Genomic DNA, 114,254 nt, shown 5'->3' with positions numbered 1-114,254 from the left:
GACGCGAGCCCCGGCCTCTTCCAGGCCGCCATGGACTACGGCGCCCGCGGGCTGGTCGCGCTGCCCCTCAGCTACGAGGAACTCGCCAGCCGCGTCCAGGCCGTCGCCCAGTGGTCCACCGGCGTGCGGCGCCACCTCGGGTCCGGCGGCGACGTCTTCACCGGCGTGGGCGGCACCGTCGTCACCGTCAGCGGCGCCAAGGGCGGTGTCGGGACCACCCTCACCGCCATCCAGCTGGCCCTGGCCGCCCAGGCCTCCGGCCGCAGCACCGCCCTGGTCGACATGGACCTCCAGACCGGCGACGTCGCCTCCTACCTCGACGTCCAGTTCCGCCGCTCGGTCGTCGACCTCGCCGCCATCAACGACATCTCCCCGCGCGTCCTGGCCGACGCGGTCTTCCGCCACGACACCGGCCTCGTCCTGCTGCTCGCCCCGGCCGAGGGCGAACGCGGCGAGGACGTCACCGACCGCTCCGCCCGCCAGATCGTCAGCGCCCTGCGCTCCCGCTACGAGGTCGTCGTCATCGACTGCGGAGCCCAGCTCGGCGGGGCGGGCGCGGCCGCCGTGGAGATGGCCGACCGGGCGCTGCTCGTCACCACGCCGGACGTGGTGGCCGTACGGGGGGCCAAGCGGGCGGTGCGGATGTGGGACCGGCTGCAGATCCGCAAGGCCGAGGAGACGACCGTCGTCGTCAACCGGCACTCCCGCCACACGGAGATCCAGCCCCAGCTGATCCAGAAGATCACCGGCACCACCGTCGCGGCCACGGCGGTCCCCGCGAACTTCAAGGAACTCCAGGGCGTCGTGGACGCGGGCCGCATCCACGAACTGGAGAGCAAGAGCTCGGTCAAACAGGCCCTGTGGGGCCTGGCCGGGGAACTGGGCCTGGTCAAGGTCCCGGACGGCGCCCAGAAGACGGGCCGGGGACTGCGGGGCGGCGACCGGGGCGCGGTGAGCTTCAAGCGGCGCAGGGAGGGATGAGCGTGGCCTTACGGAAGCGGGACGACGAGGGCCAGGTGACGATCGAGTTCCTGGGCATGACGCCGACGATCATCGTGACGCTGATCGCGCTGTGGCAGGCCGTCCTCGTGGGCTACACCTTCGTCCTCGCGGGGAACGCCGCGGACGAGGCGGTGCGCGCGGGGACGGCGGCGGCACCGGGCGGCGCGCGCACCGCCGCCTGCCAGGAGGCCGGGCTCAGGCACCTGTCGGAGGCGTGGCGCTCCGGAGCGGAGGTCGGCTGCGGCGGCTCCGGGTACGTCACGGCCGACGTGGCCCTGGACGTCCCGGTGCTCTTCCCGGGCGCGCTGTCCGTCCCGATCCGGATCCGCGGACACGCCGGAGCGGTGGAGGAGGAGACAGGTGCCCCGTGACCCCGAGCGCCGCGACCGCGGCCAAGTCGCCATCGAGTACCTCGGCTTCCTGCCGATCCTGCTGATCGTCGCCCTGGCGGCCGTGCAGCTCGGCCTGATCGCGTACACGGCCCAGCAGGCCGGCACGGCGGCCCGGGCGGGGGCGCGCAGCGCCTCGCTGGGCGGCCCGGCGGAGGCGGACTGCCGGGCGGCGGTGAGCAGCTGGCTGGCCGGCCGGACGAGCTGCTCCCCCTCGCAGGGCGCGGACGAGGTCACCGTCACCGCCACCGTGCAGATCCCGTCCCTCGTGCCGGGCTGGGAGTTCGATCCGGCCGTCAAGCGCGCCACGATGCCGCTCGACCACTGAACGACGAACCAGGAGCACCGCACTCATGAGCCTGCGAGCACGCATCAACACCCCCGAGGAGAACGGCAACCGGGGCGAGGACGGCCACATGGTCGCCTCCTACCGGGCCAAGCTCCTGGAGGAGATCGACCTCGCGGAGATGAGTTCGCTGGCCGCCGCCGAGCGCAGGGCCCGGCTGGAGCGGGTGCTGGGGCACATCATCAGCCGCGAGGGCCCGGTCCTGTCGACGGTGGAGCGCTCGCAGCTGATCCGCAGGGTGGTCGACGAGGCCCTGGGCCTCGGCATCCTGGAGCCGCTGCTGGAGGACGCCTCCATCACCGAGATCATGGTCAACGGCCCGGACGCGATCTTCGTGGAGCGCGGCGGCCGGGTCGAGCAACTGCCCCTGCGCTTCGCCTCCAACGACCAGCTCATGCAGACGATCGAGCGGATCGTGTCCACCGTCAACCGCCGCGTGGACGAGTCCAACCCGATGGTCGACGCCCGGCTGCCCTCCGGGGAGCGCGTCAACGTCATCATCCCGCCGCTGTCCCTGACCGGCGCCACCCTCACCATCCGCCGCTTCCCGCGCTCCTTCACCCTTCAGGAGCTGATCGGCCTCGGCTCGCTGGACGAGCACATGCTGTACCTGCTCGCGGGCCTGGTGCAGGCGAAGTTCAACATCATCGTCTCGGGCGCGACGGGCACCGGCAAGACGACCCTGCTCAACGCCCTGTCCGGCCTGATCCCCGAGGGCGAACGCATCATCACCATCGAGGACTCCGCCGAACTCCAGCTCCAGCAGCCCCACGTGATCCGCCTGGAGTCCCGGCCCCCGAACGTGGAGGGCAAGGGCCAGGTCACCATCCGCGACCTCGTCCGCAACTCCCTGCGCATGCGTCCCGACCGGATCGTGGTCGGTGAGGTCCGCGGCGGCGAGTCCCTGGACATGCTCCAGGCGATGTCCACCGGCCACGACGGCTCCCTCGCCACCGTCCACGCCAACAGCGCCGAGGACGCGCTGATGCGGTTGCAGACCCTGGCGTCCATGTCGGACGTGGAGATCCCCTTCGTCGCGCTGCACGACCAGATCAACAGCGCGGTCGACGTCATCGTGCAGCTCACCCGGTTCGCCGACGGCGCCCGCCGCATCACCGAGATCGCGCTGATGGACAGCCACGGCAGCGACCCGTACCGCCTGGTCACGGTCGCCCGCTTCCACGCGCAGCCGATGACGGCCGACGGCCGCATCCACGGCGCGTTCGAGTACTTCGCCCTCCCGCGCCGCACCGCGGACCGCCTCTACATGGCGGGCCAGCCCCTTCCCCAGGCGTTCGGCATCGCCCGCTCCGCGGACGAACTCGCCACCCGAGAAGCCAGGTAGGACCGACCGATGGAACTGCACACGCTCATCACGCTCACCACCGGCGTCACCCTGCTGACGTGCGTCCTCGCGGTCGTCGGCCTGCACGCGTACGCCACCGGAAAGGCCCAGCGGCAGGCGCTCGTCGACCGCCTCTCCGCCACCGGCCGGATCCCCGTGACCGGCCGGCGTCGCAACTTCCGCGGGATCGACCGTCGGCTGCGGCGCACCCGGCTCGGCAAGAAGCTGGAACTGCGCCTGGCGGCGACCGGCCTGGACGTCACACCGGGCGAGTTCTTCGTCTCCATGCTCGCCACGGTCGCCGGCCTGTGGCTCATCGGCCAGGCGGCCCTGGCCCCGTTCTTCGGGCCGCTGGCGGGGCTCCTCGGCATCGGCGTCGCCGTCCAGTTCCTCAACTGGCAACGCCAGAAACGCATCGAGCGGTTCATCAACCAGCTCCCCGAGATGGCCCGGATCCTCGCCAACGCCACCCAGGCGGGCCTCGCCCTGCGCACGGCGATCGGCATGGCCGCGGAGGAGATGGAGGCCCCGGCGGGCGAGGAACTCGGCAAGGTCGCCGCGCAGCTCGCGGTCGGCGCGTCCCTGGACGACGCCCTGGACGAACTCGCCGACCGCCTCCCCTCGCGCGAACTGGTCGTCCTGGTCACCACCCTGGTGCTGTCCAACCGGGCGGGCGGGCAGGTGGTCAGCGCCCTGCGCAACCTCACCGAGACGCTGGAGGAACGCAAGGAGACCCGGCGCGAGGTCCGCACCCAGCTCTCCCAGGTCAACATGACGTCGTACGCGGTGCCCGTCCTCGGCGTCGGCTCGCTCTTCCTCATGAACGGGGTGAAGGACGGTGCCCTGGACCGCATGACCGGCTCCGCGTTCGGCCAGGCGGCGGTCATCATCGCCTTCTCGCTGTACGCCGTCGGCTTCGTCCTCATCCGCCGCCTGTCCCGCATCGACGTCTGAGAGCCAGGAGGCAACCATGGGACTGCTGCTCGCCCTGCTGACGGGCCTCGGCGTCTGGGGGATCTTCGCCGGGATCCGCATGTACCGGGCCGAGGCCAAACTCCCCGGCGACCTCGCCCTCGCCCTGGAGGTCGGCTCCACCCGCACCGGGGCGGTCGACTCCCTCGTCGACCGCATGGGCATGCGCTACGCGCCCGCCGTGCTCCGCCTGATGGGCCCCAAGCAGGTGGCCAGGTACCGGCGGAAGATCGACCTCGCGGGCAACCCCGGCGGCCTGACGATCGACCGCTACGCGGCCCGCCGGGCGGTCTACGGCGCCCTGGGCGGTGTCGGCTTCCTGGTGTTCCTCCTGCGCGGCCAGCTGCTGGTCGCGCTGCTGCTGCTGGCGTTCGGGGCGTTCTGGACGGAGGTCGGCATCTGGTCGGCCATCCGCGTCCGCAAGGACGTCATCGAACGCACCCTGCCGGACTTCCTGGACGTCCTCGCCGTCGTGGTGAGCGCGGGCCTCGGCTTCCGCCAGGCACTGGACCGGGTCGCCGCCAAGTACGAGGGACCCTGGGCCGACGAACTGCGCATCACCCTGCGCCAGATGGACCTCGGCATGAGCCGCCGCCAGGCCTTCGCGGAACTGCGCCGCCGCAACGACTCCGAGCAGGTCGCCATGTTCGTCACGGCCCTTCAGCAGGGCGAGGAACTGGGCGCTCCGATCGTCGACACGCTGGTGGCCCTCGCCAAGGACATGCGCCGCACCGACGCCCAGAACGCCCGCCGCAAGGCGGCCCGGGCCGTGCCCAAGGCCACGATGATGATCACGACCTTCATGGTCCCGGCCACCATGCTGCTGCTGGGCGCGGGCCTGATCCTCGGCTCGGGCACGGACTTCGGCTCGGTGACGGGGAAGTAGACGGGGAAGCAGGGGAGGAGGCGACAGCATGTCGATGACAGGGGAACGCCACGGTCTGCTGCGTCGTCGCCGCCGCGTGGACCGCAACCCCGAGATCACCACGCCACCGGCCGGCACGGTCCTCCCGGCCCACGTCCGCACCGGCGCCCCCGACGTCCCGGTCACCTCGGTGACCCCGGCCCTGCCCCCGGGCTGGGAGGCGGCGGGCGCGGTGGGCGGCGAACCGACGCTGCGGATCGCGGGCGCGGGCGCGGGCGGTGGTGGTGGCGGTGGTCGCGGGCGGCCGGTGGCGACGGGGGGTGCGGGGAGCGCCACTCAGGGCCCGGGGCCGGGCCCGGAGGGCGCCGTGGGCACTCGGGGGGCGGGCCGGGCGCCGGTGCGTGCCGCCGCTCCGGCACCGGCCCCTTCGGTCCCGTCATCCCCTCCACCGGCTCAGGCACCCGCGCCCGCGCCCGGGGCAGCGCCCGAGGCGCCCGGCCGCCGCCCGGACCGGTCGCCGGGGGACACCACCCAGGTCGACGCCCCGGCCCCCGCCGGTCCGGCCATCGACATCCAGGTCAACGCCCTCCAGGCCCTGTGCCGGCAGGTCTTCGGCTTCCGGCTCGCCATGATCGCCCTGGCCACGCCCACGGCCCTGGTCAACGCCCACGACGGCCTCCCCACCCGCCTGGTCGGCGCCGCCGTGGTCGTCACCTTCATGACCTCCTACGTGCTCTTCCGGGACTGGGAGCGCTTCGGCCCCCTCCTCCTGCGGCACCCCACGCTCCTCGCGGCGGACACCCTGTTCGGCGCCCTGCTCCTCATCGCGGCGGGCCCCACCAGCACCCTCGCCTACGTCAGCGTCTGCACCCCGCTGCTGGCCGGCCTGGTCTACGGCTGGCGGGGTGCGGCCGTGTTCGCCTCGCTCCAGGCGCTCCTGCTGCTCCTCATCCACGCGGCCCAGGAGGATCCGGCACCCGGCATCGCCGAGACCGCCCTCCTGCCCGGCCTCTGCGTGATCGCGGGAGCCGTCGGCTCCAGCCTCCGCAACCTGATGCTCCGCTTCGGCGCCGCCACCCAGGCCCTCACGACGGTCCAGGCGCGGCTCGCCGTCACGGAGGCGGTGAGTGCCGAACGAGCCCGCCTGGCCCGTGAGATGCACGACTCGGTCGCCAAGACCCTGCACGGCGTGGCCCTCGCGGCGGACGGTCTGACGGGTTCGGCGGGCGCCGAGCGCATGGATCCGGCCCTGGTCCGGCAGCAGGCCGCGCTGGTCGCCCGTTCGGCCCGCCGGGCCGCCGCGGAGTCCCGCGAACTCCTGGCCGACCTGCGTCGCGAGTCCGACCCGTCCCAGGCGACCGACGTGCTCGTCGAACTGGCCGCCCGCACCCGTGACTTCAGCGCCCGGACGGGCCTGCCCGCCGTGTACCGGCCCATCGGCGACCACGCCGTACCGCCGGTTCCGCCCGCGGTCGCCCGGCAACTGCTCACCATCGCCTCGGAGGCCATGGAGAACGCCCATCGCCACGCGGAGCCGACCCGGGTGGACGTCTGCGCGGGCGTCCACGCCGGGCTGCTCCGCATCAGCGTCCACGACGACGGCCGGGGGCTCCCGCCGGGCACCACCCTCGAACAGCTGCGCCGGGCCGGGCACTTCGGCCTGGTCGGCATGGTCGAGCGGGCGGCGTCGGTCGGCGCCCGCATCCGCATCGGCCGTGGTGCCCACCCCCGGGGCACGGAAGTCCGCCTGGAACTCCCCCTGGCAGCCCTGACGACCCCCACGGCGTGACCCCCACGACCCGAGAGGAGGCACCGATGCCGGACCAGCCGCCCCACCTCCCCGGCGCGTTCCAGCCGCCGCCCCCGCAGACCCCCTTCGCCGGTTGCCCGCAACCGGCGCCACCGGCCCGCCCCCTCCGGGTCGTCGTCGCCGACGACAACCCCGTGGTGCGCGCGGGCCTCACCGCCCTGCTCTCCGGTCGCGAGGACATCGAGGTGGTGGCCGAGGCGGCCGACGGCGGCCAGGCCTACGAGGCGGCCCGGCAGCACCGCCCGGACGTGGTCCTCCTCGACGTCCGCATGCCCGGCGTGGACGGCATCTCGGCCCTCCCGTACCTGGTGGGCATCGCCCCGGTCGTGATGCTGACCTACAGCAGGGAGTCGGAGATCGTCCAGGAGGCCCTGCGGCGGGGGGCGGGCGGCTACCTGGTCCACGGGGAGTTCACGGCCGACCAACTGGTCCAGGCGGTACGGGACATCAGGGAGGGCAGGCCCCACTTCACGCCCACGGCGGCAGGCGCCCTGCTCACCCAGCTCCGCCGGACCCAGCAGCCGCCGACTGTACCGCTCCCCGAGGGTCTGGGTCAGTCGGGGAGTGCGACTGCATACGGAGTTTCGCCAGACGGGCATTCGCATAGTCACACTCAACAGGCTGCTCATGCAGGAGGTTTCGAGGCAGAGCCTGCTTCCCATCCGGTCGTTTCGCCGGAAAACCTTTCGCACATGCAACCGCGTGTGGGACAGTCGTCGTCTGGATGGTCGAGTGGCCACCCGGCTGCTGTCGACAGGTCGCGGTTCCAGCTGAGTGCGAGGGAGGCGGAGATCATGGACCTCATCGCGTCCGGGATGAACAACCAGCAGATCGCCGCCACGTGCTTCATCAGCGAGAAGACCGTCAAGAACCACATCAACCGCATCTTCGCCAAGCTCCACAGCACGAGCCGTGCCGAGGCTGCGGCGAAGTGGATCGGCACGGCGCCGGATGCGCAGCGGGGACGGGGGTGACCTCCGGTGACGGCATGGGTGAGGAAGACCGGGGTGGGCCCGAGCGATTGGGCCCGGAATTGGGCCCAGGGGCCCTGCGGCCGAGAGCCCGTCCGGCCGTACGTTCCTCGTGCCGAAAGCGGCACAGCCGAAACCGGAGGGGAACACCATGAGCGACCTGATGCTGAAGACCGCCGTCGCGACCAAGGTCCGCGTGAACGGCTGGAAGAACACGACGGTCGAGGCGATGCAGCGCCGCGCCGGCGACAAGGGCCAGACGGCGGTCGAGTACCTGGGCATCATCGCGGTGGTGGTGGCCATCGTGCTGGCGATCACGGGCACGAACATCGGTCAGACCATTCTCACCAAGATCCAGGCACAGATCGCCAAGGTCGCTCCTTGATCCGAGCGCGCCGCTACGGTGACGCAGGGCAGGCCTTCCCCATCTACATCACGGTGGTGGGGGGCCTGCTCTTTCTCGCGTTCGCGTATTTCGCGGTCGGCCAGGCTGCGGCGAACAGGAACGGCGCCCAGACGGCTGCGGATGCCGCGGCCCTCGCGGCCGCGCAGGACAAGCGGGACCAACTGGCGGGCGCGTGGCTGAGGGATGCGTTCGACTGGACGAAGTGGCGCGACATCTTCGACGGTGACGCCGAGACGATGGGCGACCCCTGCTCGCGTGCGCATCAGCTGGCCGCGTCGAACGACGCTCGCGTGCTCGCTTGCGCCGAGGAGGGTCTGCTCGCGTTCACCGTGGACGTCGAGACCAACAAGGACGTCGGGGAATCCATAGTCCCCGGTACGGCGGGGCGTCGGTCGGATGCGTCCGCCACTGCGGTGATCGAGCCCCGATGTGACTTCAAGCCGCCTGCCGCAGATGCCGCCGAGGACGCGCTGCCCCGCCTCCTGTGCGGAGACAGAGGGTGGGACCTGAAGCCGGGTGACCCCCCTGAGATCCTCCCGAAGCCCGAAGACCTCTTCGATGTCCATCTGGCCAACCCGTAAGCGAATGACGAGTGATGAGGGAAGCAGAGAGATGAGCATTCGGTTCACCGCGAAGGCCCGCAGGGGGATGGTCGCGCTGACCGTTGCGGCCGGACTGGCCCTCGGTGCGGCCGGCTGCAGCGGTGGTGGCGACAACGATGACAAGTCGAGTCCGTCGGCCTCGGCCCCCGGAAACAGCGGATCCAAGCCGAGTGCTCAGGAGGGTGACAAGCAGACGCCACTGGCCGAACTCAAGGGCACGGACGGGTTGCTGCTGCAGGTCACTTCCGCTCGACGCGACGCCGGTGGGTTCGTGACGGTGAGCGGCAACCTGAAGAACGACGGGGACGAGTCCGTCGCCATCCCCGCGCAGACGAGTGGTGACGAGACCGAGGTCATCAAGCACGGGCAATCGCTCGGAGGCGCCACCTTGGTGGACTCGAAGGGGAAGAAGCGCTATTACGTCCTGCGGGACACGGACGGGCGGCCTCTGACGACGACAGGGTTGACCACTCTCGCCGCCGGCCAGACGCTCCCGGTGTTCATGCAGTTCCCCTCCCCGCCGACCGGTACGACGGACGTCGCACTGCAACTCCCCACCTTCTCCAGTGGCTCCATCAAGATCTCCGGGTGAGGACCGCCATGACCCCCACGCGCAGCCGGCCGGCGACGCCACGTCTCGCCCTGGTCCTCACCGCCGCTTCCCTCATGGTCGCCACGAACGTCTACGGTGCCGTCTCGGCCCACGCCGACGAGACGCCCGGCGTCCCGCCCGGCACGGAGGCCACCGCCTCCGCCCCGGTGGAGGTCGACCCCGCCGATCCCGATCTCAAGCTTCCCGAAGGCGCCACCCTCGCCGAGCCCAAGGTGCTCGACATCAAGCAGGTCGTCGAGGACCAGAGCGGTGACGAACGTCGGGAGGACACCAACTCCGACGTCAAGTTCGCCCTCCAGGCCGAGGTTCTCTTCGGCAAGGACAGTGCGAAGCTCAGCGCTCCCGCCAAGGCCCGGATCTCCGCGATCGCCGAGGAGATCAAGACCCAGAACGCCACGAAGATCCGCGTCTTCGGCTTCACTGACAACCTCGGTTCCTCCGCCCACGGCGACGTCCTGTCCCGCAAGCGCGCCGACGCCGTGCAGAACGTCCTGGACCAGGAACTGACCAGCGCCGGCGTCACGTACGAGGTACGCGGCTACGGCGAGCAGTACCCGATCGCCGACAACTCCACGGAGTCGGGGCGCAAGAAGAACCGCAGGGTCGAGGTCTCCTTCCCCCGCTCGGAGAGCTGAGAGGGCGCCCCTTGGGCCCCGAATTGGGGCCACGGGCCCATCCCGCTCCGCCGCTCCCTCCCTAGCCTCGGTCATGTCCTGAACCAGGGAGGGGGCGGCGGCGATGGCCTGGATCGGCGGACCGAGGGAGCCCGTGCCGGAAGCCGCCGGGCAGCCGTCCGGACACCTGCCCGGCGGCGGCCGGCAGCCGATGCCACCCGCCCTCGCGGCCGCCCTGGTCCTCCTCCACACGCTCTTCGCGATCACCCTGGCCGGCGGCCTCGGCCTGCTCCTCACCGCGGCCTCGTACGACGCCGTCGACGTCCGCCTCCTGGCCCTCACCGCCTACGCGGCGGCCCCCGGCGTCCTCGGCTGGTGGCTGGCCCGCCGCACTTGGCAGGGCGGGAGCAGAACCCGCGCCGCCCTCATGGCCGTACAGCTCTGGCTGCTCGTCGGCGCGGCGACGAGCATCACCCAGGGCTCGCCCCGGGGCTTCACCCAGCTCTTCCTGCCCGTCCTGGTCCTGTACTTCCTCACCCGGCCGGACAGCCGCGCCTGGTACCGGCTCCCGGAGAACCGGCGCGCGGAACGACGGCCCTTCTCCCTGCCCCGGATGATTTGCTGGCGCCGGGACGAGGGCCAGACGGCGGTGGAGTACGCCGGTCTCGTCGCGGTGGTCGCCGCGGTCGTCACGGCCCTCCTCGTCAGCGGCCTGGGCCCGCAGATCCACGGCGGCCTGCAGGCGGCCGTCTGCAAGGTCACCGGAACCGCCTGCCCGGCGGGCTCATCACGCGGCGGCGGTACGGACACCGCGACCGCACACGGCAGGGCGGGCGGCGACGAACACGGCGGGACGGCCCCCCATCCCGACGGCGGGACGGCCCCCGAAGCCGGCGGTGGACAGGCCCCGGGCGAAGAGAACGCCGCCACCCGCCCCGCCGACGGCGGCTCCGCGGGCGGCGAGAAGGACGACGAGGGCTGCTTCTCCGGCGCCGGGGCCTTCTTCGGGTGTGCCGGCGACCAGCTGAAGCAGGTCGGCGAAGGACTCGTCGTCGACGGCATCGGCGGTGAGCTCGAAGGCATGTGGGACACCGTCACCCACCCGCTCGACTCCCTGGAGGGCCTGAAGGACTACGGCGGCGTCATCGCCGACCAGTGGTCGCAGGACAGCGGGGACGCCGCCGACAAGTGGGCGGCGGGCGACCACCTCGACGCGCTCACCGACTGGGGCGGCGCGACCGTGAACTCGGGCGGGAGGATCCTCGACGACATGTTCGTCGGGGACGACGTCCGCGACCAGTGGAACCAGGGCAACGAGACCCGCGCCGTCACCACGGTCATCTGGAACGTGGGCTCCCTCTTCATCCCCGGCTACGGCGAGGCCAAAGTCGCCGGCAAGGCCGGCAAGCTGGGCAAGCTCGGGAAACTGGGTGACCTGGGAAAGCTCACCGACAAGGCCGTCGGCGCGGCCGAGGACGCCCGGAAGGCCGCCGGCGCCGGTGACGCGGCGGGCGCGCGCAGGGCGGCGAAGGAGGCCGACGAAGCGGCGGACGAAGCCGAACGCAGGGCCCGGGAGTCGGGCTGCCCCATCGCCGCCCCGCCCCGCAGGGCCCCGTTCGGCGGCGGCCCCGGCACCGGCACCACGGTCCTGGCCGCCGCCCGGGCCGGTGGCGCCCACGTCGTCCTCGCGGAGGACGGCTGCGACGAGGAGGCCAGGCAGCAGGCCCAGGAGGCCCGCAAGCAGGCGAACGAGGCGGACCGGGCCGCAGACGAAGCCGAGCGGAGCACCAGGCCGGCCGACGCCTGGCAGGCCGGGGACGACATCCCCGGCCCGGCGCGCGGCAAGGTCCTGAAGTTCCCGAACAAGCGCCACACTGTCAGCGGAGCGTCCGGCGGACAGGTGAAGGAGCGCAACACGGTGATCCTCAGGGGCAACGAGGACCTCGTCCGAGCCGACATCGAGGGAATCGCGAACGGCCGCGCCACCCTGTCGGCCGACGGCAACACCTACGAGATCAACGGCCGTGCGTACGAGGTCGAGGGCAACGGAACGGTCTTCCCGAAGTCGGGCCCGGGCCTGGTGCAGATGGACCGCATCGAGTACGCGGCGCTGAAGGAGATCGCGCGCAACAAGGGCGACGTCGGCGCGTCGCAGCAACTGCGGCGCGACCCGAAGTTCGTGGGCAATCCGGAGAAGGTCGAGAAGGCCAAGGCCGTGTACGACGGGACGTACCGGTGATCGCGAACCTCTTCACCGTCGCGCCGCTGACGCCGGACGACCTGCGCCGCGCCCTCGCCCGGCTGCTGCGGGTCCCGCCCGCGGCCGTCGACGCCGCCGACGCCGACGGCGACCAGGAAGGACGCGACTGGGACGCCCCCGTGCTGTGCACCCGGCGCCTGCTGCCGCCCGGTGACCTCGCCCTCGAACTGGACGTCACGGTGCGGGACGACACCGCCGCCGGACTGACGGAGGGGGAACTGGCCCTCCGCCTCGCGGCCGCGACGGGCAGCTCCGTGCTGCACCCCGCGGACCTCGACCTGCCGAGCGCCTACTGGGCGGCCGTGCCGGACGGCCGCACGGTCAGATGCCGCCTCGAACCGGTCGACGCGGGCCCCGACGACACGGCCTACCGGGTGGAGGCGGTGGAGGAGGAGGTCCCGGACCTCCCCGCCGCACGGGTGGAGGTCCTCCCGGAGATCCTCGACCGCGAGCCGATCGGCACCCCCGTCTCCGACGCCTTCCTCGCCACCCTCCCGGAGGGCGCAACCGACGGCGTCGAGGCCCACGTCCGCTACGACCTGCGCGTGTGGGAGCGCCTGGTCCGCCGGCTGCACTCCGGCTGGGCGCCCTCCGGGAGGTACCGGGAGGACCTGTTCCGCCGTGACCTCCGGGCCCGTGACGCGCTCGAGCGGCACATCGGCGAGCTGGACGAGACGCACGCCGGTGGTCTCCGGGTGGCGGTGGCGGCGCTGGACGAGGGGTTCACCACCGGGACGGAGGCGACCGCGGCGGTCGACGAGGAACAGGGCGAGCGGGCCGGCTGGTGGTGGTACCGCCTGCCCCACCGGACGCCGTGGCGATGAGCGGGCGGCGGCGCGGACCCGCGGGGGACTAACCCGCGTCGGCCACGACCTCCACCCGGGCCCCCTGGCACAGCCCCCACCCGGCCATCACCCCGGCAGCCGCCTCCACCACATGCCGTGCCGCCGGCCGTGGCAGGCCCAGCCGCCCCGGCCGCATGGTGCGCACGGCGAGGACGCGCAGGTGCCGGTCGAGGTAGGCGACGTCGATCGGCATGCGCATCCGGAAGGTGTGCACGCTGTTGGCGGGGGAGAGCAGCAGGGCTCCGGCGACCGCGTCCCGCCCCAGCAGCCCCTTCGTGCGTGCCCGGTACGACGTCGCGATCTCCAGGGGGATCCGCGCGGCCTCCGCCCGGCCCCCCTCCGCGACCCCGTCCCCGTCCCCGTTTTCGATCCCGTGCACGATCAGTTCCCCGTGCCCGTCGCGCCAACGCCGTCCCATCCGTGCCGCCCCTCAGACCCTCGGTTCCGCTCCGGCGTCTTCCCGACGCCCCTGCGCCGTCCTTCCCGCCCGAAGGTATCCCCGGCCGCCCGGCGCCACATGGGCCCACGGGCCCAGTGAGCGGAGCGGCGGACCGCAGTGCCTTGTTGAGCGGTCGCGGGGGCGGGTAGGAAGCTCCGCATGACCACACTCGGTGCCGTCTTCCGTCCCCAACTGGCCCCGGAGCGGCTGCGCTCCGTCTGCGACGCCGCGGAGAGCGCCGGGCTCGAGGAACTCTGGCTGTGGGAGGACTGCTTCATGGAGGGCGGGATCTCCACCGCCGCCGCGGCCCTCGCCTGGACCGAGCGCGTGCGGGTCGGAGTCGGCCTGCTGCCCGTGCCGTTGCGGAACGTGGCCCTGACCGCCATGGAGATCGCCTCGTTGCACCGCATGTTCCCGGGACGGGCGATGGCCGGCGTCGGGCACGGCGTGCAGGACTGGATGGGGCAGGTGGGCGCCCGCGCCGAATCGCCGGTGACGTTGCTGCGGGAGTACCTGCTCGCGCTCCGCGCCCTCCTGGACGGGGAGCGCCTGACGACGCACGGGCGGTACGTCCGGCTCGACGGCGTCGCCCTCGACTGGCCGCCGGAGGGCCGCGCGAGCGGGGGCGTGCTCGCCGGTGCCACCGGCCCCAAGTCGCTGCGGCTCACCGGTGAGGCCGCCGACGGGACCATCCTCACGGCCCACACGAACGCCGACGGCGTCCGGGAGGCCCTGCGGCTCGTCGCGGAAGGACGGGCGGCGGCCGGGCGGGCGGCCGGGCCGCACCGGGTCGTCGTCAACCTCCTCACCGCCACCGGGCCCGGCGCGGACGACCGGCTCCGCGCCGAACTGGCCGCCGAGGGCGTGGCGTCCGTGCCCGGCCTGGGTGTCGCGGGAGACGCCAAGGCGGTGGCGGCGGCCGTCGAGCGGCTGGCCGAGGCGGGGGCCGACACCGTCGTCCTGCAACCGACGGCCGACGAGACCGACCCGGAGGCGTTCGTCCGTTTCGCCGCGCAGGAGGTGCGTGCCCTGGTGCGGTGAGGGCCGGCCACCGCTCGCCTCACGACCCGCGTCACCGGCCGTTGTCAGTGGCTGCTGCCACACTCCCGCCATGAGCGATGACCTCACGGACGACGACGTCCGCCTGCGCGACGTGGTGGACGCCGACCTGGAATTCTTCTTGTCGTACGAGCACGACGAGGAAGCGGCGCGCCGGTCGCGGTTCACGCCCCGGCCGCGCGAGGCGTTCCTGCGGCACTGGAGGACCAGGGTCCTCGGGGACGACACGAACCTGGTGCAGACGGTGACCGTGGCCGGCGAGGTGGCCGGCAACATCGTCGCCTGGTGGGAGGAGGACCGCCGTTTCCTCGGGTACTGGCTGGGGCGGGCGTACTGGGGGCGCGGCATCGGCACCCGTGCCCTGGCCCTCTTCCTGGAGCGGGAGACCAACCGCCCGCTGTACGCCGACCCTTACCTGGGCAACACCGGCTCCGTGCGGCTCCTGGAGAAGCACGGCTTCCGCCGCACCGGCACCGTCCACCACGGCGAGGACGAGCACGTCCTGCTCGTCCTCGAAGAGGCCCGAGAGGCCGGTGAGGACTGACAGGCCGGGGAGGACCGAGGGGGAGAGCCGCGGAAAACAACGGGCACCGGCCCCCGGCGGCCTGGCACCATCCCCCCATGACATCCCCGGCACCCCCCACCTTCGAAGAGCTCGTCGACGAGGCCGTCGCCGCCCCGACCGACGGGTGGGACTTCTCCTGGTTCGAGGGCCGGGCGACGGAGGCGCGGCCCTCCTGGGGGTACGCGGTGTCGGCGGCCGGACGGCTGGGCCGCGCGCAGGCCGTGCTCGACGTGCAGACCGGCGGCGGCGAGGTGCTGGACTTCGCGCTCGCCCGGGCCGGGAGGCGGCCGCCGCTCGCCGTCGCCACGGAGGGCTGGGCCCCCAACGTGGCCCGGGCCACGGCCCTGCTGCGCCCGCGCGGCGTCGCCGTCGTCGCCGCTGCCGAGGACGACCCGCTGCCCTTCGCCGACGGCGCCTTCGACCTGGTGCTGAGCCGGCACCCCGTCCGCCCGCGGTGGGAGGAGATCGCCCGGGTGCTGAGCCCCGGGGGCACGTACTTCGCCCAGCACGTGGGGCCGGCCAGCGTCTTCGAGCTCGTCGAGTACTTCCTGGGGCCGCAGCCGCAGGAGGTGCGCGACGGCCGCAGGCCCGACCACGAGCGGGCCGCCGCGGAGGCCGCCGGACTCGAGGTCGCCGAGCTGCGGGCGGAGCGGCTGCGCATGGAGTTCCACGACATCGGGGCGGTGGTCCACTTCCTGCGCAAGGTGGTGTGGATGGTCCCCGGTTTCACCGTCGAGGCGTACGAACCGCAGCTGAGGGCGTTGCACGCGCGGATCCTGGCCGACGGGCCCTTCGTCGCCCACAGCACCCGGCACCTCTTCGACGCCCGCAAGCCCGGAGGTCGAGGAGCCGCCGCCTGATCACGCGTGGGGCCCGACGGTCACCTCGCCGAGGACCAGTTCCGCGGCGGCCTCGAGCACCTCGCCGACCCGCTCGGCCTGCTCGCCCAGCTCCCGTTCCTGCCGCGCCGTCAGGGAGCGCAGCACCTCGACCGTGACGGTCGTACGGCGGCCCCGGCGGCGCTGGTGCCACACCCCGGCGACCACCCCGTCCACCAGCAGCACGGGGAAGTTGCCCGCCTGACCCCCGGCCAGGGCCCGCCGGTACGCCGCCCCGGGGAACAGCCGCTCGCGGGGCTGCCCCGCGACGACGAACGCGTCGAAGTAGGGCAGCAACCGCACCCCGCGCGCGGGCCCGCCGGGGAACTCGGTGTCCCCGGCCGCCACCCAGGCCGGGCTCCCCTCGAAGTCGACCTCCTCGATCCGGCCCGCGGCGGCCAGTTCGGCGAACAGGGCCGCGGCCCAGCCCGGCGGCGCGGCCAGCCACCGCGCGAACTGCGCAGCGGTCAGCGGGCCGTAGGCGCGCAGCTGGCGCTGGACGAAGGCGGGCAGTGCGTCCTTCGGGACCGGGGTCCCCCCGCCCGTCCTCGGCGGGCGGGTGTACGTCGCCTTGCGGCCGCGGTCGGGGCCGAAGCACAGGGCGCCCGCCCAGCCCGCCCGGTGCATCGCCTGCCGCCAGCGCGGCCACAGATCCTGGAACGCGGGCATCACCCGGTCGCCCGCCCACGGCCCGGTACGCGCGACGACCTCCTCGCCCAGCTCGTCGAGCGTCAGGCACCGGCCGTCGAGCGCCTCACCGATCGCCGCCACCACCTGGCCGGTCTGCTCCTCGGTGAGCCGCACCCCGGGCGGGAAGGGGTTCGACCCCGCAGGCACCGCGGTCAGGACCGCCGACCAGAGGGGGAGTTCACCGGCGGGAAGCAGATGGACCGTCCCGCGCGGACCGTACGTCCTGACCAGCGACCGGTCGTCCAGGAGCGCGGTCCGCACCTGCGTCCGCGTCACCCCGGGCGTCATCCGCAGCCCCACCGACAGCTCGGCCGCGGACTGCACCTGGGCATGAGCGCCCCGCATCGCACGGACCACCTCGGCGGCCGGCACGTCCGGCGTCGCCGCACCGGCCAGGAACTGCCGCTCCGCCCGCCGCGCGCCCACCGCGTCCCACGTGAGCGTCCTGTTCGTCGTCATGGAGCCACGCTAAGGAGTGAGGAGGACAGAGCGTGTCCTAGATGCCCACCGGCGGTGTGCACGTCCGCCCCGGGGGCCAGGTCACTCCTCTCCCACCCGGCGAGGGTTTTCACATCGTTATCGCCTGTGGCTCGCCTCCGTGTCGCCCCTTCCCGTAGGTTCGGACCAAGGTGATTCGCGTGAGCAAAGCTGCGCGGGGCGGTACCGCGCAGTGGAGGGGGCTGCGCGGTGCCCGGACCTCGCGGCGGACCGTCGCCGCCGCTCCCCGGTACTGCGGCCCGGGTCAAGCCGGTGTCCATGGCCGGTTCACCCGACGGGGGGACCCCCGGGCGGGTGGCCCGAAAAGGCCCGGGGAGGGCCCCGATCCGCCGGATCTAACCCCCGCGTGCCGCGTTTCCCCTGCGTACAGGCCGGTTCCCGGCCGGAAGCGACCCCGGAACGTCACCCTCCGCGGGCACCGCCGCGTCGCCGCACGGCTCCGGAGAGTAGTTGTGGCACGCCGATGCACGCGGCATCACTTACAAAGGGTTATGGTGGAAACCCCCCCTCGGGCCGGTCCGTCTCCCCCCCACGGACCGGCCCGTTTTTTTCCTCCGTGCAGCGGCTCGAAGCAGCGGCCGGAACCGTTCCTTCCGCACCCGTTGGCCGCCGGCAGCCGTACCGGGGGTAGGCTTCGCCCCCGGGGATTGCCGCATGGGCGGGGACGCCCGCGGCCTCGACCGGGCCGCACGCAGCGGCCCGTCCGATCCGCACGGAGGGGCTGACGATCACGTGAACCTGCGCGACAAGCTGCGCGGCCTGCTGGTCAGGCTGTACGCACGCCGGGTGGAAGGCCACCTGGACCACGCTCAGGTGCCCAAGCACATCGGCGTCATCATGGACGGCAACCGGCGCTGGGCGAAGGCCGCCGGTTCCAGCACCGTCGACGGTCACCGGGCCGGAGCCGGGAAGATCGAGGAGTTCCTCGGCTGGTGCTCCGAGACCGACGTCGAGGTCGTCACCCTCTGGCTGCTGTCCACGGACAACTTCGACCGGCCGCAGGAGGAACTCGTCCCGCTCCTCGGGATCATCGAGGACGTCGTGCGCACCCTGGCCGCCGACGGCCGCTGGCGCGTGCACCACGTGGGCACGCCCGACCTGCTGCCCTCCGGCATGCAGACGGTCCTCAAGGAGGCCGAGGAGGCCACCGCCCACGTCAAGGGGATAGTGGTCAACGTGGCCATCGGCTACGGCGGCCGGCAGGAGATCGCCGACGCCGTCCGCTCGATGCTGCTCGACGCCCAGGACAAGGGCACCTCGATGGAGCAGCTCGCCGAGGCCGTCGACATCGAGATGATCGGGCGTCACCTCTACACCGGCGACCAGCCCGACCCCGACCTCGTCATCCGCACCAGCGGTGAGCAGCGGCTGTCCGGATTCATGCTCTGGCAGACGGCGCACTCCGAGTACTACTTCTGTGACGTGTTCTGGCCTGCCTTCCGCAAGGTCGACTTCCTGCGCGCCATGCGCGACTACGCGGCCCGGCACCGGCGCTACGGCGGCTGAGCCGCAGGTCGCAGCGGTACCGGGTACCCCGCGACGGAGGGACGTCACGCGGAGTTCACCGCTGCGCCGTCATATGCCGTGGCATGGCGACGCTCGTTCGAGGGCATAACCCAGTCAGGTCGACGCCCGAACCACGGGTGTCGGATCTCAGCGGACGGCACGGGGCCGTCCGCCCGGGAGGCCCTTTGCACCAGCCCGATCGTGCGGTCACAGCACGGACGAAGAGGCGGAGGGCCGGTTCTCGGCCCGCGCAGGGCGGCCGACGACCGGTCCAGCTCCATACCGTCGCTCCCCGACCTCATCCGAGGGGGTACGTCCTTCCGTGGTGACCAGCACAAAGCGCCACAAGCCCGACCGGCGCACCTATGTTCTCGACACCAGCGTCCTGCTGGCCGATCCGAACGCCCTGAGCCGCTTCGACGAGCACGAGGTCGTGCTCCCCATCGTCGTGGTGACGGAGCTGGAGGCCAAGCGGCACCACCCCGAACTCGGCTACTTCGCCCGGCAGGCCCTGCGCCTGCTCGACGAGTTCCGGATCCGGCACGGTCGCCTCGACGCCCCCATCCCGATCGGGGATCTCGGCGGGACCGTCCGTGTCGAGCTCAACCACTCGGACCCCAGCGTGCTGCCCAGCGGCTACCGCCTGGGGGACAACGACTCCCGCATCCTCGCGGTCGCCCGCAACCTGCAGGCCGAGGGGTTCGACGTCACCGTCGTGTCCAAGGACCTCCCGCTCAGGATCAAGGCGTCCTCCGTCGGGCTCCTCGCCGAGGAGTACCGCGCGGAACTCGCCATCACGGACGCCTCCGGCTGGACCGGCATGTCCGAACTGACCCTGTCCGGCGAGCAGGTGGACATCCTCTTCGAGGAGGGCCGCGTCCACGTCCCGGCGGCCGCCGAACTGCCCGTGCACACCGGCCTGGTCATCCAGTCCGAGCGCGGCAAGGCGCTGGGCCGGGTCACCCCGGACGGCAATGTCCGGGTCGTGCGCGGCGACCGTGAGGTGTTCGGCATCAAGGGCCGCAGCGCCGAGCAGCGCATCGCTCTCGACCTGCTGCTCGATCCGGACGTGGGGATCGTGTCCATGGGCGGCCGGGCCGGCACCGGCAAGTCGGCGCTCGCGCTGTGCGCGGGCCTGGAGGCCGTGCTGGAGCGGCGTCAGCACCAGAAGGTGATGGTCTTCCGTCCGCTCTACGCGGTCGGCGGGCAGGAGCTCGGCTATCTGCCCGGCTCCGAGGCCGAGAAGATGAGCCCTTGGGCGCAGGCGGTGTTCGACACACTGTCGGCCGTCACCAGCCGCGAGGTCATCGAGGAGGTCACCGCGCGCGGCATGCTGGAGGTGCTGCCGCTCACCCACATCCGCGGCCGTTCCCTCCACGACGCGTTCGTCATCGTGGACGAGGCCCAGTCGCTGGAGCGGAACGTCCTGCTCACCGTGCTGTCCCGTATCGGGGCCAACTCGCGGGTGGTCCTCACCCATGACGTGGCCCAGCGGGACAACCTGAGGGTCGGCCGCTACGACGGTGTCGTCGCCGTCGTGGAGAAGCTGAAGGGCCATCCGCTCTTCGCGCACGTGACCCTCACCCGGTCCGAGCGGTCGCAGATCGCCGCCCTTGTGACCGAAATGCTCGAAGACGGGCAAGTCTGACCAAGCGCCCCAAGCGGGGGCGATTGCTCAGGAGTTGGCGCCGTCCGGAAAGGCGAAGAGCCTAGCCGGGCGGCGCCTTCGCGTGGGGCCGTTCCTGTGAATTTCCCGCGCCAAACGAGATGTGAGCTTTCACACGCAACTCGGAATTGCCTCGCGCCGTCGGGTTACGGCAGAGTCTCACTCCTGTCAGGCCCCGCATACGACTCAGGCGTACCCCCAGCGGTACAGCGCCACCCGAGCACCACGCCAACTCCATAGCGATGTCGTATGCCGCCCGAGCACCACGCGGCGCTCCCTTCGTGGGAGTTGCCCACCGGGTCCGCGCCTCCCGTGACCCGCAGTTGGGGAGGCCAGCGCCAGGGGCACGATTGCGTCCGCGAGGGTCACCGAAGCGGGCGATGCTGGAAGGAAACCGTGTGAGCCGGATCTCGGTCCGGGGACTCGCAGTGGCCTCGGCCACCGCGGTCACCGCTGTCGGAAGCGTCGTCGGCGTTGCCTCGGGCAGCACCGCGCAGAACAACGACGCCGAAGCGACGGCAAGCGGCACCACGCTGCTCGCGGACATCCCCGCGGGCCAGCAGGCCCAGGTGCAGACCGCTTCCCTGACGCAGCAGGCCGATGTCCAGGCCATCGCCGCGGACGCGAGCGCGAAGAAGGACGCCGAGGAGGCCGCCCGCAAGGCCGCCGCCGAGACGGCCATCGCCAAGAAGCAGGCCGCCGAGAAGGCAGCCGAGGCCGAGAAGGCCGCCAAGGAGCGCGCGGAGGTCAAGAAGACCGCGAGCCGCTCCAAGGACATCTCCGACTTCCCCGTCGCCAGCTCCTACTCCATCGCCCAGATCCAGGCGATGGCGCGGCAGATGGTGCCGGCGGGCCAGTTCCAGTGCTTCAGCAACATCGTGGACCACGAGTCCGACTGGAACTACAAGGCGGTCAACCCCTCGTCCGGGGCCTACGGCATGTTCCAGGCGCTGCCCGGTTCCAAGATGTCGTCCGCCGGCGCGGACTGGCAGACCAACCCGGCCACCCAGATCAAGTGGGGCCTGAACTACATGAACGAGCGCTACGGCAGTCCGTGTGACGCCTGGTCGTTCTGGCAGGCCAACCACTGGTACTGAGCCGGCCGGCCCCCGGGCCGAACCGATCCTGAGCACGAGCCCCGCACCGTCGTCCGGTGCGGGGCTCGCGCCATGTACGGTCGGACGCGGACACCTCCTCCGGGGGAGTGGTGCGGACAGACGGGGGAAGAGGACGGATCATGTCGCGAGTGCCAGGGTGGCTCGGCCGGGTCGGTGCCGGGCTGACCGAGATCAGCGAGCGGTACAACGAGCGCCGCGCCGAAGCCGAACGCCGGCGTGAGGACGACGAGTCCGGCGTACGGGTCTACGAACACGTCCCGCCGCCCCCGGACTACGCACCCGACGTCGCCCCCCGGCCCGACCCCGCGCTCGCCGTGCCCTGGGGGGTACGGGTCGCCGCCGAGGCCGGCTGGCGGCTGCTCGTCCTGGCCGGCACCCTCTGGGTGCTGATGCGGGTCATCAGCGCCGTCCAGCTCGTGGTGCTGTCCTTCGTCATCGCGCTGCTCATCACGGCCCTGCTCCAGCCGACCGTGGCGCGGCTGCGCCGGCACGGGGTGCCGCGTGGCCCGGCCACCGCCCTCACCGCGATCCTCGGGTTCGTCGTGATGGGCCTCATCGGCTGGTTCGTGACCTGGCAGGTCATGGAGAACATCGACGACCTCTCCAGCCAGATCCAGGACGGCATCGACGAGTTGCGGAACTGGCTGCTGAACAGCCCCTTCCACGTCACCGACAAACAGATCAACGAGATCGCCGCGAACCTGCGCGAGGCGGTCGGCGCCAACACCGACCAGATCACCTCGGCCGGGCTGGAAGGCGTCACGGTGGTCGTCGAGGCGCTGACCGGGATCCTGCTGGCCGTCTTCTGCACCCTCTTCCTGCTCTACGACGGCAAGCGGATCTGGCAGTGGAGCCTGAAGCTGGTGCCGGCGGCGGCGCGCCCGGGCGTGGCCGGGGCGGGCCCGGCGGCCTGGCGGACGCTGACGGCGTACGTGCGGGGCACGGTGATCGTCGCCCTGATCGACGCCATCTTCATCGGGCTCGGCATCTACTTCCTGGACGTGCCGATGGCCGTGCCGCTGGCGGTGTTCATCTTCCTGTTCGCGTTCATCCCACTGGTGGGCGCGGTGGTGTCCGGGGCGCTGGCGGTGGTCGTCGCGCTGGTCACGCAGGGCGTGTTCACGGCCGTCATGACGCTGGTGGTGGTGCTGGCGGTCCAGCAGATCGAGGGGCACATCCTCCAGCCGTTCATCCTGGGACGGGCCGTGCGGGTGCACCCGCTCGCGGTGGTGCTGGCGGTGGCCTGCGGCGGCATGGTGGCCGGGATCGGCGGGGCCGTGGTCGCGGTGCCGCTGGTCGCCGTGACGAACACGGTCGCCGGGTATCTGCGGTCGTACTCCCGCAAGGCCGCGGTGCGGCAGGCCGTGCCGCCGCGGGGGGCCACGGCGGTGAGCGCGGAGCCCGCCCCGGCCGAGCCCCCGGCGGAGTGACGCGACGACGCGACAGGGCCCCGTCCACCGATGGTGGACGGGGCCCTGCCATGACCGGCCGGCGGCCGGGGACTACTCGGCCAGGACCGCCTCGGCGTCCAGCGTGACGCCGACCGCCTGGATCACGGAAGCGATCTTGAACGCCTCCTGGACGACCTCACGGTCCAGGCCCGCCTTGCGCAGGACCTGCTCGTGCGAGTCGAGGCACATGCCGCAGCCGTTGATGGCGGAGACGGCGAAGGACCACAGCTCGAAGTCGACCTTGTCGACGCCCGGGTTGCCGATGACGTTCATCCGCAGGCCCGCGCGCAGGCTGCCGTACTCGTGGTCCGACAGCAGGTGGCGCGTGCGGTAGAAGACGTTGTTCATCGCCATCACCGCGGCGGCGGCCTTGGCGGCCGTGTACGCCTCCGGCGACAGGTTGGCCTTGGCCTCCGGCTCCAGCTCGCGCAGCACGATCGGGGAGCGCGAGGCGATCGCCGTCGACAGGACCGTGCCCCACAGCTGCTGGGCCGGGAGGTCGGAGTTGCCGATGACCGAACCCAGGTTGAGCTTCAGGTCCTTGGCGTAGTCCGGTATGGCGGACTTCAGTGCGTCGAGGGACATGTCAGATCACTCCCCGGAGAGCAGCGCGACCGGGTCCAGGGTCTCGTCGCCCTTGGACCAGTTGCAGGGGCACAGCTCGTCCGTCTGGAGGGCGTCCAGGACCCGCAGGACCTCCTTGGGGTTACGGCCGACGGAGCCCGCGGTCACCATGGAGAACTGGATCTCGTTGTTCTGGTCCACGATGAACACCGCGCGCTTGGCGAAGCCGTCCTCGCCCTCGATGCCCAGCTCGCGCATCAGCTCGTGCTTGGAGTCGGCCATCATCGGGAAGGGCAGGTCGCGCAGGTCGTCGTGGTCCTTGCGCCAGGCGTGGTGGACGAACTCGGAGTCGCCGGAGAAGCCGAGGACCTGGGCGTCGCGGTCGGCGAACTCGTCGTTCAGCTTGCCGAAGGCGGCGATCTCGGTCGGGCACACGAAGGTGAAGTCCTTGGGCCACGCGAAGATGACCTTCCACTGACCCTCGTAGGTCTTGTGGTTGATCTGCTGGAACTCCTTGCCCTTCTCCAGCGAGACGCAGGCGGTCAGGTCGAACTCGGGGAACTTGTCACCGACAGTGAGCACACGCTCTCCTTGCAGCGAAGAAACACCCGGATTGCGGGTGTTTCCCATGGGTTGGACGGTGTTGATGTTGGCACAGCGTCGATTGATTAGGGAAATAGCTACACTCGGTCGGGTTGATCGGAGGTAGTTATCAGTGACCGTGGGTAGTAAGCGCAGGCAGCCGAGCCTGGCGCAGCTGCGGGCCTTCGCGGCCGTCGCCGAGCACCTGCACTTCCGGGACGCCGCGGCCGCGATCGGGATGAGTCAGCCCGCGCTGTCCGGTGCCGTGTCGGCCCTGGAGGAGACACTCGGAGTGACGCTCCTCGAGCGTACGACGCGCAAGGTGCTGCTCTCGCCCGAGGGCGAGCGGATCGCCGCACGGGCCAAGGCGGTGCTCGGCGAGGTGGAGTCGCTCATGGAGGAGGCCGAGGCGACCCGCGCCCCCTTCACCGGGGTGCTGCGGCTGGGGGTCATCCCGACGGTGGCGCCCTATCTGCTGCCGACCGTCCTGCGGCTGGTCCACGAGCGCTACCCGGACCTCGACCTCCAGGTGCACGAGGAGCAGACCGCCAACCTGCTCGACGGGCTCGCCGGCGGGCGGCTGGACCTGCTGCTGCTCGCCGTGCCCCTGGGCGTGCCCGGCGTGACCGAACTGCCCCTGTTCGACGAGGACTTCGTGCTCGTCACCCCGCTCGACCACCGGCTCGGCGGCCGGGAGGGCATCCCGCGCGAGGCACTGCGCGAGCTGCGCCTGCTCCTGCTGGACGAGGGCCACTGCCTGCGCGACCAGGCCCTCGACATCTGCCGGGAGGCCGGCCGGGAGGACGCCCCCGTCACCACCACGGCCGCCGGACTGTCCACGCTGGTGCAGCTGGTGGCCGGCGGCCTCGGTGTGACCCTGCTGCCGCGCACCGCCCTGAAGGTGGAGATCTCACGCAGCAGCCAGCTCCTCACCGGGTCCTTCGCCGAGCCGGCCCCCACCCGCCGGGTCGCCCTGGCGATGCGGACGGGGGCCGCGCGCGGCGCGGAGTACGAGGAGCTGGCGGCGGCCCTGCGGCAGGCGCTGCGGCCGCTGCCCGTACGCGTCCTGGAGCAGGGCGCCTGACGGCGCGTCCGGTGCGCTACTCGGTGCGCAGTCCGTCCGGCCGCGTCAGCTTCAGCAGCGGCGGCAGGCTCAGCAGCGTCACCGCGAGCACCACGCCCGCCCCGATGCCGGTCATCGTCAGCACGCTCGCCCAGTCCACCCGGACCGCCGTGGCGGTCATGCGCAGCAGGACGGCGCCCAGGGCCATGCCCACCGTCGCGGCGAGCAGCAGGCCCAGCCCGATCGGCACGGCCGACTGCCACAGCACCGACAGGCCGAGGGTGCGGCGCCGGGTGCCGAACGCGACCAGCGACGACAGCAGCTTGCGCCGCTCACGCAGCTGCTCCAGCTGCGACACCAGCAGGCTCGCCCCGATCAGCGCCAGCACCGCCGCGGCTCCGACCGACAGACCCGTGCGGATCGTCGCGTAGCGCTCGTTGCGCTCGACGCTCTGCCAGGTCATCGGATCCGACGTCGGATCCAGCCGCGCGGCCGTGTTGCGCACGTGGTCGTGCGCGTCGGGCACCGAGGGGTCCAGGCTCAGGAAGAGCCGGGAGGAGGCGTACGCCGCGAGCTTGCCGGGCAGGGCGCCGGGCGTGAGCAGGACGCCGCCGCGTTCGTAGCCCGTGGGGTCCTCGCGGGACTCGGCCGTCCGCAGGTCCCGCGGCAGGGTCCAGGAGAACCAGTCGTCACCGGGGCGGGCGGTGCCGCTCGGGTCCACCCAGAGCTCGGCGCCGGGCCGGGCCGCCTTCTCGCTCTCCTCACCGTCCCGCGCGCCCCGGAGCGCGAAGACGTCGCCGTCGCGGCAGGAGGACAGGGTGGCCACCTCGCGCAGGGAGGCGCAGTCGGCGATGGTGACCTGGACGTAGGAGGCCTCCTCGCCGCGCCGGTCGGCGAGATGGACGTCGGAGAGCGCGGTGACCTTGCGCACGCCCTCGGTGTCGCGGTACTGCCGCACGGTGGCCGCGAGGTCCGCGCCGTCCGGCACGTCCACGCTCATCTGGGCCCGGGAGACGTCGTACCCCGACGCCTTGGTGTACGACCCCTCCACCCCGGCGAACAGCATCTGCAACGCGATCGCCCCGGCCACCGCGACCGCGATGCCGTTGACCATGCGGGCCGCCGCACCGCTGCTCAACTGCAACCGGCGTACGGCCAGTTGCCAGGCGACCCCGCCCGCGCCGAGCCGGGAGACGACCGTCTCCACCACCCACGGCAGCAGGGCCGTGACGCCGACCAGCAGCAGCATCACACCGCCGACGACCAGGTACTGGTTGAACTGCCCCCCGTCGTCGCCCTGCCCCATCATCGGGGCGAGCAGCGCGAGTCCGCCCAGCGGCAGCAGCAGCCGCCACCACAGCCGGCGCCGGGCGGGCCTGGCCGTGCGCACCACGCCCAGCGGCTCGATGACGACCCCGCGCAGGGCGAGGACGGTCACCAGCACCGCGGCCGCGGGCACCGCCAGCGCCACCAGCACGGCCAGCAGCGGGGAGGGGTTCAGATAGCTGGGGAAGACGCTGACGCCGAACACCTCGAAGGAGGCGGCCAGCCGGCGTCCGGCCAGGAAGAAGCCGGTGCCCAGGACGAGCCCCAGCAGGGAGCCGGCGAGGGCCTCGCCGGCGGCGATGCGCCGGGTGGCCCGGCTGTCGGAGCCCACCAGACGCAGCGCCGCCAGCCTGCGGTCACGCCGTTCGCCGCCGAACCGGACGGCCGCGGCGATGAACACCGCGACGGGCATCAGCAGCACCACGAAGACGACGAGGACCAGCAGGAGCAGGACCGGGTCCCAGGGGTCGGACTGCGCCGGGCCGTCGTCGCCGAAGCCGTCGATCCGGGCCCCCTGCGCGGAGCCCTCTATCTTCCGCGCGAGCCCCTCGCCGCCCGCGTAGTAGGCGAGTTCCTGCGACCCGATGAGTCCCTGCTCGCCGATGGTGCCCGCGATGCGGTACCGCAGCCGCTCGCGCAGCAGCTCGCCCCCGTCGGAGGCCAGCAGCTCCTTCAGCGCGGGGGAGACGACCATCTCGCCCGGGGCCGGGAACGTTGCGACGCCCGGGGGCGGCGCGGCCTTCGGGCCCTCCGCCTCCAGCAGCCGCCCGCGTACGTCCAGGTCGCGGAAGGTGGTGTTCGCGTCGACGACGATCAGCGTGTCGTCGGCCTTCGGTATCTTCGGCTGGCTGTACGTGTGGTCGCTGCGGGCCTCGTCGCGCCGCTGCCGTTCCGCCAGCGCGTTGGGGAGGGCGGTGGTGAGCAGCAGCAGCGCCACCCCCAGCCCGACGCCGACGGCCGTGAGCACCGCCCGGGTCCAGCCCTCACGCCCGCCGGCGAACGCGAACCTGGTGCCCATCGCCAGATCACGGGGCCATTGCCCGAGGCTCATACGACGCGCTCCATGTCCCGTGACTTCCCGTCGCGCACGACGATCTCGCGGTCGGAGTACGCGGCCACCCGGGCCTCGTGCGTGACCAGCACCACGGCCGCGTTGGCGGACCGGGCGGCGTCGGTGAGCAGTTCCATGACGCGCTCGCCGTTGTAGGAGTCCAGCGCGCCGGTCGGCTCGTCGGCGAAGACGACCCGCGGGTCGGTGACCAGCGCCCGGGCGACGGCCACCCGCTGCCCCTGGCCGCCGGAGACCTCACCCGGGCGCTTCTTGCGCAGGTCGTCCACCTCCAGCCGCTCCATCCAGGCCAGCGCGGTGCGTTCGGCGTCCTTGCGGGACCTGCCGCCCAGCCGCAGCGGCAGGGCGACGTTCTCCACGCAGGTCAGTTCCGGCACCAGCTGCCCGAACTGGAAGACGAAGCCGAACTCCGAGCGGCGCAGCGCACTGCGCTCGGCGTCGCTCATGGAGGTCACCTCGCGCCCGTCGAAGGCGATGGAGCCCGAGTCGGGCATCACGATCCCGGCGAGGCAGTGCAGCAGCGTGGACTTGCCCGAGCCCGAGGGGCCCATGACGGCGACGACCTCGCCCGGGTGGATGGAGAACCCGGCGCCGTCGAGCGCCGTCGTCGGGCCGTAGGTCTTGCGCAGGTCGTGTGCGGTGAGGAGCGAGCCGGCGGGAGCGGTCATCGGGCCACCGCCTCACGGAGCCTGTCCAGACGCGCCGCGGTCAGCTCCAGCCAGCGCAGGTCCGCCTCCAGGTGGAACAGCGCGTGGTCGCAGATGAGCTGGTCGGCCAGGTCGCCCTTGCGCTTGCGGTCGGTGAGGATCCGCATGCTGCGCAGGTGCTCCGAGCGCTGGGTGTCCAGGATGTCGGCGGCGTCGCGCCGGGTGAGCAGCGCGAGGACGACCTTGGTGTAGAGGGTCGACTGGAGGTAGGGCTCCGGCTTCTCGGGGGTCGCGAGCCAGCGCTCGACGTCCGTGACGCCGGCCTCGGTGATGGCGTACCGCTTGCGCTCGGGACCGCCGCCGGCCTCGATGCCGTCGACCTGGACGAGCCCGTTCTTCAGCAGGCGGGACATCGTCGAGTAGACCTGGCCGTAGTGCAGCGGCCGGTCGTGACCGAACTTCTCGTCGAAGGCCCGCTTGAGGTCGTAACCGTGGCGCGGGCCGGACTCCAGGAGCCCCAGGAGGGTGTGACCGATGGACATGGGAAGGACTGTACACGGCGTGTATACGCACGATGTATACGCCGAGTGTGCAGTGCATGGCGGGGTGTACGGGAGTGCAGGTCGGACCTCGTTGTCACGGTTCCGCAACAGGCGGTCCGCCCTGGGGGCCGGGCGGGTTTCCCGGTGGGCGCCCCCGCCGGGGCAGCGGTCCGGTCTCCCGGGGGAGCCGGCCCGCCTCGGCCAGTGCCCTGCGCAGCAGGAACTCGATCTGCGCGTTGGCCGACCGCAGCTCGTCCCCGGCCCACCGGGCCAGCGCCTCGTACACCGCGGGGTCCAGCCGCAGCAGCACCTGCTTGCGCTGCTGCTGCGGCCGGCGGCGCGCACCCGGGCTCTCGTCGGGGACGGTCACTGGTAGAGGGACCCGGTGTTGAGGACCGGCTGGGCGGCGCGGTCGCCGCACAGCACGACCATGAGGTTGGACACCATCGCCGCCTTGCGCTCGGAGTCCAGCTCCACGATGTCCCGCTCGGTGATGCGGGCGATCGCGGCCTCCACCATTCCGACGGCTCCGTCGACGATCTGCCGCCGGGCGGCGACCACCGCGCCGGCCTGCTGCCGCTGGAGCATCGCCGAGGCGATCTCGGGCGCGTAGGCGAGGTGGGTGAAGCGGGACTCGATGATCTGCACGCCGGCCGCCTCCACGCGCGCGTGCAGTTCGACGGCGAGCTTCTCGGTGATCTCCTCGGCGTTGCCGCGCAGCGAGAGGCCGTCCTCCTCGTGGGCGTCGTAGGGGTACTCGATGGCGATGTGCCGCACGGCCGCCTCGGTCTGGGTGGAGACGAACTCGACGTAGTCGTCCACCTCGAACGTGGCCTGGGCGGTGTCCTCGACCCGCCACACCACCACGGCGGCGAGCTCGATCGGGTTGCCGTAGGCGTCGTTGACCTTCAGCACGGCGGTCTCGTGGTTGCGCACCCGCGTGGAGATCTTGGTGCGCGAGGTGAAGGGGTTCACCCACCGCAGACCGTCCTGGCGGATCGTGCCCCGGTAGCGGCCGAAGAGCTGCACGACCCGGGCCTCGCCCGGCGCGACCATGTTGAGCCCGCACATGGCGAGGAACGCGGCGAGCGCCACCAGGATGCCGGTGACGATCAGTGCGGCCTTCGCGCCGGAGGAGCCCGCGGCCGTGGCGACGGCGATCAGCCCGGCGCCGGCCAGCAGCCCGAGCAGTCCCAGCAGCAGGGCGAGCCCGCCGCCGATGCTGTGGGCCGCGAACTCCCGCACGCGCGGCGCGGGCATCTCGGGCACGTCGGCCGTGACCTGGGTGTCGTGGGTGGGCATGGGTGAACCCCCGTTCTCGGAAGAAGCCGTGTCCAGCAGCCGGCGGCCGCATAGCTTCTGTCTAGCTAAGTGATATCACTTTAACCGTTCCTGGCAACCTCGTACAGGGTTCGTACGTCGGTTCCGTTGGGATGGGTGCTGATTGTCACGTCCGGTTGGGGCCGGATCGGCAGCCCTATCTCATATCTCCCGGTGTTAGCTTTCTGAGCTGACCTGAGCGGCGAACCTGTGTGACACACGCGCACACATGAACGAAGCGGAGCGGATCGGACCCATGGGACGAGCGGAAGAGAGACGCGCCCGACAGCGCGGTGGGCGCCGGGCGGCGCCCCGGCGCCGCCGTTCGTCGGACGCGGCCGGCAAGAGCGGCATACGCAGGCTCTTCACCTGGAAGAAGATCCTCGGGACCTTCCTCGGCCTGTGCCTCCTCGGCATGGGGGCCTTCATCGTGCTGTACATGGTGATCGACATCCCCGAGGGGAACGCAGACGCCAAGCGCCAGAGCAACATCTACAAGTACAGCGACGGCACGATCATGGCCCGCGACGGCAAGGTCAACCGGGAGAACGTCGATCTGTCGCGGGTCCCCAAGGGCGTGCGGCAGACCTTCGTGGCGGCCGAGAACAAGACCTTCTACAAGGACGCCGGCGTCGACTTCCGGGGCACCGCCCGCGGCCTGTTCAACACCCTGGCCGGACGGGGCGCGCAGGGCGGCTCGACGATCACCCAGCAGTACGTCAAAAACTACTACCTGACGCAGGACCAGACCGTCTCCCGCAAGCTCAAGGAGCTGGTCATCTCCCTGAAGCTGGACCGCGAGAAGTCCAAGGACTACATCCTCGCCGGGTACATCAACACCAGCTACTACGGCCGGGGCGCCTACGGCATCCAGGCCGCCGCCCAGGCCTACTACCGCACCGACGCCGAGAAGCTCTCCGTCGCGCAGGGCGCCTACCTCGCCGCACTGCTCCAGGCCCCCAGCCAGTACGACTGGGCGGTCGCCTCCCCGGCCGGCCGGAAGCTGGTGAAGGCCCGCTGGAACTACGTCCTGGACAACATGGTCGAGGAGGGCTGGCTCGACCGCTCCGAGCGCGACGGCATGACCTTCCCCGTGCCGAAGGACCCGAAGCCCGCCCCGGGCATGGAGGGCCAGAAGGGCTACCTGGTCAACGCGGCCAACGCGGCCCTGGAGAAGCAGCTGGTCGCCGAGGGCGCCGCCGACAGCGCCAAGGAGGCCGAGGCGCTGGTCAACGCCGGCGGCTGGACCCTCACGCTGAACATCGACAAGAAGAAGCAGGCGGCCCTGGAGAAGTCGGTCCGGCAGCAGCTGAACAGCAAGCTGGATCCGGACGAGCGCAAGGTCGACGCGGACGTCCAGGCCGGTGCCGTGTCCGTGAACCCCAAGACGGGCGCCGTGGTCGCCATGTACGGCGGCAAGGACTACTTCAAGCACTACGTGAACAACGCCACCCGCGCCGACTACCAGCCCGCCTCCACGTTCAAGCCGGTCATCCTGGCCGCGGCCCTGGAGAAGGGCGCGAAGACGCAGGACGGCAAGCCGATCACCGCGAACACCGTCTACGACGGCACGAGCAAGCGCCCGGTGGTCAGCGACGGCAGCAAGGTCGGTTTCGCGCCGGAGAACGAGGACGACGCGAACTACGGCCCGATCACGGTGCAGACGGCCATGAACAAGTCCGTCAACTCCGTCTTCGCGCAGATGGGCGTCGACGTCGGCATGCCCGAGGTGGTCGAGATCGCGGGCGAACTCGGCATGGAGACCGAGACCATGGAGCCCGTGCCCGCCCAGACCCTGGGCAGCATGGGCGCCAGCCCCCTGCAGATGGCCGGGGTCTACGCGACCCTCGACAACCACGGCAGGAAGGTCACCCCGTCCGTGCTGAAGTCGGCCGAGCACCTGCGCCGGACGGTGAAGATGCCCGATCCGGTCGGTGAGCAGGTCATCAGCCGGAAGGCCGCCGACACGGTCACCTCCGTGCTCACCGGCGTCGTCGACGACGGCACCGCCCAGAAGTCCGTACGGGACAACCCGCAGCGCAACGGCCAGCAGGTCGCGGGCAAGACGGGCACCTCCGACAACAACAAGTCGGCCTGGTTCACCGGCTACACGCCCAACCTGGTCACGTCCGTGGGACTGTTCGGCGAGGACGACAAGCCCCCGTACAAGCAGGTCCCCATGTACAAGGCCGGCGGACAGCCCCGCGTCAACGGCGGCGGCTTCCCGGCGCAGATCTGGGCCGCGTACACCTTCGGCGTGATGCGGCAGACGACCGCGTTCGACCTCGAGACGCTGCAGGGCGCGGCCGTGGAGCCGACGAGGACACCATCGGCCACGCAGGAGCCCACCGAGGAACCGACGCAGGAGCCGACGACCGAGGAGCCGTCGTCCTCCCCGCCGCCGACGAGCGAGAAGCCGAGCAGCTCGCCGCCCGCCAGCCCGTCGACCACGGCACCGACGACCACCCCGCCCACGAGCCCGTCGACGACACCGCCCGGCGACGGCGGCGACCCGTTCGAGCCGCTCGGACCGGACGACGACGAGTAGGACGGCGACGAGCAGGACGGCGACGAGCAGGACGACGACGAGCAGGACGGCGAAGGGCGCCCGGCACAGGCCGGGCGCCCTTCGGCGTGTTCGTGCGGGCGGGTGCCCGGGTCAGCCCCGGTTCAGCTCGAACCAGACCACCTTGCCGGTGCTCAGCCGGGTCGCGCCCCAGCGCCGGGCCAGCCGGTTGACCAGGTACAGGCCGCGCCCGCCCTCGTCCGTCGCGCGGGCCTGACGCAACCGCGGCAACTGCGGGACGTCGTCACCCACTTCGCAGCGCAGCACGTCCGTACGCAGCAGCCGCAGGGTCACCGGCCGGGACGCGTACCGCACGGCGTTCGTCACGACCTCGCTGACCAGCAGCTCCACCGAGTCGCTCAGTTCCTCCAGGCCCCAGCGCTGCAACGCCCGGCGGGCCAGGCGGCGGGCCCGGCCGGGGGCGGCGTCCTCCGGCTCCAGGAACCAGTAGGCCACGTCACTGGGCGCGATCCCGTCGAAGCGGGCGGCGAGCAGCGCGATGTCGTCGTCCCGGTCGCCCGGGCCGAGCATGTCGAGCACCTCGTCGCACAGCGCCTCCAGGGGCGGCGGATGGTCCGGCCCGGTGAGCTGCGCGACCGCGGCGAGCTTCTCGCGCAGCTGCTCGATGCCGGTCCACACGTCCCGCAGCCGGGACTCCACCAGGCCGTCGGTGTAGAGCAGCAGGGTCGCGCCGGCGGGCGCGTCCAGCTCCACGGCCTCGAAGTCGACACCGCCGACGCCGATCGGGGCTCCGGCGGGCACGCGCAGCACCTCCGCCCGGCCGCCCAGGTGGAGCAGGACGGGCGGCGGATGACCGGCGTTGGCGATGGTGATGCGGTGCGCGACCGGGTCGTAGACGGCGTACAGGCAGGTCGCCATGCGGTCCACACCCAGGCGCTGGGCCTGCTCGTCGAGGTGGTGCAGGACCTCCTGCGGCGGCAGGTCGAGGCCGGCGAGGGTCTGGGCCGTCGTGCGCAGCTGGCCCATGATCGCCGCCGACGTCATGGAGTGGCCCATCACGTCGCCCACGACCAGCGCGACACGGCTGCCCGGCAGCGGGATCGCGTCGTACCAGTCGCCGCCGACCCGGGCCGTCTCCGCGGCCGGCAGATAGCGGGAGGCCAGCCGCACACCCGTCGGGCGGGGCAGCGTCTCGGGCAGCATGGTGCGCTGCAACTCGTCCGCGATGTACGCCTCGCGCCCGTACAGCACCGCCTTGTCGATGCCGAGGGCGCTGTGCGTGGCGAGCTGGGCGGCCACCAGCAGGTCGTCCGGCTCGAACGGGATGCGCTCGGGGCGGCGCAGGAACAGGGCCGCGCCGATCACCCGCCGCCGGCCCCGCAGGGGGGCCAGGATCGCGCGCTGCCCGTCGGGCAGCGCGAACTCCCCGCCCTCACCGAGCAGTTCCGGCAGGGCCGCGCGGGCGGCGGGCGCCTCGGTGAACACCGGGCGCACCCCGCGCAGCACCTCGGCGAGCGCGCTGCCGGGCCGCACCTCGCACAGCTCGGCGCCGACCGAGTCCAGCTCGCTCGGCTCGGGCTGCGCGGCCGGCAGGAAGCCGTTCTCGGTGTCGCGCTCCGCCGGTATCCGGTCGGTGCGGCGCAGCCGCAGCACCAGCGGACCGGTGGGCCGCTCGTCACCGACGGGCAGCGGGTCGCGCAGGTAGACCAGGATCGCGTCGGAGAAGGTGGGCACGGTGGCCCGGCACAGCCCCATCACGATCTCGTCGAGGTCGATGCCGCGGGCGATCCGCCGGGTGGCGGCGCCGACGAACCGCAGCCGGTCGCCGTCCCGCCGCATCGGCGTGGGGCGGCCGGGCGGCAGGGTCTGGCCGCTGCGGCGCTCCTGCGACCCGGCATCGGGAAGCGGCCGGTCCTGCTCGTCCGCCGGCTGGAGTGGGATGCCCTCGGGGGCGGGCCGCGGCCGGGGGGTGTCGCGCTCGGCGGTCTGCTCGGCACCCGGCTGGGAGTGCTCGGAGGCGGGGTCGCTCACGGTGTCCTTGCCCTTGCCGAACGGCGTGGAGGTGCCCGGGTCCGACGTGCCCGGCGTCAGGTGCGCCGTCGTGACCGGAACGGTGACGTCGCCGCCGGGGCGGCCCTGTACCGGTAACGTGCCCGCGCCGGGCGCGTGCGCGGGTGCCGGGGTGTGCACGAGCGCCCCGCGGGGGTCCGCGGGGTCGACGCCCGGCTGGGGGCGTTCGAAGGAGGTCGGCTGCTCCGTCACGCGTGTCGAATCCGTCCGTCCGGGGCTGCACGCCACAGGTGCAGGTGGTCCCGCCGAAACTCCGATACCCGGAATACGTGCCCCAGGAACGGAATTCCCGCGCGGTCAGAGGTGGTTCCTGTGCCGGCGGCGAGCCGCCCGCGGCTCGCGGGGCCCGCGGCCCAGGTACCGCCGGTGTCGCCCTCGTACCCCTCGCTCACGTCCTGCCGCCCCTCGGTGACGATCGGTCAAGCTCAGCGCGTGCTCCGGTAGTTGTCACCCGCGCTCTTGCGGAGGACGATCCTACGTTTCCCGCCCGGGGGCGCATCAAGGGTCTCATGAGGACACGTGCGCGGGCGTACGATCCCAGTCGTCCGGCAGTGACGGTACCGGCCAGGACGGGTCCGGACGCCAGTGCTGCCAGCCTTCCGAGAACGGCGGCCCCCACGCGCGGATCAGATCCACCGCGGCCTCACCCGCCGTGCGTACCCGCTCGGCCTGCCGGTCGTCCATCAGGCCGTCCCGCCGGGCCTGGGCGAACTCGTCCTCGTCGCGCCAGTGCCAACTGCGGTCCGGGTGCACGGAGATGTCCAGAAAATGGTCCTCCGAGTCCACGCCGCCCGCCCAACGGGTCAGCGGCTCCTCCAGGTTCACGTACCAGTTCTTGAACGTCCAGCCCGGCTCCCAGAACAGCCACACCGACCAGGGCTCACCGGGGCGGGCCAGCTTCAGCACGCCCGTGCCGAACCAGCGGTCGCGCAGCACGGTGCGGGGCTTGGTGTAGCGCGTGCGCAGGGGCTCCAGGTGGACGGGCGTGCCGTCGGCGAGCACGGGCTTGACGCACTCGGTGCCGGGCGCCAGCCACACGGCGAGCAGGTCGGCGTCGTCGCGCACCACCGTGACGGGGCGGGCGATGTGGACGTGCGGACCCGCGTTCTCCCGGTACCGCCACAGGATCCGGTCCCCCGGCGCCCAGAAGCCCGCCGCACCACCCGATTCCACGCGTCTCATCGCATCACCGTCCGCCATGCACAGATATTAGGTGCCGTAGGCATACGACGCTGCGGCGCGTGTCACGGTTCACGCGCCGGGCGTACATCCGCCGCTCCGGTCACGGCCGCGTCATCCGCAGCACGTCCAGCGCCTCGTCGAGCTGCTCCGCGGTCAGGTCGCCGCGCTCCACGTAGCCGCCGTCGAGCACGACCTGACGGATGGTCCTCCGTTCGGCCAGCGCCTTCTTGGCGACCTTCGCGGCCTCCTCGTACCCGATGTACTTGTTGAGCGGGGTGACGACGGAGGGGGAGGACTCGGCGTACTCGCGGGCCCGTTCGCGGTTCGCGGTGATGCCGTCCACGGTGCGGTCGGCCAGCAGCCGCGAGACGTTGGCGAGCAGCCGGACGGACTCCAGCACGTTCTTCGCGATGACCGGCAGCATCACGTTGAGCTCGAAGTTGCCGGCGGCGCCCGCGGTGGCGACGGTGGCGTCGTTCCCGATCACCTGGGCGCACACCATCAGCACGGCCTCGGGGATGACCGGGTTCACCTTCCCGGGCATGATCGAGGAGCCGGGCTGGAGGTCGGGCAGGGCGATCTCGGCGAGACCGGTGCGCGGTCCGGAGGACATCCAGCGCAGATCGTTGGCGATCTTGGTGAGGCCGACCGCGATGGTGCGCAGCTGGCCGCTGGTCTCGACGATGCCGTCCCGGGCACCCTGCGCCTCGAAGTGGTCGCGGGCCTCGGTCAGGGGCAGCCCGGTGGTGCGGGCGACCTCCTCGATGACGGCGGCGGAGAAGCCGGGCGGGGTGTTGATGCCGGTGCCGACGGCCGTACCGCCGAGGGGCAGTTCGGCGAGCCGGGGCAGGGAGGACCGCAGCCGCTCGACCCCGTAGCGCACCTGGGCCGCGTACCCGCCGAACTCCTGGCCGAGCGTCACGGGCGTGGCGTCCATCAGATGCGTCCGGCCCGACTTCACGACATCGGCGAACTCCGCCGCCTTGCGCTCCAGGGCGGCGGCGAGGTGCTCCAGCGCCGGGACCAGGTCACGCGTCACGGCCGCGGTGGCCGCGATGTGGATCGAGGAGGGGAAGACGTCGTTGGACGACTGGGAGGCGTTCACGTGGTCGTTCGGGTGCACGCCGCGGCCCAGCCGCTCGCTCGCCAGCGTGGCGATGACCTCGTTGGTGTTCATGTTCGACGAGGTCCCCGACCCGGTCTGGAACACGTCGACCGGGAAGTGCTCGTCCCACCGGCCCTCGGCGACCTCCCCGGCCGCCTCCTGGATCGCCTGCGCGACGTCCTCGTCCAGGACCCCCAGCTCCGCGTTGACCTTGGCCGCGGCGCCCTTGATGCGGGCCAGCGCCTCGATGTGCGCGCGCTCGATGCGCTGCCCGGAGACCGGGAAGTTCTCCACGGCCCGCTGGGTCTGGGCCCGCCACTTGGCGTGGGCGGGCACCCGCACCTCGCCCATGGAGTCGTGCTCGGTGCGGTACTCGGTCCTGTCCTGCTCGTCGGTCATCGACGATCACCTCCACGTGTCACAGCGTCAGCGCCGCGACCACTGTTCCCCGTGGAGGCGAATCGTCACCGCCCGCGTCAGGCGAGTCCGGGACCGCGTACCGGAATGGAGGTGAAGGTCGGCGCCGGGGCGGGGTCCTGGAAGAAGTCGTTGCCCTTGTCGTCCACGACGATGAACGCCGGGAAGTCCTCGACCTCGATCTTCCAGACCGCCTCCATGCCGAGCTCCTCGTACTCGACGACCTCGACCTTCTTGATGCAGTCCTGGGCCAGGCGCGCGGCCGGGCCGCCGATGGAGCCCAGGTAGAAGCCGCCGTGCGTGTGGCACGCGTCGGTGACCTGCTGGGAGCGGTTGCCCTTGGCCAGCATCACCTTGGAGCCGCCCGCCGCCTGGAACTGCTCCACGTAGGAGTCCATCCGGCCGGCCGTGGTCGGGCCGAAGGAGCCCGACGCGTAGCCCTCGGGGGTCTTGGCGGGGCCGGCGTAGTACACCGGGTGGTCCTTCAGGTACTGCGGCATCTCCTCGCCCGCGTCCAGTCGCTCCTTGATCTTGGCGTGCGCGATGTCGCGCGCCACGACCAGCGGGCCGGTCAGGGACAGGCGGGTCTTCACCGGGTACTTGGTGAGCTCCGCGAGGATCGTCTCCATCGGCTGGTTCAGGTCGATCCTCACGACGTCGCCGCTCTCGTCGAGCTGCTCGTCGGTGGTCTCCGGCAGGAACCGCGCCGGGTCCGTCTCCAGCTGCTCCAGGAAGACGCCCTCGGCGGTGATCTTGGCGACGGCCTGGCGGTCGGCGGAGCAGGAGACCGCGATGGCCACCGGGCAGGACGCGCCGTGCCGGGGCAGGCGCACCACGCGCACGTCGTGGCAGAAGTACTTGCCGCCGAACTGGGCGCCGATGCCGATCTTCTGCGTCAGCTCGAAGACCTTCTCCTCCAGCTCCTTGTCGCGGAAGCCGTGCCCGAGCTCGGAGCCCTCGGCGGGGATCTCGTCCAGGTAGTGCGCGGAGGCGTACTTCGCGGTCTTCAGGGCGTACTCGGCGGACGTGCCGCCGACCACGATCGCCAGGTGGTAGGGCGGGCAGGCCGCCGTGCCCAGCGAGCGGATCTTCTCCTCCAGGAACTTCATCATGGAGGACTCGTTCAGGACGGCCTTGGTCTCCTGGTACAGGAACGACTTGTTGGCCGAGCCGCCGCCCTTGGCCATGAACAGGAACTTGTAGGCGCCGCCGTCGGTCGCGTACAGCTCGATCTGGGCGGGGAGGTTGGAGCCGGTGTTCTTCTCCTCCCACATGGTGAGCGGAGCCATCTGCGAGTAGCGCAGGTTGAGGTTCCGGTAGGCGTCGTAGATGCCGCGGCTCAGGGCCTCCTCGTCGCGGCCCCGCGTCAGCACGTTCTGCCCGCGCTTGCCCATGACGATCGCCGTGCCGGTGTCCTGGCACATGGGCAGCACGCCCGCCGCCGCGATGTTGGCGTTCTTCAGCAGGTCCAGCGCCACGAACTTGTCGTTGCCCGACGCCTCGGGGTCGTCGATGATGCGGCGCAGCTGCGCGAGGTGGGCCGGGCGCAGGTAGTGCTGGATGTCGTGGATCGCCTCTTCGGCGAGCTTGCGCAGCGCCTCCGGCTCCACCTGGAGGAAGGTGCGCCCGTCCGGTCCCTCGACCGTCGAGACGCCCTCGGAGGTCACCAGCCGGTAGGGGGTGGTGTCCTCTCCCTGGGGGAGCAGATCGGTGTACGCGAACTCAGGCATCTCAGCCCATTCCTCACTCTACGGACGGCGGCCCGCCTCCATCGGCGAGCGCCAACCAGCGTAGAACCTGCCGCGGACGGCGAGCTTGTGAGGTAAGGCTCAGTTCGTCACACCGGCCGCGCTCCCGGGGGGTGTCGCGATCTATCGTGTTTCGGTACGCTGCTGCCGTGGACCTTCAGAAGCAGGACCTACAGAAGCCGGACACCCGGCAGCAGGCCGCGCCCGCCGCCTCCGAGCTGCGCGCCTCCGACGCCGAGCGCGACCGCATCGCCGACCTCCTGCACGACGCCCTGGCCGAGGGCCGCCTCACGGCGGACGAGCACGCCGAGCGCGTCGAGGGGGTGCTGCGCGCCAAGACGGTGGGCGAGCTGGAGGTCTTCGTCCGGGACCTGCCCGCGGCCCACGGCCGGGGCCCCGGGGCGGCCCACGCCGCGGCTCCCCACCGGCCGACGGCCGGTGCCATCCCGGTCGAGCCGGACGACAACGTCGTCGCGGTCTTCAGCAGCGCGGTCCGCAAGGGCCGCTGGCGCGCGGGCCGCCGGATCCACGCGTACGCGATCTTCGGCAGTGTCGAGATCGACCTGAGCGAGGCGCTCTACGACCACCAGCAGGTCGTCATCAAGTCGTGGGCGGTCTTCGGCAGCGTCGACATCCGCGTCCCGGAGAACGTGTCGCTGCGCGGCATGGGCGGCGGCGTCCTCGGCAGCTTCGAGGTGGCCACCCTCGACTCGGGTGATCCGGAGGCCCCCATCGTCTACGTCGACGGGTGGGCCGTGCTGGGCAGCGTCGAGGCGCGGACCCGCCGCGGCAAGCTCGTCGCGGACATCCTGGACCGGGTGCAGCGCAAGGTCGACAAGGGTTTGCGCAGGCATCTGGGCCATTGACGATCGCGAATCGGCCGGGTGCACGAGTCCGGCCGGTCCCGGCCGGCGGTCGGTCCGCGGCCCCGCGGGACGGGGCGCGTGCAGCCCTTGGGAACTCAGTGCATAGGCGCGCGTACAGCGGGTAGGCCTTGCTGCATCGTCTCTCGCTCGCGAAGCCGTCGTCAGGAGTAGACCGTGCTGCAACCGCCGCATTCGTCCCTGCAGGTAGCTGCCGTTCCGGCCCCGCGGGTGCCGGCGCGAGACAGGGACCAGGACGCCCCGTGGCACACCGAGGCGGTGTGCCGGCGGGACGAGGCCGGCCTGTTCTTCGCCCCCTCCAAGGAGCCCACCGCCGCCCGGCTGTCCCGGGAGGAGGCGGCCAAGCGGGTCTGCGCCCGCTGTCCGGTCATGGTCGAATGCCGCGAGCACGCCCTGCTCCAGCCCGAGCCCTACGGCGTCTGGGGCGGTCTGACCGCCGCGGAGCGCCGCGTGGTCCTGGCCCGGCGCCGCCGCCGCGACATGGAGCTGAAGAAGACGGCCCGCGCAGCGAACCAGATAGCCGCGGCGGGCTGACCGCACGCCCACGGAGAAGGGCGTCCCCACCGCACCGGGGACGCCCTTTGCCGTGTCCGCCCGATGGGCGCTACTTGCCCTTGTCGAAGTCGATCGCGCTGTACGCGCGCAGCTTGGACAGCCGGTGCTCCGAATCGATCCTGCGGACCGTGCCCGAGCGCGAGCGCATCACGATGGAGTCGGTCGTCGCGGTCTCGGCGCGGTAGCGCACCCCGCGCAGCAGCTCGCCGTCCGTGATGCCGGTCGCCACGAAGAACACGTTCTCGCCGGTGACGAGGTCCTCGGTCGTCAGCACCCGGTCGAGGTCGTGGCCCGCGTCGATCGCCCGCTGCCGCTCCTCGTCGTCCTTGGGCCACAGCTTGCCCTGGATGGTGCCGCCGAGGCACTTCACGGCGCACGCCGAGATGATGCCCTCGGGGGTGCCACCGATGCCGAGCAGCAGGTCGACCCCGGTGCCCTCCCGCAGCGCCAGGATCGAGCCGGCCACGTCACCGTCGGAGATCAGCTTGATGCGCGCCCCGGTGTCGCGGATCTCCTTGATGATGCCCTCGTGCCGCGGCCGGTCCAGGATGACGACGGTCACGTCCTCCGGCGTGGAGCGCTTGGCCTTGGCGACCCGGCGGATGTTCACCGACACCGGGGCGTCGATGTCGACGAAGTCGGCGGCCTCCGGCCCGGTGACGAGCTTGTCCATGTAGAAGACGGCCGACGGGTCGAACATCGACCCGCGCTCGGCGGCGGCCAGCACCGCGATCGCGTTCGTCATGCCCTTGGCGGTCAGCGTCGTGCCGTCGATCGGGTCGACGGCGATGTCGCACTCGGGCCCGGTGCCGTCCCCGACGCGCTCGCCGTTGAACAGCATGGGCGCCTCGTCCTTCTCGCCCTCACCGATGACGACGACGCCGTTCATCGAGACGGTGGAGACGAGTGTCCGCATGGCACGCACTGCGGCACCGTCGGCGCCGTTCTTGTCCCCGCGTCCCACCCAGCGGCCCGCGGCCATCGCCGCCGCCTCGGTCACCCGGACCAGCTCCAGGGCGAGGTTGCGGTCGGGGGCCTCGGAGGGCACATCGAGTTCGGACGGCAAGTGATGATGCTCGGTCATCGGAGCGCACCTTTCTGTACGACGACGGCCGGATGAGGGTGTTGTTCGCCCGACTCTATATCCGGGCGCGCAGAATGAGCAGGGGCCCCCACGGATGAGCGCGACGGACACCTGCGACGATAGGGGGCGTGGCAGGTACGAACGGCAAGCAGAAGACGGCGCGCGACATGATCCTCTCCCTCGGGGTCATCGTCCTCGTGGCGGGCTTCATCTACCTCTTCATCCCGCACGACGAGAGCGAACCCGACGTCAAGCGCGTCGACTACCGGGTCGAGCTGCTCACGGCCCGCCGCGCCGCCCCCTACCCCGTCGCCGCGCCCGAGGGCCTGTCCGACGCGTGGAAGGCCACCTCCGTCCGCTTCCGGGGCGACGACTTCGACGCCTGGCACCTGGGGTTCCACGACCCCGACGGGGAGTACGTGGCGGTCGAGCAGTCCACTCAGCGCCGGCCCGTCTTCCTGGACGAGGCGACGCAGGGGGCGCGGGAGACCGGCCGGACCCAGACGATCGACGGCAGGACGTGGACCCGCTACGAGGGCGGCCGCTACGACGCGCTGGTGCTGGAGGGCACCAAGGGCTCGACGACGGTCGTCACGGGCACCGCGGGGTTCGGGCAGCTGACGCGCATGGCGCAGGCGCTCGAGACGAAGTAGCCGCGCCGGACACGCGAAAGGCCCTCGCGCGATCGCACACGACGAAGGCCCCCGGTGCGTACCGGGGGCCTTCGTCGTGTGCCGGTCAGACCGTGGTGACGACCTGCTCGTACTCCAGGCGCGGGGAGCGCGGGTACCAGGCGTCCGGGCCCGGGCGGCCGATGTTGACGACCATCAGCGGGGTGTGGTCGTCGTCGAGGAACTCCTTGCGCACGCCCTCGAAGTCGAAGCCGGTCATCGGGCCGGCGGCGAGGCCGGCGGCGCGGACGCCGACGATGAAGTACGCGGCCTGGAGGGCGGCGTTCATCGCGGCGGAGCCCTCACGGACGGGGCGCTCGGCGAAGAAGGCGTCCTTGGCCTGGGGGAAGGCCGGGAACAGCTGGGGCAGCTCCTCGTGGAACTCGTTGTCCGCGGCGAGGATCGCGACCAGGGGGGCGGCCGCGGTCTTGGCGCGGTTGCCCTCGGACATGTGCGCGACCAGGCGCTCACGGGCCTCGGGGGAGCGGACCAGGGTGATGCGCAGCGGGGTCTGGTTGAAGGCGGTCGGGCCGTACTTGACCAGGTCGTAGATCGCCTTCACCTGCTCGTCGGTCACCGGCTCGTCGGTGAACGCGTTGGCGGTGCGGGCCTCGCGGAACAGGAGGTCCTGGGCGGCGGGGTCAAGAACGAGAGACATGGAGAACCTTCTCGGGACGTACGTCGGGCCCGGCGGGAGCCGGACCGGCTGACGTCTGCGACAGTACGCCAATGAAGTTCAACATTCAACTAAGTGGGGGGTGTCGTGCGTCACCGTCCGGAAAACCGGAGACGACCGGGGATCCCGCTACGCGCCGTCCTCGTCGGCCGCGGCCTCGTCCGCCAGCGCCGCGTCCAGCCGGGCCCGCGCCCCCTCCAGCCAGCGCCGGCACACCCGGGCCAGCTCCTCGCCGCGCTCCCACAGCGCCAGGGACTCCTCCAGCGTCGTACCGCCCGCCTCCAGACGGCGGACGACCTCGATCAGCTCGTCCCGCGCCTGCTCGTACCCGAGCGCCTCGCTCACGCCCGGCGCCTGTTCCACCTCGCTGGTCATCCACCCACCCTATGTGTCCACTCGTACGGAGAACTCACCCTCGGAGACCCGGGCGCGCAGGGTCTGGCCGGGCTCCACCTCGCCCGGGTCGCGCACCGCGTGCCCGTCCGGCCGCTGGAGCACGGCGTAGCCGCGCTTGAGGGTCGCGGCGGGGGAGAGGGCCACCACGCGTGCGTGCGTGTGCGTCAGCTCCGACTCGGCCCGGTCGAGCTGGTGGCGCAGGCAGCGCCGGGCGCGGTCGAGCAGGTCCTCGACCTGGTCCGCGCGCTCGTCGATCATGCGGTGCGGGTCCTGGATCGAGGGGCGGGACAGCGCGTGCGCCAGGCCGCGCTCCTCCCGGTCGAGCAGCGCGTGCACACACCGCCGGGCCCGGTCCCGCAGCTGCCGCACCCGCTCGAACTCCTCGCCCACGTCCGGCACGACCTTCTTGGCGGCGTCGGTCGGCGTGGAGGCCCGCAGGTCGGCCGCGTGGTCCAGCAGCGGGTTGTCCGGCTCGTGCCCGATGGCCGACACCACGGGCGTGCGGCACTGGGCGACCGTGCGGACCAGCTGCTCGTCGGAGAACGGCAGCAGGTCCTCGACGCTGCCGCCGCCCCGGGCGACGATGATCACGTCCACGTCGTCGAGCGCGTCGAGCTCCTTCACGGCCTGCACGACCTGCGGGACGGCGTGCACGCCCTGCACGGCCACGTTGCGCACCTCGAAGCGGACGGCGGGCCAGCGGTGCCGGGCGTTCTCCAGCACGTCCCGCTCGGCGGCCGAGGCCCGGCCGCAGACCAGCCCGATGAGCTGGGGCAGGAACGGCAGCGGCTTCTTGCGCTCCGGCGCGAACAGGCCCTCCCGGGCGAGGGACTTCTTCAGCTGCTCCAAGCGCGCGAGCAGCTCGCCGACGCCCACGGGCCGTATCTCGGTGGCCCGCAGCGACAGCTGCCCGCGCGGCGCGTACCACTCCGGCTTGGCCAGGACGACGACCCGGGCGCCCTCGCTCACGACGTCCGCCACCTGGTCGAACACCTGCCGGTAGCAGGTCACACCGACCGAGATGTCGTGCGAGGGGTCACGGAGGGTCAGGAACACCACACCGGCACCCGGCCGCCGCGACAACTGCGTGATCTGCCCCTCGACCCACACCGCGCCGAGCCGGTCGATCCACCCCCCGATGAGGCGCGACACCTCACCGACGGGCAGCGGGGACTCCGGGGTCGTGTTCACTGCCATGCCGCGAGCGTAGTGGCCCCCACCGACAACACGCCCCTGCCCACCCCCGCCCGCTCCCGGCCGTCCCGGCCGGTGGTCCCGGCCCTCGGGTGCGTCAGGGGGTGGTGTCCCGGGCGGGGCGGCGGCCCCGTTGGGCCGTGAGCACCGTCAGGCCGATCGCCAGCCATACCGCGCCCACCGCCTGGGCGGTGGGCGACGCCTCCACGATCACCGCGACCGTGATCGCCGCGCCCGCCACCGGGATCAGTACATGGCGCCACCAGCTCACCGGGCCGCCCCGGCGCCGCACCGCGAACCAGCCCACCACGCTCGCGTGCAGCAGCGTGAACGCCGTGAGGGCGCCCACGTCGACGACCGACACCAGCTGGTCCATGCCGTCGTCGCGGCGGGCCGCCCACACCGCCGCCACCAGCGTGATCACCGCCGCAACCAGCAGGGCCACCCGCGGCACCCCGGCGTCGGTCCGCGCCAGCACGCGCGGCAGCCGCCCGTCGCGTCCCATCGCGAACAGCAGCCGGCCCGCCGCGGCCTGCCCGGCCAGCGCGGCGAACGCGGCACCGATGGCCTTGCTCACCGCCACCAGGTCGTGCAGCCAGGTCCCGACCGCGGCGTCCAGCGTGTCGTAGAACGCCGACCCCTGCCGGCCCGGCTCCGCCGCCAGCCGCGCCGACGACACCGGCTCCAGCAGGGCCACCAGGTAGGTCTGCACGAGGAACAGCACACCCGCCAGCGCCAGGCAGAACAGCAGCGCCCGCGCGATCTTCGCCGAGCCGCCCGTGACCTCCTCCGCGAAGGAGGCGATCGCGTCGAACCCCAGGTACGACAGCACCGCCACCGACACCGCCCCCAGCACCGCCGACAGCGCGAACGCGCCCTGCGAGCCGTCCCCCGTCAGCGGCGACAGCCAGTCCCGCTCCGCCCCGTCCCGCGCCAGCACCACGATCGCCGTCACGACGAACACGGCCAGGACCACGACCTCCATCGTCAGCACCAGGAAGCCCACCCGGGCGGCCGCCCGGACGCCCCACAGGTTGAGCAGCGTCGTCACCAGGACCGCGAGCGCCGACCACACCCACCGGGACACCTCCGGGACCAGCGCGTTCATCGCCACGCCCGAGAACAGGTACGCCACCGCCGGGATCAGGACGTAGTCCAGCATCGCCATCCAGCCCGCCACGAACCCGGCCCCGTTGCCGAGCGCCACGCGCGCGTAGGCGAACACCGACCCGGCCTGCGGGACCACCCGGACCATCTGGGCGTAGCTGAACGCGGTGAACGCCATCGCCACCGTCGCCACGACGTACACCAGCGCCACCGCGCCGTGCGACTTGGCGTCCAGCGTGCCGAACACGCCCACCGGGGCCATCGGCGCGATGAAGAGCAGCCCGTAGACGACCAGGTCGCGGAAGCCGAGGCTGCGCCGCAGGGCGTGCTCCCCGCCCGGGGAAGGGGCCCGCGTACCGGTCTCCGCCATCGTGGCCCGCCCTCCGCTCCGCGTCACCGCCGTTCCCGTTCGTTCAGTCTTCCCGGGGACCGCGGACGGCCGCGATCTTTGACCCGCCGAACGCGGCCTTACGATGGGACGCATGTCTGCTTCGCCTGGCCGCCGTGTCCTGCTCGCCGCCCCCCGTGGCTACTGCGCGGGCGTGGACCGCGCCGTGATCGCCGTCGAGAAAGCGCTGGAGCAGTACGGCGCTCCGGTCTACGTCCGGCACGAGATCGTCCACAACAAGTACGTCGTGCAGACCCTGGAGAAGAAGGGCGCGATCTTCGTCGAGCAGACGGAGGAAGTGCCCCCGGGGAACATCGTCATGTTCTCCGCGCACGGCGTGGCCCCCGTCGTCCACGAGGAGGCCGAGCGCGGCAAGCTCGCCACCATCGACGCCACCTGCCCCCTGGTCACCAAGGTCCACAAGGAAGCCGTGCGGTTCGCCGGTGAGGACTACGACATCCTGCTGATCGGCCACGAGGGCCACGAGGAGGTCATCGGCACCTCCGGCGAGGCCCCCGACCACATCCAGCTCGTCGACGGCCCCGGCGACGTCGCCAAGGTCGAGGTCCGCGACCCCTCCAAGGTCGTCTGGCTCTCCCAGACCACGCTGTCCGTCGACGAGACCATGGAGACCGTCGACGCGCTGAAGGAGAAGTTCCCGCAGCTCGTCTCCCCGCCCAGCGACGACATCTGCTACGCCACGCAGAACCGCCAGCTGGCCGTGAAGCAGATGGGCGCCGAGTCCGACCTGGTCATCGTGGTCGGCTCGCGCAACTCCTCCAACTCCAAGCGGCTCGTCGAGGTCGCCAAGATCGCCGGCGCCCGCGAGGCCTACCTCGTGGACTTCGCCGACGAGATCGACGAGGCCTGGCTGGAGGGCGTGACCACGGTCGGCGTCACCTCCGGCGCCTCCGTCCCGGAGATCCTCGTCGAGCAGGTCCTGGAGTTCCTCTCCCGGCGCGGCTTCGAGGACGTCGAGATCGTCAAGGCGGCCGAGGAGTCCATCACCTTCTCCCTGCCCAAGGAGCTGCGCCGCGATCTGCGCGAGGAGGCGGCCGCGCTGGTCGCCGGGCGGGGCGGCGCCGGGACCGGTGAACGTTCCGCGGAGTGATCGTGCCGAGGGCCGGGCGGTGACCGCCGTCCGGCCCGTGACCGTCCGTCGTACGTCGTAACGTGGGTGTCATGCAGATCTTCGGTGTGGACATCGGCGGTTCCGGGATCAAGGGCGCCCCGGTGGATCTCGACAAGGGCGACCTGGCGCAGGAGCGCCACAAGGTCCTCACCCCTCACCCGGCGACCCCCGACGCGGTGGCCGACGGCGTCAAGCAGGTCGTCGACCACTTCGGCTGGTCGGGGCCGGTCGGCGTCACGTTCCCCGGCGTGGTCACCGACGGGGCCACCATCCGCACGGCGGCGAACGTGGACGCCGGCTGGATCGACACCGACGCCCGGGCGCTGCTCGGCGAGCGGCTGGGCGGCCTGCCGGTGACGGTGCTGAACGACGCGGACGCGGCGGGCGTCGCCGAGATGCACTTCGGCGCGGGCCGCGGCCGCCGGGGCACCGTCATCCTGCTCACGTTCGGCACGGGCATCGGCAGCGCGCTCTTCGTCGACGGCGCCCTCGTGCCCAACACCGAGCTGGGTCACCTGGAGCTGGACGGGCACGACGCGGAGAAGCGGGCCTCCAGCAAGGTGCGCGAGGACCACGACATGACGTGGGAGCACTGGGCGACGCACCGGGTGAGCACGTACCTCGCGCACGTGGAGATGCTGTTCTCGCCCGAGCTGTTCATCATCGGCGGCGGCGTCAGCCGCAAGGCCCACAAGTTCCTGCCCCACATCGAGGGCGTCAAGGCCGAGATCGTCCCCGCGCAGCTGCAGAACAACGCGGGGATCGTCGGCGCGGCGATGCGCGTGGCGGAGCTCTAGGCGGCCGGCTGGCGCGCCCCCGCCGTCCGGCGCCGGTGCATCAGCCGGATCCGGCGGGCGATCACGAGCACCCCGGCGACGAGCGTCCCGCCGTACAGCCAGCCGGCCTGCGTGGCGAGTGCCGTCACCAGGCCCATCAGCCGGCCGCCCGCCCCGCTGTCGCCGTCGGCCAGCGGCAGCAGTCCCACGGCGAACGCGATCGGCACCACGATGGGCGCGGTCATCAGGTCCCCGGGCCGCACCCACAGCGCGGTCAGCACGCACACCGGCAGGAACAGCACTCCGTACGCCGTGAGCGACGCCCCGAACAGGGCCGAGCAGAGGGCGCCCAGCAGGAACATCACGGCCGCGCAGAACAGCCCGCTGCCGAGCCCGGTCAGCCGCGGGTTCGGCAGGCCCCGGGCGGCCGGAGCGGGGGCGGCGGCGGGCCGTCGCACCGGAGCCGGGCGCCGCTGCTGGCCGGGGGGCCGCTGCTGGCCCGGGGGCCGGGCCGGGCGCGCGGGACGGCCGTCCGCACCGCGCTTCACCTGCGGCGGCAGGGGCGGCCGCGGCCGGTCGCGTCGCGTTCCGTACTGGGCAGGTCGCGTCCTGTATCGCTCCACCGCACCAACTTAGGTCGTTCAATATGCCGAATAGGCTGTCTGACACGCCGTGGACCCCGGCCTGGGCAAGCGTTCGATACGTCGCCGGGGCGGTGGCGGGCACGCCGTAGACTGGTGGATCGGCCGCTCCATCGGCCCCCCGCCCCCTCCACTCACGGGAAGTCGCAACGTGTCGCTCACGATCGGAATCGTCGGTCTGCCGAATGTCGGCAAGTCGACCCTGTTCAACGCCCTGACCAAGAACGACGTGCTGGCGGCCAACTACCCGTTCGCCACGATCGAGCCCAACGTCGGCGTGGTCGGCGTGCCCGACCCCCGCCTGACGAAGCTGGCGGAGATCTTCAGCTCGCAGCGGGTGCTCCCGGCGACGGTCGACTTCGTCGACATCGCGGGCATCGTGCGCGGTGCCAGCGAGGGCGAGGGCCTGGGCAACAAGTTCCTCGCGAACATCCGCGAGTCCGACGCGATCTGCCAGGTCATCCGGGCCTTCAAGGACGAGAACGTCGTGCACGTGGACGGCAAGGTCTCGCCCAAGGACGACATCGAGACGATCAACACCGAGCTGATCCTCGCGGACCTGCAGACCATCGAGAAGGTCCTGCCCCGGCTCCAGAAGGAGTCGCGGATCAAGAAGGACATCGCCCCGAAGGTGAAGGCCGTCGAGGAGGCCAAGGAGATCCTGGAGAAGGGCGACACGCTCTTCGCGCACGGCGTCGTCCAGGGCAGCGAGCGCGCCGAGCTCCTGCACGACCTGCACCTGCTCACGACCAAGCCGTTCCTCTACGTCTTCAACGTCGACGAGGACGAGCTGACCGACGAGGACTTCAAGAACGAGCAGCGGGCCCTGGTCGCCCCCGCCGAGGCGATCTTCCTCAACGCCAAGCTGGAGGCGGACCTCGCCGAGCTCGACGAGGACGAGGCGCTGGAGCTGCTCCAGTCCGTCGGCCAGGAGGAGCCGGGCCTCGCGACCCTGGCGCACGTCGGCTTCCGCACGCTCGGCCTGCAGACGTACCTCACGGCCGGTCCCAAGGAGTCCCGCGCCTGGACCATCAAGAAGGGCGCCACGGCCCCCGAGGCGGCCGGCGTCATCCACACGGACTTCCAGAAGGGCTTCATCAAGGCGGAGGTCATCTCCTTCGACGACCTGGTGGAGGTCGGCTCGGTCGCCGAGGCCCGCGCCAAGGGCAAGGCCCGCATGGAGGGCAAGGACTACGTCATGCAGGACGGCGACGTGGTGGAGTTCCGCTTCAACGTGTAGCGGTTGATTCCTTGATCGGCTGAACCGCTGGTCAGAGCATGAAACCCCAGGTCAGGGGCCAGATCGTAAGGTCTGGCCCCTTCTTGTTTTCTCAGGCTGATTCCGGGCTTTTCCGGGGAGCGTGCTGACTTGGTGCTGACCCGCTGACGGTGTTCGTACCGGTCCTGACCTGGGGCTACAGCCGGGCTATGAGAGCAGGGCAGAGACCTGCGAACGCCTTCGGTCGGGGCTGCTCCCGGGTGCCGGATCTCTGACGACCGGGTGCCTGCCGGGTTTCCTGTTCTGGAAAGCCGGGGAGCTTGACCCGGAAGTTGGCAGGTCGGGAGCATCGCCTTGACCAAGCCTGTCGACAGGAGGGGGAAAGCCGTGGGCGCACCGCTGCGGAAGCTCTCGGGAGACCCGGACTGCAAGAACGGCACTTGCCCCACCCTGTGGGGCACGGCCGACGGCAAGGACTACGTCGTACAGGGTTACGTGATCAACGACCCTGAGCGGCTGGCGCAGCTCGACCTGCCCGAGGGTGAGACGGCGGTCATGGTCCCCGCGGCCGTACTGGAGGAGTACTTCCGTGCTCACCGGTGAGGAGTTCGGGCGCCTCTTCGAAACGTTCGAGCGGACCGGGTTCCGGCTGGAGACGCTGGCCGAGTACGACGTGGAGGAGGAGCGCGAGGAGATCGCGCGCTTCCTGGCCGGCGAGGACATGGGGCCGGAGTGGGACGACAACCCATGGGTGCGGTCCATGACTGACAAGGGCAAGCAGGTGTCCCGCGTCCACGTCCTGCGCTCCCCGCTGACCGACTACCTGCGCTACGAGCTGTCGGCCTATCCCGGAAACATCAAGGCCGGGGAGTCGATCGGCATCATCGACCTTGCCGAACAGGACGTGGAGGGTCTGCCCGACCACGACTTCTGGCTCTTCGACGACCGCGACGTGTACCGGATGCACTACACCCCCGAGGGCCGGTTCCTCGGCGGTGAACTCCTGCCCGCCGACCGCCTCCCGGAGTACCGGGGATACCGGGACCTGGCGCTCTCCCGGGCCGTGCCGTTCGCGACCTACTGGGAGCGGCACCACTGACCACGGAATCCCTCGGAAGAGCACTGCGGACACTGCGCGAGGCATCGGGACTGACCGGCAGCGCAGTGGCCCGTAGGGCTTCCATGTCCGCAGGCAAGCTCTCGAAGATCGAGAACGGCCGGACCATGCCCACGGTGCAGGACGTCGACCTCGTCCTGTCCGTCCTCGGGGTGTCTGAGGAGGCCAAGGAACAGTTCCTCGCGGCGGCCCGAGTCGAGGCCACGGAAGCCACGGCGTGGCGCCTGCTGCGCCGTATGGGGGCGTGGAAGCACCAGAACACGATCAAGGGCATCGAGGCCAACACGAAGGCGCTCAGGCTGTTTCAGGGGCAGCTCATCCCTGGCCTTCTTCAGACTCCTGAGTACGCCACGGCGGTGTTCTCACTGCCTCCGGCTCTGCCGGACGAGACCAAGGCACGGACGGTGGCGGCCCGGCTGGAGCGGCAGGCCGTGTTGTACGAGGACGGGCGCTCGTTCCACTTCGTCATCTGCGAGCACGTACTGCGGTGGCTGATCTGCGAGCCGGCCGTCATGGCCGTACAGCTCGACCGGCTCGCGTCTCTGTCACGGCTCCCCGCCGTATCCATCGGCATCGTTCCTCAAGCGGGCTGGAAGCCGGACTTCCCCATGACCTGTTTCAGCATCCACGACGACAGCCTCGTCATCGTCGAGACCTTCCACTCGGAGGTGACAACGCGGGACCCGCGGGACGTCCAGACGTACGTTGACACGTTCGACAGGTTCGCCGCGGTGGCGCTTTACGGCGACGACATGCGCAGCCTCGTCGAGGGCGTCCGGGACGAGTTCTTGCGGCAACAGGAAAGACGCTAGGCCCGCCAGGTGTGCAGCCCGACGATGTGATCAGAGGAGATCGGATTCGGGAGAGCCATGCAAACAAGCGCCAGCATCCAGTCGGGACCCGTGTATCTGCCCCTGCCCAGCGCCCAGCCTGAGCCTATCTCCGGCTGTCGGCACTGTCTTGAACTTGCGGTGCGGCGAACCAACGCCGTCTCGTCGGGCGACTACTCCAAGGCGACGGATGTGAACGTGGCCCTGCGAGCGCACCTCGGCGAAGCACACGGAGGCGAGGAGTGACCAGGGCGATCCTGCGCTACGTCGAGCACCGGATCACACGGCACCCCGGAACCGACGCGACGTTCGAAGCGGAGTGCCTGAGCTGCGACTGGAAGGCCGAGCCTTCGGAGGACGGGGCAGCCGTCGACCTGGAGTGCATGCGCCACACCGGCAGGACTGGGCATCAGAGCTTTCGGCGAGTCTGCACCTCGCTGGCCCTCGTTGTGCGGGCTGAGTAGCGGCGCCCCGTCCATCTGGACACGACGTGCTGGCACAGCAGGCGAAAGCCCCCGCACCGTGTGGTTGAGACGCATGACGCGAGGGCCTGTGGCGTGACTACTCGAAGGCACGCAGCTTGCGCAGGCGGGCGTGAAGCGTCTGCCGAGAGATGCCTGTCATGCGAGCAAGGGCAGCGATGTTGACTTCGACTCCCAGCTCTTCCATGCGCATCACTTCGTCCACGACGCTGTCGACTGTGCCGTTACGCATCGCGTTGGCCATCGCCCACTCGCATGCGCGGCCTTGGAGAGTAGCGATGCGGTACTCCAGGTGCGGGTCGCGATCCCCATAGGTCAGCAACTCCTCAGCCGGAACTCGCTCGACCTGATCGAGGAGCTTGCGTGCCTCCTCCGGGTCAGCTCCGATGAGCCAGGCCATGGCCATGGCGGACCAGGGGCGTCCCTTGAGGCGTTCGTGTATCTCGGCCCTCTGCGTGGAGCGGACCGCTGCTTCGCGTGCTTGCTCAGCCTGGGCTTCGTTGCCCTGCGCGTCGTACTGGGCGGCCTTCCGGTAGTGATCGCCGGCGGTGACTCGGAGTTCTTCCGCTCGTCGAGCGAGCTGGGCGTCATCAAACATGCCTACATGTAAAGATCTTGTCTGCTGATGAGTCAAGTTCTTTACAGGTCCTACGGGGGTGGGGGGTGACCCCCTGGAGGTAGATCGGGGCACCGCCATGTCATAGCAGCCAAGATTCCGCCACGGTTTCAGGGTCGTCCCGGACTTGGATCATGGTATTAACCAGTAGAGTTGTGGGGATTTTCGGTGCAAACTCTGCGGCGCGTGGGCTCGCGCGCCACCAGCTGCTACGGGGTGGGAAGCGCGTTGGCTGAGACCACGACGACGGTGCACGACGTACTCAGGGCGATCCGTAACGGAGCCACCGGGAACCGGGACCGGGGTACCCGCTTCGAAGAACTCATGGTCCAGTACCTCAGCACCGATCCGCAGTGGACCGAGCAGTTCACCCGTGTATGGATGTGGGCCGACTGGCCGGGGGCGGAGCAGGACAAGCGCGACACCGGCATCGACCTGGTGGCGCAGGACCGCGAGACCGGTGGCTTCTGCGCCATCCAGTGCAAGTTTTACGAGCCGCACCATACGGTCCGCAAGGAGGACATCGACTCCTTCTTCACGGCCTCCGGCAAGGGTGTCTTCACCCGTCGGATGATCATCTCCACGACGGACAAGTGGAGTGTCCACGCGGAAGAGGCGCTGGACGACCAGCAGATCCTCGTCACTCGGATAGGGCTGTCCGACATCGCGAACAGCGCTGTCGAGTGGCACCTCCCCGTGGAGGGCATCGACCACGAAGTCCAGATGACGCTGCGGGACAAGAAGAGCCCGCGCCCCCACCAGAAGGCGGCGATCGACGACGTCTTCACCGGCTTCGCCGAGCACGACCGCGGCAAGCTCATCATGGCCTGCGGCACTGGCAAGACCTTCACCAGCCTGAAGATCGCCGAACGGCTTCAGCAGGAGCGGGCCGAGGCTGGGCAGGGTGAGCACACCACCATCCTGTTCCTGGTGCCTTCCATCGCCCTGCTCTCGCAGTCGCTGCGTGAGTGGTCGTATGAGGCCGAGGTCCCGCTGCGTGGCTTCGCGGTCTGCTCCGACGCCCAAGTCGGCAAGCAGAAGGCCCAGGGTGACGACAAGGACATGTCCACCCACGACCTCGCCCTGCCCGCGACTACGAGCCCCGACCGGCTGATCGCACAGATGGCCAGCGTCGAGGCCGTGCCGGGCCTGACAGTGGTGTTCTCGACCTATCAGTCGATCGCCACCATTTCCGCCGCCCAGAAGCAGGGCCTGCCGCGGTTCGACCTGGTCCTGTGCGATGAGGCCCACCGCACCACCGGCGTCACCCTGTCCGGTCACGACGAGTCCGCGTTCGTTCGCGTCCACGACGACAGCTTCATCGGTGCGGACCGCCGTCTGTACATGACCGCCACCCCACGCGTGTACAGCGACGACACCAAGCAGGAAGCCAAGGGCGCCTCCGCGGCCGTCGCCTCGATGGACAACGAGGCGCAGTACGGTCCCGAGTTCCACCGCCTCGGCTTCGGCAAGGCCGTGGAGCAGGGGCTGCTCACCGACTACAAGGTCCTCATCCTCACCATCGACGAAGGCGTGGTTGCCAAGACCCTCCAGGAAGGGTTCGCCGGCGGCGACTCCGAGTTGCGGCTCGATGATGCAGCGAAGATCATCGGTTGCTGGAACGCCTTGGCCAAGCGCACCGGCACCTTCGCTGATGGTTCTGGGTTCGGCAAGGACGAAGCGCCGATGAAGCGGGCCGTCGCGTTCTCCCGGTCCATCGCCGACTCCAAGGCCATCATGGAGCGGTTCAACGAGGTCGTCGATGCGTATGACGATGCTGATGACGACGTCTTGCACTGCGAGGTTGAACATGTCGACGGCACGTTCAACACCTTGCGGCGCAACCAGCTCCTCGACTGGCTCAAGCAGGACCCTGGCCAGAACAACGCCCGCATCCTGTCCAACGCCCGTTGCCTGTCCGAAGGCGTGGACGTCCCCAGCCTCGACGCGGTGCTGTTCCTCAACCCGCGCAACTCCGTCGTGGATGTCGTCCAGTCTGTTGGACGCGTCATGCGTGTCGCGCCGGGCAAGAACTACGGCTACATCATCCTGCCCGTTGCCGTTCCCGCCGGGGTCTCACCGGAGAAGGCCCTCGCGGACAACCAGCGCTTTAAGACTGTCTGGCAGGTCCTCCAGGCGCTGCGCGCCCATGACGACCGCTTTAACGCGACCGTCAACCAGATCGAGCTGAACAAGAAGAAGCCCGACATCATCGGCCATGGCCACATCGGTGCCGGCGATGAGGAGGTCGGGGGTAAGGACGGCTCCAGCACGGCGGACAGCGCGAAGGCTGCAAAGGAGCAGGAAGCTCAGAATGCCCAGCACGTTCAGGACACCCTGTTCTCCATAAGCGACTGGCGCGAAGCGATCTACGCTCGCATCGTCGACAAGGTTGGCGAGCGCCACTACTGGGAGGACTGGGCCAAGGACATCGCCCAGATCGCCGACCGTCACGTCACCCGCATCAAGGCCGCACTGAACATCCCGGAGAAGCAGACTGCTTTCCAGGAGTTCGTCGTCGAGCTGCGCGCCACCATAAACCCCGGCGTCACCGACTCCAGCGCCATCGACATGCTGGCGCAGCACATCATCACCAAACCGGTGTTCGACGCGCTCTTCAAGGACTACGCCTTCACCGAGCACAACCCGGTCTCCAAGGCCATGCAGCGCATGCTCGACGTCCTCGACGACCAGGGCTTGGACGCCGAGACCAAGACACTGGAGGACTTCTACCACTCGGTCCGGGTTCGCGCCGAGGGCATCGACAACCACGAAGGGCGCCAGCACGTCATCGTCGAGCTGTACGACAAGTTCTTCAAGACTGCCCTGCCCAAGACCGCCGACGCACTCGGCATCGTCTACACCCCGGTGGAAGTCGTCGACTTCATCCTGCGCTCCACCGAGCAGGCTGTGGCCAAGCACCTCGGCCGCTCGCTGAGTGATGAGGGTGTCCACATCATCGACCCCTTCACCGGGACCGGAACCTTTCCTGTGCGGCTTCTCCAGTCCGGCCTCATCAAGCCCGAAGACTTGGCGCGCAAGTACGGCAAGGAGCTACACGCTAACGAGATCGTTCTGCTCGCGTACTACATCACGGCGATCAACATCGAAGCGGCCTACGCTGACCTGGCCGGTGAGAAGGACGCCTATGTGCCCTTCGAGGGCATCGTGCTGGCTGACACCTTCCAGCTTGCTGAGGGCGGCGCAGCGAAGCTCGACGGCATGGACGTGCTGGAGGGCAACAGCGAACGGGCCAGGAGGCAGCGCGAGCAGCCCGTCACCGTCGTGATCGGCAACCCGCCGTACTCGGTCGGGCAGGACAGCGTCAACGACAACAACCAGAACCTTAAGTACGAGGTGCTGGACGCCCGTATCGCTGAGACGTACGTGGCCGAGTCCGCGGTCGGCAACAAGAACAAGCTGTACGACTCCTACATCCGAGCCATCCGCTGGGCCTCGGACCGCATCACGGGCGAAGGCGTTGTTGCCTTCGTCTCCAACGGCGGCTACATCGACGGCACCAGTGCGGACGGTCTGCGCAAGTCTCTGGTCAACGAGTTCGACGCGATCTACTGCTACAACCTGCGAGGCAACCAGCGCACGGCTGGCGAGCAGTCCCGCAAGGAAGGCGGCAAGATCTTCGGCTCGGGCAGCCGGAACACCGTCGCCATCCTGATCCTCGTCAAGGGCGACGAGAACGGCACCTCCGCGTCCGGCTGCGAGCTGCGCTACTACGAGGTTGACGACTACCTCACCCGCGAGGAGAAGCTGAACAAGCTCCGCGTCCAGAGCCTGGACACCGTGGAGTGGCAGAAGATCACACCGAACGCTGAGGGCGACTGGATAAACCAGCGTGACGAGAGTTACGCCGCCTTCCAAGCTATCGGCGACAAGGACAAGGCCCTCGCCAACCAGTCCGTGTTCGCTCTCTACTCCAGCGGCCTCAACTCCGCCCGCGACTCTTGGGTCTATAACTTCTCCGAGGAGAAGGTCCGCACCAACATGGAGTCGATGATCGACTTCTACAACGACCAGGTGCAGGGATTCCACGTTCACTGCAAGGCCAGCGGACTGGGCGTGCCCAGTGTGAGGGACGTGGAGCAGTGGATCGATACTGACCCGAAGAAGATCAGCTGGAACCGCGCCGACAAGACCAGGCTTGCCAAGGGACAGAAGTACGTCTACGACGCCGCCTGTGTCGTCACCTCGTCCTACCGGCCTTTCACCAAGCAGAAGCTGTACTTCCACTCGCGGCTGAACGACATGACGTACCAGTTGCCTCGGCTTTTCCCCACGGCCGAGCATGAGAACTTCGGCTTCTACATCACAGGGCCTGGTGCCGACGAGCCGTTCTCAGTCCTCATGTTCGACGACATCCCGAATCTGCATGCGGTTGGGACCAGGAGCATGGGGCCGCTGTTCCCACGCCACACCTACCGGGAGCTGGCGGTCGACGGCGGCTTCGACTTCGGGGAAGAGCAGCGCTACGAGCGCATCGACAACATCACCGACACCGCCCTCGCGGAGTATCGCGATGCCTATACGGACGCCACGATCACGAAGGACGACATCTTCTACTACACCTATGCTCTGCTCCACTCCCTGGAGTACCGCGAGCGCTTCGCGGCCGATCTGAAGAAGTCCCTCCCCCGCATCCCCAAGGTCCGGGACTTTCACGGCTTTGCTGAGGCCGGCCGCGTGCTCGCCGACCTGCACCTGGGCTACGAGCAGGCCGAGCCATGCAAGGGCATCGTGGAGACGGTGGCCGGTAACGCTGCGGCGACACCGCCGAGCGAGCTGTATCGCGTCGCCAAGATGAAGATCCCGAAGGTGAAGGGGCAAGCTGACCGTTCCACGATCGTCTACAACACCCGGGTCAAGCTGACCAACATCCCCGAGGAGGCGTACCGCTACCAGCTCGGTGCTCGGTCCGCGATCGAGTGGATCATCGACCGCTACCAGGTCAAGGTTGACAAGGCGTCGGAGATCGTCAACGACCCTAACGACTGGTCCGATGACCCGCGTTACATCATCGACCTGCTCAAGCGGATCGTCACTGTCAGCCTGGAGACGATGAAGATCGTGGATAGCCTTCCCGCGCTCGACATCTTGGAGTAGAGCTGGGCGTCGAAGCTTGACCGGACGAGGCTCCGCAGCCCTGGTGGCGACGGCGAAGCGATGCGAGTAGGGGGCCGCGTAGCGGCTCCCGCTATGGGGGCTCCTTGCGCGGCGCGGCCCCGCCAGAGGCGATGGCGCCCCTTGGAGTGGTGTAGCTGAACTTGGCCGGGAAGTGCGCACTGGCGGTGCTTCCATGTGCTTCGGCTGTCTTGGGTGCTCCGTTACACCACAGCACACATGACCGTGGGGTGGGCTGAGTAGCTTGGGGGGTTGGCTCGACAGCCGATAAGCCGCCCTTGGCGGCTGTTTCGTTTGCTCCTGCGCCGATTAATGATTAGTTGATTTGGCTGCCCTCCATGCAGGTCAGGAGGTACGCTCCGAGCTAATGCGTGATGCTGGGTCGCGCGCTCGCGTGTAGGTAGGGGAAGGCAGATGGCCAAGGGGCACAAGTGCCCGGTGTGCGGCACGCACACGGTGCACCCGATGAGTACCAACCGCATGAGGTGCTCTCAGTGCAAGTCCGTCTTTGACAAGACGATCTTCGGTGGCTAACACAAGTAGCCCTCATCGGCAGTTGTAGTGGGGCTACCCCAGCGGCAAGTGGGGCGTGGTGACGCCCCATAACCCTGCTCCTTGGGAGGCTGCTGGCGGCTTAGCTTGCCGTTGTGGCGGCCTTCCGGCCGCCCCTGTTGCTGGCCTACTTGCAGCAACCCATGCACAGGAGGGGCGCTGCCGCGCCCCTCATCTGTTTGCCGTTGGGTCAAGGGGGCTTCGTTCTGTCGGCCCCGTAAGGGGCCGTACTGCTCTCGGCCTTCTTCCTCCAAGCCGGCCTTGCGGCCGGCGCTGTTCTCCTCTGCCGTTGAGGCTGACGGCCGCGAGAGCGGCCGACCTATCTGGATCAGTACGTACTTGCACCTCTGCCTGCACAAGTGCAGAGCGGAGCGAGGTAGATGGTGGTGGTGACACTCTTTATAAGGGGGCTGGTCCACCACCACCAGAGGTCAGGCTGCTTCTGAGGGCTTCCTGCTCCACCTGTCGTCGGAACGGGTTAGCACCTCGGTGAGCTTCGGGCGGATGGTGTCGGGCTTTCTGCCTACGTCCTGGGCGTACCTGTGTGCCAGTCCCTTGATGGTGGTCTCCGTCGGCTGCTCCCGGACGATCCGGTCTGCGAGGTCAAGGTGCCAGGGCTTCGCCTCGCGAAGGGGGACGACGTTCGGCCGTGTCTCTACGCGTTCCCACAGGGGGACCTCGCTGTCCGGGGTGGCGCGGCGAACGGTGACCTTCAGGTCGAGTTCTTCGCGCGCCCGGTTGATCGCCGTCTGGATGCGGCGTCCCTTCTTGCCGGAGTTGCGAAGGGTGATGAGTGACCGGGCGGCTGCGCCGAACTGTCGTCCTCCGATAGGAGAGGACGCGACGGTCATGCCCTCGGCAGTGCCCTTCGGGGTATGGGTGACCAGCAGGGTGGGGATGCCGACCGAGCTGATGGGGCGCACGCTGCGCATGAAGCGTGCTGCGGCGGAAGGATCGGAGATGTCCTCACCAGGGGCGAGAGCGCCGATCACGTTGTCCAGGACGAACAGGCCGGGCCGCATCTGTGCGAGGTCCTCCAGGACGCTGCGCCAGAAGCCCTCTCGTCCGGTGTCCTCCACGGGGAAGACGGTCACGCTGTTGTCCGGCACGGTGCCGGCGAGGCGGGCCTTCAGTTCCGCGTCGGCTCCTGCGTCGGTCACTCCGAAGACGATGTGATCCAGGCGCTGGTGCACGGGCAGTCCGAGAAAGTCGCTGCGCCCGTTGATCAGAGCGCTAGCCATGCCTGCGGCGAGCAGGGACTTACCGGCCTTGGGCTCTCCGGACAGCATCGTGATGTCGGTGGTGAGCAGGTCCCCGATGAGGAACGCCTGCTCGTAGGGGACGGCCTCGATCTGGTCGAGTGTGCGCCCGGTGTCGCTGATGACTCCCACTGGTGTGGGACTCCCTTCGGATACGCCTAAGCAGGGCGCAGCCGCGCCCGCTGTCCCGCCGGGCGGCGGGGCATGTGCCTCCTTTCAGTGGCTGGAACGGGGATGACCACGGTGGTCAGGCAGCGACCGGGCACTCTCGGTCGAGCCACCTGTCGACCTCCGAGAGGCGAAAGCGCAGGCTGCCGCCGACCTTGCGCGAGGGGATGCCGAGAGTCCGGTGGTTGTTGTAGATCCACGCCGGCTTGACCGCCAGGTAGTCGGCCAGCTCGTTCACGGTCATGAGTCGCTTGTCCTGCAAGGGCTGATTCCTCCAGTGGGGTGCGGGGCTTACGGGAGCATCCTGATCTATCAGTCTACCTATGTCAAGTCTGGATCTGCCACATCTAGACTTGACGTTTCTGATGTGGTCTCGTACGTTCTTCCGCATGGCGATCACTCACGGTCCAGAAGACGGCTCTCCGCCGCGCGAGGGAATCGAGCAGGAGCTTCACATCGGCGCCTGGAAGGTGACTCTGTGGCGACCGCTCCTCGGTGCCGCTGGCGGCCCCCAGGAGATCCGGATCGAGCCGCGTGAGGACGGCGACCCGCAGGAGATCGCGCGCGGTATCTCCACCACGGTGCTGCGCCAGATCGATACCGCTGCCTTCGCTGCGGACATCGACTCGGTGGCACAGGCGGCCACCGCTTCCAAGGCGTCGGTGGAGAAGCTCCGGGAGGAACTCGCAGCCCTGCCCGGAGGGCTCTCCGACGAGTACCTGGCGGTGCTCTCGGCCCTGTACGTACGGAGCGTCGACGCCGGACGACGGGCCCCCATCCACGATCTGGAGGTGTGGACAGGGACCAAGCAGGCCACGTTGAAGGGTCACCTGCGGGCGGCCCGACAGAGGGGGTTCTTGACCAAGGTCGAGGGCAAAGCCGGTGGACAGCTCACCGACAAGGCGATCAAGGTTCTGGAGGGGATGAAGGTTGGCGAAGGTTCTGAAGAAGTGTGACTGCCGCAACCAGTCGCGGTGCTCACACCTGTGGACGGTCCGCTACCGGGAGCCGGGAGGGCGCAGCGCACGTCAGCGCGAGAAGTCGTTCCCGACGAAGCGGGAGGCCGAGGACTTCGGGATCAAGGCGGAGAACGACAAGCGGGAAGGTGTCTACATAGACCACCAGCTCGGCCGTGTCTCCCTGCGTAAGTGGGCCGAGGAGTGGCTGGCTCAGCACCCGGTCAACGAGTCCACCCGCCGCAACTACCAGGGGTTCATCTCGAACCATCTGGAGCCTGCCCTGGGGGCGCGCACCATCGCCGGCCTGACGGTCTCGGACGTGAAGAAGTTCCAGGCATCCCTAGCGGCGGAGGGGCTTGCCGCCTCCACCATCAACGACCGCATGAACATCCTGCGGGCCATGATGTCGGCGGCCGTGAAAGAGCGGCGCATCCCCTTCAGCCCGTGTGACGACGTGCCACCGCTCAAGGAAGCGGACGCGTCCGTGGACCCGGACGAGATACCGACCCTGGCCGAGGTGTACGCCATCGCCGCGGCCATGTCCGAGCAGTACCGGCTCACAGTGTGGCTCCAGGCAGGCGCTGGGCTGCGTATCAGCGAGACGCTGGGCCTGACCGCGGACTGCCAGCGCGACGGCATCCTGCGGCTGCGCCGGCAGATCAGCGCCAAGGCCAACCAGACTGGCTGTGTGACACGCTTCGTTCCTCTGAAGCACCGCACTGCGGACGAGTTCCGGGACGTGCCGATCCCGCCGTTCCTCGAACAGGAGATCGGCAACCACCTGAAGCGTTGGGGCACGGGGGAGATCGACGGCTTGGAGGTGCTGTTCGCGCCGCGCGAGCGGGGCAAGGGGAAGATGCCCACGGCCTCGACGTACGGCTACCACTGGGGCAAGGCGCTGAAGGCCGCGGGTGTGGTGAAGCCGGACGGCAAGCCCAAGTACACGCCGCACTCGCTGCGCCACTTCTTCGCCTCGACCGCCTTGGCGAACGGCGTGCCGATCCATGAGGTGAGCCGCTGGCTGGGGCACCGGAACATCAAGACGACCGTCGACACGTACGGACACCTGGTGCCGGAGGCGTGGGACCGCTGCCGGGACGTGATCCAGAAGGCGCTTCATCCTGGGGCACCCATGGCCATGGCGGCGTGAGTGCTGACCTTGCGACATGGTGCTGACTTGGTGCTGACTCAGCACGGGGTCGAGGGGGTGGAACCCTTGGGAATACTGGGGAGGAGGGGGCTTCTTGAACGTTCCGCTTCAACGTGTGAGCGGCTGACACGGCACCACGTCGTTGACGAAACCGACATCCGCGTCAGAAGGGGCCGGGCCCTGAGGGTCCGGCCCCTTCGTCGGTCCCATGCCGGATCGGCGCGGGATTCTTCCCACTGGGTGGGTGTCAGGAGGCCTCAGGTGTCGTAGACGGTGGAGCGATGCCCGACCTGCACGACCCACACCACCAGTTCACCGTTGTCGAGTGTGTGGATCACGCGGTAGTCGCCCACCCGGAGGCGGCGCCGATCGGGTCGGGAGACGAGAGCCGTGGTGTCGAATCCCAGCGGGTCGCTCTCCAGCTCGGTCAGCTTGGCCAGAATGCGGAGGGCCATGTCTCGCGGGACCTTGCGGAGCTCGGCCTGAGCCTCGGGCCGGAAGACCGTGCGGTACTCACTCACTGCGCGCCAGCGTCTCCCTCATGATGTCCTCGATGGGGACGCCGGGAGCCGGGTTGGCCATCCGCTCGTCGATGATGCGGTTGATCTCGCGCTCTTCCCACTCCTGGTACTTCCGGAGGACTTCGATGGACACCACGGCAGCCACCTGCTTGCCCCGGCGCGTGATCACCGTGGGCACGTCGTCGCGGTCGGCCCGCTCCACGACCTCGGCCAGGTGTGCCCGGACATCGCGGATGGACTCCATGGGCAGCGGCTGTGTCATGCGCCCAAGAGTACCGGGTGTCCCATGTGTACACAACGGATCGGCCCGTCTGAGGTGCCGTCCTCCGCTTCGCTGCCCGCAGCCGCGGGCCTAGCCGGCCCCGGTGCGCGGACGGCGGGCGCGGTGGGCGGCCGTGACGGCGGCGGCCAGGAGCGTGACGGCGCAGGCCGTGGCGAGGAGTCTGTCCCTCTTCGTGCGGTCGCCGGGGGCCCGAGGGGCCGGGGGCCGGGGGGAGAGGTCCTGGGTGATGCGCTGCCAGACGCGCTCCGGGGGCGCGGCCGGGAGGTCGACCAGCTGGGCCGTGCGGGCGGCGGTCACCACGCGGGTCATCGTCCGCAGTTCGTCCCGGCAGCGCCGGCACCGGTCGATGTGCCGCAGCGCCCCGGCGTCCTCCTCACTCGCCGTGCCATGCCCCAGGGCGAGTTCCACCAGGTGAGCGGGCTCTACGTGGGCCACTACGCCCTCCCGGGCTCGACGGGCTCCGCCGTGACGACGAGGTTGGACAGATAGCCGCCCCGCTCGGGGACGAACGGCGGCGCGCAGGTGATGAGCGTGAGCACCGGAGCGCCGGAGCGGCGGAACGCCGAGGCGGGCAGTTCGCCCTTCGGCACGGTCCGGCGCGCGACGACGCGGTAGCGCACCGGCCCGGCCTCCGCCCGGCGTACCTCCACCCGGTCCCCGGGGCGCACGTCGAGGAGCGCGGCGAACTCGCCGATCTCCCCGGTGTCGTCGTCGACGTGCCCGACGAGCACGGCCGAGCCCCGGTCGTCGCCCGGCGCGGGGCCGTAGCGGTACCAGCCGGCCTCGGAGGGGTTCTCGGGGACGGCCATGTCGCCCTGGCCCGTCACGCCCACCGGGCGGACCCGGGCGTCGAGGCCGGCGCCGGGCGCGAGGACCCGCTCGGGCGGGGGTGCCGGTGCCGCGGGGAGCCGGCGGTGCGTGCTCCCCGGGCCGGTGCCCTCGGACGGAGGGGCCGTGCGGGAGGCGGCGTCCGAACGGGCCGCCCCGAAGTCCGCCCCGGCCGGAGCCTCCCCCGGGGCCGGCGGAAAACCGAGGACGGCTGCCAGAGCGGCAGCCGCCACGATCGGTCCGGTCAGCCGGCGCGCGCGGTCAGCCACGCCGGCCGGCGATCCGGCGGACCAGCAGCGCGCCCGTCAGCACGGCCGCCCCGCCCGCGACGGCCCAGCCGGCCGACAGGTCGGAGGAGTTCGGGGTCATGGCGGCCCCGCTGCCGCCGGCGGGGACACCGCGCGGAGCGGACTCCATCCCGCTGAACGTCTGGGTCGCGAGGGCCAGGTTCTTGTCCTGCGCGCTGCCCCAGGCGTAGACGACGTTGCTCGTGCCTTCCGCGAGGTTCAGGTCGGCCGGGCCGATGGCCACCGTGTCCGTGCCGGCGAGCACCACGTCCGCGTTGATCGTGCCCGCGTCGACCACGGCGGTGTCCTCCTTCGGGTTGGTCAGGTCGCTGAAGACCGTCTGCCCGCCGGCCCGGACGTCGACGGCGGGTGCCGCGGCGACATGGCGGACCGTCAGGCGGGACTTGCCCGCGTCGACCTGCGAGACGTCGTTGGTGAAGGCCGTCAGCTCGGGCTTGCCGTCGGCGGAGAGGTGGGCGGCGACCGTGGCGTTGCCGCCCTCGGGCACCTCCACCTTCTTCTCCAGGGCCGGGGTGCCGTCCGGCCCCTGACCCGCTTCGAAGATCTTGATGTCGTAGGTGCCGGCGTCGAGGGACTGCGGGTCCGTCACGGTGCCGGGCTTGAAGTCGCCGATCAGTTCGTCGCCGTTGGCGTACACGTCCACCGTCATACCGGGGATGCCGTGGAAGACGGACACCATGGCCTTGCCGGAGTCGTCGGCGGCCAGGGCGGGCGCGGTCACGCCGAGCGCCAGGGCGCAGGCACCGGTCGAGGCGGCGAGGGCGAGGCGGAGGGGGGAGGTCATCGGAATCATCCCTTCAGCAAGTCTCCGTACGGTGCGGAGTCTCGGTCCTGTTTCGGGTGCCGGGGCCGCTGCGGATGCGTGCCGCGGCAGGCCAGCCGAAGTCGCGTCACACGCCGGTGTCGTGGACCGGGGGCTGCTCGACCGCCTGGCGCAGCCGGTGCAGGCCGCGGCGCGCGTGACTCTTGACCGTGCCCAGGGGCATGCCGGTGCGTTCGGCGATCTGCGTCTGGGTCAGGTCCTCGTAGAAGGCCATGCACAGCACCTCCCGCTGGTGGTGCGGCAACTGGGCCAGGGCGTCGATCAGCAGGACGCGGTCCAGGACGCGGTCCGGTGCCGACTCGCCGTGACCCGCCGGGCCGTCCGCGTCCCGGGCGGCGGAGTCGGCGAGGGTCAGTCGCCTCGTCCTGGCCGCCAGCGCGTCGACGATCTTGCGGCGGGTGATACCGACCAGCCAGGCGCCCAGGGGCCCCCGCTCCGGGCGGAATCCCGCGCGGCCGTGCCAGGCGCCGAGGAAGACCTGCTGGGTGACGTCCTCCGCCTCGTAGGTGTCGCCGAGCACCCGGGTGGCCATGGTGTGGACGAGGGAGCCCCAGCGCCGGTATATCGCGGCGAACGCCTCCTCGTCGGCGGCCAGCAGGCCACGGGCCAGTTCCTCCTCGTCACGCGTCTCCTCCACGGGCGGGGCTGGGGCGGCGACTCGTGTGTTCGTGATCATGGCCGGGTTCCTCCTGCCGGGCTCCGTACGGGACGGAAGGCCGTTGTCGGACCGCACCGGCTGCGGCGGGGAAGGCGCCGGCCGTGCGTTCCCCGCCAGTGTTCGGTGCATAAACGACGCAGCTCAACATGCGTCGTTTGTGCGTCGTACGATCGACGCATGGGTGCACGAGAACGCGACCGCGACGACCGCCACCACCGCGACGACCGCACGGCGGCCCGGCAGCCGCGCGCCGAGCTGCCCGCGGACGCGGGACTGACCACCGGTGAGGTGGCACGGCGACTGGGCGTGGCCCCCACGACGGTCCGCACCTGGGACCGGCGCTACGGTCTCGGGCCCGACGCGCACACGGGGGGCCGGCACCGCAGGTGGACCGCCGTGGACATGGCCCGGCTGGAGCGCATGTGCGCGCTGACGGCGACGGGTGTGGCCCCCGCCGAAGCGGCCCGGACGGTCCTGAGCGAGACGCCGCCGGCAGCGGGCGGGCCCCTCGGGGACGGGGACCCGGCGGGGGCGTCGCCCCCCGACTCCGCTCCCGGCCAATTCGACGCAACGGGCGCGGCTGCGACCGACGCGGCAGGGGTGTCCGGTCGGGGCCGGGCGGCAATCGACGCACCTCCCGGCGACGGCCCGGACGCGCGGTCGTCGTCGTTCTCCTCCTCCTCCGCCTCCGCCTCCGCCGCCGTCGCCGGCGCGCCGGGTCGCCGCTCCGCCCGGGGTGCCGGGACGGCCCGGGGAGGCAGCCGTGCCGGGAGCGGGATGCGCCTGGGCGACGTGCGCCAGGAGTGCAAGGGCATCGCCCGGGCCGCCCTGCGGCTGGACGCCGCCGCGCTGGACGACCTGCTCGGCTCGGCGATCGACGAACACGGGCTGGTCACCGCGTGGACCGAGGTGATCATGCCGACGCTCCAGGCGGTCGGCCGCAAGTGGGAGAGCTCGGGCGAGAAGTACGTCGAGGTGGAGCACTTCCTGTCCTGGCACGTCTCCGGCGCGCTGCGGCGCTGCACCCCGCCCTCCGCCGCCGACCGCCCCGGGGCCACCATCGTGCTCGCGTGCGTGCCGGGGGAGAGCCACACCCTGCCGCTGGAGGTGCTGGCCGCCGCGCTGGCCGAACGCGGCCTGCCCGTGCGGATGTTCGGGGGCGCGCTGCCCGTGGAGTCCCTCGTCACCGCCGTCCGCAGGACCGGCCCGGCGGCGGTGGCGCTGTGGGCCCAGTCCCGTACCACCGCGAGCCGTCCCCTCGCCGCGCACGTTGCCGCGATGGAATGGGGGGTACGCGGTGCCCGGCGCAAACCGGTCGTCCTGACGATCGGGCCGGGCTGGGCGGGCCGGGCGGTGACCGGGCTGCCGCGGCCGGCCGGACTGGCGGAGGCCGTCGCCCTCCTGGAGTCGGTCGTGTCGCGTTAGCCGGGTCCGGCCGCATCCGGGAGCGGCCCGGACGGGGAAGTGACGGAGGATCGGATGGCGGCCTCGGCCGGGCGGTGGGAGCGGATGTGCGGATGAGCGGTGCGCGCGGGCAGGCGGCCGCCGGCGCCGTCGCGGACGTGTCCGGCGGGCCGGACGTCGTGATCATCGGGGGCGGGGCAGCCGGGCTGAGCCTGGCCCACCGGCTGCTCGGGACCGGCACGGCCGCCGTCACCGTCGTGGAGCCCCCGGACGGTCCCACGCGCCCGGCCGAGCGGACCTGGTGCTACTGGGACGACGGCGACGGCGACGGCGACGACGACGGCGACGACGGGCTCGGCGCGGCGGTGACGGCCGACTGGTCCCTGCTGCGGGTGCACAGCCGCGACGGCACCGCCCTCACCGTCGACCCGGCCCCGGCGACCTACCGCATGGTGCGCTCCTCGGCGTTCGAGCGGCTCGTGCACGCGCGTCTGGAGCGGGACCCCGGCGGGCGCCTGCTGCGGGCGACGGCACAGACCGTGCGGGACGTCCCCGGCGGCGCGGAGGTCCGGTGCACGGCACCCGACGGCCGGGCCCTGACACTGCGCGCCCGGTACGTGTTCGACTCCCGCCCGCCGCCCGCGCTGCCCCCGGCCCGCACGCAGCTGCTCCAGCACTTCCGCGGATGGTTCGTGCGGACGGGCCGGGCCCGGTTCGATCCCGCGGTCGCCGACCTCATGGACTTCCGGGTGCCGCAGCCCCGGCACGGGCTCGCCTTCGGCTACGTCCTCCCGCTGGCCCCGGACCGGGCGCTCGTGGAGTACACCGAGTTCTCCCGCTCCCCGCTGACCACCGAGGCGTACGAGGCCGCACTCGGCCACTACGTCCGCGACGTTCTGAAGCTGGGCGCGTTCGACGTCGAGTCGGCCGAGCAGGGCGTCATCCCCATGACCGACGGGCGCTTCCCGCGCCGCACCGGCCGCTCCGTGTTCCGCATCGGCACGGCCGGCGGCGCCACGCGCCCCGCCACCGGCTATACCTTCGCCGCCGTCCAGCGGCACAGCCGGGCCGTCGCCACCGCCCTGCGCGAGGGCCGCGGCACCGTGCCCCCGCCGCACGGGCGGCGAGCCCTCGCCATGGACGCGGTGCTGCTGCGCGCCCTGGACACCGGCCGCGTCGACGGCCCCGCCTTCTTCACCGGCCTGTTCCGCCGTACGCCCGCACACCGCCTGCTGCGCTTCCTCGACGGCGCGACCTCGCTCCGGGAGGAGTGGGGCATCGGCCTGCGCACCCCGGTGGGACCGATGCTGCGCACCGCACTCGAGGTGCCCTTCCTGCCCCGCAGAACCCACCCCCTCCCAGGAACCGGAGAGAGCCACCGATGACCCTGCTGCGCGACCACGATCTGGCACGCGCCTTCGACCACGCGTCCCGCACCTACGACCGGCTCACGGCCCTCAACCCCGGTTACCGCACCGACCTGCTCCGCTCGGCGCGCCGGCTCCGGCTGCCCGACGACGGGGCCGGACTGCACGTGCTCGACCTCGGATGCGGCACCGGCGCCTCCACCCGGGCCCTGCTGCGGGCCGCGCCCCGGGCGCGGATCACCGCCGTGGACGCCTCCGGCGGCATGCTCCGCCGGGCGCTGGCCAAGCCGTGGCCCGACCGGGTGCGTTTCCTGCACCTGAGCGCCGAGGAACTGACGACGGCCGACGAGGGGCCGTTCGACGCGGTGTTCGCCGCCTACCTTTTCCGCAACGTCTCCGACCCGGACGCCGTGCTGCGCTCGGTGGCGACCCGGCTGAAGCCGGGCGGGCGACTGGCCGTGCACGAGTACAGCCTCGGCGGCTCACCCGCGCACCGGGCGCTGTGGACGGCCGTCTGCCAGGGGGTCGTCATCCCGGCGGGCACCCTCACCGGCGACCGGGCCCTGTACCGGCACCTCTGGCACAGCGTCCTCGCCTTCGACACCGCCCCCGCCTTCACCGGCCGGCTGGCCCGTGCCGGGTTCGCGGACGCCCGCGCGCTGCCGCTGGCCGGATGGCAGACCGGCATCACCCACACCTTCGTCGCCCGCAACGGCTCCGCCCCGGCCGCGGAGACCGCCCCCGCCGCGGAGGCGACCCCGGCCGCGGAGGCCGCCCCGGCCGCGGAGGCCGCCCGATGAGCGGCGGCCGGGCCGGACACTCCGCCCGCCGCGGCCGGGACCGCAAGGCCGAGGTGCTGATGCCCGCCCCCGGCCGGGACCGGTTCGGGCCGGGGGACGCACCGTCCGTCGCGGTGGTGGGCGGCGGCATCGCCGGTCTCGCCGCCGCCACCGGACTGGCCGAGCGCGGCGCCCGGGTCACCCTCTACGAACGGGAGGAGTCCCTCGGCGGCCGCCTCGCCGGGCAGCGCACCCGGCTCGCCGACGGCTCCGAGGTGACCATGAGCCGCGGTTTCCACGCGTTCTTCCGCCAGTACTACAACCTGCGCGGCCTGCTGCGCCGGACCGACCCCGGCCTCGACCGGCTCACCCCGCTGCCCGACTACCCCCTGCGGCACAGCGGCGGACTGACCGACAGCTTCGCCCGCGTCCCGCGCACCCCGCCGCTCAGCGCCCTCGGCTTCGTCGCCCTCAGCCCCACCTTCGGCTGGCGCGACCTGACCTCCATGGACGCCCGCGCGGCGCTGCCGCTGCTGGACGTCCGCGTGCCGGAGGTGTACGAGCGGTTCGACCACGTCAGCGCGACCGGGTTCCTGCGCGGTGTGCGCTTCCCCGAGGCCGCGCACCATCTGGCCTTCGAGGTGTTCTCGCGCAGCTTCTTCGCCGATCCGCGGGAACTGTCCGCCGCCGAGCTGATGCTGATGTTCCACATCTACTTCCTCGGCTCGTCCGAGGGGCTGCTGTTCGACGTGCCCGACGAGCCCTTCCCCCAGGCCCTGTGGGAGCCGCTCGGCGACTACCTGCGGCGGCTGGGCGCCGACATCCGCACCGGCACGGCCGTCCACGGCATCGACCCCCTCGACGACGGCGGGGCCCGGGTACGCACCGGCACCGGCACCGCCCGGCACGACGCGGTGGTGCTCGCCCTGGACACCGAGGGACTGCGGCACACCGTCGCGGCCTCGCCCGGCCTCGGCACCGGCGCCTGGCGCGAGGACGTCGACGCGCTGCGCACCGCACCGCCGTTCCTCGTCTCCCGGCTCTGGCTGGACCGCCCCGTGCGGGCCGACCGCCCCGGCTTCCTCGGCACCAGCGGCTACGAGGGCCTGGACAACATCAGCGTCCTGGAACGCTACGAGGGCGAGGCCGCCCGCTGGGCGGCGCGCACCGGCGGCTCGGTCGTGGAACTGCACGCCTACGCCGTCCCCGAGGGCGCGGACCGGGACAAGGTGCAGGACGAACTGCTCGCGCAGCTGCGGCGGGTGTACCCGGAGACGAGGCGGGCGCGGGTCGTCGACGCACGGCACGAGTGGCGTGCGGACTGTCCGCTCTTCACCGCCGGCACCCACCACCGCCGTCCCACGGTGACCACCCCTCACCCGTGGCTGACACTGGCCGGCGACGGCCTGCGCTGCGACCTGCCCGTGGCGCTCATGGAACGCGCCGCCACCACCGGCTTCCTGGCGTCCAACGCGCTGCTCGCCCGGTGGGGCGTACGCGGCCAGGTGCTCTGGACCGTCCCGCGCGCGGGCCGCTCCCCGGCACTACGCGCCCTCGGCACCCTGGCGGGACGACACCCCTGAGCCGACGCGCCCGGCCAGTCCACAGGCCCCCCGGGCCGCCGAACGGGCCCCGGGCCACCTGACGGGCACGGGCCCCGGATCTGCTCGGGCAGCCGGGCGGGCCCGGGCCCCGGCCAAGTGGCCCGGGCCCGCCCGGCGATGCCTTTACGGCTGGTGCGCTGCTCGGCCCTGTGCACCGGCGGGTTGTCCGGGGGCGCCGCTTCGGTCCGTCCGGCGGGGCCTTGTAAGCCCCGAGCGCCGCTCGGGCCTGCTCGGCGGTGCCGTATCGGCTGCTGCGCTGCCCAGGGCTGTGCGCCGGTGCCGTTCGAGCCGGGGGGCGCCGGTCGGGCTTACCTGGAGGGGCCTTTGACCCGGAGCGCCGCTCGGGTCACCCGGCGGGGTCTTACCAGCCAGGAGGCGCGGGCCTGTGCGCCGCTTGGGCCCGCCAGGCGGTGCCGTATCGGCTGCTGCGCTGCCCAGGGCTGTGCGCCGGTGCCGTTCGAGCCGGGGGGCGCCGGTCGGGCTTACCCGGAGGGGCCTTTGACCCGGAGCGCCGCTCGGGTCACCCGGCGGAACTTTGTCAGCCCGGCGAGCTGGTTGGGCCACCCGGCGGTGTCATACCAGGCCGGAGGCCGCTCGGGGTTTGTGCGCCGTGCCGTTTCCGCCCGGGGCGCCCCTTCGGTCCGTCCGGCCCGGCCTTGTCAGCCCCGAGCACCGCTCGCGCCCGCCCGGCGGTACCGTTTCGGCCGGTGCGCTGCTCGGGCCTGTGCGGCGGTGCCGTATCGGCCGGGTGCGCCGACGGGGGCCTGCCCGGCCGGGCCTTGTCAGGCCCGAGCGCCGGTCGGTCTGGCCGGCGGTGTCGTGCGGTGGCCGGGGGCGCTGCTCGGGTCCGTCCGGCGGGCCCCCGCCCTGCGGGTCGGGCGGGGGCCCCGGGGGTCAGCCCGGGAAGCGGCCCGTGCTGCGGAGTTCCCAGCGCCTCTCCGCGTAGGCGAGGTCGTCCCGCCACAGCCGTCCCGCCGTGTGCCGCATCAAGGGGCGCAGGGCCGGGGCGGCGGCCCGGGCGAGGGCGAAGCCGCGCCGCTCGGAGGTGGCGATCACCGCCTCCACCACCGCCGTGCGCGGCCGCTCGGCGCCGGGCCGGGACAGCGGCGTCGCGTGGGTCTCCACCACGGACGAGGCGCCCTCGCCGTCGGTGATCCGCATGACGACCGTGCGCGGCTCGGGCGCCGTGAACTCGGCGCGCACGGGCACCACCAGACGCCCCGCCACCCGGAAGGACACGTCGACGACGAAGGCGTCGTCCTCCTCGCCCTCCGGTTCCCGGACGACCTCCAGGTCGACGAAGGAGTACGGGTGGAACCAGGAGCCGTGCCACGGGTCGAGCCGGTTGGCGACGACGTCCTGCGGTTCGCAGCGCCCGACCCCGGTGTACACCGAGTCCACGCCCGTGCCGGCCGCGGGGCGCGGCGGGACCACGGGCCGCTCGGACGGCTCCTCCCCGCCGAGCGCGTCCAGCCGCACCCACACCAGCACCCCGTCGTCGTGGACCGGGAACGGCTGCCAGCCGGCGGTCGGGGACCCGTCCAGGGCGAGCCCGTGCCAGTGGCACACCAGCGTCCCGCACACCACCCGGCTGTCCTTGAGCGGAGCGCCCAGGTGCGGGCAGGCGCCCGGGCCCGCGCGCAGCTCACCGGAGTCCGAGCGCCACAGCACGACCTCGACGCCGCCGATCGTCCGGCCGCGGGGGCCGCCCCCCGGGCGCACGTCCCGGGAGGCGCCGGCCACGAACCAGTTGCCGGAGGGCCGCGCACCGGCCCGCTTGAGCGCGTCGGCGATCAGGCCGGGCCGCGCCGCCCGCCAGGTCGGGGTCTGCTCCGCCCACGCCGGCCCGCTGCGCCGCCGCAACGGCGAGGTCCAGCCTGCCCTGTCCGCCCGGTCACCCATGGCCCGGCTCCTTCCCTTCCCGTCCTGCGGTCCCCGTCGCCGCACGCGCCGAGCGGGCGCGCCGGCGCGCACCGGCCACGCGCACGATCCCGGCCGCCGCGGTCGCCGCCCGCCGGGGACGGGAGACGACGGCACGGCGGTGCAGCACGGTGTACTCCTGCCGGGCGATCGCGTCGAGGATGCCGCCGTACAGCGTGAACGCCGCCCGGATGCAGGGGCGCACCCGGGGGTCGAGCATCGCGATGCCCGGCTCCGCCTGCCGGTACACGTCCCGGGTCAGCGCCTCGGCCGCCACGAACGCCGCCCGGATGCGCGCGTCCTGACGGCCGGTGCGCCGGCTCCACTCCAGCAGCGGCCGGTCCACGCCGTGCGCGGCCAGCAGGTCCGCCGGCAGGTACACCCGGCCGCGGTCCAGGTCCTCGCCCACGTCCCGCAGGAAGTTGGTCAGCTGGAACGCCACGCCCAGCGCGGCCGCGTGCGGTGCGGCCTCCTCACGCGGCCCGACCGTGCCGAGCACGGGCAGCATCTGCAGGCCGATCACCGCGGCCGAGCCGTGCATGTACGCCCGCAGGTCGGCGTAGGTCGGGTAGTCGGTGACGGTCAGGTCCGCGCGCATCGAGGCGAGGAAGTCCTCGAACAGCGCCACCTCGATGCCGTACCGCTCGGCGGTGTCGGACACCGCCCGCACCACGGGCTCGTCGCCGCCGCCGGTGCGCAGCGCCTGCGCGAGGTCGCCCTCCAGCCGCTTCAGCGCCAGGTCGCGCTCCTCGGGTCCGAGGCCGCGGTCCAGGTCGTCGACGATGTCGTCCGCCCAGCGGGCGAAGCCGTACAGGGCGTGCACGGCCGAGCGGCGCTCCAGCGGGAGCAGGCGCGTGGCGAGGAAGTAGGTGCGTCCGTGGCGGGCGTTGAGCTCCCGGCACCGGGTGTAGTCGGCGCGCAGGCCGGGGTCGGTGATCCCGGCGGCGTCCAGTTCACGACGGGTCATGGGCTCCTGCTCCGGTCGGGGTGGACGGGAGATCCGCCGCGGCGGGGCGGGGCCGGGGCCGGGGCCCCGGGGAACGGCGGACGGCGCCGCCGGTGACGCGCGCGGCGGCGAGTTTGCCGCTGATGAGCACGGTCGGCACGCCGACGCCCGGGGTGGTGCCGCAACCTGCGAGCACCACGTTGTCCACGCCGCGCACCAGGTTGCGGGGCCGGAACGGCCCGGTCTGGGCGAAGGTGTGGGACACGGAGAAGGGGGTGCCCGCCGCATGGCCCTTGGCCGCCCAGTCCAGCGGCGTCACCAGCATCTCCTCCTGGACGCTGCCCGCGAACCCGTCCAGGCCGCGCCGTTCCAGCTCGGCGACGAGGCTGTCGCGGTAGCGCGGGCCGAGGTCCCGCCAGGCGGCGGCGGAGGGCCCGACGTCGGTGTTGGGGCAGGGCGCCAGCACGTAGTGCAGGTGGCGGCCCGGCGGCGCGAGGGACGGGTCGTGCGCGGTCGGACGGGTGATCAGCAGGGACGGGTCGCTCATCAGTGTCCCCGTGCGGGTCAGTTCGTCGAACGTGCGCTCCCAGGCGGCGCCGAACGACAGGGTGTGGTGGGCGAGCCCGGGCCAGGTGCGGTCCGTGCCCGCGTGCAGGATCACCGCCGAGGGGGAGTGCCGCAGCGGCACCGGGCGCCGGGGTGTCCGGCCCAGCAGGCGGTGGGCGGTGGGCAGTTCGCAGGTCAGCACCACCGCGTCGCACGGGATGCGCTCGCCCGAGGCGAGGCGGACGGCCCGCACCCGGCCGGACACCCGCTCCAGCGCGCTGACCTCCGCCGACCAGCGCAGCTCGGCACCGGCGTCCGCCGCCGCGTCGGCCATCGCGCGGGGCAGGGCGTGCATACCGCCCTTGGGGAACCAGACACCGGCCACGGTGTCCATGTAGGCGATCACCGCGTAGGCCGCGAGCGCCCGGGCCGGGGCGACCCCGGCGTACAGCGCCTGGAAGGAGAACACCCGCCGCAGCCGCGGGTCGCCGAGGAAGCGGCCGATGCGGGCGTCCAGCCGGCCGAAGCCGCCGAGGGCCGCCAGGCGGGCCAGGTCGGGGTGCGCCAGCTGCAACGGCGAGTCGAAGTTGGTGTCGATGAAGCGGCGCATCTGCGCCCGGTACAACCGCTCCAGCCACGTGCGCAGGCTGCGGTAGCCCGCGGCCTCGGCGGGCCCCGCGAAGCGCCGCACCTCCGCTTCCATGGCCTCGCCGTCGGTGTGCACGTCCAGCGCGCTGCCGTCGGCGAAGCGGGCCCGGTAGGCGGGGTGCAGCGGCGTCAGCTCGACGCGGCGGTACAGGCTGTCGCCGACCGCGGCGAACGCCTCGTCGGCCAGGTCCGGCATGGTCAGCACGGTGGGGCCGGTGTCCACCTGGTAGCCGCCGAGCCGTACCCGGCCGGCCCGGCCGCCGGGCCCGGGGTCCCGTTCGACGAGCGTGACCCGGCGGCCCGCGCCCAGCAGGTGCAGTGCGCAGGCCAGGCCGGACAGCCCGGCGCCCACGACGACGACGTGGTCGGTCGGACCCGCAACGGTCCTCATACCAGCTCCTCCGCGGGGCGCGGGGCGACGCCCGCGGCCCGCTCGACCAGGGCGGAGAACTCCCGCCGCACCTCCGGGCCGGCCCCGGTGGCCTCGAAGTGCCGCAGGCCGGCGGCCGCCAGTTCGGCGATCCTCGCCTCCACCTCGGCCCGCGCACCGGTCCGCTCCAGCGCCGCCCGCATCCGCTCCACGGTCTGCTGCGGCCGCCCGCCCGGGCCCGCGGCGAGCACGGCGGAGGCCTCGCGGTCACCGGTGGTTTCGGCGAGCCGTACGGCGGTGGCCAGCAGGTGGGTGAGCTTGCGCGAGCGCAGGTCGTCGTCGGCGGGCTTCCCGGTCAGCAGCGGGTCGCCGAACGCGCCGAGGAGGTCGTCGCGCAGCTGGAAGGCCAGCCCCGCGCTCCGTCCTGCGGCCCGCAGGGCGTCCATCGTGCGCGGGTCGGCTCCCGCCAGCGAGGCACCCAGCGCCAGCGGCCGCGCGACCGTGTACAGGGCGCTCTTCAACTCGGCGATGGTCAGGGCCTCCTCGCCGCTGGAGGAGCCGTTCGCCTGGGCCTTCAGGTCGCGGTACTGGCCGGCGACCATCTCGGTGCGCATGGCCCGCCACTCGGCGTGCAGCCGGGCGCCGTGCGGCGAGGCGAGCGCCGTCTCCGTCAGCAGGTCGTCCGCCCAGGCCAGCGCCAGGTCGCCGGCCAGCACGGCCGCCGACGAGCCGAACGCCTCGGCGGAGCCGGACATCCGCGCGGCCCGGTGCCCGCGGGCGAAGTCCACGTGCAGGGCCGGCGCGCCCCGGCGCAGCGGCGAGCCGTCCATCACGTCGTCGTGGATGAGGGCGCACGCCTGGAGCAGCTCCAGGGCGGCCCCGGTCCGCAGGACGGGCCCGGTGTCGCCCGATCCGCCCGCGGCCCGCCAGCCGCACCACACGAACGCCGTACGCAGCCGCTTGCCGCCGCGCAGGGCGAACACGGCGACGCGCTCGGCCAGGTCGCGGGCGGCCACCGTGTCGGCCTGCCGGGCCTGGCGCAGCCGCGCCTCGAGCACCCGCCCGAGGACGGCCTCCACGGCCCGGGTGGCCCCGGGGGCGGTGAGCGGGGCGTCGTCCGGTGCCCCCGGTCCGGCCGCTGTCGGCCGCGGTCCAAGCATGCGCAACCCCTTCTCGCATCCGGTCATTCGCACATCAGTGCTTCCGCCGGGAATGGTGATCCGGATGCGCACCGACGCGGCGTGGCCGCCCGTCCGCGCGCGGCCCGCTCCTGAGTACCCGGATCCTCATGAGCGACCGCGCGCCTGGCGGAAACGGGCCAGACCCTCACCGAGGCCGAGGACCGGTTCGGGGTAACGCAGCGCGGCGCGCCGGTCGTCCGGGAGCCGCCAGGGTTCGTGCACCGCGCCACCCCCGACGTCGGCCAGCTCGGGCACCCAGCGCCGTACGTAGGCGCCCTCCGGGTCGTAACGCCTGCCCTGTGCCACGGGGTTGAGCACGCGGTGGGGGCGCGAGTCGGTGCCGGTGCCGGCGACCCACTGCCAGTTCATCTGGTTGTTGACGATGTCGCCGTCGACCAGGTGCCGCAGGAAGTGCCGGGCCCCGACGCGCCAGTCGACGTACAGCGTCTTGGTCAGGAAACTCGCCGTCAGCAGCCGCGCCCGGTTGTGCATCCAGCCCTCGTGGCGCAGCTGGCGCATGCCCGCGTCCACCATCGGATAGCCCGTACGGCCCTCCCGCCAGGCGGCGATGTCCCCGGCCGCCTCGTCCTCGTCGCGCCACCGGTCGCCGCGGCTGCGGTAGTCCCGCCGGGACGCCTGGGGCCGGACCGCGAGGAGCTGGTGGTGGAAGTCGCGCCAGCACAGCTGCCGCACGAACGCCTCGGCGCCGGCGCCGCCTTGTGCCCGGGTCCGGTGGACGAGTTCGGCCGGTGACAGCGCCCCGAAGTGCAGGTAAGGAGAGAGCCGTGACGTGGCGTCACCGGCCAGGTCGTCGTGCCGGTCGGCGTACCGGGCGAGGTCGCCGCGCGCCCAGTCGGCGAACCGCTCGCGGCCCGCCGTCTCGCCACCGGCCGGCAGGCCCGGCGCCACGTCCGCCTCCCGCGGGCGGGACGGCGGTTCCTCGCCGGTGGCCGCGGCGGGCACGCGGACCGCGTCCGGCGGGGGCAGGGGCTCGCGCAGCCGCTCCCGGGACCAGCGGCGGTAGTAGGGCGTGAACACGGCGAAGTGGTCGGAGCCGCTGGGGGTGACCCGTCCGGGGGCGAGGGCGGTGATGACGTCGTCGTGCACGTGCAGCGCGACACCGTCCGCCGCGAGAGCCTCGCGCAGCCGCTCCTCGCGCCGCTGGGCGAACCCGGTGATGCCGGCGGCCAGGTGCACCTCCGCGGCACCGCAGGCGGCGGCGACCGCGCGCACCTCCCGGGCGACCGGGCCCGAGCGCACCACGAGGCGGCCACCGCGCTCGCGCAGGGCGGCGTCCAGGTCGGCCAGGCAGTCGGCGAGGAAGGCGGCCCGGTTCGGCACGTCGAAACCCACCGCGTGGATCGCGGGGTCGCGCACGAACAGCGGTACCACCTCGTCCGCCGCGCGCAGCGCCGCGTGCAGGGGCGGGTGGTCGTGCAGGCGCAGGTCCGAGGTGAACAGGACGACCGCGACGGTCATGTGTCACTCCTGGTGCGGTGGCGCGGGTCCGTACGGGGCTGCCCCGTGCTTCCCGGGGAGCGGTTCCCGCGGATGCGCCGGGCCCGGGCGCCGCGGCCGGTGCCGGCCTCCCCGGCCGCGGCCCGGGCGATGTTGCGCGCCATCCCGCCGAACACCACGGCGTGGAAGGGGGCGACGCTCCACCAGTAGGCGTGGCCCAGCAGGCCGCGCGGGTGGAACAGGGCGCGCTGGCGGTAGCGGGTGCGGCCCTGCTCGTCGGTCTCGGTGTACATCTCCAGCCAGGCGAGCCCGGGCAGGCGCATCTCGGCCCGCAACCGCAGCAGACGGCCCGGCTCGATCTCCTCCACCCGCCAGAAGTCCAGGGAGTCGCCGACCCTCAGGTGGTGGGTGTCACGCCGCCCCCGGCGCAGTCCCACGCCGCCGACGAACCGGTCGAGCCAGCCCCGTACCGCCCAGGCCAGGGGGGAGGAGTACCAGCCGTTCTCGCCCCCGATGCCCTCGACGACCCGCCACAGTGCCTCCGGGGAGGCGTCGACGGGCCGCTCCCGCTCGTCCTGGTAGAGACTGCCGCCCGCCCAGTCCGGGTCGGTGGGCAGCGGGTCGCTGGGCGCGCCGGGCACGGACGCCGAGGACCAGCGGGTGGACACCTGCGCGTCGCGGACCTTGCGCAGCGCCAGGGACAGGGCCTGGTCGAACGGCAGCGGCAGGCCCGGTCCGTCCGGCACGTGGCGGGCGATGTCGTGCTCCCGGCAGACGACCTCGTGCCGCAGGGACTCCGTCAGGGGCCGGGCGAGGGAGGCGGGCACGGGCGTGACCAGCCCGACCCAGTGGCTGGACAGGCGCGGGGTGAGGACCGGGACCGGCACGATGAGCCGCCGCCGCAGCCCGGCGACGGCCGCGTAGCTGAGCATCATCTGCCGGTAGGTCAGCACGTCCGGGCCGCCGATGTCGAAGGCCCGGTCGACGTCGTCGGGGAGGGACGCCGACCCGACGAGGTAGCGCAGCACGTCCCGTACGGCGATGGGCTGGGTGCGGGTGTGCACCCAGCTGGGGGTGACCATGACGGGCAGCCGTTCGGTGAGGTAGCGCAGCATCTCGAACGACGCCGACCCGGATCCGATGACCACGGCCGCCCGCAGCACCGCCGCCGGCACGGGGGCCTCCAGGAAGATCCGCCCGACCTCGGCCCGGGAGCGCAGGTGCGGGGAGAGCTCGTGCTCGGGGACGCCGTAGGGGGTGAGCCCTCCCAGGTAGACGATCCGCCGGACACCGGCCGCCCGCGCCTGCTCGGCGAAGACGCGGGCGGCCTGCCGGTCGGTGTCCTCGAACTCCGGGCCGGAGCCGAGGGCGTGCACGAGGTAGTAGGCGATGTCGACGCCGTGCATGGCGGCGGCGACCGACTCCGGGTCGGTGACGTCCCCGCGCACGGTCTCCGCGTCGCCCGCCCAGGGGTGGTCGCGCAGCTTGCCGGGGGAGCGGGCCAGGCACCGGACGCGGTACCCGGCGTCCAGCAGCTCGGGCACCAGGCGCCCCCCGATGTATCCGGACGCCCCGGTGACCAGGCACAGCGGCCGCTGCCCGTCCGTCGTCATACCCGCCTCCGTCCGATGGGCCTCCGCGCCGCCGCGGCACGGCCGGTCCCGACAGCAGCTTTTCCCGCCCGGCCCCCGTCGCGGATGCACCCGGCCCGTGGCGCGGCCCGTTCAGCCGGACGGAGCAGCGGCGGCGGCCTTCTCCCGCGGCGCGGGCTCCTCCTCGCGGGCCAGGGCGCTCGGCCACCACGCCCTCGGCCCGACGTCGATCATCAGCGCGGGCACCAGCAGCGAGCGCACCACGAGCGTGTCCAGCAGGACGCCGAAGGCGACGATGAACGCGATCTGCACCAGGAACGCCAGCGGGATCACCATGAGCGCGGCGAACGTCGCGGCCAGCACCACACCGGCGGAGGTGATCACCCCGCCGGTCGTGGTCAGCCCGCGCAGCACGCCCTGGCGGTTGCCGTGCGCGAGGGCCTCCTCCCGCACCCGGGACATCAGGAAGATGTTGTAGTCGACGCCGAGCGCCACCAGGAACACGAAGCCGTACAGCGGCACGGAGGCGTCCGTGCCGCTGAAGCCCAGCAGATGCTGGAAGACCAGCGCCGAGACGCCCAGCGTGGCCAGGAAGTTCAGCCCGACGGTCGCGACCAGCAGCACCGGCACGAGCAGCGAGCGCAGCAGCACCATGAGGATCAGCAGGATCACCGCGAGGACGACGGGCACGATGACCGTCCGGTCGTGGGCGGCGGTCTGCTGGGTGTCGTACTGCTGCGCCGTGTAGCCGCCGACCAGGGCGCCGGCGCCGGGCACGGCGTGCACCTCCTCGCGCAGCCGCTCGACGGTCTCCTTGGCGGCGTCGCTGTCGGCCGCGGCCTTCAGCGTGACGTCGATGCGCACCCGCCCGTCGGCCACCAGCGGCTTGCCGGACCCGGGGCGTCCGGAGGCGGAGACGGCACCGGCGCCGGCCACGCCCTCGGTGGAGCGGGCGGCGGCCGTCACCTCCTCGGCCCGGCCGGCGTCGGCGATGACGATCGCCGGGTTGCCGGAACCGCCGGGGAAGTGCTCGCCGAGGGTGCGCTGCGCCGCGACCGAGGGCGCGTCGTTGACGAAGATCTCGTCCAGGGGCACGCCCTTGGACGACAGGGACGGGGCGAAGGCCGCGCACACGGCCAGCAGCAGCGCCGTCACCGCCCAGGTGCGGCGCGGCCGGGCGGACACGAGGGCCGCGACCCGGCGCCACACCCCGCTGCCCTCCACGGAGTCCTGCGGCTGCTTCGGCCGGGACGGCCAGTACGCGGTGCGGCCCAGCAGGGCCAGCACGGCGGGCAGGAAGGTCAGCGTGGTCAGCAGGGAGCAGGCGATGCCGATGGCGCCGACCGGGCCGAGGGCGCGGTTGTTGGTGAGGTCGCTGACCAGCAGGGTCAGCAGGCCCAGCGCCACGGTGGCGGCGCTGGCGGTGATCGCGCCGGACGAGCGGCGCACCGCGGCCACGGCCGCGGCGACCCGGTCCCCGCGCACGGCCAGTTCCTCGCGGAAGCGCGCGGCGAGCAGCAGGGCGTAGTCCGTGGCCGCGCCGATCACCAGGATCGACAGGATGCCCTGCACCTGCCCGTCGACCCGGACCACGTCCCGCTCCGCCAGGGCGTAGACCACGGCGCAGGCCAGACCCAGGGCGAAGACCGAGCTGAGGATGATCAGGAACGGCAGCAGGACGCTGCGGTAGACCAGGAGCAGGATCAGCAGCACGGCGCCCAGGGCCACGCCGAGCAGCAGTCCGTCGATGCCGGCGAACGCGTCCGACAGGTCGGCCTGGCTCGCCGCGGGCCCGGCGATCCGCGCCTCGGTGCCCGGTACGCCGTCGGCCGCCTTCCGTACGGCGTCGAGGGTGGTGGGCAGCTCGTCGCCGAGATCGGGCTCCAGCTGGACGACGGCCTGCATCGCCTCCCGGTCGTCGGAGAGCAGGGCGGGGGAGGGGCGGCCGACGAGGCCGGGTTCCCCGGCGAGCGCGGCGACGGCCCGGGTGGCCTGCGCCTGCCGATCCGCCGTGAGGCGCTGCCCGTCCGCCGTCCACACCACGATGGCCGGCACGGTCTCGGACTGGTCGAACGCCTTGCGGGCCTCCAGCACCCGGGTGGACTCGGCGCTGCGGGGGAGGAAGGCGGCCTGGTCGTTGGTGGCCACCTCGCCGAGCTTGCCCGCGTAGGGGCCGAGCGTCCCGCCCACCCCCAGCCAGACGAGCAGCAGGGCGAGCGGTACGAGCCGTCGGGCCCAACGCTGTGCGGTAGTCATGCGCATCCCAAGCCGTAGACGAAATAACTCACTCATAAAGTATCTCAATCATTGAGAGATACTAGGCTGGGGGGATGAGCGGTCCCGGCGTGCCCACGGCATCTCTTCCGGCGGACGACCCCATCGGGTTGCAGTCCTTCGCCGTTCTGCTGCGCCGGATGAACAGCGAGTTCAACCGCATCGCGCAGGAGTTCGCCCAGGCGCAGGGCCTGCATCTGACCGACATGCAGGCGCTGATCGCGATCCTGGACGCGGAGGCCGATCCCGAGGTGAGCGGCGAGCCCATGACGCCCGGCCGGCTGCGCAAGCAGCTGAACCTCACGTCCGGGGCGGTGACCGCCTGCCTGGACCGGCTGGAGCGGGCGGGGCACGTCCGGCGCGTACGGGACGGCGGCGACCGCCGTGTCGTGCACCTCCACTACGCCGACGCGGCCCGCGGCCTGGCCCGGGACTACTTCCGGCCCCTGGCCCGCGGCACCGAGGCGGCCCGGAGCCGGTTCGGCCCCGACGAACTGGCCGTGGTCGTCCGCTTCCTCGCCGAGATGAACGCCGAACTCGCCCGGCTGCGCCGTACCCCGGACTGAGAGCCTCCCCGGACACCGCATCCGAACAGGACACAACCGGCGAAACCGGGGCATGAAGCTACGAGACGAACTCCCGGTCGACCACCACCTGGCGACCGTCTACCGCTACGGCGCCGGCTTCTGCGGCCTGGTGCTGCTGGTGTTCGCGGCCCTCGGCTTCGCCGACGCCCTGAGCCCCTTCGACACCTCCGGCGACACCGTCGCGGGCATGACCACGAACGTGGCGCTGAGCGTCATCTCCACCGTGGTCGGTCTCGCGCTGCTCGCCGGAGCGGTGATCGGGGGCAACTTCGCCTCCACCCTCAACATGACGGTCGGAGCCCTCTTCGTCCTCAGCGGTTTCGCCCACGTCTTCGTGCTGGACCGGCCCGCCAACATCCTCGACTTCGGCATGACCAACGTGATCTTCAGCTTCGTCATGGGCCTGGTCATCGCCACGTTCGGCATGTACGGCCGCGTCTCCAGCCGGCTCGCCCCCGACAACCCCTACTACCGGCGCCGCCACCCGGAGCGCGCGGCCCGCGACCCGAAGGCACTCGGCGCCGCGGCGGCTCCCCCGCGGCGGCTCCCGGCGGCGACGACGGGCGGTGGCGCGTCCCGGGGGCACCTGCCCGGCTGAGCCGAGCCGCGCCCGCCACGGCCGGGGGCCGGGCCGTCACCGGCCCGGCCCCCTTCCGCTCGTGTGGATCAGACTCGCGCGGATCAGAACTGCAGCGCCCAGGCGTCGATCCGCCCGGTGTCGTACCGGGCGTTGTCGCTCACCCGGAGCTTCCAGGTGCCGTTGGCCACCTCCGAGGAGGCGTTCACGGTGTACGTGGTGTCGATGTTGTCCGCACTGCCGCCGGTGCCGTACGACTTCAGCGTGTACGCGGTGCCGTCCGGGGCGACCAGCTGGACCTGGAGGTCGCCGATGTAGGTGTGGACGATGTGCACCTCGACCGCCAGGGCGGCGGGGGCGTTGCCGGAGACGCCGGAGACGGTCACCGGCGACTCGGCCGTGGCGTTGTCGGCGATGGCCTGGTCGGCGGTGTTCTCGAAGCGCGGCCCGGGCGGGGTGGTCGAGCCGCCGCCGACGTTCAGGAGACGGTTGGGCGAGCCGGTGCCGGGGTTGGTGACGACGCCGGTGGTGGCGGCGGACGTCAGGGCGGCGGAGACCTGCGCGGGCGTGGCCGCGGGGTTGGCGGCCAGGTGCAGGGCCGCGGCCCCGGCGACGTGCGGACTCGCCATCGAGGTGCCGGAGATGGTGTTGGTCGCGGAGTCGCTCGAGTTCCAGGCCGACGTGATCGACGAGCCCGGGGCGAACAGGTCGAGGACCGATCCGTAGTTGGAGTAGCTCGCCCGGGCGTCGGAGGATGTCGTCGCGCCGACCGTCACGGCCTCACCGACGCGGGCCGGGGAGCGGGTGGAGGCGTCGGTGGACTCGTTGCCGGCCGCGACCACGAAGGTGACGCCGGCGGTGATGGCGTTGCGCACGGCCGTGTCGATGGCGGTGTCACCGGGACCGCCCAGGGACATGTTGGCGACGGCCGGCTTCACCGCGTTACGGGCGACCCAGTCGATGCCCGCGACGACCTGGGCGGTGGTGCCCTGGCCGGAGTTGTTCAGCACGCGCACCCCGACGACCCTGGCCTTCTTGGCCACGCCGTGGGCGCTGCCGGCGATCGTGCCGGCGACGTGCGTGCCGTGTCCGTGGCCGTCCTGGGCGGTGTTGTCGTTGTCGACGGCGTCGTAGCCGTTGGCGGCCCGGCCGCCGAAGTCGCCGTGCGAGATGCGGACACCGGTGTCGATGACGTACGCCGTGACACCCTCGCCGGCCGAGTCCGGGTAGGTGTACGCGTTGTTCAGCGGCAGGTTCCGCTGGTCGATGCGGTCCAGGCCCCAGGACGGCGGACCGGGCTGGGTCGCGCTGATCGAGAACGTCCGGTCCTGCACGACGGAGGCGACGGCCGGATCGGCGGCGAGACGTTTCGCCTCGGACGCGGAGGCCTCGACCGCGTAGCCGTTCAGGGCCTTGGTGTAGGTCCGCTCGATGTCGGCGCCGTACTTGTGCGCGAGCGCGCGGCCCTGGGCGGAGCCGGCCCGCTCGGTCTTCAGGGTGACGATGTAGCTGCCGGGAACGGAGTTCGCGGCGTCCTCGTACTGGATGCGCCCTTCGGCCGCGACCGGCGCCGCTCCGGCGGGGAGGGCGGAGACGAGACTCGCGACGAGTGCCGCGCAGGCAGCCGCGCCGAGCGCGGCGAGTCTGCGGCGGGGTGAACCGTGGGGAGTACGCATCACTGCCATCTGAGGGGTCCTCCTCGATCGGTGGTGCGCTGGGGGGTGGGGTGCACGCCCGTCGGTCGCCGCCGATGAGTGGCCTGAGGGTCATGGGCATGTCAATCAGGCGGCAACTCGTGTGCGTCAGCGTCAGGTTGAGGCCTGCCCGGGGATTGCACAAGGGCCCTGCGCGCACCGCAGGGCCCTTGTGGCGGTCCGTCAGGCGTCGAACGCCGTGTCCCGGCTTCGCTTCTCCCACGCCCGGACCTCGTCGCGCACCTGGTCCAGATGGCCGAGCACGGCGCTGACGCCGTCGTCCCCGAGGGGCAGGCGCAGCGGCGTGGCGTCGGAGTCCAGCGCGGCCAGGATCAGCGCGGCGGCCTTGGCCGGATCGCCCGGCTGGCTGCCGTCGCCCCCGGCGACCGCGGCGCGGGTCCCGGCCACCTTGGCGTAGACGCCGCTGTCCTGACTGGTCCCGGCCCGCCCGGCCGCGAACAGACCGGTACGGAAGGCGCCCGGCTCGACGACCAGCACCTTGATCCCGAACTCCGCGACCTCGTCCGCGAGCCCCTCGGACAGGCCCTCCAGGGCGAACTTCGTCGCGCTGTACGCCGAGAAGCCCGCGAACGACATCTGCCCGCCCATGCTGCTCATCTGGACGATCGCGCCCGAGCGCCGCTCGCGCATGAACGGCAGCACGGCCCGGGTGAGGGCCGCCGGACCGAACACGTGCACGTCGAACAGCTCCCGCAGTTCCTGCTCGGTGGTCTCCTCGAAGGCCCCGACGTGCGTGCGGCCCGCGTTGTTCACCAGCACGTCGATCCGCCCGTACCGCGCCACCACGTCCCGTACGGCCGCCTCGGCGGCCGTCGTGTCGGCGACGTCCAGCCGCAGCACCTCCACCCGGTCGGGGTGGGCCGCGGCCAGATCGCCGAGGTGCTCGGGGCGCCGGGCCGCGCCGACCACGACGTCACCCGCGGCGAGCGCGGCCTCGGCGATCGCCCGGCCGAACCCGCTGCTCGCACCCGTGATCAGCCACACCTTGTCCATGACGGCTCCTCGCCTCGTCCTCGTCCTGTCACCGACCACCCTCACCGCAGGAGCCGTTGCCCGTCCAAGACTTTCGGTGATAACTGATGGGCATGACCGTGGACGTGCACGTACGGGACCTGCGCTCCTTCGTCGCCGTGGCCGAGGACCTGCACTTCACCCGTGCCGCCGAACGGCTCTATGTGTCGCAGCCCGCCCTGAGCAAGCAGATCCGCGCCCTGGAACGCCAGTTGGGCGCCGAGCTGTTCCGGCGCGACCGGCACGGCGTGTCCCTCACGGAGGCCGGAGCGGCCCTGCTGCCGCACGCCCGGGCCGTGCTGGCCGCGTGGCGGGAGGGGGCGGCGGTGATGGACGCCCTGCGGGCCCGGCGGCGCGACACCCTGGTGGTCGGCATGAGCACCAGTCCGGTCCGCGGCGGGCTGCTGCCCGCGATCCGCTCCCGCTTCACCGACGCACACCCCGCCACCACCGTCCGGCTGCGCCAGGTCGGCTGGCAGGACCCGACCGCCGGCCTCGCCGACGGCTCGGCCGACGTGGCGTTCGTCTGGCTGCCCCTGCCGGACCAGGACCGCTACGCCTGGACGATCGTGGCCGAGGAGCCGCTGATGGTCGCCCTCCCGGACACCCACCCCCTCGCCGCCCGCCCCGATGTCGACTTCGCCGACCTGCTCGACGAACCGTTCCTCGCCCTGCCCGCCGGGAGCGGCCCGCTGCGCGACTTCTGGCTCGCGCTCGACGCCCGTGCGGGCCGCCCGCCCCGCATCGGCGCCGAGGTCGCGGGCACGGAGGAGACCTACGAGGCCCTGGCCGCCGGTCTCGGCGTCTGCCTCGTCGCCGCCGGCAACGTCCCGCTGCTCACCCTCGGCGGCGTGACGGCCCGCCCGGTCCACGGCGTCCCACCCGGCCGCTACGCCCTGGCCTGGCGCCGGGAGGACGAGCACCGGACCCTGCTCCGGGCCTATGCGCGGGCCTGCCGGCAGGTGACGGGGCGGGCCTGAACCGGGGCGGGGGCGAGCCCGGTGGCCCGCACGTCCTCCGCGGCGGCCCCGCGCCCTGTCCCGCCCGTCCCGGGCCGCCCGTCCGACGTCCGTGTCACCCCGGCCGCCTACGATGCGCCCAGCCGTCCGTCGGAGCCCGTCCACCGCCTCAACCAGGAGCGTCCCGCCCGTGTCGATACCCCCGCCCCCGGACGAGCGGCAGCCCCGCGACCCGTTCGCGCCGCCGCCGGCCGACGCGCCGCCGGCCCCGCTCGCCCCGCCGCCGCACGGGCCGTACGGGCGTCCGCACGGCACGCAGGTGTCCGTCAACGGGCTCGCCGTCGCCGCCCTGGTACTCGGACTGCTCTGCTTCCTGCCCGTCGCCGGACTCGTCCTGGGCCTGGTCGCGCTGTCGCAGATCAGGAGGACGGGACAGAGCGGCCGGGGCATGGCGATCACGGGGGTGGTGCTGTCCACCGCGGGGGCCGTGCTCTGGACGGCGGTGCTGTCCACCGGACTGGCCTCCCGGGCGTGGGAAGGGCTGACGGACGCCGCGCGGGGCGACGAGATCCTCGTCCTGGAGGAGGGCGAGTGCTTCAACGCGCCCGGCGGCCTGGACGACGACACCCCCGACCTGCGCACGGTGCCGTGTGCGAGCGGGCACGACGGCGAGGTCTTCGGCGTCGTGCCGCTGCCGCGCGGCTCCCGGCCCGGGGACGCGAGGACTGCCGCCCTCGCCGAGGAGCGGTGCGCGGCACTCCGGAGCGAGTACGCGATGGACACCTGGGCGCTGCCCGCCGACGTGGACGTGTACTACCTGATGCCCTCACCGATGAGCCGGCGCTCCGGCGGCCACGCCGTCACCTGCGTCTTCGCCCGCATCGACCAGGGCCCCCCGCTGACCGGGTCGCTGCGCGGCGCCCCCTCGGCGTTCGACTCCCACCAGGTCGTCCTCCTCTCCGCGGCCAACGCCGTCGACGCGGCCCTGTCCGAGGAACCCGGGAGCGCCCCGGAGAACGGTCTCGCCGCCCACCGGGCCTGGGCCGCGCGGGTCCACGCCGTGCTCGGCGAGCAGATCGAGGCGCTGCGCGGGCACGCCTGGCCGTCCGGCGCCCGCGGGCCGGTCGGCGCCCTGACCGCCGATCTCGAGGACGCGCGCGAGGCGTGGGACCGGGCGAGCACCGCGGCCGACGCGGACGCGTACCGCGCGCACCACGACGAGGCGTACGCGTACCACGACGGTCCCGCCGCCGTCACCGCCCGCAAGGCCCTCGGGCTGGCCGCCACCCCGCCGTCCCCCCGGGCGGGCCGGGGCGGTGACTCCGCGGCGCAGGTGTGACGGCGTCCATAGCGGGGAGAAAGTGCCTGCGTAAAGGCTTCAGCCGTCACATGTCATCACATCGAGTGATTCTCTGGCCTTTGCTTGCCTCGCACAACGTACGGTTGCCACGCTGTTGCTGTCTGTACAACCTGATGGGAGCGGCCAGTGACATTCGGTGAGCAGCCGGCGTACCTGCGCGTCGCGGGTGATCTCCGCCAGAAGATCGTCGACGGTCAGCTGCCGCCGCACACCCGGCTCCCCTCCCAGGCCAGGATCCGCCAGGAGTACGGCGTCTCGGACACGGTGGCGCTGGAGGCGCGCAAGGTCCTGATGGCGGAGGGCCTGGTCGAGGGCCGTTCCGGCTCCGGGACGTACGTGCGCGAGCGCCCGGTGCCCCGCCGCATCTCCCGCTCGGGCTACCTCCCGGCCGGTGGGGCCACGCCGTTCCGCCAGGAGCAGGCCGACGGCGAGGGGCGCGGCACCTGGGAGTCCAGCAGCGAGCAGACCGAGGCCGGCATCGCGATCGCCGAGCGGCTGGGCATCGAGCCGGGCGACCGGGTCATGTGCACGCGGTATCTGTACCGCGAGGGCGGCGAGGCGATGATGCTGTCCACGTCCTGGGAGCCCCTCGCCGTGACGGGGCGTACGCCCGTGATGCTGCCGGAGGAGGGCCCCGTCGGCGGCATGGGGGTCGTCGAGCGCATGCGCGCCATCGACGTGATCGTGGACAACGTCACCGAGGAGGTCGGCGCCCGTCCCGGCCTCGCCGAGGAACTGCTCGCGCTGGGCGGCGTCCCGGGCCATGTGGTGCTGGTCATCCAGCGCACGTTCTACGCGTCGGGCCGTCCCGTCGAGACGGCCGACGTGGTCGTCCCGGCCGACCGGTACCGGGTCGCCTACCACCTTCCGGTCAAGTAGCGGACGCTCACATCCGCCCCGGGGCGCACTTCCCGCGCGCCCCGCTCACACGACCGGTGCACCGCCCGCCGGTGACCGGCCCGTTCCGCTTGCTCCGTCGTCACGTCGTTCCCGCTGCTCGGGGACGACGTGCGCGGTGTGCCTCCGCCCCGCGGCGCGAGGGTGTGCGGACGGCGCGTTCACGGGCGTGCGCCCCCGGGGTTCTGGCTGGTTGCGTACCTCTTTGTGTAAAGCCGTATTCGCTCCGTGAAGGTAAGGCGTAGGCTCGGGCATATGCGCAGTGCGGTTTCCTTGGCGGGTGGGGCACGGCTCAGGCCGCGGGTGGGAAGAGGAGGGGCGCGATGAACGACAGCACGGTCGCTCTGCCCTGGCTCGTGATACGCGAGGACGACAACGGCAACCGGTACCGCGTGGGCCGGTACGCGACCCGGGCCGAGGCCCAGAAGATCGCGGACAGCCTCGACGGCCGCGGCCACAAGCAGCTATACTGGGTCGAGCGCCTCGGGCAGGGCGGATCGGCCGGAGACGACTGACGGGACACGGCCGACGGGATACGGCCGACGGGCGCGACCCGCGGACCCTGCTGACGAGCGGCGAGGGCAGGCCCGGCCCAGGGGGCACCGGCCCGTGTCCGCCGGGCGGCCCGGGAGTGGACCCGGCCCGGGGAGTGGACCCGGCCCGGGGAGTGGACCCGGCCCCGGGAGTGGACCCGGCGCTCAGCGGCCTCCCGTAGGCTCCCCGCATGAGTGAGCGGATCGTCGTCGTGGGTGCCGCGCTGATCGAGGACGGGCAGCTGCTCGCCGCCCGGCGCAGCGCGCCCGTCGAACTGGCCGGGCGCTGGGAGTTGCCCGGAGGCAAGGTCGAACCGGGGGAGACGCCCGAGGCGGCGCTGGAGCGCGAGCTGCGCGAGGAACTCGGCGTCGAGGCGGAGGCCGGCGCGCGCGTCCCCGGGGAGTGGCCCCTGAAGCATCCTTACGTCCTGCAGGTGTTCACCGCGCGCCTGCGTCCCGGGTCCGCCCCGCCCGAGCCGCTCCAGGACCACGACGAACTCCGCTGGGTCGGCCCCGCGGACGTCTGGGAGGTGCGCTGGCTCGACCAGGACGTCCCGGCCGTACGGCAGACCCTCGCCCTCCTGGGGAGCCCGGGCCGCACGGGGGCGCCCGGCGTGTGACACCCGGGCAGGCATCCGGCGTGCAAGACCCGGGCAGGCGCCCGGCGTGCAAGACCCGGGCAGGCGCCCGGCGCGCGAGGCCGGACGGGGGCGTACGGGGCACCACGTCCGCTGCAGGGGCACTGCGTACGCCTTTCGTGCCACAGTGCGCCATCCCGCGCGGTACTCCGCCCCGGATATCGGGTATGTGCCCATTAACCCCATGAAACCGGACATGGGTCGGCCGTCTGTCTGGAAGTGATCGGCGTGACGAACCCCGAGGGTGACTGCGCCGAGTGGACCTTCCCCGCCGAGCCCGGCGCCGTGCGCACCGCCCGCCAGGCCGTCCGCGGCAGACTCCGCAACTGGGGCCTCGACCCCCTCGCCGACCTGGCGGCGCTGCTGGTCAGTGAGTTGGTCACCAACGCCCTGCGGCACGCCACCGGCCCCATCGGCGTCCGCCTCGTCCGCCCCTCGGGTCCGGGCGGCGTCCTGCGGGTCGAGGTCTCCGACCCGCTCCCCGACCCGCCCCGCGCACGCGCCGCACGCCCCGAGGACGAGAGCGGCCGCGGATTGCAACTGGTGGCCTCCTCCTCCCGCCGCTGGGGCACCCGGCCCGGCGGACTGGGCAAGACCGTGTGGTTCGAACTCCCGGTGCCGGAGTGAAAAAACGGTGTACGTACCCGTCATCCCTGTAGAGCGGCCGGTTCAGGCCGGTGACCGGTGCCGCGGAACGTGATTCGACGACGTGTCCCCTGGTTAGAAGACTGGAAGTGTTGTCACGGTCCGGACCGAAAACCATCGGGACCGTGCTGTGATCGTGAACACCGTGTTGTGCGGCACCGTAGTGCTGGATACTGCGGGCAGCCGCCCCCGGTGACCGGTGCCGGGCGCGGTGAGCTGGAGGGGACGGTTCGCGTGAGCGAGATACCAGCGAAGGCCACGGAGTCCGAGGACCCGTCGGAGGGCGCGAGGGCCGGGGCCGCGGACGGCCCGGACCCCGCGGCCACGGCTGCCTTCGCGGCCGACGGCGCCCGCGCGGGGGACGCGATCTGGCAGGCCAGTCCCCCCGGCTCCATCTACGACTACATCAAGGTGGCGTCCTTCTCCATCGGCCCCGACGGGCTGATCGAGCAGTGGAGCCTGCGCGCCGAGCACCTCTTCGGCATCCCCGCCGACCGGGCCGTCGGCATGGACCCCATCGAGGCGTTCATCGACCCGCGTCACCACGAGCGGGGCATGCGCAAGATGGCCGAGATCCTCGACGGCCGGGAGTGGACCGGCGTGGTGCCCTTCCGGCTGCCCAAGGGCGCCGAGGGGGAGTGCGGCCACGAGGGACTCGCCGAGGTGTACGTCATGCCGACGCGCACCGAGGACGGCGAGAAGGCCGCCGTGTGCATCGTCGTCGACGTGCGCACCCTGCGCAGCATCGAGACCGACCTCGCCGCCTCGCAGGCCATTTTCGGTCAATCGCCGTTCGGCTTCCTGCTCATCGACCCGGACCTGCGGGTCCGCCGCGCCAACAAACGGTTCGCGTCCATCTTCGGCGGCTCGCCCGACGACCATCGCGGCAAGGGCGTCCACGACTACCTCCAGCGCGCGGAGGCCGAACGGGTCTCCGCCACGCTGCGCCGCGTGCTGGAGACCGGCAACTCCATCACCGACATGCACGTCACGGGCTTTGTGCCGGACTCCGACGAACGCCGCCACTGGTCCGTCAACCTCTACCGCGTCCACAGCGGTTCGGGCCGGCCCATCGGCGTCGCCTGGCTCGGCACCGACATCACCGCCCGCCGCGCCGCCGCCCGCGAGGCCGCCGCCGCCCGCCGCAACCTCGCCCTGCTGAACGAGGCCGGCGCCCGCATCGGCAACTCCCTCGACCTGGAGACCACCGCCCGGCAACTCCTCGACGTCGTCGTCCCCGGCTTCTGCGACCTGGCCACCGTCGACCTCTACCAGGGCCTGCTGGTCGGCGACGAGACCCCGCCCGGGCTCGCCGACGGCAGCGGCGAACTGCGCCGCGTCGCCTTCGCCAGCGCCGTCTCCGACGCGCCCTTCGCCGGCGCCGGCGCGCCCGTCTCGGTCGGCGCCGTCCACCACTACCCGTTCAACTCGCCCTGCGCGGACGCCCTGCGCACGGCCCGCCCGCAGACCGTCGCCGGCGAGGACGGCGGCCTGGTGCAGTCCACGCTGGCCGTGCCGATGGTCGCCCACGACACGGTCGTCGGGCTGGTCCAGTTCGCCCGCACCAAGGGCAGCGAGCCCTTCGGCGAACGCGACCGCGACCTGGCCGTGGAACTCGCGGCCCGCGCAGCGGTCTGCATCGACAACGCCCGCCTCTACCGCCGCGAGCACGAACGCGCCCTGATACTGCAGCGGTCCCTGCTCCCGCCCGGCGACCCCGAGGCCTCCGGCCTGGACATCGCCTGCCGCTACCTGCCCGGGAGCGCCAACACCGGCCGGCCCAGCGAGGTCGGCGGCGACTGGTTCGACGTCATCGAACTGCCCGGGCACCGCACCGCCCTGGTCGTCGGCGACGTCATGGGCCGCGGCCTGCGCGCCGCCGTCGCGATGGGCGAACTGCGCACGGCGGTCCGCACCCTGGCCCAGCTCGACCTCGAACCGGCCGAGGTGCTCTCCCAGCTGGACGAGATCGCCCGGGGCCTCGGCGCTCCCGGCGGCGTCCAGCAGGCCACGCGGGCGGCCCGCCGCCCCCGCGAGGCCGACCTGTCGGAGGTCTACCTGGCCACCTGCGTCTACGCCGTCTACGACTCCGTCACCCGGCGCTGCACGTTCGCCAACGCCGGCCATCTGCCGCCCGTCCTGGTCGAACCCGGCGAGCCGGCCCTGATGCTGGACGTACCGCCGGGCATGCCCCTCGGCGTCGGCGGCGAGCCCTTCGAGGAGGTCGAGGTCGAACTGCCCGAGGGCGCCCTGCTCGCGCTCTACACCGACGGACTGGTCGAGAGCCGCGACCACCCCCTCGACGAGGGCCTCCAGGCCTTCGTCAGCGCCCTGGCCGACCCCACCCAGCCGCTGGAGGACGTCTGCGACCACGTCCTCCACACGCTCGACACCCATCACGGCGAGGACGACATCGCCCTGCTGATGGCACGCGTCCAGGGCCTGCCCACCGAGTCCGTCGGGGACTGGACCCTGCCGCGCGAGCCGCGCAGTGTGGGCCGGGCCCGCGAGTACGCCCGCGCCCAGCTGCTCAGCTGGGACCTGGAGCCGCTCGTCGACACCACGGAACTGCTCGTCAGCGAACTCGTCACCAACGCCCTGCGGTACGGCGAGGGCGAGATCCGCCTGCGGCTCCTCCTGGACCGCACTCTGGTCTGCGAGGTGTGGGACGCGGGTCTGGTCCAGCCGCGCCGCCGCCGCGCGCGCGACACGGACGAGGGCGGCCGCGGGCTGCAACTGGTCGGCCTCCTCAGCGCGGCCTGGGGCTCCCGCCGCACCCCGCGCGGCAAGACCGTCTGGTTCGAACTCCCCCTCCCCGACGGCGGCCCGGGCCTCCCGGACCCGGCGGAGGCACTGCTGAGCCTGTTCTGAACGCGCACCCCCGGCCGGCGATCACCCCCGGCCGGGCCGGGCCTACACTCCTCGCGCATGAGTGACCTCTACGCCGTTGACCTCGCCCTCGACCTGTCGCCCACGACGCCCGACCCCGTGCTGGAGCTCCTGCGCCTGCACCTCGAGGGCGACACCGACGGCCAGGGCGACGAGGCGGAGTTCGTCCCCCTGCTGGCGGACCGCGGCCCGGCCCGGCGCATCGGAGGCCTCCTCACCGGTGCCCTCCAGCGCGCCGAGCACCACTGGTCCCTGACGGCCCGCCAGGAGATCCACGCCGAGCTGCTCGCCGACCTGATGTCACTGGCGGAGACGCTCGCGCACCATGCGAAGAACGAGGGCGTCATCGGTCAACTGCGCTGGTACGAGAACGACATCCCCGACCTGCTCGTGGCCCGTTCCGGAGCCCTGGTGACGATGGACCTGCGAGAAGCGGACCCCACCGCCCCTCACTAGGCGGCCTCTGCCGGACGTCAGGTGGGGAACTCACCCACCCAGGCCCGCGTCAGGAGGGCCCGAGGGATGTACTCGGACTCCACCTCTACGGGCAGGCCGGCGTCGTAGGCCATGCAGGCGAGGGCGAGCGGGGCGAGAGCGACCAGCCCCTCGCCGCTGAGCGACCGTGCCTCGTTGGCGGTCCAGAATTCCTTGTGCCAGGTGAGGGCGTCGACGAGTGCGGCGTTGAACTGCTCGGCCTCGCGGCGCAGACAGCGCTGGAACAGTTCCAGCGGCGGGTGGAGGATCTTCAGCATGAGTTCCGGGCCGGCGATCCTGGCCGCCTCGGGCGTCGTGCCGTCGACGGCGGTGACGAGCGTGTCCCAGGTCTCCTGGCGACCGAACCAGAAGTGCTGGAGGGTTTCCACCCAGGCGTAGACGTACTCGTCGAACTCCGCGCCGGACTCCCGCAGGAAGGAGACGGGCACGTGTGCCAGCTGGTCGACCCGGTCGTTGTCGCGGCAGATCACCGCCAGGTAGAACGAGGTCAGCCAGTTGCCCGCGTGCAGATAGTCCTGCGGACCGGTGGCGGGCAGCTGCTTCACCTCGCCGTTGCTGCCCACGCGGCACGACACGGTGCCCTCGGTGGCCATGCCGGCTGCAAAAAGCCCGCAACCGACCTGCATGGCGGTGACCCACGCCTCCCAGGCCGGGAACCCACCCGCTGTCGGGTCCGTCAGACAGCGCCACTTCGCCAGCGTGAGCGCTGTGTCCAGGGCGTCGTATCGGTCGTCCTCCGACGTCTCGATGTGGTCGAGCACGTCCTTGGTGCCCCTGACGACAGGGGCGATGAGCTCACCCGCGTCGTCCGTGCGGAAGGCATGGCGGGGGATGCGGGTGACCATGTGATGACACCGCCCAACGTGCGTCATGTGGGGAACTCACCGCACCAGTTGCGCTTGATCAGCACGGCCGGGAGGTACTCGGACTCGACCTCGATCGGGATGCCCGCGTCGTGTGCGAAGCAGGTGATGGCGAGTGGCGCGAGGGCGACGAGTCCCGCGACGCTGACGGCACGGTCCTCCTCGCTCCAGTACTGCTTGTGCAGTTCGAGTGCCTGAGCCAACGCGCGGTTGAAGCCCTCGTGGTCCTTGCGGATGAAGCGGTGGAACATCTCCATGGGCGGATAGACGAGTGTGTTCACCGCTTCCCGGTCGAAGACGGTCTCGGGGTCGGTGCCGTCAACGGCCGAGACCAGCTTGGCGACGAAATCCTGGCCGCCGAGCCAGTAGGTCTGGAGTGTGTCGATCCAGGCGTAGTCGTGCTCCTCGAACTGCTCGCCGTTCTCACGCAGCAAGGACAACGGAACGCGGCACAGCGCCGTGATCCTGTCCCTCTCCCGGCACGCCACCGCCAGGTAGAAGGCCGTGAGCCATGCTCCGGGGTGCACGTACCACTGCGGGCCCGTCGCCTGCAGCGTGCGGTCCTTGTGCGCGATGCGGCACTGCACATTCCCCTCGGTCGCCGTCGCGGTGGCGAAGACGGCGGAACCCACCTGCATCGCGGTCACCCAGGCGTCCCACGTCGGAAAGATCGCCGCCCGCGGATCCATGAGGCAGTGCGCTTGGGCCAGGGTGACAATCGTACTCAGGGCATCGCCGAGCCCAGTCGCATCCTCTTCCAGTCCCTCGAGCAGTTCCTTGGCGTTCTCCCGAAGGACGGCGAGACCCTCTTCCGCGTTCCCCATGGGCAACGGAGGGCGGGAGATGACAGCAGTCAGCAGATTCTCCTTGTGAAGTGTGGGTGCGACGCACCGACTGCTACGACGTCGGAAACTCGCCGAGCCACGCGCGGTCGAGCAACTGGCCAGGCATGTAGGGGGATTCCACGTCGATAGGGAAGCCGGCGTCATGGGCGAGACAGGTGATGGCCAGGAGGCCGAGTGCGAGGTAGCCGTCGACGGAGCGTTCCCGGTCCTCGTCAGCGGTCCAGAACTCCCTGTGGAGCACCAGGGCTTCATGCAGAGCCCGATTGAAGCCTTGGTGGTCCTTGCGCAGGAATTGGTGGAAGAGGCCGATCGGCTGGTAGAGGATTTTGTCCAGTACCTCCCGGTCGGCGATACGTGCGACCTCCGGTGAGGAACCCTCGACAGCCGATTCGAGCTTCTCACCCAGACCTGGACGCTCCAGCCAGTAGGTCTGCAAGGCGTCGATCCAGCGAAAGACGAACTCGTCGTATTCGCCGCCTGACGCACGCAGGAGATCCACCGGGACTTCGCAGAGCTTCGTCATCTGCGACTGTTCGCGGCAGACGACTGCCAGCCAGAATGCGGAGAGCCAGTTTCCCGCGTCGGCGTAGTACTGCGGACCCGTCGCCGGAATGGTCAGCGTCCGGTGCGGGAACCGGACCTCGACGCTTCCCTCGGTTCGGCCGGCCGTGGCGAAGGCCGCGCACGTCACGTGCATGGTTGTCACCGTGGCTTCCCAGGTGCGCAGAGTCGCGGCGTCCGGATCGACCGCGAGGCATGCGTTCAGGTAGGTCATGGCTTCGCTCAGCGCGCTGTCGAGCATGCGTGGCGACTGCTCGAGAAGCGCGATCGTCTCAGCGAGCCCCTCGCCCAGGTCCTGCGCGTACCCCTCGTCATCGGGCCCCGGGCCGCCGTGCCGCGCCACCCGTGTCGTCACAGTGTTCTCCCGTCAGCCGATGTCAAGTGAGCGCAGCCTGCAGGGCGTCACCGGTTCACTGGCGTGGTGCGCAAGGGCTCCGCCCTTGGCTACTGGGTCGGGAACTCGCCCAGCCACCCCCGCTCGAGCAGATGCTTGGGCAGGTAGTCGGACTCCACCCAGATCGGGATTCCCCCGTCGAAGGCGAGACAGGCGACGGCGAGCACCCCGACAGCGATCCGGCCCTCAGGATCCTTGGCTCGGTCCTCGTCGGCGGTCCAGTAGGCCTTGTGCAGCTCGAGAGCCTCCACAAGTGCCTGGTTGAAGCCGTCGTCGTCCTGGCGCAGGAAGCGGTGGAACAGGTTGATCGGCGGATACAGCACATGCTGCAGCAGATCGCGAGGGACGAACCTTGCTGCATCGGGATGCGACTGCTGGAACGCGGCCGTCAGCTCGTCCACCAGGCCGGGCGTCTGCAGCCAGTAGGCCTGGAGCGCCGCGACCCAGTGGTAGATGTACTCATCGAACTGCCCTTCGGGCGATCGCAGGCGCTCGACCGGGATCTCGCACAGCTGGGTGAGGCGCTGCCGGTCCCGGCAGATGACGGCGAGCCAGAAGGTGGTCAGCCAGTTTCCGGCGTCGGCGTAAGGGCGGGGGCCGATGGCCGGGATCCGCCGGACCTGGTGGTTGATGCGGCACTCGACGACACCGTCCGCCTGCCCAGTGGCGGCGAACAGTGCCGACCCGATCTGCAGGGCGGAGACAGTCGCCTCCCACGTCTCGAGCTGTGCTGCGCGGGGATCCACCGTGCACCGGGCCTGCAGGTGCAGCAGGGCGGTGTCGAACATGAAGTCGAGCCTGCCGGGCCGCTGCTCGACCTTCTCCGCGTCCGCCGCGACATCCTCCCCGAGAGACTCGGCCCAGCTCGCGGACTGAGGTTTCGGTTCCCAGTGCCGGGCGACGGTGGTGGTCACGGCGCCGCATCCGTGTGCTTGTCGGTCACATCGAGACGACGCCGCCCGGAGTACGTCACGTGGGGAACTCACCGCACCAGTTGCGCTTGATCAGGACGGCCGGGAGGTACTCGGACTCGACCTCGACGGGCAGGCCCGCGTCGTGGGCGAAGCAGGCGATGGCGAGTGGCGCGAGGGCGACGAGACCCGAGGCCTGGAAGGTGCGGTCCTCCTCGCTCCAGTACTGCTTGTGCAGTTCCAGCGCCCGGGCCAGTGCCTGGTTGAAGGTTTCCGGGTCCTTCCGGATGAAGCGGTGGAAGACCTCCATCGGCGGATACAGCAGCTTGCTCACCGTCTCGGGGTCCGCGACGGCTTCCGGTTCGGTGCCGTCGACCGCGGCGACCAGCTTCGGGCCCAGGTCCGGGCCGCCGAGCCAGTAGGTCTGGAGGGTGTCGATCCAGAGGTAGTGGTACTCCTCGAACTGTCCGCCGTTCTCCCGCAGAAGGGACAACGGGACCTGGCACAGAGCGGTGATCCGGTCCCTTTCCCGGCAGATCACGGCCAGGTAGAAGGCGGAGAGCCAACTACCGGGATTCACGTACCACTGCGGACCGGTGGCCCGCAGAGTGCGGTCCTTGTGCGCGATGCGGCACTGCACCTGGTCGTCCGTCGCGGTCGCCGCGGCGAAGACGGCTGAGCCGACCTGCATCGCCGTGACCCAGGCGTCCCACGTCGGGAACTCCGCCGCCCGAGGATCGACCAGGCAGCGCGACTGGGCCAGCGTGAGCGTGACGCGCTGGGCGTCGCCCAGCCTCGTGGAGCTTTCCTCCAGCCCGTCGATCAGCTGCCGCACGTTCTCCTGGAGCACAGCGAGACCCTCTTCCGCGTTCCCCGTGGGCAACGGGGGGCGGGAAATGATCGAGACCAACGCGTCTCTCCTTAGAAGATCTTGAAGTGCTTGAGCTCGGCTCCAGCATACTTACCGGTGTTCTCAGTGGCCTGGACGAGGACATAGCGCAAGGACTTGTTCTCGATCGCCGTCCGAATCTCCGCGGCGTACTTCGCGTCGTTCGGCGAGAAGATCGCACGCTCTTCCATATCGGCCAAAATGGTGCGGACGTACTCGATGGTTCCTTGTTTCACCATCGTGCCGCTGTCCTGCAGGCCGTTGCCCTGACGCCAGTCCAACCTCGCATTGGGGGCCTTCGCCTCCACGATGATGAGATTGCCGTCCTTGTCACGCCACAACTGGTCGAACCTCTTGGAGCCGTTGGGGGTATCGGGGAGATCGGTGACCTCCCGTGCTCCCTCGAACTCCTTCTGGGCCAGCATGTGCCGACGGGCCGCTTCCTCGCCCAGTGCTTCACCGAGCTTGCTGTTGTTGGAAACGCCGTCTCCGACAACGGTGTTGAAACGCTCCTGTGCGTCGAGAAGTGCCTTCGCCGTCTCGTCGGAGGGGTCGGTCTTGTACGCTCTTTCGGCATTTGTGAGGTCCGTACCCGCTATGCGCCGGGCCGAGACGTCGTCGAGATGATTCAGGTTCTCGGGTGGCACCGTGTCCCGACCCCTTTCCAGTGGGGTCAGGTGGAACCGCTCCGGGTTCGCGTACGGCATCGCGTCGGCGGCCATCCAGCCGCCCCCCGGCTTCTCGACCAGCTTGGGCAGCAGCTGGCCGTCGACCATCTCCTCGGCGTTGTTGCGCTTGCCCGGACCCCACTTGTCATAGTGCTCCGCGCGCCAGACCGGGTCCTCGTTGGCCAGCCGGACGTGCTCGCGGGTGATCGCGGCCCGCTCGTCGGGAGTGCGATCGTCGGCGGGCTTCTCGCGCGCCGCCTCGTACTCCGCGCGGTGCCGAGCAGCGTCGTCCGCGTGCTGAGCCGGCCCGCCGGTGGCATCGTCCGCCCCGCCCGCGACGTCGTCCGCGCCCCGTGCCGCGTCGTCCGCACCCGCGCCCAGGTCGTCCGCGCCCCGGCCCAGGTCGTCCGCTCCGCCGGGCAGGCCGCCGCTGCCCGGTGCCGGCGGCTCGTGGTGGCCGCCGGCGCCCGGTGCGGGGCCGTCGCCGTGTGTGCCGCTCGTGCCCGGGCCGTCCGTGTGGCCGGCGGTGGACGGCGTCTCCGGGCGGCCCGCACCCGTCCCCGGGGTGCCGTCGGGGCCGCCGTGGCGCCCGTTGTCCAGCTCGTTCGTGGGCAGGTGGTCGCCCACCCGGCCGCCTGGCGTGTGGCCCGCCGTGCCGCCCGGAAGGTGGTCGCCCACCGAGCCCCCGGGGAGGTCCCCTCCGGCGTGGACGGCCGGGGTGGTGGCCGGGTTGTCCGTGGCCCGGCCGACGTCGCCCAGGTCGGTGTCGAGGCTGTTGCCCAGGTTCAGGTGGGTGCCCGCGTCCACCGTGTGGGGGGCCGCGCCCGCCATCGCCGGGACCTTCGCCGGGGAGTCCACCCTGGGCACGTCCGCGCCCGCCGGACCCGTGCTCTCCGGGCCCGCGGGGCGGTCCACGACGTCCTGCGTGCCGGGCTTCTCGACGTCCAGCAGGACCTTGCCCTGTCCGTCCACGATGTTGCCGTTGCCGTCGGCGTACAGGACCGGATCGCCACCCTCGGCCTTCACCGGCAACGCGTCCTCGTGCACCACCGGCACGTCGTCGGGCACCTTGAACCCGCCGCCCGGCAGCTCGTGCAGCCCAGCCGGGACCGCCGCACCCTCCGGCAGGTGCACCGTCCCGTCCGGCAGCACCGTCGAACCCTTCGGCAGCGTCAGCGCGTTCTCCGGGAGTGTGGGGATGTCGATGTTGCCGACCCCGCGCAGGCCCTTGGTGATGTCGCCGATCTTCGACAGGCCCGCGCCGGCGCCCTTGGCGATGTAGGTCATCGGGTCGATCACCCGGCCCGCCTTGCCCGCCACCGACAACGCCTTCGCCACCGCACCGGCCTTGCCCGCACCCGACGCCGCAGCCCCCGCACCACCCGTGAACACCGTCGTGACCACGTTGAACGTCACCGCACCCGCAGCACGCGCAGGGTTCTTGCCCCACTCGTCCCACGCCACCAGCGCCTTGCCCGTCTCCTTCATCGCCGTGCGCGAATCACGGATCCAGGAGGGAAGTTTGTCGTCCGGCAGCGCCCAGAACGCCGTCGCCACACCCGGGATCGCCGACAGGGCAAGCCCCGTCGCCAGCTGCGCCAGACCCTTCCAGGCCTGGCCCATCGCCTCCCAGCCACCGAAACCGACCAGCGTGCCCAGGCCCTTGATCGTGCCCCAGATGCCGTCCACGATCAGCCCGTCCCACACAAAGGACTTCACCCAGTGGCCGACCTCGTACCAGTGGTGCTTCTCCTCCACCGGGTCACCCCAGGGAAGCTTCGCGTTCTTCAGGTCCTCCGCGTTGAACCCGTACTGGTTCTCCTTCTCGGAGCCATCTCCGGCCACCATCTGCGCGCCGCCGGGCCACAGCGCGGTGATCTTGTTGTGGCAGGTGCGCTCCGCCGCCCAGAACGCAGCCACCGTCGCGGTGATGTCGTCCCGCAGCTTGTTGTGCTCCCCGACCTTGTCCTCGTCGTACTCCCACTCGTCGTCGTCCTTCACCGACGACACGAACGCCGCCGCGTCCGCCTTCAACTGCTTCAGCTTCGCCACCAGCGGACGCACCTCGGTGGCATACGACGACAACGCCCCCGACACCGTCTCCAGATCGTCCGCGAACGCATCCGCCCGGTCCTTCACCGGCTTGGTCGTGGCGAACAACTGCTCCGCCTCCGGAGCCGAGTAATACGCCGACAAGCCCTGGAACCGGGAATGAATGTCCCCACCGGCACCCCGGACCGCACCCGCGTCCTTCTTCAGGGCCGCATGGTCCGACTCCAGCTGCTCCAGATCACCCGTGAACTGCGGGATCTTCTCCGGCTGGATCACTGCTTCCCCACCCCCGTGTGTCCGTCACCATCGGCTCGGCAAGTCATCCCAGGCTCTGGCAAGTTGGATCATCTTACAAAGGGGAATGCGGCTGTTTCAGGGCTCGTTACGGAACCCCTACACAGGCGGAGCACTCCGGTGAGGAGGCGTCACGCCGCGGCCGGCCGCAACCGGGGCGCCGACCTTCGTCGTCCTCCCACGCAACACCCGTCAGCGAGGGGGAGTGGGATGGGGATGGAGACGACGGGGCGTACCGAGCCGGTGTCCGGCAGCGAGGTGACAGAGGGGAGTGCGAGCGTCACACCCGGGGGCGCACAAGGCGCGCGACCCGGCCCGCAGGGCGCGCCGCCCGGTCCGCAGGCGGCTGCGCGCTCCCGCCGCACCCGCCTGGTCCGCCGGGCGCGGCGCATCGCCCTCGCGCTCGTGCTCGCCCTGCTCCTCCCCGTGCTCGCCGCCGAGACGGCCCTCTACGTCCACCACACCGGCGACCTCGCGCCGGGCACCCGCACCCGCGACCGCGACGCCCTCTGGCTCGGCCACGCCTGGGTCGACGGGCGCAGGAAGGACGCCGACGTCCGGGCCCTGGCCGACCGCCTCCACGACACCGGCGTCCGGGACCTGTACGTGCACACCGGACCGCTGGAGCATGACGGCACGCTGCCGAAGTCCGTGTATCCGAAGGCACGTTGGTTCATCGACGCGGTGCACCGGGAGATGCCCGGCGTGCGGGTCCAGGCGTTCCTGGGCGACGTCCTCGCGACGGAGGGCCCGGAGGGCATGCGGCTGGCGGAGCCCCGGACCCGGGCGGCGGTCGTCGCGTCCGCCCGGCAGGTCCTGGACGCCGGCTACGAGGGCGTCCACCTCGACCTCGAACCGCTGCACTCCGGCGACCGCGACTACCTCGCCCTGCTCGACGCCCTGCGCAGCGAGACCCGTGCGCGCGACGCCCGGCTCTCCGTCGCCGCACACCAGATCGATCCGCTGCCCGGCTTCCACACCCTGTGGGGCGGCGTCACCGGCCACCCCAAGTGGTGGTCGCAGCAGTTCTTCGGCCAGGTCGCCCGACGCGTCGACCAGATCGCCATGATGTCGTACGACACGATGCAGCCGCTGGAGAGCACCTACAGCGGCTACGTCGCCCAGCAGACGTCCCTCGCGCTGGAGGTGACGCCGTCCTCCACCGACCTGCTGATGGGCCTGCCGTTCTTCCACGAGAACCGCTTCGGCCACTGGAATCACGCCGAGACCGTCCCCGCCGCCGTACGCGGCGTCCGCCTCGGCCTGTCGCGCACGGACGCGGACCGTGCCCGCTTCGGCGTCGCCCTGTACATCGACTTCGCCGCGACCGAGGCGGACTGGCGTGCCTACGAGAAGGGGTGGCTCGGGTGAGCGGCCCGGGGCACGGGCCCGGCGGCGCGCACGGCCGCCGGGTGCTCAGCCCGCCGAGGAGCGGCGTCTGATCTTCGAGCCCAGCCAGACCAGCGGGTCGTACTTGCGGTCGATCGCGCGTTCCTTCAGGGGGATCAGGGCGTTGTCCGTGATCTTGATGCCCTCGGGGCAGACCTCCGTGCAGCACTTGGTGATGTTGCAGTAGCCCAGGCCGTGTTCGTCCTGGGCGGTGGCCTTGCGGTCCAGGCCCGTCTCCGCCGCCGCGTCCAGCGGGTGCATGTCCAGCTCCGCGACCCGCATCAGGAAGCGGGGCCCGGCGAAGGCCTGCTTGTTCTCCTCGTGGTCACGGACGACATGGCAGGTGTCCTGGCACAGGAAGCACTCGATGCACTTGCGGAACTCCTGCGGCCGGTCCACGTCCTCCTGCATCATGCGGTACTCGCCGGGGGCGACCCCGGCCGGCGGCACGAAGGCCGGGACCTGTCTGGCCTTGTCGTAGTTGAAGCCGACGTCCGTGACGAGGTCGCGGATCACCGGGAAGGCCCGCAGCGGTGTGACCGTGATCGTCTCCGCCCGGTCGAAGACCGACATGCGCGTCATGCACATCAGCCGCGGACGGCCGTTGATCTCCGCCGAGCACGAACCGCACTTGCCCGCCTTGCAGTTCCAGCGCACCGCGAGATCGGGCGCCTGGGTGGCCTGGAGGCGGTGGACGATGTCCAGCACCACCTCACCGTCGTTGACCTCGACCTCGAAGTCCTCCAGGCCGCCGCCTGCCGTGTCGCCGCGCCACACCTTGAAGTGGGCCGTGTAGCCGCTCATTCGTACAGCTCCTCTTCGGCGAGGTACTTGACGAGCTCCTCCTTGTCGAACAGGGCGAGCAGATCGGCACGGACGGGTTCGGTGGTCTCCCGGGCGAGGGTGATCTGGCCCCGGACCGGGTCCGTCGCCGCCAGTCCGCCCGTCGGGTCGGTGAGCGCGCACAGCAGGTTGATCCGCCGCCACTTGCGGTCCATGCCCGGGTGGTCCTCACGGGTGTGGCCGCCGCGCGACTCGGTGCGCTCCAGCGCTGCCCGCGCCACGCACTCGCTGACCAGCAGCATGTTCCTGAGGTCGAGGGCGAGGTGCCAGCCCGGGTTGAACTGCCGGTGCCCCTCGACCCCGGCCCGGCGGGCCCGCACCCGCAGCTCCGCGAGCTTCTCCAGGGCCTGCTTCATCTCCGGCTCACGGCGGATGATGCCGACCAGGTCGTTCATGGTCTGCTGCAGTTCCTGGTGCAGGGTGTAGGGGTTCTCCGGCGGGCCGCCCGACGGTTCCTCGGTCTCCGCTTCGGCGGAGAAGGGCCGCAGGGCCTCGGCCGCGGCGGCCTCGACCAGGGAGTCGTCCACCACCGGCCGCGCCCCCGTGAGCCCCGCCGTGTACGCGGCCGCGTGCCAGCCGGCCCGGCGGCCGAACACCAGCAGGTCGGACAGGGAGTTCCCGCCGAGCCGGTTGGAGCCGTGCATGCCGCCGGCCACCTCGCCGGCCGCGAACAGGCCCGGCACGCCGCGCGCCGCGGCCGTGTCGGACTCGACCGCGACCCCGCCCATCACGTAGTGGCAGGTGGGGCCGACCTCCATCGCCTCCGCCGTGATGTCGACGTCCGCCAGCTCCTTGAACTGGTGGTACATCGACGGCAGCCGCCGCTTGACGACCTCGGCCGGCATCCGCGTCGACACGTCGAGGAACACGCCCCCGTGCGGTCAACCGCGGCCCTCCTTCACCTCGGAGTTGATCGCCCGGGCGACCTCGTCACGGGGGAGCAGCTCGGGCGGACGCCGGTTGTGGTCCGGGTCGTCGTACCAGCGGTCGGCCTCCTCCTCGGTCTCGGCGTACTTGTCCTTGAAGACGTCGGGGACGTAGTCGAACATGAACCGCTTGCCGTCGGAGTTGCGCAGCACACCGCCGTCACCCCGCACCGACTCGGTGACGAGGATGCCCTTCACCGACGGCGGCCAGACCATGCCCGTCGGGTGGAACTGCACGAACTCCATGTTGAGCAGCGGAGCACCCGCGAGGAGCGCCAGGGCGTGCCCGTCGCCGGTGTACTCCCACGAGTTCGACGTCACCTTGAAGGACTTGCCGATGCCGCCGGTGGCGATCACCACGGCGGGCGCCTCCAGCACGAAGAAGCGCCCCGACTCGCGCGCGTAGCCGAAGACGCCGGAGACCCGGTCCCCTTCCTTCAGCACGCGCGTGACCGTGCACTCCTGGAAGACCTTCAGCCGGGACTCGTAGTCACCGGTGGCCTCGAAGTCCTCCTGCTGGAGGGCGACGATCTTCTGCTGGAGGGTGCGGATCAGCTCCAGGCCGGTGCGGTCGCCGACGTGCGCGAGGCGCGGGTACTCGTGCCCGCCGAAGTTGCGCTGGGAGATCCGCCCGTCCTTCGTACGGTCGAACAGCGCGCCCCAGGTCTCCAGCTCCCAGACCCGCTGCGGCGCCTCCTGCGCGTGCAGTTCGGCCATGCGCCACTGGTTGAGGAACTTCCCGCCGCGCAGGGTGTCGCGGAAGTGGACCTGCCAGTTGTCGCCGCTGTTGACGTTGCCCATCGCCGCGGCGATGCCGCCCTCGGCCATCACCGTGTGCGCCTTGCCGAACAGCGACTTGCAGATCACGGCCGTACGGGCGCCCCGCTCGCGGGCCTCGATCGCGGCGCGCAGCCCGGCACCGCCGGCGCCCACCACGACGACGTCCCATTCCTGCCGGTCGACCACGGACATCAGTCGGTCCCCATCCCTCTAGAAGAAGCGCGGATCGTCGAAGACGCCGGACGCGACCAGGTAGACGTAGAGATCGGCGAGCGCCACGCTCACCAGCGACGCCCAGGCGAGCTGCATGTGCCGGGCGTTGAGCTTCCCGGCCCACTGCCACATCCGGTAGCGCACGGGATGCCGGGAGAAGTGCTTCAGCTTGCCGCCGACGATGTGCCGGCAGGAGTGGCAGGAGATCGTGTACGCCCAGATCAGCACGATGTTGACGAGGAACACCAGCGTGCCCAGGCCCATGTGGCCCCAGGCGTAGGTCTCGTCGCGGAAGGCGAGCACGGTGTCGTAGGTGAGGATGCCGGCGACCAGGAGCGCGGCGTAGAAGAAGTAGCGGTGGACGTTCTGGAGGATCAGCGGGAAGCGGGTCTCACCGGTGTACTTCCTGTGCGGCTCGGCCACCGCGCAGGCCGGCGGGGAGGCCCAGAAGCCCCGGTAGTAGGCCTTGCGGTAGTAGTAGCAGGTCAGCCGGAAGCCGAGCGGGAAGATCAGGATGATGATGGCGGGGGAGATCCCCCACCAGCTCCCGAAGATCTCCCAGTTGGGGCCGGACCGCATCGGCTCGCACCGCTCGGCCAGGCAGGGGGAGTAGAAGGGCGAGACGTAGGGCGCCGCGTAGTAGTCGGCGTCGGCGAACGCCCGCCACGTCGAGTACATGATGAAGGCGAGCAGCCCGGCGACCGTGCCGGCCGGGGCCAGCCACCAGCGGTCGGTGCGCAGGTGCGGGGCGGCGATCGCGGCGCGCGTACCCGTCCGCACGCCGCCGCTTCTCGGACGGGGATCGGTGGCGGGAGGTTCCGTACCAGTGGCCACGTGACGACTCCGGTCGGGTGTCGGGGGAGGTGCCGGTCGCTCGACGCCCTCCCGGTCAGGGGGCGCGCCGGTCCCGGGCGCCGAGCCCCTCGTCGTCCGAGTCGATCCACAGGGAGGGGTCGTAGGGGGCGTCCGAGATGGTGACCAGCTCCGGGCGGACGGGCGCGGCCGGTGAGGCGGCGACCTCACGCAGCAGGGCGACGCTCTCGCGCAGGTGGCCCGCGTCGGCGCGGACGCGGCGCATCTCCAGGCTGCCGGTGCCGAGCTGCTTCTCCAGGCGTCCCAGCGAGCGGGACAGTTCGTCGAGACTGCGCTGGACTGACGTCAGTTCGTCGTGAACGGACATGACTTGCCCTCACTTCCACGGGTCCTTCGCGGCCCAAGGCGGCAACGTTCATGCGCCTGCGAGTGTTGCGCGTCACACCTTGCGCTGTGAAGGGATGTGCATCGATTGGCCGGGGCGTGCGGGTGCAGTCGGCGGGGGTGTTGCGCCGGACGGGTGATGTGCCGCCCGTGACCGCCGTGTCGCCCTGTGTTGCCGAACCCTTTCCTCTTCAGTGGCGGCATACATCAGACAAGCTCCAAATACCGCCAAATGTGATCGTAACGCCCGCGGCTCCCCGGAGGTAGCACAGATGTCCCAGCACGGCGTCGGCCCACGCGCCCTCGCGCGCTCGGCCGCCTTCCTGACCGCGGGCGTCCTCGCCGTGCCCGCGCTCGCCGGATGCGGTTCCGACGACCCCTCCGGCAAGCCGCTCGCGGGCCAGGACGTCCGGCCCGCCGCCCGCGACCGGATCGCCGACGGCGGCACCCTGCGCTGGGCCGTGGACTCGGTGCCCGACACCCTGAACACCTTCCAGTCCGACGCCGACGCCACCACCGGCCGGGTCGCCCAGGCCGTCCTGCCGTCGATGTTCCGCATGAACGCCTCCGGCCGCCCCGAGCGCAACGCGGACTACCTGGAGTCCGCCGAGGTCGTCGACACCGAGCCCAAGCAGGTGGTGCTGTACAAGCTCAACCAGCAGGCCGTCTGGAGCGACGGCCGGGAGATCGGCGCCGCCGACTTCGCCGCCCAGTGGCGCGCCCTGTCCGGCAAGGACACGGCGTACTGGACCGCCCGCAACGCCGGGTACGACCGCATCCAGAAGGTCGAGCGCGGCGACAGCGCCCTGGAGGTCCGGGTCACCTTCAGCCGCCCCTACGCCGACTGGCGCTCGCTGTTCTCCCCCCTGTACCCGAAGGACGTCATGGGCACCCCCGACTCCTTCAACGACGGCGCCCGCAAGAAACTCAAGGTCAGCGCGGGCCCCTTCACCGTGAAGAAGGTCGACCGCGAGGACGACGAGATCACCCTCGCCCGCAACCCGCGCTGGTGGGGCGAGCCCGCCAAGCTGTCCGGGATCGTGCTGCGCTCCGTCCCGCGCGACAAGCGGGCCGCCGAGCTGGCCGCCGGAGACCTCGACCTGGCCGAGATCGACCCCACCGCGGCCCGCCGCATCACCGTCGCCGCCCGCCCGCACAGCTCCAGCAGCCCGATGATGGGCCCGGGCGCCGACCGCTCCGCCGCGGACTCCCTGAAGTCCTGGGCCGTCGCCAACGGCTCCGACGAGGACGCCGCCGACGAGGAGACCGTCGCCCGAAGGAAGCTGCGCAAGGCCGCCGCCAAGTACGCCCGGCAGCAGCAGGCCCTGAGCGGCTTCGAGGTGCGCAAGTCCCTGGAACCGGCCTTCACCCAGCTCGCCCTCAACGGCGCCGAGGGACCGCTCGCCGACGAGCGCGTCCGCCGGGCCGTCGCCCGCGCGCTGGACCGCAAGGAACTCGCCGAGGCCGTCCTCAAGCCGCTCGGCCTGCCCGCCGTCCCGGTCGGCAGCCACCTGGCCCTGTCCGGGCAGGCCGCCTACGCGGACGGCAGCGGCGCCCTCGGCGGCCAGGACACCAAGGAGGCGCAGGCCCTGCTCGCCGACGCCGGATGGGTGCGCGGCGGCCCGGTCGAGCAGGAGAAGAAGAAGGACAAGGAGAAGGAGAAGGCGGCAGGCGCCGAGGGCGAGAAGTCCGACTCCAAGGACACGTCCGACGACGGCACCTACATCGTCGGGCAGGACGACAAGGCCCCGCGCGGGCTCGACCCCGCCGGCCACCAGCAGGCCCACCAGGGCGGCGCGCCCGGCGCGTACGCCCCCAAGGGCAGTGCGGCTCCGGCCAACCAGGAGGCCGCCCGGCTCGCCAAGAACGGCAAGGCGCTCACCCTGCGCTTCGTGCTCCCCTCCGGGCCCGGCTCCCAGACGCTGCGCACGGTCGCCGAGCGCATCTCCGCCATGCTGGAGCGCGTCGGCATCGGCACGGAGATCTCCAAGGTGTCCGACGAGTCCTACTTCAAGGACCACATCGCCTCCGGCCAGTACGACCTCGCGCTGTGGTCCTGGCCCGCGAGTGCCTACCCGGCCACCGACGCCCGCCCCGTCTACGCCAAGCCCGTGCCGGCCGCCGACGGCTCGCTGAACGTCGAGCAGAACTACACCCGGGTCGGCACCGACCAGGTCGACCAGCTCTTCGACCAGGCCGCCGCCACCCTGGACGAGGGCGAGTCCCGCTCCCTGATCCGCAAGGCCGACTCCCGCATCTGGGCGGCGGCCGGCTCCCTCCCCCTCTTCCAGCGCCCGCAGCTCGTCGCGGCCCGCAAGAACCTGGTCAACACGGGCGCCTTCGGCCTCGGCACACCGGTGTACGAGGACATGGGCTTCCTGAAGAAGGGCGCGAAGCCGGCCTCGGGCGCCTCGGCGAAGGGCTCGACGGCGCCGTAGCTCCGAGAACGCTCAAACCGCTTGCCGCCGCCCGCCCGGCGTCCCCACCATGAGTCCGTACGTGATCATGGTGCGGACGCCGGGCGGGTCCGCGTACGGGGGACGGAGCCGGTGCATGCGCGGAACGGCACGACACACCTGCCTGGCGGCCCTGGTCGCCGGGCTCCTGGCGACGGGGACCGCGGGATGCGCGCCGGACGGGGGTGGCGGCCGTGAGGACAGGGCCGGGACCTGCGCAGAGGGCACCTACACCTGGTCGGGTGTCCGCAGGGAGCAGCGGCTGACCGCGCTGTCCGACCCGATCAGGTTCACGGAGGAACCCGACACCTACTCCCTCCGCCTGGAAGCCGTGGGAGACACGGTGTACCGGCCGTCGGTGACCGGTACGCCCCGGGGCACGGACGCGGCCGGGGTGATCAAGGAGCTCGGCAGGCACCTGAAGACCGAGGGGCCCCTGGCCGGGCCGTCGCGGACCGAGCGGCCGGCGGAGGACCACTTCGTCGAATACCGGAACGGCCTCGGCCGGGGCGCGTACTACGCCTGGGCGCAGCTCGACCTGGTCGACGCCGACTTCACCCGCACCTGCGGGGACGGCGAGCCGGCGCGGGGGCACGTGCGCACCTGGGAAGGGTCCGGCGCGGCCCTGCTGCCCTGTTCCGCGGAGCCCCCGGACGAAGCGGCGGGCCGGATCGCCGCCCAGCGCCGGTGCCCCGCCGGATCCGAGGCCGCCGAGGGTGCCTGACCTGCGTCGACACGGCCCGGGTCACCTCCGGGGGCGCGGACCCGTACCATGGGGTGAGGCCGTGGCATGTTGAGCCCGGCAGGGTCCGCGTAACACAGACGTACGCGACGGCCCCTTCCTCACACTCCGGGAGATCGCCGCTTTATGGCCACGCGCCACGACATCCGCAACGTCGCCATCGTCGCCCACGTCGACCACGGCAAGACCACCATCGTCGACGGCATGCTGAAGCAGGCCGGTGCCTTCGCCGCCCACCAGCTCGACTCGGTCGACGACCGCATGATGGACTCGAACGACCTGGAGCGTGAGAAGGGCATCACGATCCTCGCCAAGAACACGGCGGTGAAGTATCACCCCAAGGACGGCGGGGAGCCCATCACCATCAACATCATCGACACCCCCGGCCACGCCGACTTCGGTGGCGAGGTCGAGCGCGGTCTGTCGATGGTCGACGGCGTCGTCCTGCTCGTGGACGCCTCCGAGGGGCCGCTCCCGCAGACCCGCTTCGTGCTGCGCAAGGCGCTCCAGCAGCGCCTGCCCGTCATCCTGTGCATCAACAAGACGGACCGCCCGGACTCCCGGATCGACGAGGTCGTCAACGAGACCTACGACCTCTTCCTCGACCTGGACGCCGACGAGGAGCAGATCGAGTTCCCGATCGTCTACGCCTGCGGCCGCGACGGCATCGCCTCGCTGACCAAGCCGGACAACGGCACGGTCCCGTCCGACTCCACCAGCCTGGAGCCGTTCTTCTCCACGATCCTGGAGCACATCCCGGCCCCGACCTACGACGAGGACGCCCCGCTCCAGGCCCACGTCACCAACCTGGACGCCGACAACTTCCTCGGCCGTATCGCGCTGCTCCGCGTCGAGCAGGGCGAGCTGCGCAAGGGCCAGACGGTCGCGTGGATGAAGCGCGACGGGTCCGTCAGCAACGTGCGCATCTCCGAGCTGATGATGACCGAGGCGCTCACCCGCAAGCCCGCCGAGAAGGCCGGCCCCGGTGACATCTGCGCCGTCGCCGGTATCCCGGACATCATGATCGGCGAGACCCTGGCCGACCCGGAGAACCCGGTCGCGCTGCCGCTGATCACGGTCGACGAGCCCGCGATCTCCATGGTCATCGGCACCAACACCTCTCCGCTGGTCGGCCGCGGCGCCACCGGCAAGGGCGCCGACAACAAGGCGGCCGTCAAGGACCGCAAGGTCACCGCCCGCCAGGTCAAGGACCGCCTCGACCGCGAGCTGATCGGTAACGTCAGCCTCCGGGTGCTGGACACCGAGCGGCCGGACGCCTGGGAGGTGCAGGGCCGCGGTGAGCTGGCGCTGGCCATCCTGGTCGAGACGATGCGCCGGGAAGGCTTCGAGCTGACCATCGGCAAGCCGCAGGTCGTCACCAAGGAGGTCGACGGCAAGACGTACGAGCCGGTCGAGCGCATGACGATCGACGTGCCCGAGGAGCACATGGGCGCGGTCACGCAGCTCATGGGCGTCCGCAAGGGCCGCATGGACAACATGTCCAACCACGGCTCCGGCTGGGTCCGCATGGAGTTCGTGGTGCCCTCCCGCGGTCTCATCGGCTTCCGTACCGAGTTCCTGACCCAGACCCGCGGCACGGGCATCGGGCACTCCATCCACGAGGGCTTCGAGCCCTGGTTCGGCACGCTCCAGACCCGCAACAACGGCTCCCTGGTCGCCGACCGCTCCGGCGCCGTCACCGCGTTCGCGATGACCAACCTCCAGGAGCGCGGCGTGCTGTTCGTCGAGCCCGGCACCGAGGTGTACGAGGGCATGATCGTCGGCGAGAACTCGCGCGCCGACGACATGGACGTCAACATCACCAAGGAGAAGAAGCTCACGAACATGCGGTCCTCGACCGCCGACGTGACCGAGTCGATCGTCCCGCCCCGCAAGCTGTCGCTGGAGCAGTCCCTGGAGTTCTGCCGGGACGACGAGTGCGTCGAGGTCACCCCGGAGGCCGTGCGCATCCGCAAGGTGAACCTGGACGCCCGTGAGCGCGCCCGCGCCGCGAGCCGCGCCAAGCACGGCTGACACCCTCTCCACGGCGCACAGCACCGGGCACCCCGCACCCCGCGGGGCACCCGGTGCTGTGCTGTTGAAGGGGGAGCGACGTGGAGGAGAAGGGTAGGGAAAACCCTTGACCTGGCCGCCACGCCCGCCGTGGGCGGCCCGCCGCCACTACCCTGCTGCGGAAGTGGCGCGCCTGACGATTCCGGCGTCGTACAACCCCCGTGCCGCACACGCTCGTTGAGCGTGAGGCCGGCTCCGCTGGAACCCTGCACGGGGTCCGCGACGACCGCAAGCGGTTTTTCTCCCTCTCGCGTCCGGAATGCGGACGGTCGCCACCGATAGATGTGTAACAAGTCCGTTTCGCAGGGATCTTTCACCAAACCCTTTGTCCGGATTTTGGAAGATGTAGGTGTGAGCTGTGATCGAACCGAGACCTCGAGAGTGTGGTTCGGTCCAGGCGTTTGGCAGATAGTTAGGCGCGTAGAGCTCGGATGTACGGGTCAGTAGCCGGCAGCGGCGCGACTCACGAGCGCGGGGGCACTCGACGAATTCCGGCACCGGCGACGGGCGGGGGCCGTGATGTGTCGTGTGCTCCCTTCGCGGTGAACCAATGACTTCTTAGGAGGAACCCATGCGCGGTGCCAGGAGCGCCAAGTGGGTCGCGGGGGCGATAGTCGTCGCCCTGGCCGCCACCGCCTGCGGCGGCGACGGTGATGGTGAGAGCAAGAGCAAGGGTTCCGGACCTGCCGGTTATGTCTCGGTCGACGTCGGCGAGCCGCAGAAGCCGCTGATCCCGGCCGACACGAACGAGAGCAACGGCTCGTACGTCATCCAGGCCCTCTTCACCCAGCTGCTGGACTTCGACGCCAAGGGCGACATCGTCTACACGAACGCCGAGTCGGTCACCACCGACGACTCGAAGACGTGGACGGTCAAGCTCAAGAAGGGCTGGAAGTTCCACAACGGCGAAGAAGTCACCTCCAAGTCGTACATCGACGCTTGGAACTGGTACGCCAACATCAAGAACAACCAGCAGAACTCCTTCTGGTTCCAGGACATCAAGGGCTACGACGATGTCCACCCGGAGAAGGGTGACCCGAAGGCCGAGACCATGTCCGGTCTGAAGGCCGTGGACGACCACACCTTCACCATCGAGCTGAAGTACACGATGCCGTACTTCAACTACAAGCTCGGCTACACCACCTGGGCCCCGCTGCCCAAGGTCTTCTACGACGACCCGAAGGCCTTCGGCCAGAAGCCGGTCGGCAACGGTCCCTACACGTTCGAGAAGTGGGACCACAAGAAGCTCATCCAGGTCAAGGCCTGGGACGACTACCAGGGCCCGAACAAGGCCAAGAACAAGGGCGTCCAGTTCAAGGCGTACACGACCCTCGAGGCCGCGTACAAGGACGTCGTCTCCGGCAACCTGGACATGATCCGCCAGGTCGGCCCGACGGACCTGCCGAAGTACAAGCAGGACCTGGGCGACGGCGCCATCGAGCAGCCGTACGCGGCCATCCAGACGCTGACCCCGGCGTTCTACTCCAAGACCTTCAAGGACATCGACCCGAAGGTCCTGCAGGGTCTGTCGATGGCGATCGACCGCGACACGATCACCAAGACGGTTCTGAACAACACCCGCACGCCGGCCAAGGGCTTCACCCCGCCCGGCGTCAAGGGCAACCAGAACCTGGACACGGACGTGTTCACGTACAACCCGGCGAAGGCCAAGCAGCTCATCAAGGAGGGTGGCGGCGTCCCGGGCAACAAGTTCACCATCCAGTACAACACCGACGGTGGGCACAAGGAGTGGGTGACCGCGGTCTGTGAGTCCATCCGCAAGGCCACCGGTGTCGACTGCACGGGTGACCCGAAGCCCGACTTCGCCACGGACCTCGAGGCCCGTGACAACGACCAGGTGAAGGGCATGTACCGCGGTGGCTGGGTCGCCGACTACCCGGTCAACGCCAACTTCATGAAGGAGCTGTACCACACCACCGCCGAGGCCAACAACGGTCGCTTCTCCAACAAGGAGATCGACTCGCTGATGAACAAGGCGGACAACGCCAAGTCCCTCGAGGCGTCGGTGAAGGCCTTCCAGGAGGTCGAGAAGAAGCTGGTCGAGCACATGCCGGCCATCCCGCTCTGGTACTACCGCATCAACGGCGGCCACGGTAAGAACGTCGACAACGTCAACGTCGACTTCCACGGTGACCTCGAAGTGTGGGCCGTCACCACCAAGTAAGAGGAGTCCTGCGGGCTCTTCCCACTCGGCCGTAAGCCCGCCGCCACCCCGGTGGCGGCGGGAGGTGCGGGGGGCCGTCTCGTCACCAGGAGA

Annotated in this window: 100 protein-coding genes and 1 pseudogene (1 of these 101 only partly in view); 54 read left to right on the top strand and 47 right to left on the bottom strand. The window is 71.7% G+C overall.

Annotation, left to right across the window (positions count from 1 at the left end; translation table 11 throughout):
- The 14 genes from ACH4C6_RS03290 to ACH4C6_RS03225 form a co-directional block, all read left to right on the top strand.
- Positions 1-981, top strand: the 3' portion of a protein-coding gene (locus tag ACH4C6_RS03290; protein WP_398106803.1) for a CpaE family protein. 273 nt of this gene lie to the left of the window's left edge; the window shows 981 of its 1,254 coding nt (coding positions 274-1,254); its start codon lies beyond the left edge, outside the window; it ends in the stop codon at positions 979-981.
- A complete protein-coding gene (locus ACH4C6_RS03285; RefSeq protein WP_398106802.1) occupies positions 978-1,373 on the top strand; it encodes a pilus assembly protein in 396 nt (131 codons plus the stop codon). Before ACH4C6_RS03290 ends, ACH4C6_RS03285 begins: the two co-directional genes overlap by 4 nt.
- Positions 1,363-1,719: a TadE/TadG family type IV pilus assembly protein gene (locus ACH4C6_RS03280; RefSeq protein WP_398106801.1), complete on the top strand. Its 357-nt coding sequence runs from the start codon at positions 1,363-1,365 to the stop codon at positions 1,717-1,719. The genes ACH4C6_RS03285 and ACH4C6_RS03280 overlap by 11 nt, the downstream gene beginning before the upstream one ends.
- Positions 1,720-1,744: 25 nt before the next feature.
- Positions 1,745-3,082, top strand: coding sequence for a CpaF family protein (locus tag ACH4C6_RS03275; protein ID WP_398106800.1), 1,338 nt, complete (start codon positions 1,745-1,747; stop codon positions 3,080-3,082).
- A gap of 9 nt (positions 3,083-3,091) precedes the next feature.
- The gene (locus ACH4C6_RS03270) at positions 3,092-4,036 is read left to right on the top strand and encodes a type II secretion system F family protein (protein ID WP_398106799.1); all 945 of its coding nucleotides are present in this window, start codon (positions 3,092-3,094) and stop codon (positions 4,034-4,036) included.
- Between the two features lie 16 nt (positions 4,037-4,052).
- Positions 4,053-4,940, top strand: a complete 888-nt coding sequence (locus ACH4C6_RS03265; protein ID WP_398106798.1) for a DUF5936 domain-containing protein — start codon at positions 4,053-4,055, stop codon at positions 4,938-4,940.
- Between the two features lie 28 nt (positions 4,941-4,968).
- Positions 4,969-6,708, top strand: a complete 1,740-nt coding sequence (locus tag ACH4C6_RS03260) for a sensor histidine kinase (protein WP_398106797.1) — start codon at positions 4,969-4,971, stop codon at positions 6,706-6,708.
- 26 nt (positions 6,709-6,734) lie between these two features.
- A complete protein-coding gene (locus ACH4C6_RS03255; protein WP_398106796.1) occupies positions 6,735-7,703 on the top strand; it encodes a response regulator in 969 nt (322 codons plus the stop codon).
- A gap of 148 nt (positions 7,704-7,851) precedes the next feature.
- Positions 7,852-8,085 (top strand): hypothetical protein, encoded by a 234-nt coding sequence (locus ACH4C6_RS03250; RefSeq protein ID WP_190195693.1) that lies wholly within the window; start codon positions 7,852-7,854, stop codon positions 8,083-8,085.
- On the top strand, positions 8,082-8,687 hold the full coding sequence (locus ACH4C6_RS03245) for a pilus assembly protein TadG-related protein (protein WP_398106795.1): 606 nt from the start codon (positions 8,082-8,084) through the stop codon (positions 8,685-8,687). Before ACH4C6_RS03250 ends, ACH4C6_RS03245 begins: the two co-directional genes overlap by 4 nt.
- 31 nt (positions 8,688-8,718) lie before the next feature.
- Positions 8,719-9,300, top strand: coding sequence for a hypothetical protein (locus ACH4C6_RS03240; RefSeq protein ID WP_398106794.1), 582 nt, complete (start codon positions 8,719-8,721; stop codon positions 9,298-9,300).
- Positions 9,301-9,308: 8 nt separating this feature from the next.
- On the top strand, positions 9,309-9,956 hold the full coding sequence (locus ACH4C6_RS03235) for an OmpA family protein (RefSeq protein WP_398106793.1): 648 nt from the start codon (positions 9,309-9,311) through the stop codon (positions 9,954-9,956).
- Between the two features lie 133 nt (positions 9,957-10,089).
- Complete coding sequence (locus tag ACH4C6_RS03230) at positions 10,090-12,174, top strand: hypothetical protein (RefSeq protein ID WP_398106792.1); 2,085 nt, start codon at positions 10,090-10,092, stop codon at positions 12,172-12,174.
- Positions 12,171-13,019, top strand: coding sequence for a hypothetical protein (locus ACH4C6_RS03225; RefSeq protein WP_398106791.1), 849 nt, complete (start codon positions 12,171-12,173; stop codon positions 13,017-13,019). The genes ACH4C6_RS03230 and ACH4C6_RS03225 overlap by 4 nt, the downstream gene beginning before the upstream one ends.
- A gap of 28 nt (positions 13,020-13,047) precedes the next feature.
- On the opposite strand, the gene ACH4C6_RS03220 is transcribed toward ACH4C6_RS03225, so the two are convergent.
- Positions 13,048-13,458, bottom strand: a complete 411-nt coding sequence (locus ACH4C6_RS03220; RefSeq protein WP_398106790.1) for a DUF192 domain-containing protein — start codon at positions 13,456-13,458, stop codon at positions 13,048-13,050.
- 180 nt (positions 13,459-13,638) lie between these two features.
- Here ACH4C6_RS03220 and ACH4C6_RS03215 point away from each other — a divergent pair, with 180 nt between their 5' ends.
- From ACH4C6_RS03215 to ACH4C6_RS03205, 3 genes are all read left to right on the top strand, one after another.
- Entirely contained in the window at positions 13,639-14,520 is an 882-nt protein-coding gene (locus tag ACH4C6_RS03215; RefSeq protein WP_398106789.1) for an LLM class flavin-dependent oxidoreductase, read from the top strand.
- Between the two features lie 70 nt (positions 14,521-14,590).
- On the top strand, positions 14,591-15,082 hold the full coding sequence (locus ACH4C6_RS03210; protein WP_398106788.1) for a GNAT family N-acetyltransferase: 492 nt from the start codon (positions 14,591-14,593) through the stop codon (positions 15,080-15,082).
- A gap of 77 nt (positions 15,083-15,159) precedes the next feature.
- Complete coding sequence (locus ACH4C6_RS03205; RefSeq protein ID WP_398106787.1) at positions 15,160-15,963, top strand: class I SAM-dependent methyltransferase; 804 nt, start codon at positions 15,160-15,162, stop codon at positions 15,961-15,963.
- Here ACH4C6_RS03205 and ACH4C6_RS03200 read toward each other — a convergent pair whose 3' ends face one another.
- Positions 15,964-17,130, bottom strand: coding sequence for a winged helix DNA-binding domain-containing protein (locus ACH4C6_RS03200; RefSeq protein ID WP_398106786.1), 1,167 nt, complete (start codon positions 17,128-17,130; stop codon positions 15,964-15,966).
- Between the two features lie 771 nt (positions 17,131-17,901).
- Between ACH4C6_RS03200 and ACH4C6_RS03195 the strand changes: the two genes are divergently transcribed.
- The 4 genes from ACH4C6_RS03195 to ACH4C6_RS03180 all read left to right on the top strand — a co-directional run bounded on the left by ACH4C6_RS03195 (position 17,902) and on the right by ACH4C6_RS03180 (position 22,889).
- Positions 17,902-18,675, top strand: coding sequence for an isoprenyl transferase (locus ACH4C6_RS03195; protein ID WP_398107117.1), 774 nt, complete (start codon positions 17,902-17,904; stop codon positions 18,673-18,675).
- A gap of 322 nt (positions 18,676-18,997) precedes the next feature.
- Entirely contained in the window at positions 18,998-20,323 is a 1,326-nt protein-coding gene (locus ACH4C6_RS03190; protein WP_398106785.1) for a PhoH family protein, read from the top strand.
- 416 nt (positions 20,324-20,739) lie between these two features.
- Positions 20,740-21,438: a transglycosylase SLT domain-containing protein gene (locus tag ACH4C6_RS03185; RefSeq protein ID WP_398106784.1), complete on the top strand. Its 699-nt coding sequence runs from the start codon at positions 20,740-20,742 to the stop codon at positions 21,436-21,438.
- Positions 21,439-21,578: 140 nt separating this feature from the next.
- Positions 21,579-22,889, top strand: a complete 1,311-nt coding sequence (locus ACH4C6_RS03180; RefSeq protein ID WP_398106783.1) for an AI-2E family transporter — start codon at positions 21,579-21,581, stop codon at positions 22,887-22,889.
- 72 nt (positions 22,890-22,961) lie between these two features.
- Here the strand turns inward: ACH4C6_RS03180 and ACH4C6_RS03175 are convergent, their stop codons facing one another.
- Both ACH4C6_RS03175 and ACH4C6_RS03170 read right to left on the bottom strand, forming a co-directional pair.
- Positions 22,962-23,495, bottom strand: coding sequence for an alkyl hydroperoxide reductase (locus tag ACH4C6_RS03175; protein ID WP_381427571.1), 534 nt, complete (start codon positions 23,493-23,495; stop codon positions 22,962-22,964).
- Positions 23,496-23,501: 6 nt separating this feature from the next.
- Positions 23,502-24,056: a peroxiredoxin gene (locus tag ACH4C6_RS03170; protein ID WP_363117046.1), complete on the bottom strand. Its 555-nt coding sequence runs from the start codon at positions 24,054-24,056 to the stop codon at positions 23,502-23,504.
- A 139-nt stretch (positions 24,057-24,195) separates the two neighbouring features.
- Here ACH4C6_RS03170 and ACH4C6_RS03165 point away from each other — a divergent pair, with 139 nt between their 5' ends.
- Positions 24,196-25,140, top strand: coding sequence for a LysR substrate-binding domain-containing protein (locus ACH4C6_RS03165; protein ID WP_398107116.1), 945 nt, complete (start codon positions 24,196-24,198; stop codon positions 25,138-25,140).
- Positions 25,141-25,156: 16 nt separating this feature from the next.
- Here the strand turns inward: ACH4C6_RS03165 and ACH4C6_RS03160 are convergent, their stop codons facing one another.
- From ACH4C6_RS03160 to ACH4C6_RS03140, 5 genes are all read right to left on the bottom strand, one after another.
- The gene (locus tag ACH4C6_RS03160) at positions 25,157-27,496 is read right to left on the bottom strand and encodes an ABC transporter permease (RefSeq protein ID WP_398106782.1); all 2,340 of its coding nucleotides are present in this window, start codon (positions 27,494-27,496) and stop codon (positions 25,157-25,159) included.
- Positions 27,493-28,182 carry an ABC transporter ATP-binding protein gene (locus ACH4C6_RS03155; RefSeq protein ID WP_398106781.1) on the bottom strand — a complete coding sequence of 230 codons (690 nt, stop codon included), beginning with the start codon at positions 28,180-28,182 and terminating at the stop codon, positions 27,493-27,495. Before ACH4C6_RS03155 ends, ACH4C6_RS03160 begins: the two co-directional genes overlap by 4 nt.
- A complete protein-coding gene (locus ACH4C6_RS03150; RefSeq protein ID WP_398106780.1) occupies positions 28,179-28,703 on the bottom strand; it encodes a PadR family transcriptional regulator in 525 nt (174 codons plus the stop codon). Before ACH4C6_RS03150 ends, ACH4C6_RS03155 begins: the two co-directional genes overlap by 4 nt.
- A gap of 94 nt (positions 28,704-28,797) precedes the next feature.
- Complete coding sequence (locus tag ACH4C6_RS03145; protein WP_398106779.1) at positions 28,798-29,073, bottom strand: hypothetical protein; 276 nt, start codon at positions 29,071-29,073, stop codon at positions 28,798-28,800.
- Positions 29,070-30,005, bottom strand: a complete 936-nt coding sequence (locus ACH4C6_RS03140; protein ID WP_398106778.1) for an SPFH domain-containing protein — start codon at positions 30,003-30,005, stop codon at positions 29,070-29,072. Before ACH4C6_RS03140 ends, ACH4C6_RS03145 begins: the two co-directional genes overlap by 4 nt.
- A 274-nt stretch (positions 30,006-30,279) precedes the next feature.
- On the opposite strand from ACH4C6_RS03140, the gene ACH4C6_RS03135 reads away from it, so the two are divergent.
- On the top strand, positions 30,280-32,571 hold the full coding sequence (locus ACH4C6_RS03135) for a transglycosylase domain-containing protein (protein WP_398106777.1): 2,292 nt from the start codon (positions 30,280-30,282) through the stop codon (positions 32,569-32,571).
- Between the two features lie 111 nt (positions 32,572-32,682).
- On the opposite strand, the gene ACH4C6_RS03130 is transcribed toward ACH4C6_RS03135, so the two are convergent.
- From ACH4C6_RS03130 to ACH4C6_RS03115, 4 genes are all read right to left on the bottom strand, one after another.
- The gene (locus tag ACH4C6_RS03130) at positions 32,683-34,812 is read right to left on the bottom strand and encodes a SpoIIE family protein phosphatase (protein WP_398106776.1); all 2,130 of its coding nucleotides are present in this window, start codon (positions 34,810-34,812) and stop codon (positions 32,683-32,685) included.
- A 315-nt stretch (positions 34,813-35,127) separates the two neighbouring features.
- The gene (locus ACH4C6_RS03125; protein ID WP_398106775.1) at positions 35,128-35,820 is read right to left on the bottom strand and encodes a DUF402 domain-containing protein; all 693 of its coding nucleotides are present in this window, start codon (positions 35,818-35,820) and stop codon (positions 35,128-35,130) included.
- Between the two features lie 82 nt (positions 35,821-35,902).
- On the bottom strand, positions 35,903-37,306 hold the full coding sequence (locus ACH4C6_RS03120; RefSeq protein ID WP_398106774.1) for a class II fumarate hydratase: 1,404 nt from the start codon (positions 37,304-37,306) through the stop codon (positions 35,903-35,905).
- A 77-nt stretch (positions 37,307-37,383) separates the two neighbouring features.
- Positions 37,384-39,054: a fumarate hydratase gene (locus tag ACH4C6_RS03115; RefSeq protein WP_398106773.1), complete on the bottom strand. Its 1,671-nt coding sequence runs from the start codon at positions 39,052-39,054 to the stop codon at positions 37,384-37,386.
- Positions 39,055-39,221: 167 nt separating this feature from the next.
- On the opposite strand from ACH4C6_RS03115, the gene ACH4C6_RS03110 reads away from it, so the two are divergent.
- Together ACH4C6_RS03110 and ACH4C6_RS03105 are read left to right on the top strand one after the other, a co-directional pair.
- Positions 39,222-39,938 carry a DUF1707 domain-containing protein gene (locus tag ACH4C6_RS03110; protein WP_398106772.1) on the top strand — a complete coding sequence of 239 codons (717 nt, stop codon included), beginning with the start codon at positions 39,222-39,224 and terminating at the stop codon, positions 39,936-39,938.
- A 174-nt stretch (positions 39,939-40,112) separates the two neighbouring features.
- Positions 40,113-40,490 carry a WhiB family transcriptional regulator gene (locus ACH4C6_RS03105; RefSeq protein ID WP_369197122.1) on the top strand — a complete coding sequence of 126 codons (378 nt, stop codon included), beginning with the start codon at positions 40,113-40,115 and terminating at the stop codon, positions 40,488-40,490.
- 70 nt (positions 40,491-40,560) lie between these two features.
- Here the strand turns inward: ACH4C6_RS03105 and glpX are convergent, their stop codons facing one another.
- Entirely contained in the window at positions 40,561-41,595 is a 1,035-nt protein-coding gene (gene glpX, locus ACH4C6_RS03100; protein WP_333932393.1) for a class II fructose-bisphosphatase, read from the bottom strand.
- A gap of 128 nt (positions 41,596-41,723) precedes the next feature.
- On the opposite strand from glpX, the gene ACH4C6_RS03095 reads away from it, so the two are divergent.
- Positions 41,724-42,248: a DUF4245 domain-containing protein gene (locus ACH4C6_RS03095; protein WP_398106771.1), complete on the top strand. Its 525-nt coding sequence runs from the start codon at positions 41,724-41,726 to the stop codon at positions 42,246-42,248.
- 85 nt (positions 42,249-42,333) lie between these two features.
- Here ACH4C6_RS03095 and ACH4C6_RS03090 read toward each other — a convergent pair whose 3' ends face one another.
- The 4 genes from ACH4C6_RS03090 to ACH4C6_RS03075 form a co-directional block, all read right to left on the bottom strand.
- Complete coding sequence (locus ACH4C6_RS03090) at positions 42,334-42,924, bottom strand: malonic semialdehyde reductase (RefSeq protein ID WP_398106770.1); 591 nt, start codon at positions 42,922-42,924, stop codon at positions 42,334-42,336.
- A gap of 147 nt (positions 42,925-43,071) precedes the next feature.
- The gene (locus ACH4C6_RS03085; protein ID WP_398106769.1) at positions 43,072-43,317 is read right to left on the bottom strand and encodes an exodeoxyribonuclease VII small subunit; all 246 of its coding nucleotides are present in this window, start codon (positions 43,315-43,317) and stop codon (positions 43,072-43,074) included.
- A gap of 9 nt (positions 43,318-43,326) precedes the next feature.
- The gene (gene xseA, locus ACH4C6_RS03080; protein ID WP_398106768.1) at positions 43,327-44,535 is read right to left on the bottom strand and encodes an exodeoxyribonuclease VII large subunit; all 1,209 of its coding nucleotides are present in this window, start codon (positions 44,533-44,535) and stop codon (positions 43,327-43,329) included.
- 94 nt (positions 44,536-44,629) lie between these two features.
- Entirely contained in the window at positions 44,630-46,009 is a 1,380-nt protein-coding gene (locus ACH4C6_RS03075) for an APC family permease (RefSeq protein ID WP_398106767.1), read from the bottom strand.
- 103 nt (positions 46,010-46,112) lie between these two features.
- Between ACH4C6_RS03075 and ACH4C6_RS03070 the strand changes: the two genes are divergently transcribed.
- Together ACH4C6_RS03070 and ppgK are read left to right on the top strand one after the other, a co-directional pair.
- The gene (locus ACH4C6_RS03070) at positions 46,113-47,138 is read left to right on the top strand and encodes a 4-hydroxy-3-methylbut-2-enyl diphosphate reductase (RefSeq protein ID WP_398106766.1); all 1,026 of its coding nucleotides are present in this window, start codon (positions 46,113-46,115) and stop codon (positions 47,136-47,138) included.
- Between the two features lie 71 nt (positions 47,139-47,209).
- Entirely contained in the window at positions 47,210-47,956 is a 747-nt protein-coding gene (gene ppgK / locus ACH4C6_RS03065) for a polyphosphate--glucose phosphotransferase (RefSeq protein WP_398106765.1), read from the top strand.
- On the opposite strand, the gene ACH4C6_RS03060 is transcribed toward ppgK, so the two are convergent.
- Positions 47,953-48,558: a DUF6542 domain-containing protein gene (locus ACH4C6_RS03060; protein WP_398106764.1), complete on the bottom strand. Its 606-nt coding sequence runs from the start codon at positions 48,556-48,558 to the stop codon at positions 47,953-47,955. The genes ppgK and ACH4C6_RS03060 overlap by 4 nt on opposite strands.
- A 169-nt stretch (positions 48,559-48,727) precedes the next feature.
- On the opposite strand from ACH4C6_RS03060, the gene ychF reads away from it, so the two are divergent.
- From ychF to ACH4C6_RS03040, 4 genes are all read left to right on the top strand, one after another.
- Positions 48,728-49,816, top strand: coding sequence for a redox-regulated ATPase YchF (gene ychF, locus ACH4C6_RS03055; protein ID WP_398106763.1), 1,089 nt, complete (start codon positions 48,728-48,730; stop codon positions 49,814-49,816).
- Positions 49,817-50,182: 366 nt separating this feature from the next.
- Positions 50,183-50,398, top strand: coding sequence for a hypothetical protein (locus ACH4C6_RS03050; RefSeq protein ID WP_199838666.1), 216 nt, complete (start codon positions 50,183-50,185; stop codon positions 50,396-50,398).
- A complete protein-coding gene (locus tag ACH4C6_RS03045) occupies positions 50,385-50,894 on the top strand; it encodes a DUF6879 family protein (protein ID WP_398106762.1) in 510 nt (169 codons plus the stop codon). The genes ACH4C6_RS03050 and ACH4C6_RS03045 overlap by 14 nt, the downstream gene beginning before the upstream one ends.
- A complete protein-coding gene (locus ACH4C6_RS03040) occupies positions 50,831-51,724 on the top strand; it encodes a helix-turn-helix domain-containing protein (protein WP_398107115.1) in 894 nt (297 codons plus the stop codon). Before ACH4C6_RS03045 ends, ACH4C6_RS03040 begins: the two co-directional genes overlap by 64 nt.
- A gap of 579 nt (positions 51,725-52,303) precedes the next feature.
- Here the strand turns inward: ACH4C6_RS03040 and ACH4C6_RS03035 are convergent.
- On the bottom strand, positions 52,304-52,822 hold the full coding sequence (locus ACH4C6_RS03035; RefSeq protein ID WP_398106761.1) for a hypothetical protein: 519 nt from the start codon (positions 52,820-52,822) through the stop codon (positions 52,304-52,306).
- 246 nt (positions 52,823-53,068) lie between these two features.
- Here ACH4C6_RS03035 and ACH4C6_RS03030 point away from each other — a divergent pair, with 246 nt between their 5' ends.
- Positions 53,069-57,958 (top strand): DEAD/DEAH box helicase, encoded by a 4,890-nt coding sequence (locus ACH4C6_RS03030; RefSeq protein ID WP_398106760.1) that lies wholly within the window; start codon positions 53,069-53,071, stop codon positions 57,956-57,958.
- 1,001 nt (positions 57,959-58,959) lie between these two features.
- Here the strand turns inward: ACH4C6_RS03030 and ACH4C6_RS03025 are convergent.
- Positions 58,960-59,919, bottom strand: a complete 960-nt coding sequence (locus tag ACH4C6_RS03025) for an AAA family ATPase (protein ID WP_398106759.1) — start codon at positions 59,917-59,919, stop codon at positions 58,960-58,962.
- A 115-nt stretch (positions 59,920-60,034) separates the two neighbouring features.
- Positions 60,035-60,199 carry a helix-turn-helix domain-containing protein gene (locus ACH4C6_RS03020; protein ID WP_398106758.1) on the bottom strand — a complete coding sequence of 55 codons (165 nt, stop codon included), beginning with the start codon at positions 60,197-60,199 and terminating at the stop codon, positions 60,035-60,037.
- 145 nt (positions 60,200-60,344) lie between these two features.
- On the opposite strand from ACH4C6_RS03020, the gene ACH4C6_RS03015 reads away from it, so the two are divergent.
- Together ACH4C6_RS03015 and ACH4C6_RS03010 are read left to right on the top strand one after the other, a co-directional pair.
- Positions 60,345-60,911, top strand: coding sequence for a hypothetical protein (locus ACH4C6_RS03015; RefSeq protein WP_398106757.1), 567 nt, complete (start codon positions 60,345-60,347; stop codon positions 60,909-60,911).
- Positions 60,886-62,064, top strand: coding sequence for a tyrosine-type recombinase/integrase (locus ACH4C6_RS03010; protein WP_398106756.1), 1,179 nt, complete (start codon positions 60,886-60,888; stop codon positions 62,062-62,064). Before ACH4C6_RS03015 ends, ACH4C6_RS03010 begins: the two co-directional genes overlap by 26 nt.
- A 257-nt stretch (positions 62,065-62,321) precedes the next feature.
- Here the strand turns inward: ACH4C6_RS03010 and ACH4C6_RS03005 are convergent, their stop codons facing one another.
- The 6 genes from ACH4C6_RS03005 to ACH4C6_RS02980 all read right to left on the bottom strand — a co-directional run bounded on the left by ACH4C6_RS03005 (position 62,322) and on the right by ACH4C6_RS02980 (position 65,503).
- A complete protein-coding gene (locus tag ACH4C6_RS03005; RefSeq protein ID WP_398106755.1) occupies positions 62,322-62,585 on the bottom strand; it encodes a type II toxin-antitoxin system RelE/ParE family toxin in 264 nt (87 codons plus the stop codon).
- Positions 62,578-62,847 carry a type II toxin-antitoxin system Phd/YefM family antitoxin gene (locus ACH4C6_RS03000; RefSeq protein WP_398106754.1) on the bottom strand — a complete coding sequence of 90 codons (270 nt, stop codon included), beginning with the start codon at positions 62,845-62,847 and terminating at the stop codon, positions 62,578-62,580. Before ACH4C6_RS03000 ends, ACH4C6_RS03005 begins: the two co-directional genes overlap by 8 nt.
- Positions 62,848-62,937: 90 nt before the next feature.
- A complete protein-coding gene (locus tag ACH4C6_RS02995; RefSeq protein WP_398106753.1) occupies positions 62,938-63,303 on the bottom strand; it encodes a hypothetical protein in 366 nt (121 codons plus the stop codon).
- On the bottom strand, positions 63,303-63,965 hold the full coding sequence (locus ACH4C6_RS02990) for a class F sortase (protein WP_398106752.1): 663 nt from the start codon (positions 63,963-63,965) through the stop codon (positions 63,303-63,305). Before ACH4C6_RS02990 ends, ACH4C6_RS02995 begins: the two co-directional genes overlap by 1 nt.
- On the bottom strand, positions 63,958-64,788 hold the full coding sequence (locus ACH4C6_RS02985) for a DUF4397 domain-containing protein (protein ID WP_398106751.1): 831 nt from the start codon (positions 64,786-64,788) through the stop codon (positions 63,958-63,960). The genes ACH4C6_RS02990 and ACH4C6_RS02985 overlap by 8 nt, the downstream gene beginning before the upstream one ends.
- Positions 64,789-64,894: 106 nt before the next feature.
- On the bottom strand, positions 64,895-65,503 hold the full coding sequence (locus ACH4C6_RS02980; protein WP_398106750.1) for a sigma-70 family RNA polymerase sigma factor: 609 nt from the start codon (positions 65,501-65,503) through the stop codon (positions 64,895-64,897).
- A gap of 159 nt (positions 65,504-65,662) precedes the next feature.
- Here ACH4C6_RS02980 and ACH4C6_RS02975 point away from each other — a divergent pair, with 159 nt between their 5' ends.
- The 4 genes from ACH4C6_RS02975 (at position 65,663) to ACH4C6_RS02960 (ending at position 70,618) form a co-directional block, all read left to right on the top strand.
- A complete protein-coding gene (locus ACH4C6_RS02975) occupies positions 65,663-66,910 on the top strand; it encodes a MerR family transcriptional regulator (RefSeq protein WP_398106749.1) in 1,248 nt (415 codons plus the stop codon).
- Positions 66,911-67,002: 92 nt separating this feature from the next.
- Complete coding sequence (locus ACH4C6_RS02970) at positions 67,003-68,274, top strand: lycopene cyclase family protein (RefSeq protein ID WP_398106748.1); 1,272 nt, start codon at positions 67,003-67,005, stop codon at positions 68,272-68,274.
- Positions 68,271-69,056, top strand: a complete 786-nt coding sequence (locus ACH4C6_RS02965; protein WP_398106747.1) for a class I SAM-dependent methyltransferase — start codon at positions 68,271-68,273, stop codon at positions 69,054-69,056. Before ACH4C6_RS02970 ends, ACH4C6_RS02965 begins: the two co-directional genes overlap by 4 nt.
- Complete coding sequence (locus ACH4C6_RS02960) at positions 69,053-70,618, top strand: FAD-dependent oxidoreductase (RefSeq protein WP_398106746.1); 1,566 nt, start codon at positions 69,053-69,055, stop codon at positions 70,616-70,618. The genes ACH4C6_RS02965 and ACH4C6_RS02960 overlap by 4 nt, the downstream gene beginning before the upstream one ends.
- Before the next feature lie 915 nt (positions 70,619-71,533).
- Here the strand turns inward: ACH4C6_RS02960 and ACH4C6_RS02955 are convergent.
- The 7 genes from ACH4C6_RS02955 to ACH4C6_RS02925 all read right to left on the bottom strand — a co-directional run bounded on the left by ACH4C6_RS02955 (position 71,534) and on the right by ACH4C6_RS02925 (position 81,556).
- Complete coding sequence (locus tag ACH4C6_RS02955; protein ID WP_398106745.1) at positions 71,534-72,541, bottom strand: DUF5914 domain-containing protein; 1,008 nt, start codon at positions 72,539-72,541, stop codon at positions 71,534-71,536.
- On the bottom strand, positions 72,534-73,526 hold the full coding sequence (locus ACH4C6_RS02950; protein WP_398106744.1) for a phytoene/squalene synthase family protein: 993 nt from the start codon (positions 73,524-73,526) through the stop codon (positions 72,534-72,536). The genes ACH4C6_RS02955 and ACH4C6_RS02950 overlap by 8 nt, the downstream gene beginning before the upstream one ends.
- Complete coding sequence (gene crtI, locus ACH4C6_RS02945) at positions 73,513-75,090, bottom strand: phytoene desaturase family protein (RefSeq protein WP_398106743.1); 1,578 nt, start codon at positions 75,088-75,090, stop codon at positions 73,513-73,515. The genes ACH4C6_RS02950 and crtI overlap by 14 nt, the downstream gene beginning before the upstream one ends.
- Complete coding sequence (locus ACH4C6_RS02940) at positions 75,087-76,229, bottom strand: polyprenyl synthetase family protein (RefSeq protein ID WP_398106742.1); 1,143 nt, start codon at positions 76,227-76,229, stop codon at positions 75,087-75,089. The genes crtI and ACH4C6_RS02940 overlap by 4 nt, the downstream gene beginning before the upstream one ends.
- Positions 76,230-76,355: 126 nt before the next feature.
- Positions 76,356-77,729, bottom strand: coding sequence for a cryptochrome/photolyase family protein (locus ACH4C6_RS02935; protein WP_398106741.1), 1,374 nt, complete (start codon positions 77,727-77,729; stop codon positions 76,356-76,358).
- On the bottom strand, positions 77,726-79,321 hold the full coding sequence (locus tag ACH4C6_RS02930; RefSeq protein WP_398106740.1) for an SDR family oxidoreductase: 1,596 nt from the start codon (positions 79,319-79,321) through the stop codon (positions 77,726-77,728). Before ACH4C6_RS02930 ends, ACH4C6_RS02935 begins: the two co-directional genes overlap by 4 nt.
- A gap of 111 nt (positions 79,322-79,432) precedes the next feature.
- Positions 79,433-81,556, bottom strand: coding sequence for an MMPL family transporter (locus tag ACH4C6_RS02925; RefSeq protein ID WP_398106739.1), 2,124 nt, complete (start codon positions 81,554-81,556; stop codon positions 79,433-79,435).
- Between the two features lie 74 nt (positions 81,557-81,630).
- On the opposite strand from ACH4C6_RS02925, the gene ACH4C6_RS02920 reads away from it, so the two are divergent.
- Entirely contained in the window at positions 81,631-82,140 is a 510-nt protein-coding gene (locus ACH4C6_RS02920) for a MarR family winged helix-turn-helix transcriptional regulator (protein WP_398106738.1), read from the top strand.
- Between the two features lie 52 nt (positions 82,141-82,192).
- Complete coding sequence (locus ACH4C6_RS02915) at positions 82,193-82,759, top strand: DUF4383 domain-containing protein (protein ID WP_398106737.1); 567 nt, start codon at positions 82,193-82,195, stop codon at positions 82,757-82,759.
- Between the two features lie 83 nt (positions 82,760-82,842).
- Here the strand turns inward: ACH4C6_RS02915 and ACH4C6_RS02910 are convergent, their stop codons facing one another.
- The gene (locus ACH4C6_RS02910; RefSeq protein ID WP_398106736.1) at positions 82,843-84,423 is read right to left on the bottom strand and encodes a S8 family peptidase; all 1,581 of its coding nucleotides are present in this window, start codon (positions 84,421-84,423) and stop codon (positions 82,843-82,845) included.
- Between the two features lie 192 nt (positions 84,424-84,615).
- Positions 84,616-85,446, bottom strand: coding sequence for an oxidoreductase (locus tag ACH4C6_RS02905; protein ID WP_398106735.1), 831 nt, complete (start codon positions 85,444-85,446; stop codon positions 84,616-84,618).
- A 92-nt stretch (positions 85,447-85,538) separates the two neighbouring features.
- Between ACH4C6_RS02905 and ACH4C6_RS02900 the strand changes: the two genes are divergently transcribed.
- The 8 genes from ACH4C6_RS02900 (at position 85,539) to ACH4C6_RS02865 (ending at position 93,841) form a co-directional block, all read left to right on the top strand.
- Positions 85,539-86,444, top strand: coding sequence for a LysR family transcriptional regulator (locus tag ACH4C6_RS02900; protein WP_398106734.1), 906 nt, complete (start codon positions 85,539-85,541; stop codon positions 86,442-86,444).
- A 169-nt stretch (positions 86,445-86,613) separates the two neighbouring features.
- Entirely contained in the window at positions 86,614-87,762 is a 1,149-nt protein-coding gene (locus ACH4C6_RS02895; protein ID WP_398106733.1) for a DUF4190 domain-containing protein, read from the top strand.
- A 147-nt stretch (positions 87,763-87,909) separates the two neighbouring features.
- On the top strand, positions 87,910-88,662 hold the full coding sequence (locus tag ACH4C6_RS02890; RefSeq protein WP_398106732.1) for a GntR family transcriptional regulator: 753 nt from the start codon (positions 87,910-87,912) through the stop codon (positions 88,660-88,662).
- Between the two features lie 341 nt (positions 88,663-89,003).
- The gene (locus ACH4C6_RS02885) at positions 89,004-89,195 is read left to right on the top strand and encodes an SPOR domain-containing protein (RefSeq protein ID WP_398106731.1); all 192 of its coding nucleotides are present in this window, start codon (positions 89,004-89,006) and stop codon (positions 89,193-89,195) included.
- 209 nt (positions 89,196-89,404) lie between these two features.
- On the top strand, positions 89,405-89,833 hold the full coding sequence (locus ACH4C6_RS02880; protein WP_398106730.1) for a (deoxy)nucleoside triphosphate pyrophosphohydrolase: 429 nt from the start codon (positions 89,405-89,407) through the stop codon (positions 89,831-89,833).
- 237 nt (positions 89,834-90,070) lie between these two features.
- Positions 90,071-90,478 carry an ATP-binding protein gene (locus tag ACH4C6_RS02875; RefSeq protein ID WP_398106729.1) on the top strand — a complete coding sequence of 136 codons (408 nt, stop codon included), beginning with the start codon at positions 90,071-90,073 and terminating at the stop codon, positions 90,476-90,478.
- A gap of 252 nt (positions 90,479-90,730) precedes the next feature.
- Positions 90,731-93,367, top strand: a complete 2,637-nt coding sequence (locus ACH4C6_RS02870) for a SpoIIE family protein phosphatase (protein WP_398106728.1) — start codon at positions 90,731-90,733, stop codon at positions 93,365-93,367.
- A gap of 57 nt (positions 93,368-93,424) precedes the next feature.
- Positions 93,425-93,841 (top strand): hypothetical protein, encoded by a 417-nt coding sequence (locus ACH4C6_RS02865; RefSeq protein WP_398106727.1) that lies wholly within the window; start codon positions 93,425-93,427, stop codon positions 93,839-93,841.
- 17 nt (positions 93,842-93,858) lie between these two features.
- On the opposite strand, the gene ACH4C6_RS02860 is transcribed toward ACH4C6_RS02865, so the two are convergent.
- From ACH4C6_RS02860 to ACH4C6_RS02835, 6 genes are all read right to left on the bottom strand, one after another.
- Positions 93,859-94,725 (bottom strand): immunity 49 family protein, encoded by an 867-nt coding sequence (locus ACH4C6_RS02860; RefSeq protein ID WP_398106726.1) that lies wholly within the window; start codon positions 94,723-94,725, stop codon positions 93,859-93,861.
- 23 nt (positions 94,726-94,748) lie between these two features.
- Positions 94,749-95,567 (bottom strand): immunity 49 family protein, encoded by an 819-nt coding sequence (locus ACH4C6_RS02855; RefSeq protein ID WP_398106725.1) that lies wholly within the window; start codon positions 95,565-95,567, stop codon positions 94,749-94,751.
- 73 nt (positions 95,568-95,640) lie between these two features.
- Positions 95,641-96,504, bottom strand: coding sequence for an immunity 49 family protein (locus ACH4C6_RS02850; protein ID WP_398106724.1), 864 nt, complete (start codon positions 96,502-96,504; stop codon positions 95,641-95,643).
- Between the two features lie 89 nt (positions 96,505-96,593).
- Complete coding sequence (locus tag ACH4C6_RS02845) at positions 96,594-97,457, bottom strand: immunity 49 family protein (protein WP_398106723.1); 864 nt, start codon at positions 97,455-97,457, stop codon at positions 96,594-96,596.
- Between the two features lie 55 nt (positions 97,458-97,512).
- Positions 97,513-98,304: an immunity 49 family protein gene (locus ACH4C6_RS02840; RefSeq protein WP_398106722.1), complete on the bottom strand. Its 792-nt coding sequence runs from the start codon at positions 98,302-98,304 to the stop codon at positions 97,513-97,515.
- Between the two features lie 71 nt (positions 98,305-98,375).
- Positions 98,376-101,339 (bottom strand): hypothetical protein, encoded by a 2,964-nt coding sequence (locus ACH4C6_RS02835; protein ID WP_398106721.1) that lies wholly within the window; start codon positions 101,337-101,339, stop codon positions 98,376-98,378.
- Positions 101,340-101,567: 228 nt separating this feature from the next.
- Here ACH4C6_RS02835 and ACH4C6_RS02830 point away from each other — a divergent pair, with 228 nt between their 5' ends.
- Positions 101,568-102,728 carry a hypothetical protein gene (locus tag ACH4C6_RS02830; RefSeq protein WP_398106720.1) on the top strand — a complete coding sequence of 387 codons (1,161 nt, stop codon included), beginning with the start codon at positions 101,568-101,570 and terminating at the stop codon, positions 102,726-102,728.
- Positions 102,729-102,773: 45 nt separating this feature from the next.
- On the opposite strand, the gene ACH4C6_RS02825 is transcribed toward ACH4C6_RS02830, so the two are convergent.
- The 4 genes and pseudogenes from ACH4C6_RS02825 to ACH4C6_RS02810 all read right to left on the bottom strand — a co-directional run bounded on the left by ACH4C6_RS02825 (position 102,774) and on the right by ACH4C6_RS02810 (position 106,688).
- A complete protein-coding gene (locus ACH4C6_RS02825; RefSeq protein ID WP_398106719.1) occupies positions 102,774-103,550 on the bottom strand; it encodes a succinate dehydrogenase/fumarate reductase iron-sulfur subunit in 777 nt (258 codons plus the stop codon).
- Positions 103,547-105,487 (bottom strand): annotated as a pseudogene (locus ACH4C6_RS02820) (fumarate reductase/succinate dehydrogenase flavoprotein subunit). The gene ACH4C6_RS02825 and the pseudogene ACH4C6_RS02820 overlap by 4 nt, the downstream one beginning before the upstream one ends.
- A gap of 18 nt (positions 105,488-105,505) precedes the next feature.
- Positions 105,506-106,342: a hypothetical protein gene (locus tag ACH4C6_RS02815; protein WP_398106718.1), complete on the bottom strand. Its 837-nt coding sequence runs from the start codon at positions 106,340-106,342 to the stop codon at positions 105,506-105,508.
- Positions 106,343-106,397: 55 nt separating this feature from the next.
- Positions 106,398-106,688, bottom strand: a complete 291-nt coding sequence (locus ACH4C6_RS02810; protein WP_398106717.1) for a hypothetical protein — start codon at positions 106,686-106,688, stop codon at positions 106,398-106,400.
- A 289-nt stretch (positions 106,689-106,977) separates the two neighbouring features.
- On the opposite strand from ACH4C6_RS02810, the gene ACH4C6_RS02805 reads away from it, so the two are divergent.
- From ACH4C6_RS02805 to ACH4C6_RS02790, 4 genes are all read left to right on the top strand, one after another.
- Positions 106,978-109,143, top strand: a complete 2,166-nt coding sequence (locus ACH4C6_RS02805; protein WP_398106716.1) for an ABC transporter family substrate-binding protein — start codon at positions 106,978-106,980, stop codon at positions 109,141-109,143.
- A 115-nt stretch (positions 109,144-109,258) separates the two neighbouring features.
- Positions 109,259-109,885, top strand: coding sequence for a hypothetical protein (locus ACH4C6_RS02800; RefSeq protein WP_398106715.1), 627 nt, complete (start codon positions 109,259-109,261; stop codon positions 109,883-109,885).
- Positions 109,886-110,029: 144 nt separating this feature from the next.
- Positions 110,030-111,937, top strand: a complete 1,908-nt coding sequence (typA, locus tag ACH4C6_RS02795) for a translational GTPase TypA (RefSeq protein ID WP_376334675.1) — start codon at positions 110,030-110,032, stop codon at positions 111,935-111,937.
- A 610-nt stretch (positions 111,938-112,547) separates the two neighbouring features.
- The gene (locus ACH4C6_RS02790; protein ID WP_398106714.1) at positions 112,548-114,161 is read left to right on the top strand and encodes an ABC transporter substrate-binding protein; all 1,614 of its coding nucleotides are present in this window, start codon (positions 112,548-112,550) and stop codon (positions 114,159-114,161) included.
- Positions 114,162-114,254: the final 93 nt, after the last annotated feature.

It is taken from the genome of Streptomyces sp. NPDC017943 (assembly GCF_044328425.1).
Taxonomy (GTDB): Bacteria; Actinomycetota; Actinomycetes; order Streptomycetales; family Streptomycetaceae; genus Streptomyces; species Streptomyces djakartensis_A.
The sequence above is the reverse complement of the archived record's forward strand: the minus strand, read 5'-3'. Positions and strand labels throughout refer to the sequence as shown.

Excerpts from the sequence above, each read along its gene's own strand:
- ACH4C6_RS03155 (WP_398106781.1), bottom strand. The coding sequence starts at position 28,182 with ATGACCGCTCCCGCCGGCTCGCTCCTCACCGCACACGACCTGCGCAAG.
- ACH4C6_RS02955 (WP_398106745.1), bottom strand. The coding sequence starts at position 72,541 with ATGGGTGACCGGGCGGACAGGGCAGGCTGGACCTCGCCGTTGCGGCGG.
- ACH4C6_RS03235 (WP_398106793.1), top strand. The coding sequence starts at position 9,309 with ATGACCCCCACGCGCAGCCGGCCGGCGACGCCACGTCTCGCCCTGGTC.
- ACH4C6_RS03075 (WP_398106767.1), bottom strand. The coding sequence starts at position 46,009 with ATGGCGGAGACCGGTACGCGGGCCCCTTCCCCGGGCGGGGAGCACGCC.
- ACH4C6_RS03070 (WP_398106766.1), top strand. The coding sequence starts at position 46,113 with ATGGGACGCATGTCTGCTTCGCCTGGCCGCCGTGTCCTGCTCGCCGCC.
- ACH4C6_RS03160 (WP_398106782.1), bottom strand. The coding sequence starts at position 27,496 with ATGAGCCTCGGGCAATGGCCCCGTGATCTGGCGATGGGCACCAGGTTC.
- ACH4C6_RS02790 (WP_398106714.1), top strand. The coding sequence starts at position 112,548 with ATGCGCGGTGCCAGGAGCGCCAAGTGGGTCGCGGGGGCGATAGTCGTC.
- ACH4C6_RS03125 (WP_398106775.1), bottom strand. The coding sequence starts at position 35,820 with ATGGCGGACGGTGATGCGATGAGACGCGTGGAATCGGGTGGTGCGGCG.
- ACH4C6_RS03215 (WP_398106789.1), top strand. The coding sequence starts at position 13,639 with ATGACCACACTCGGTGCCGTCTTCCGTCCCCAACTGGCCCCGGAGCGG.
- ACH4C6_RS03270 (WP_398106799.1), top strand. The coding sequence starts at position 3,092 with ATGGAACTGCACACGCTCATCACGCTCACCACCGGCGTCACCCTGCTG.
- typA (WP_376334675.1), top strand. The coding sequence starts at position 110,030 with ATGGCCACGCGCCACGACATCCGCAACGTCGCCATCGTCGCCCACGTC.
- ACH4C6_RS03205 (WP_398106787.1), top strand. The coding sequence starts at position 15,160 with ATGACATCCCCGGCACCCCCCACCTTCGAAGAGCTCGTCGACGAGGCC.
- ACH4C6_RS03015 (WP_398106757.1), top strand. The coding sequence starts at position 60,345 with ATGGCGATCACTCACGGTCCAGAAGACGGCTCTCCGCCGCGCGAGGGA.
- glpX (WP_333932393.1), bottom strand. The coding sequence starts at position 41,595 with ATGACCGAGCATCATCACTTGCCGTCCGAACTCGATGTGCCCTCCGAG.
- ACH4C6_RS03250 (WP_190195693.1), top strand. The coding sequence starts at position 7,852 with ATGAGCGACCTGATGCTGAAGACCGCCGTCGCGACCAAGGTCCGCGTG.
- ACH4C6_RS03255 (WP_398106796.1), top strand. The coding sequence starts at position 6,735 with ATGCCGGACCAGCCGCCCCACCTCCCCGGCGCGTTCCAGCCGCCGCCC.
- ACH4C6_RS02900 (WP_398106734.1), top strand. The coding sequence starts at position 85,539 with ATGACCGTGGACGTGCACGTACGGGACCTGCGCTCCTTCGTCGCCGTG.
- ACH4C6_RS02855 (WP_398106725.1), bottom strand. The coding sequence starts at position 95,567 with ATGGGGAACGCGGAAGAGGGTCTCGCCGTCCTTCGGGAGAACGCCAAG.
- ACH4C6_RS03085 (WP_398106769.1), bottom strand. The coding sequence starts at position 43,317 with ATGACCAGCGAGGTGGAACAGGCGCCGGGCGTGAGCGAGGCGCTCGGG.
- ACH4C6_RS02805 (WP_398106716.1), top strand. The coding sequence starts at position 106,978 with ATGTCCCAGCACGGCGTCGGCCCACGCGCCCTCGCGCGCTCGGCCGCC.
- ACH4C6_RS02980 (WP_398106750.1), bottom strand. The coding sequence starts at position 65,503 with ATGATCACGAACACACGAGTCGCCGCCCCAGCCCCGCCCGTGGAGGAG.
- ACH4C6_RS03020 (WP_398106758.1), bottom strand. The coding sequence starts at position 60,199 with ATGACCGTGAACGAGCTGGCCGACTACCTGGCGGTCAAGCCGGCGTGG.
- ACH4C6_RS02880 (WP_398106730.1), top strand. The coding sequence starts at position 89,405 with ATGAGTGAGCGGATCGTCGTCGTGGGTGCCGCGCTGATCGAGGACGGG.
- ACH4C6_RS03120 (WP_398106774.1), bottom strand. The coding sequence starts at position 37,306 with ATGACCGACGAGCAGGACAGGACCGAGTACCGCACCGAGCACGACTCC.
- ACH4C6_RS02920 (WP_398106738.1), top strand. The coding sequence starts at position 81,631 with ATGAGCGGTCCCGGCGTGCCCACGGCATCTCTTCCGGCGGACGACCCC.
- ACH4C6_RS02810 (WP_398106717.1), bottom strand. The coding sequence starts at position 106,688 with ATGTCCGTTCACGACGAACTGACGTCAGTCCAGCGCAGTCTCGACGAA.
- ACH4C6_RS03175 (WP_381427571.1), bottom strand. The coding sequence starts at position 23,495 with ATGTCCCTCGACGCACTGAAGTCCGCCATACCGGACTACGCCAAGGAC.
- ACH4C6_RS03035 (WP_398106761.1), bottom strand. The coding sequence starts at position 52,822 with ATGTTTGATGACGCCCAGCTCGCTCGACGAGCGGAAGAACTCCGAGTC.
- ACH4C6_RS02885 (WP_398106731.1), top strand. The coding sequence starts at position 89,004 with ATGAACGACAGCACGGTCGCTCTGCCCTGGCTCGTGATACGCGAGGAC.
- ACH4C6_RS03210 (WP_398106788.1), top strand. The coding sequence starts at position 14,591 with ATGAGCGATGACCTCACGGACGACGACGTCCGCCTGCGCGACGTGGTG.
- xseA (WP_398106768.1), bottom strand. The coding sequence starts at position 44,535 with ATGGCAGTGAACACGACCCCGGAGTCCCCGCTGCCCGTCGGTGAGGTG.
- ACH4C6_RS02965 (WP_398106747.1), top strand. The coding sequence starts at position 68,271 with ATGACCCTGCTGCGCGACCACGATCTGGCACGCGCCTTCGACCACGCG.
- ACH4C6_RS02950 (WP_398106744.1), bottom strand. The coding sequence starts at position 73,526 with ATGACCCGTCGTGAACTGGACGCCGCCGGGATCACCGACCCCGGCCTG.
- ACH4C6_RS02825 (WP_398106719.1), bottom strand. The coding sequence starts at position 103,550 with ATGAGCGGCTACACGGCCCACTTCAAGGTGTGGCGCGGCGACACGGCA.
- ACH4C6_RS03150 (WP_398106780.1), bottom strand. The coding sequence starts at position 28,703 with ATGTCCATCGGTCACACCCTCCTGGGGCTCCTGGAGTCCGGCCCGCGC.
- ACH4C6_RS02800 (WP_398106715.1), top strand. The coding sequence starts at position 109,259 with ATGCGCGGAACGGCACGACACACCTGCCTGGCGGCCCTGGTCGCCGGG.
- ACH4C6_RS02865 (WP_398106727.1), top strand. The coding sequence starts at position 93,425 with ATGAGTGACCTCTACGCCGTTGACCTCGCCCTCGACCTGTCGCCCACG.
- ACH4C6_RS02975 (WP_398106749.1), top strand. The coding sequence starts at position 65,663 with ATGGGTGCACGAGAACGCGACCGCGACGACCGCCACCACCGCGACGAC.
- ACH4C6_RS02905 (WP_398106735.1), bottom strand. The coding sequence starts at position 85,446 with ATGGACAAGGTGTGGCTGATCACGGGTGCGAGCAGCGGGTTCGGCCGG.
- ACH4C6_RS03265 (WP_398106798.1), top strand. The coding sequence starts at position 4,053 with ATGGGACTGCTGCTCGCCCTGCTGACGGGCCTCGGCGTCTGGGGGATC.
- ACH4C6_RS02935 (WP_398106741.1), bottom strand. The coding sequence starts at position 77,729 with ATGACCGTCGCGGTCGTCCTGTTCACCTCGGACCTGCGCCTGCACGAC.
- ACH4C6_RS02925 (WP_398106739.1), bottom strand. The coding sequence starts at position 81,556 with ATGACTACCGCACAGCGTTGGGCCCGACGGCTCGTACCGCTCGCCCTG.
- ACH4C6_RS03200 (WP_398106786.1), bottom strand. The coding sequence starts at position 17,130 with ATGACGACGAACAGGACGCTCACGTGGGACGCGGTGGGCGCGCGGCGG.
- ACH4C6_RS02910 (WP_398106736.1), bottom strand. The coding sequence starts at position 84,423 with ATGGCAGTGATGCGTACTCCCCACGGTTCACCCCGCCGCAGACTCGCC.
- crtI (WP_398106743.1), bottom strand. The coding sequence starts at position 75,090 with ATGAGGACCGTTGCGGGTCCGACCGACCACGTCGTCGTCGTGGGCGCC.
- ACH4C6_RS03180 (WP_398106783.1), top strand. The coding sequence starts at position 21,579 with ATGTCGCGAGTGCCAGGGTGGCTCGGCCGGGTCGGTGCCGGGCTGACC.
- ACH4C6_RS03260 (WP_398106797.1), top strand. The coding sequence starts at position 4,969 with ATGTCGATGACAGGGGAACGCCACGGTCTGCTGCGTCGTCGCCGCCGC.
- ACH4C6_RS02930 (WP_398106740.1), bottom strand. The coding sequence starts at position 79,321 with ATGACGACGGACGGGCAGCGGCCGCTGTGCCTGGTCACCGGGGCGTCC.
- ACH4C6_RS03220 (WP_398106790.1), bottom strand. The coding sequence starts at position 13,458 with ATGGGACGGCGTTGGCGCGACGGGCACGGGGAACTGATCGTGCACGGG.
- ACH4C6_RS03135 (WP_398106777.1), top strand. The coding sequence starts at position 30,280 with ATGGGACGAGCGGAAGAGAGACGCGCCCGACAGCGCGGTGGGCGCCGG.
- ACH4C6_RS03240 (WP_398106794.1), top strand. The coding sequence starts at position 8,719 with ATGAGCATTCGGTTCACCGCGAAGGCCCGCAGGGGGATGGTCGCGCTG.
- ACH4C6_RS03000 (WP_398106754.1), bottom strand. The coding sequence starts at position 62,847 with ATGACACAGCCGCTGCCCATGGAGTCCATCCGCGATGTCCGGGCACAC.
- ACH4C6_RS02970 (WP_398106748.1), top strand. The coding sequence starts at position 67,003 with ATGAGCGGTGCGCGCGGGCAGGCGGCCGCCGGCGCCGTCGCGGACGTG.
- ACH4C6_RS02830 (WP_398106720.1), top strand. The coding sequence starts at position 101,568 with ATGGGGATGGAGACGACGGGGCGTACCGAGCCGGTGTCCGGCAGCGAG.
- ACH4C6_RS03275 (WP_398106800.1), top strand. The coding sequence starts at position 1,745 with ATGAGCCTGCGAGCACGCATCAACACCCCCGAGGAGAACGGCAACCGG.
- ACH4C6_RS03115 (WP_398106773.1), bottom strand. The coding sequence starts at position 39,054 with ATGCCTGAGTTCGCGTACACCGATCTGCTCCCCCAGGGAGAGGACACC.
- ACH4C6_RS03285 (WP_398106802.1), top strand. The coding sequence starts at position 978 with ATGAGCGTGGCCTTACGGAAGCGGGACGACGAGGGCCAGGTGACGATC.
- ACH4C6_RS02960 (WP_398106746.1), top strand. The coding sequence starts at position 69,053 with ATGAGCGGCGGCCGGGCCGGACACTCCGCCCGCCGCGGCCGGGACCGC.
- ACH4C6_RS02915 (WP_398106737.1), top strand. The coding sequence starts at position 82,193 with ATGAAGCTACGAGACGAACTCCCGGTCGACCACCACCTGGCGACCGTC.
- ACH4C6_RS03090 (WP_398106770.1), bottom strand. The coding sequence starts at position 42,924 with ATGTCTCTCGTTCTTGACCCCGCCGCCCAGGACCTCCTGTTCCGCGAG.
- ppgK (WP_398106765.1), top strand. The coding sequence starts at position 47,210 with ATGCAGATCTTCGGTGTGGACATCGGCGGTTCCGGGATCAAGGGCGCC.
- ACH4C6_RS02985 (WP_398106751.1), bottom strand. The coding sequence starts at position 64,788 with ATGACCTCCCCCCTCCGCCTCGCCCTCGCCGCCTCGACCGGTGCCTGC.
- ACH4C6_RS03140 (WP_398106778.1), bottom strand. The coding sequence starts at position 30,005 with ATGCCCACCCACGACACCCAGGTCACGGCCGACGTGCCCGAGATGCCC.
- ACH4C6_RS02860 (WP_398106726.1), bottom strand. The coding sequence starts at position 94,725 with ATGGTCACCCGCATCCCCCGCCATGCCTTCCGCACGGACGACGCGGGT.
- ACH4C6_RS02940 (WP_398106742.1), bottom strand. The coding sequence starts at position 76,229 with ATGCTTGGACCGCGGCCGACAGCGGCCGGACCGGGGGCACCGGACGAC.